We start from the raw sequence: 113,040 nt of genomic DNA, 5'->3' as shown, positions 1-113,040 counted from the left end.
CTGGCGTCGCCGATCATGCGGGCCCGGCGGCGCTGGCCCAGGAACGAGGGGATGGCGATGGCGGAAATGATCCCGATGATGGCCAGGACCAGGAGCAGCTCGATCAGGGAGAATCCTTCTGATTTACGAGTACGGGTCATGACTCGGCTCCTGGTTGTGGGTCGTTGGAATGGACGCCCTCACTGGCAAGGGATCATCTCAGAAGATAATCCATACCGGCCTTCCGGCAGCGGGAAAAAAGAGGGGTCCGCTGCCGGGACGACGCCCGGCGAAGGATCCAATCGCTGCCGTGCGAGGCGTTGATGCCAGCCGGCGGGGTGTATAAAAAGGGGTCACACCCCGGCTCGGCACGGGTCCGGAGGGCCAATCATGTTTTCTAATTTTTGTTATTGTTAATTTTATATTCGGACGTGGTGACCTTTTGATTGATTCATCCTTTGATGAACCAAAAAGGACGCCCCATGCCCCCCCCTGCCCGATCCAACAGCGGATATTCCCTGACTGAACTTCTGGTGGTCCTGGCCATCGTCGGGATCCTGGCGGTGGCGGGTGTGGTCCTGATCGGGGACCGCTCGGGCACCTCGGTGCGGGCCACCCTGGACGAACTGGAAGGCACCCTCGCCAGCGCCCACAAGCAGGCCATGGCCGCGGGCACGGATGTGCGCGTGGCCACCCACGGGGACTGGTCCGCGGCCAACCCGATGATCATGACCTACGGCAACGCCACCCTTCCCCTGGCCACCCTCCTCGCAAACGGCCGGAACCAGTCGGAATCCTTCCGGGTGGCCGCCAACGCCACCGGCCTCCTGAGGGAGCACCTGAACGTCGAGGTGGTGACCAACGCCAACGCCGCGGCCTGGACCGCCGCCGCGGTGGGCAACGACAGCATCACCACCGTGCCGCCCTTCAACGACGCCGCGACCGGCTTCCAGGGCATCCTTGCCGTGGCCGCCCAGAACCTCTTCCAGGGCGGCACCACGGACAATGGCGTGCTCATCAGCGGCGCCAACAAGCGGTTCACGTCCAATTTCTTCATCCAGGTGATCAGCAGCCGCAACGGGGCTCCCGTCGCCGGCGGTCCCATGGGTCTCATCGTGGTGCTGGCCAACGGGGGCACCATCTACAAGTTCTACAACCCGGGCGTCATGAGCGGCAGCTTGAACGCAGGCAAGTGGAGGAAGATCTGATGACTACGCGCTCAATTCCCCGTGGGCGGTCCGCGCAGGCCGGCTTCAGCATGGTGGAGATGCTCATGGCGGCCTTCGTGCTGGCGGTGGGCATCCTCGGCATTTCCATGCTCCAGACCATGTCCCTGAAGGCTGCCCGGGGCAGCAAGAGCCTCACCAACGCCGTGCAGATCGCGGACCGGATCATGGACCAGATCGAAGCCGAGGGGCGCCTGAGCTGGCTCAACCTCACGGCCACGAATTTCGGCCCCCCGGGCGCCCTGCCCACCCTCACCTTCGTGAACAAGGGCGCCACCCAGTACCTGGCCTACAACGAGACCTACGACGCCACCACCAACCTGAGCAGCGTCGCGCCGGCCACCACGGCCCCCGTGGCGGGCAAGCCCGCGCTCTCTCCCACCGTCCGCTACGTGGCCACCATCGTGGAAGGCACCACCACCACCGTCGCCGGTGGCACGGGATCCACCACCAGCTACCAGGTGACGGTCGAGTTCGCGGACGACGTGGACGCCGCGGGCACGCGTGCGGTGCGGACGGTCAACATCTCCCGGAGCATCCTCCATGGCTAGGCGGCCCACCTTCTCAGCTTCCGACGGCTTCTCCCTGGTGGAGATGATGGTCGCCCTCCTCTTCGTCATGATCCTCATGGCGGGGATGACGACGGTCTTCCGGTCCACCCTCAACACCTTCACCCAGACCGGGGAGAAGCTCTCCAGCGCCCGGCGCAACCGCATGTCCATCGACCTGCTCTACGACGACCTGAACAACGCCGGGATGTACCTCACCGACCTGTCCATTCCCACCCAGTACTCCACGACGAACGAAGGCTTCTTCATTCTTCCGGACGCCAAGGCCGCCGCCGGCGCGCCCATTCCGGGTGTCACGCAGGGCGCCGACGAGCTGTTCTTCTGCATGGACGAGGCGCTGCCCTTCGAGGCCACCCTTAAGGTCGCCGGCACCCCGCCCAAGTCCGCCGCGCAGCTGGTAATGGAAACCGCCGCCGCCACCACCGCGGACTTCACCTACACCCTGAACTGCAAGGACATCTCCTACGCCAAGCAGGTGGCGGTGGGGCAGACCCTGATCTTCAAGGACACTTACGATCCCGTCTACATCGCCAGCATCCCCAGCCCTCCCACCGACGGCGACGTGACGGTCATCGTCGGGGCCGACCCGTCGGCCAACACCACCGGCAGCGGGGCCTCGGGCCTGCCCAACAAGGCGCCGCACATCGCGGGCACCTCCACCGTCTTCGTGCGCGGCAAGCAGCAGGTCAGGTACTCCATCGTGCCCCTGAACCTGGATCCCGCGAACAGCACGGCGTCCACCCTCTGCCTGGTGAGGGACCAGGGCCTCTACCTGTCTTCGGGCTTCACCCCCACCCTGCCCCAGCAGATCGTCACCGAGAACGTCTCGGGTTTTCGGGTCTTCATCAGCGGCGACGCCGGCAAGACCTGGGTGGGCGGCCCGGGCTACACCACCTGGGCGGCCATGAAGGCCGGCCTCAACGCCCAGCTCGCCGTGTCGGGCCGCCCCGACTACACGTCCATCGGCACCGACCTCAACTGGTTCAGGTCGGTCCCCGTGATGGTCCGGATCGACGTCACCACCCGCACCTCCAGACAGCGCCCGGAGTATTCGGCCTCCGGCACCACCCTCGCCTACCAGGAACAGGTCCAGAGCGTCGTCATGGTCCCGCGCCATTTCGGCCTTTCGATGAATTGAACGGAGTCGACGAACATGCGCAAACCATCGGAACGGAACCGGAGCGAGGCGGGCGGGATCACCATCCTGGTCGCCCTCATGCTGCTGGTCTTCATCACCCTCACCGCGGTGGGCATGTCCCGGAACTCGTTCCGGGAGGTGGTCATCTCCGGCACCACCCGCCAGGGCTCCCTGGCACGGAATCTTGCGGATTCGGGCATGGAATGGTCCATCTTCTGGATGGATGACAAGAACCGGGCCACCGCGCCCAGCGGTCCCGAAGGGAACCTCAACGCGCTGCGCGCCTCCCTCCTGCAGGCCAACGGCCTTTCGGGGAAGGCCTGGGACCTGATGTCACCGGGCTCCCTCTACAACCCCGCGTCCGCCGACGACGCGGTGGCCCTGCCTGCCGTCACCACCCCGGCCGGGACGGTCATGAACCAGGCCTTCGCCGCCGGCCTGACCCGCATGGGCAAGCTGCCCATGGCCAACCAGAGCCAGGGCGTCGGGGACGGGTCCTTCAAGCCGGCCACGGGCGAGCAGAGCAACCTGCTTCCCGACCTCTGGGCCTTCCGGGCCGATGCGCGTGTGTCTGTGGGTGGCGTCACCTTCATCCACGCCAAGGAACTCTGGGTCTCAACCGCGATCAGCCAGTAGGAGCATCCCCATGGCCATCCGAATCCGCCCCACGCTCACGGCCCTGTTCATGGCGCTGGCCCTGCCCGCCATGGCCCAGCTGGACCCCAAGCTCCAGGGCAGCAAGACGGACTTCCTGAACCTGTACCAGCAGTCCACCAACACCAAGGTGAAGCCTGAGGTCCTGACCATCTTCGACTTCTCGGGGTCCATGGAAACCCTCATGTTCCACCCGCTCTTCAGGAATGCCGACATCGGGGACAACGATCCCTACCGGAACATGAGCTTCACGCTCCACCCGGCGGTGGTGGCCGTGCCGGGCGTGAACACCTACACCATCCGTGCCCAGGCCCGGGGCTGCGCGAACACCTACGCTACTTACACCGTCACCGTCAACGGCGCGGGCGCCGTGGACGTCAGCAGCCTGGGCCCCAACTGCTCCTCGTCCAGCGTGTACCCCATCCGGGTGCGGTCGGTGGGCGGATCCGGCACCGGCAAGGCCACGGCGACGGCCAACCTCACCGTGGGCGGCGGCATCACCGGCCAGGTGAACACCCCGGCCTCGAGCTACACCATCACCCAGGCCAACGGCACCACCACCACCAACCCCATCACCATCTCGCCCAGCACGGTCTCGGCGGGATCGGCGGTGGTCCTGACCACCTACCTCAAGACCACGCGCAGCACCCGCAGCCTGGAATGGTCCACCGACGGCGGCAACACCTGGACCGCCGGCGCCACCACGGGCGTCGGTGGCTCACTCTACCGGTCCGATTTCACCTTCAACGTTCCGGCCGCCTCGGCCTACACCATCACGAACATCACCACCTCCGCCACCTCCTTCACGGCCGGGGCCAGCGTCACCTTCAACGCCGCCCTCACCCAGCGCGGCTCGGATTCCGTCATCAGCTGGTCGGACGGAGCAGGCCACACGGGGACGGGCACGAGCTTCGTCTGGCAGGTCCCCGCCTGGGATCCGGGCGTTTCCGGCGCCCCCGCCTACGTTACGGCTGCGCTGGACCCCCGTGGAAGCAAGGTACCTGGCGCGACCTACCTCACCTCGACGCTCTCCAACGGCGCCCTGGTGAAGCCGGACGGGAGCCTCGTCACCGAAGCCGACGCGGCATCGGCCAATTCCGGCTCTGGCCTCCACGGGGCCTCGTACGGCTCCAGCGACGTGCGGAACTGGGTGCGGGCCGCCAGCCACGTGCGGTTCGTGGCAGCCGTGGGCACGGACTCCCGCAGCATCGACATCCCCATTCCGTGGAAGATCACAAACAAGGATTCCTCGGGCAACCCCCTGAGTTCCTGGACGGTGCTTGACCGCCAGACCAAGACCGCCGCCGACGGCACCGTTACCAACTACGGCAGCGGCACCCAGATCGAGATGGACACCAACTACACCTTCGACGCGGGCGACGACGTGCTGGACGGGGACGCCTACCAGGAGACCTACACCACCCTCAGCACCGTTGTCTACAAGCCTGCCTACGTCAGCTGGCTCTTCAACGGCAAGTACACCGTCGGCACCTATGCCGGGAAGTACATCGTCTTCGACTCGGCCAACCCGAGCCTCGCGGGCGGCCAGAGCCTGGTGTCCTGGGGCCAGGGATACGGCGCCACGGCCGGCGACAGCACGATGAAGGTTCCGACCTACAATCTGGACGGCAGCTACACCGGCACCGAGACCAACCAGTTCGCCAGGGACAACGTCCTTCCCGCCCTTACCCGGGCGCAGGCCTCCAAGCGCGCGGCGATCACCACCTGGATCCAGTTCCAGGCGGACGTGATCTGGGCATTCCGCTTCCTGGACACCGCCTCGGAGAGCAACCCCACCTACAAGACCACCATCAACAACGACAGCGCCACCACGCAGACGGTCCCCAATACCTTCACCACCTGGCAGCGCGGCACCGATTCGGCCTGGAAGGTCCTCAACAACACCACCGCCCAGGGCATCACGTCCACCTCCGGCAATTCCGTGACGGGCATGAAGCGCATCGCCGCCCTCTTCGCCGACAATGGCACGCCCCTCACCTACGCCATGGCCCGCGGCCTGGCCCAGTTCACCGATCCCGACAGCGTCTTCAACTCCGTGGAGATCGGGGCCGACGCGCCGTCCCAGTGCATGAACCACTTCCTGATCCTGTTCACCGACGGCGCGGACAACAACAACACCGGCACCAACAACCCCAACGGAACGACGCCCTACTTCATCACCTCCTCGGGCGTCAGCAGCATCGACGCCGTGGCCGGCAACAAGGCCGTCATCGCCTCCCCCACGAACGTCGACCGGAGCGGATCCTGGTGGAACCTGTTCACCTTCGCCGGGATCGCCGCCCACCTGGGCGACACGTCCCTGGGCACCCCGGGCGTGGACTACCTTGCCTCGGTCGATCCGGGGCTCCCGGGCTCCGCCGTCAAGAGCGGGACGCCCTCCTCCTTCCTGCCCTTCTCCCTCTTCCGACGCATGACCACCCAGTTCACCAAGCCCCACCTGGTCACCACCATGACCGTCGGGGTGAGTCTGGCCGGTCAGTACACCGACGCCGCCAGCCCCAAGCGCAGCCTCTTCCTGGCCGCCGCGGTGGGCGACCCCACCCTCTCCTCCTGGAACGATGCGAGCACCCTCACCCCCTTCCAGTGGGACCCCACCCTCAACGACGGCAACGGGGGCCGGGTTTCCGGATCCCTCTACTTCTTCGACGCCACCAATCCGGACAACCTCAGCAACAGCCTCGTCTACGCCATCAAGTCCGCCGTGGGCGCGTCGAACATCAACACCGTGACCAACCCCAACACGCCCTATGTGGGGGCCGCGCTCTCCGGCGAAATCTTCATCGGCAAGTTCCAGCCCCCCCCCAACGGCGGATCGGTGTGGACCGGCGACCTGCTCATGTTCGGCACGCGCCTGGCTAACGACACCCTCCAGTTCCTGGACCGCTTTGGCGCAGTCACCACCACCATCGACAGCAACACCGCGCAGTGGTCCGCCCTGCAGGCGCTGTCCGCGAACCGCTCCTGGAAGGACCGCCATCTCTACACCCGCATCCCCGCCACCAGCGCCAACCCCAACCCCGGCCTCACGTCCTTCACCTACACCGGCACGGCCTACACGGACGCCACCAACGGACTGCAGAATTTCGTGTGCCGGGCCAGCAACAACCCCGGCCTGTCGACCTACACCGCCGGGAGCGCGATCCAGCAGCAGGTCATCCAGTGGGCCATGGGCGGGGACACCACCAACCTTGATTCCAGCGGCATCGCCAAGACCAACCGCCCCAACATCATGGGGGACATCGTCAATTCCTCCCCCGCGGTGCTGGAGTACCAGTTCAGCGACGTGTCGAGCAGCCTGACCCCGGCCCTCTCCGGCGTCGGCGGCTCCCGCTTCCGCCTCGTGCTCGTGGGCACCAACCAGGGCTTCCTCCACGCCTTCGGCGAGGTGGTCAAGCAGGACAACGCCGTCAGCGGCAACACGTCCACGCCCATCATCACCAAGGGCGCGGTGGACGAGCTCTGGAGCTTCATGCCCACGGACTTCCTGGGCTACCTGGACCAGTTGACCGTGACCAGCAATCCCCACCGCTTCCTCACCGACGGGGCCCCGGTCATCTACCACCTGGACCTGCCCCCGGCCTCCGGCGGTCCCGCGGACGGCATCCAGCAGGTCACGTCCTCCCCCGGGCCCGAACGCGCCCTGGTGATTTTCGGTCTGGGCAAGGGCGGCCGCAGCTACTACGCCCTGGACATCCACAACCCCTACACGCCCACCCTCAAGTGGTCCCTGGTTCCCGGCGAGGCCATGCTCAACGACGCCTCCGGAGCCAGCGTCCTGGGAGCCAGGATCCTCCCCCGGCCCGGCGCCCCCACCGTCGCCACGGTCCAGAACGTCGTCCGGAACATGGGCTTCTCCACCTGCACGCCCAGCGTCGCCCGCATCACGCTCACCGATTCCTCGGGCCTGCCCGTCGTGCGTGACGCCGTGTTCTTCGGCGGAGGCTTCAGCGTCCCCGAGATCGAGGCGAACTTCCTGGACGCCAACAGCAAGCCCACCCCCATGGGCCGCTCCATCCTGGCGCTGGACGCCTACACCGGCCAGATCCTCGCCGCGGTGGACCTCACGGCGCTGACCACCGCCGACCCCTCCGGCAACGCCATGCCCCCCGGTCCCGTGGTCCGGGGCCTGGTCCCCTTCGAGTTCATCCTGAATTCCGGCATGGCCCAGCGGGCCTACTTCCTCGACTACTGGGGCGGCCTCTGGTCCTGGGGCAGCCAGAAGACGGACACCAATTCCGTCATCCCCACCACCACCACGCCCAACCCCACCTACAAGTACCGCATCGACAGCTCCGACCTGGCGGCCTGGACCGTGGACGGTTCCGCCACCTCGTCCCCCGGCATCCGCCTCGTGGCCAAGGACCTCAGCGGCAGCGCCGTGGCCCTGTCGAACTACACGGTCACCCAGCGCTACTACAGCGAGGCCCTCTACTCGACCCTCCCCGCGCCGTTCCGCGTGGGCGAGTTCCCGGGCAAGTCCTTCAATGCGACGGGCCCGGTGCCCGCCACCGTGGGCATCGCCATCGAGAGCGGCGACAAGAACAATCCGCTGGACTACGCCTACACCGCCGCCGTGCCCAAGCCCGGGCACCACCGGCTGTCGGTGGTCTTCGACCGCCAGGACAGCGCGGCCTGGGGCGCCTCCGCCAACCCCATCGCCATCTCCCCCACCTCCACGGCGGTCTTCAATGCCTTCCCCTCCGGCGTTTCCTACCAGTTCGGCAACGGGATCATCACGCCGGGCAACGCCAGCTACTACCTCGCCCCGACGCCCTCGTCCGGAACGAAGTTCGGGTACTACGTCAACTTCCCGGACGCGGATACCGCCACCGGCCTGGTGCCCAAGGCCCTCAATCCCCCGCTGGTGGTCGCAGGGAGCCTCTTCTGGTCCTACTTCGGCCCCACCGCCGCGGACCCCTGCACCGGCGGCAGCGGCTTCACCCACAGCAACCTGATCTGCGACGTGCTCAACCCCATCGTCAAGGACACCCGCACCAACATGGCCTGCCTGAGCAACACCGACAAGTTCGTCCCCGTCGGGGTGGCTTCGGACTTCATGGCCCTGGGCACCCGGGGCGCCATCCAGATCGGCACGAAGATGGTGGTCAATCCCGCCGCCGGGGCCAGCAAGACGGCCCTCACCGCCACCACCATCGGGGGCAAGTCGAGCAACCAGTACCCCAAGGCCCGGGTTTGGCGCACGGTGCATTGACGCCCCGTCCCTGACCAGACCGGGGGCCGGCGGAAGGGAATCCTTCCGCCGGCCCCTTCCCGTTCTACCGGAGCACCATCGAGAACCGGATCGTCAGCTCCCGCCCGCCTTCCAGGGCCAGGATCACCTGCTCTTCCCAATTACCCGCCGGCAGGGCCCCCCCCACCACGAAGCGCAGCTTCTGCCGGGGCGCCGCTCCGGGCAGGTCCGGCACCCGGATGAGGGGATGGGTGGACCGGGCCGAAAGGATCCGGAAGGGCCTGCCGTCGCGGCTGCGCAGGGTCACGTCGCAGGGGACGTCCCGGCCGGCGGGCTCGGCCAGGGCCACCCGCGGAGGTTCGGCGATCACGGGGGCGAGCTTTTCCCAGGTGACCCGCAGGTTGACGACGGAGGGATTGGGGTTGGCCACGCGCAGCGCGATGGTGTCGGTGCCCGATTCCTTTCCGGGCGGCAGGTTGCGGGCCAGCAGGTCCAGGTCCACGTAGACGTCCTTGCCCACGGGGCGGGTGGCCACGCCCAGCCAGGGCGCCTCGGAAAGCTCGGCGTCCAGCACCGCGATGGGCTCGCCGGTGCCCGAGGTGAGCTTCACCGAACGCTTGCGGCGGTCCTTGCGAGCCAAGTCCCGGAAGGCGATCTCCTGCGTCGCCGGGATGACCTCGGCGAGGACGTCGGCCTCCACCGCCAGGGTCCGGCTGGCCCCGGCCGGGTCGTCGGTGACGAGCTCGATGAACTTCTTCAACGGGCCCCGGTACCCCGAGGCGTCGAGCACCACCTCCAACTCCGTGCCCTCCCCGGGTCCGAGCGTGTCCCGGCCCACCACGGTGGAGGTGCATCCGCAGGAGGCATTCACCCGCAGGATCCGCAGCGGGGCGTCGCCGGCGTTGGTGATCCGGAAGCGGTGGGCCACCTTGGCCCCGGCCCGGATCCGGCCGAAGTCGTGCCGCTCGGCGTCCAGCGCCAGCCGCTGCTGGGCCAGGCAGGTCACGGGCACGGCGGCCAGGAGCAGGAGGAGTGGGGTCCTGATCATGCGACGATCATACCCCAAATTGCAGGGGATCCCGGTCCAGCGTCACGGCCCCCCCGGGTTCCAGGGGCGCCGCGCGCATGGCCTCGCCCAGGGGGCCCCGGGAGGCGGCCTTGACGATGAGCTGCATGCGGTAGCGGTCCTTCACCTTGGCGATGGGCGATTCCAGGGGGCCCAGGAGGCGCAGGCCGGGAACGGTCTCCAGGCGCGCGCGGAGGGCGCGCAGGGGCTCCAGGGCCTCCCGGGGGCTGTCGCCCTCGCTGCGGTAGAGGCTCATGGCGGCGTAGGGGGGGTAGCCAAGAGCCTCCCGGTAGGGGAGCTCCTCGGCGGCGAAGCCCTCGAAGTTCTGGGCCACGGCGTGGACGATGGCGGGGTGGTCGGGGCTGTAGGTCTGGAGGAGGACCCGTCCGCTCAGCTCGGCCCGCCCGGCGCGTCCCGCCACCTGGGTGAGGAGCTGGAAGGTGCGCTCGGCGGCCCTGAAGTCGGGGATCTTCAGGCCCATGTCTGCGTTGAGGATGCCCACCAGGGTGAGCTTGGGGAAGGTGTGGCCCTTGGCCAGCATCTGGGTGCCCACGAGGATGTCCACGGCGCCTTCCTCCGCCGCCAGGAGGCCGGCCTCCAGGGAGCCCCGCCGGGTGGTGGTGTCCCGGTCCAGCCGCAGGATGCGGGCCTCGGGGAACAGCGCCCGGAGCTGGTCCTCGATCTGCTCGGTGCCCTCGCCCACGCCGCGCAGGTGCTCGGCGCCGCAGTGGATGCACACCTCGGGCGGGGCGGTCTCGTAGCCGCACAGGTGGCACCGCAGGCGGTAGGCGCCCTTGTGGTAGGTGAGGCTGAGCGCGCAGTGGGGACAGTCGAAGGTCTTCCCGCAGGCCCGGCACATCCAGAAATTCTCGAACCCGCGGCGGTTGAGGAGGAGCAAGCACTGCTGGCCCAAGGATAGGGCCTCCCGCATGCCCTTGAGCAGCAGGGGGGAGAACACCACCTTCTTCCGCTCCTCCTTGAAGCATTCGCGCAGGTCCACCACCTTCACCGTGGGCAGGGTCACCCCCGCGGGCCGCTCCATGAGGCGCAGCAGGTGGTACCGGCCGTTCTGGGCCGCGTGCCAGCTCTCCAGGGACGGGGTGGCGCTGCCCAGCACCACGGGGCACCCCTCCAGCTGCGCGCGCTTGACGGCGAGGTCGCGAGCGTTGATGCGGGGGTGCTCCTCGCTCTTGTAGGAACCTTCCTGCTCCTCGTCCACGATCACCAGGCCGATGTCCTTCAGGGGCGCCAGCACGGCGTTGCGCACTCCCACGAACAGCGGCGCCTCGTCCTGGAGCAGGCGCAGCACGTCGGCCTGCCGTTCCGTGGCGTTCAGGCCCGCGTGGCCCACGGCCACCTTCCCCGGGAACCGGGCCTCCAGCCTCGCCAGGAGCCTCGGCGTCAGGCCGATCTCGGGCACGAGCCACAGGACCCGGCGGCCCTTCGCGAGGACCCTGCCGGCCAGTTCCAGGTACACCTCGGTCTTGCCGCTGCCGGTGATGCCGTAGAGGAGCGAGGCGGAAAAGGCGTCCAGGTCCACGGCGGCCACGGCCCGGCGCTGCTCCTCGTTCAGGACGACGGCGCGGTCCGCGCCCTCCTCCCGGCGCTGGCTCATGAGGTCCAGGCGCTTCACCCGCTCCAGGACGCCCTGCTTGACCAGGTTGGCCAGAACCCCCGGGCCCACGGCGCAGGCCTCCAGGAGCGCGGCTTCCAGCATGGCCCCCCCGGCGCCCTCCAGGGCCAGGAGCACCTTGGCCTGGGTGGGCGTCACCCGCGGCGGGTTGGGGGCGGCGGTGCGCCGCACCTCCGTGACGCCCGCGCCCCGCAGGCCCCGGCGATGGAAGAGGGTGGGCAGGTCCAGGGTCCCGGCCTGCCACGCGGCGCCCGCCTGGGCCAGGCCCGGCCAGTCGCCGGCGTCGCGCAGGTCGCACAGGCGCGTGCCCGAGGGCAGCGGCGTCTCCCAGTCCGCCGCCACCGCCTGGGGCAGGCACAGGGGCAGCAGGTGCGCGAGGCCGCAGCCGTAGTACCGCCCGGCGAAATCCAGCAGCTCCCACAACCGGGGCGGAAGGAGCGGGAAGGGATCCAGGACGGCGTCCACGGGCTTGAGTTTCACCGCGGGCGGGGCCGGGTCCGGGCCCAGCACCACCCCCAGGGTCCGGCCGGCGCGCAGCCGCACTTCCACCCGGGTCCCGGGCTGCAGTCCGGCGGGAGCGAGGTACGTGAGCGGAGGGATGGGTCTGGCGAGCTCGATGCGGGTGGGGATCAGGGAATCCATGCAGGGCGATGATAGCGCGGCCGAAGCCCCCGCAAAGAACTCCCGGACCCCGCCGGAGCCGGGGTAAACTGCATAGCCGCATATCCCGCCCCCCATCCTCCCGCATCCCCAAGGTCCTCCATGGAAACCAAAGGCCACCTGCTCATCGCCGACGACGAGGAGGCGTATCTCCGGACCATCTCGCAGCTCCTCACCCTCCACGGGTTCACGGTGGACTGCGCGGCCAGCGCCACCGAGGCGCGGGAGAAGCTCGAGGCCGGCCGGTACGACGTCCTGGTGTCGGACATCCAGATGCCGGGCCCTCCGGTGCTCGACGTGATCCGCCACATGCCCGCCCTGAACGCGGGCCTTCCCGTGGTGCTCATGACCGGCCACCCGTCCATGGACACCGCCCTGGAGGCCATGGGCAACGCCGTCCTGGCGTACCTCGTCAAGCCCGTGCGCACGGAGGAGCTGGTGATGCACATCCAGACAGGGGTGCGGCTCAGGAAGGTCCAGGGCCTCGCCCTGGAGTCCTCCATCCGCCTCCAGTCCTGGGCGGACGAGATGAAGGCCATCGAAGCCGACATCCGCTCGGCACCCGCCTCCATGGGCGTCATGCCCCTGAGCGGCCTGGTGGGCCTGGTGCTCGGGAACCTCGCCTCCTCGACCCTCGAGCTCAAGCAGCTGCTCGACCTGGCCCTGCAGGCGAACCCCGGCCAGGGGGTCTGCGGCATCCGCGAATGTCCGCGGCTGGGGCTGTACCGGGAGACCATCCGTACCGGGGTGGAAACCCTGGAGCACACCAAGAACTCATTCAAATCCAAGGAACTCGGGGAGCTCCGCAAGAAATTCTCGGCTTTGCTCGACGGCACGGTCCAGTCTTGACAAATCAAATCCCTTTCCCATAATTGCCCTCATCAATCCGTCCCACGGGGACACCTGTCTTGGCGTGCAGGATCCGGACCTGCAAGTCGAAGGCGCCCACCTGGAGCCACCGCATTCCGGTTGCCGGGTCTTTACCTCCTTTTGGCTCCTTGAGACCCGGGGTCCGGCATGCAGCACAAAATCCTCCTCGTCGCGACCTCCGAGGCCCAGGCGGCGGCGATCCTGCGTCCGCTCCAGGAGGCCGGACTGGCGTTCTCCAGCGAACGCGTGGCGACGTCCCAGGATCTCCGCGCCGCCCTGGCCCGCGGCCCCTGGGACCTGATCCTTTGCGAGCAGGCCCTGCCGGGACTCGCCTACCCCAGGGTCCTGTCGGACCTCCAGGCCCTCGCCCCGGCCCTGCCCTGCATCATCATCGCCCCCTCCGGGGACGAGGACCTGGTGAGCCGGGCCCTTCGCCTGGGCGCCCGGGACTTCATCTCCACGGGCCGCCTGGCCAGGCTGCCCCAGGCCGTCAGGCGGGAACTGGCAAGCATCCCTCCCCGCCCCCGGGCCCCGGAGCGGGCCGACGTGGCGGAGACCGGCCGGCTCGAGGACCTCATGGACGAGGCCTATGGGCTCCACGAGGTGATCTTCGACGCCCAGGGCGTACCGGCGGACTTCCGCTTCGTCAAGCTGAACCCCGCCTACGAGCGCCTCACGGGCATCCGGGCGGCCGAAGTCGTGGGGCGCAGGGCCCTGGAACTGGTCCCCGGATTGTCCCCGGATTGGATCCGGAAATTCGGGAGCGTGGCCCTCACCGGCCAGCCCCTGGCGGTGGATGACTACCGCAGCCTGCGGGGGCGGACCTTCGCGGGCCTGGCCTTCTGTCCCCAGCCGGGCCACTTCGCGGTGCTGTTCAACGACGTCACCGCCACCCTCGCCCTGGAAACCACCAAGGAACGCCTGGCCACCGCGGTGGAGCAGATCACGGAGGGGATCTTCATCGCCGACCTGGAGGGGATCCTCCTGTACGTCAACCCGGCCATGGAGGGCATCCTGGGGGCCGGTCCCGGCGAGATCCTGGGCCAGCCCGTGGCCAGCGTGCTGCCCGGCCTGCCCCTGGAGGACGCGGGCGACGCCTGGCAGGGGCGGTTCCCGGGGCGGAGCGCGGCCGGCGGGCCCCAGATCCTCGAATGCACCCTCGCCCCGGTGCGGGACGCCTCGGGGACGCCCACCTCCCGGGTCGGCATCGTCCACGACGTGACCATCGAGGCCGAGACCGAGCGCAGCCTGCGGCAGATGGAGAAGATGAAGGCCCTGGCGGAGGTGGCCGGGGGCGTCTCCCACGACTTCAACAACCTGCTCGCGGCGATCCTCAGCGCCACCGAGCTCATCGAATGGCAGCTTTCCGCCGACAGCCCCATCCGCCTCAAGCTCCAGGTGATCTACCAGGCCGTGATGAGGGCCGGGGAGCTCAACCGCCAGGTCCGCGCGTTCAGCCGCACCACGGAGGAGAAGAACGCGCCCATCGACCTGTCCCAGGTGGTGAAGGAGGCCATCCACCTCGTGCGGTCCACCTTCCCCGCCACGGTCCAGGTGCGCGCCACCCTCACCTCGGGCCTTTGGACCACCGGCAACGCCAGCCAGATCCACCAGGTCGTCATGAACCTGTCCATCAACGCCCTGCAGGCCATGCTCCCCGCCGGCGGCACCCTGGACTTCACCCTGGAGGACCGGGCCGGAAACGCGGCCGTCCTCACCGTGAAGGATTCCGGCTGCGGCATGGAACCGGAGGTCCTGGAGCGGGTCTTCGAGCCCTTCTTCACCACCAAGGAGCGCACCGAGGGCAAGGGCCTGGGGCTTTCCGTGGTCCACGGCATCGTCAACGCCCACGGCGGGACCATCTCGGTGCGCAGCGAACCTGGCCTGGGCAGCGTGTTCCAGGTGGTCCTCCCCTGCAGCGTCCCCGAGGCGCCCGCGACCCTGGAACCGGTCCCCGAGGAGCCCACCGGCCACGAGCGGATCCTGTTCGTGGACGACGAGGAGGTGCTCAGCGCCCTGGGCAAGCAGGGCCTCCAGATGCTGGGCTACCGCGTCACCTCCCGCTCCGACAGCCAGGAGGCCCTGGAGGAGGTCACCCATCACCCCCAGGACTTCGACCTCCTGGTCACCGACCTCTCCATGCCCAACATGTCGGGCGTGGAGCTCACCCAGAAGATCCGCAAGATCTGCCCGGACCTGCCCGCCATCCTCATCACCGGGGCCTTCCAGGACGCCATGCCGCTGGAGGGCATGGCCACCCCCTTCGCCGAGGTGCTCCTCAAGCCGGTGACCATCCTGGACATGGCCAAGGCCATCCGGAAGGTCATGAACATGCGCCCCGCGGCGCGCTCCCGGCAGGAGCAGGCGGCGGAACCCCGGCCCGAAGGGGCCCCGGTCATCCTGCTCGCCGAGGACAGCAACACCACCCGGAGCCTGCTGCGCAGCTGGCTGGTGAAGGCCGGCTACGTGGTGGACGAGGCCCGGGACGGCCAGGAGGCCTGGGAGGCCCTGGAAAGGAATCCGGGCCGCCATTCCATCCTCGTCACCGACATCGTCATGCCCAGGCTGGACGGCCTGCGGCTCTCGGCGAAGGTGCGCAAGCTGGACGCCTCCATTCCCATCCTGATGCTTTCCTCCACCGACGACACCGAATCCATGAGGGAGGCCCTCCACCTCCATGTGAACGAATTCCTCACCAAGCCCTTCGAGTCCGCGATCCTCGTCTCCACCGTGGAGCGCCTCTGCGCCGACCAGGCCACACGGGTGAAGATCCTGCGCAGCCACGAGACCGCCCAGGCCGTGCGCATGGCCCAGCGCGCCATGGAGGCCATCCCCGAGAAGGACATGCCCATCTATTCCATCTCGGAACCCCTCACGGACGCGGGCGGCGACGTGTTCCGGGCCTTCCGCAGGGAGGACGGCTCGATCTTCTTCGCCATCGCCGACGTGGCCGGGCATTCGGTCATCAGTTCCTACGCGGTGGCGGCCTACCTGGGGATGCTCACCAACTTCCTGGCCTCGGACCTGGACCTGCGCGCCCTGGCGTTCAAGCTGAACCGGGCCATCCAGGCCGGGCCCTTCTCGGAGGTGCCCATCTGCGGCCTGTTCGGCCACTGGGACCCGGCCACGGGGCGGATCCACCTCCTGAACGCCGGCATCCCCCACGCCCTGTGGCACCGCGCCACCCGCGGCACGACGCGGCCCATCGCCATCAACGGGACGCCCCTGGGCGTCCTGGACGAACCCATCGTGGAGGAGAAGGTGGTCATCCTCGCCCCCGGGGACCGCCTGCTGCTGGGCAGCGACGGCTTCTTCGACGCGCTCTCGCCCGAGAATCACACCTTCCTCGACCTGGCCGGTCCCATCTGGGAGAACCTCCGCGGCACCGACATCTACCAGGCCATCAACCTGGTTTCCGAGGCCGCCCGGGCCCACGCCGGGGGGAACTTCGGCGACGACCTGCTCGTGGTGGCCCTGGAACAGCCTCCCCCGGCGCCGGATTCCGACCATCTGGCCCTGGACCTCCCCGCCGACCTGGAAGCCATCGACGACGCCTGCGAAGCCCTGGAGGCCTTCCTGGACGGCAAGGGCTGGACCGCCCCCCACGGCGGGCAGGACCGGTACGACACGCTCCTTGCGGTTCGCGAGGCCCTTTCCAACGCCGTGCTCCACGGCAGCCCCGGCGACCGCGCGGGTTCGGTGCAACTCTGGGCCAGGCCCATCCCGGGGGACGGGTTCCGCGTCGGCGTCGTGGACGGAGGCCAGGGGTTCGACCTCGGCGCCCACACCCCGCCGGACACCGCCTCCTCCGAGCGGGGCCGCGGCATCCCCCTCATGCAGTTCTTCGCCAGCCGGGTCGCCATGGTCGGCGGGGAACTGGTCATGGATTTCCGGCCGTCCCACTCCCATCTAAGTGATTGACATGCATTTCCCCGATCCGATACTGACAAGGTTTCCACCCGCCCATTCGGTGCGGAGTGTCTTGACGGGCGGGGCCAGGACCTGCAAGTCGGGGGCGCAATTCCACGGACCTTCGCGGCCGCCGTGGGTTGGGCCCCTTTTCGTATTCCCACATGACCCATGCCCCGGAGGATCGCGATGCCAGTGAACAATCCCAGCCCCAACGATCCCGTCACCCTCAGGATCCCCTCCGGCGGCAACCTGGTGGCCAGCACCGTGGAAGCCCGGCGCAAGGCGGCCCTGGAGGCGCTGGCGGCCCCCTGCGCGGAAGCGGTCCTGGACCTGACGGAGGCCGAGGTGGTGGACTCCCTGGGCATCACCCTCATCCTCGGGCTGTTCAAGACCTGCCAGCAGCGGAAGATCGGTTTCCGGGTGGAGGGGGCCAACGCCGACCTCATGCGGGTCTTCAGACTGTTCAGCCTGCCCAAGCTGTTCCCCATCGTGGAGCGATAGATGACCAGCCTGGCTGATGAAAGTATCATCGCCGATTTCGTGGCCGAGAGCCGGGAGCACCTGAGCACCATCGAGCCCGATCTCCTGGCCATGGAGGACCTCGGGGCCAAGGTCTCCCAGGAGGTCATCAACCGGGTGTTCCGGGCCATCCACAGCCTCAAGGGCGGCGCGGGGTTCTTCGCCTTCGAAGCCCTCAAGCGGCTCAGCCACGCCATGGAAAGCGTGCTCATGCTCGTTCGCGACGGCAAGCTCCACCCCACGCCCGACCTCATGGACAGCCTGTTCACGGGGGTGGACCGGCTGCGGGCCATGCTCGACGACATCCACGCCAGCGACGCCGTCCCCTGCGCCAAGGAGCTGGCGGGCCTGGAGGCCATCCTCGGCGGCCAGGGCGTGGACCTTTCCGAGACCGTCAAGGGCCGGGCCAAGGGCTCCAAGCGCGACTTCGACCTGGACGCCGAGGGCGTCCGCTCCGCCCTGCGCCGGGGCATGAACATCTACGGCGCCATCGCCTACCTGCACCGGGACCTCAAGGACCAGGGCATGGCTCCCCTGCAGTTCCTCAACAACGCCCTGTCCGTGGGCACCTGCCTGGACGCCTTCATCGACATCGAGGCCATCGCCAACCTGGAAAGCTGCCTGGAGCAGGACCTGCCCGTCACCCTTCTCTTCGCCAGCGTCCTCGAACCCGACCTGGCCGCCCTGGCCCTGAAGCTACCGGTGGAACAGGTGAAGGCGCTGGAGGTGAAGGCCCTCAGGGACAAGCTCAAGGCCAAGCCGGCCAAGCCTTCGGAAGCGGCGCCGGCGCCCGCCCCGCCGGCGGAGGCCCAGGCGGCGCCCGGGGACGACCCGGAGGATAAACCCGAAGACAGGCCCGAGGCCAGGGGCCCCGCCAAGGAGGGCGGCAACGAGACCCTGCGCGTGCGGGTGGACCTGCTCACGAACCTCATGAACCTCGCCGGCGAGCTGGTGCTGGGGCGCAACCAGCTGGTGCGGGCCATCACCGAATACCGCAACGAGATCCCCGGCCTGGGCGCGATCCTCCAGAACGTCAACCAGGTGACCACGGAGATGCAGGAAGGCATCATGCAGACCCGCATGCAGCCCATCGGGACGGTGTTCAACCGCTTCCCCCGCATCATCCGGGACATGAGCCGCCAGCTCGGCAAGCAGATCGAGGTTCGCATCGAAGGCGCGGAGGTGGAACTGGACAAGTCCATCGTCGAGTTGCTGGTGGATCCCCTCACCCACATCATCCGCAACTGCGCGGACCATGCCATCGAGGGCCCCGCGGAACGCAAGAAGGCGAAGAAGACCCCCACCGGCGCCATCCACCTCCACGCCTTCCACGAGGGCGGCCAGATCAACATCGCCGTCCGCGACGACGGCCGGGGCATCGATTCGAGGAAGGTGCTCGAGAAGGCCGTGGCCAAGGGCCTGGTGACCAAGGCCCAGGCCGCCGAGATGACGGAGCGGGAGATCGTCCACCTGGTGTTCGCCCCGGGGTTTTCCACGGCCGAGACCGTTTCGGACATCTCCGGGCGCGGGGTGGGCATGGACGTGGTGCGCACCAACGTCGAGAAGCTGGGGGGCCACGTCGAAATGGAGACGGAGGTGGGCATGGGCACCACGGTGCGCCTGCGCCTGCCCCTGACCCTGGCCATCATCCCGTCCATGATCGTGGGCGTGGCTGACCACCGCTTTGCCATCCCCCAGGTGAACGTCGTGGAGTTCGTGTGGGTCAAGGCCTCCGAGGCGGCCCAGCGCATCGAGCAGGTGCAGGGGGCGCTGGTGCTCCGCCTTCGGGACAAGCTCCTGCCCCTGGTGCGCCTCGCGGACGTGCTGGGCATCCCGCGGGTGTACGCCGATCCTGCCACCGGCCAAGCGCTTCCCGACCGGCGGGTCTCCATCGCCGACCGCCGCGCGGCGGAATCCCCCGAAGCCGACCCGAGGGAGGGGGATCGCCGGGAGGACTGGCGCACCGACCACAACATCATCGTCCTGCGGGTGGGCAAGAACCAGTACGGCGTCATCGTCGACGAGCTCTTCGACATCGAGGAGATCGTCGTCAAGCCGCTGTCCAGCTTCATCCAGGGCACCAAGTGCTTTTCCGGCGCCACCATCCTCGGCGACGGGCGCGTGATCATGATCCTGGACGCCGGGGGCCTGTCCACCACCGCCCAGCTCCACTTCTCGGACCTCCAGGCCGAGGAGCTCCGCCGGGCCGAGGAGGAGAAGCGCAGCGCGGCCCTGAAAGCCTCCCGGCGAAGGTCGGTCATCCTGTTCGAAGCGGCCTCCGGCGAACGCTTCGCCGTGCCCCAGGACCACGTGCTCAGGCTGGAGCGCATCCTGCGCAGCAGGATCGAGCTCATCGGCGAACGGGAGTACATCGAATACCGCGGCGAGGGCCTGCCCCTGGTGCGCCTGGACCGCCACCTGGAGGTGCGGCCCCTGGAAAGCGGCCTGCAGGAATACTTCCTGGTCATTCCCAAGATCCCCGGCCAGAACTCCACCGCACGCCCCCCGGCGGGCATCCTGATCTCGGAGATCCTGGACGCCCTGGACGTGGAGGTCGAGCTCAAGAAGGTCGAAGTGCGGGGACCCGGCCTGCTGGGCTCGGCCGTGGTGCAGGACCACCTGACCCTGTTCCTGGATCCGGTTGACCTCCTCCGGGCCGCGGGCCTCATGGGAGGGGACGCCGCATGAGCCAGTTCGCCACCTTCCGAGTCGGAGACCGCCTTTTCGGCCTGGACATCCTGGGCGTCCGGGAGATCATCCGGGTCTCCAACATCACCCCGGTGCCCAGGAGCGACGCCCACATCCGCGGCCTCATCAACCTGCGCGGCCAGATCGTCACCATCCTGGACCTGTCGGTGCGCCTGGGCCACGAGCCCGCCCAGGTGAAGGACTCCAGCCACATCGTCATCCTCAAGCACGCCTCCGCCTCGACCCCGGCCGGGGGCCAGGCCCGGGGCGGCACCGCCGACGTCATGGGCCTCCTGGTGGACGCCATCGGGGACGTGGTGGAGGCCGAGGCCACCCTGGCCGAAGCGCCCCCGGCCAACCTCACCGACGCCGAGGAGCGCTTCCTCGCCGGGGTCCTCAAGACCGAAGCCGGCCTCCTCGTGCTCCTGAACGTCCAGGAACTCCTTTCCAGCAGCTGACCACCGTTCTCCTCCCCGGATCCGTCCCACGCACCGAACGAACCCAAGCCAGGAGCCTCCATGCAATTCCTCGACAACATCAAGATGGGCCCGAAGCTCATCACATCGTTCCTCATCATGGTCGCCATCACGATTTTCGTGGGCACCTTCGGCGCCGTGAAGCTCAACTCCGCCGACGACTCGGACGAGCTGCTCTACCAGAAGATGCTGATTCCCATCGGCTACCTTTCGGACGTGCAGCAGTACAACCACCGGCTCCGCGTCAACATGCGCGACGCCCTCATCTCCGGCGACATCGACCGGTTCCAGCAGCGATACAAGGAACTGGAGGACCTCGCCGCCAAGTCGGAGGACCTCTACGAAAAGACCATCCTCACCGAGCTGGGCCGCGTGGTCTACGTCAAGTACAAGGAGGCCAAGAAGGCCGTCGTGGAGTCCAACAACACCTTCTTCGCCCTGATCCGCTCGGGCAAGAAGGGCCAGGCCGAGGATCTCCTCTACGGAGGCAACTACCGGCTGGTGCAGGCCCTGAACACCGCCACGGACGAAGTGGTGAAGTCCAAGCTCAACATCGCCAAGGAGACCTCTGACCAAAACACGTCACAGGCCTCCGCCGCCATCCGGGCCATGACGGTCCTGATGGCCGTCGCCGCCGTTCTTGGCGTGATCCTCGGCATCGTCATCGCCCGGTCCATCACGCGGCCCATGGCCATGGGCGTGGACATGATGAACGAGATGTCCAAGGGGCACCTGGGCAGGCGCCTGCGCATGAACCGCCAGGACGAGATCGGCCAGCTGGCCCAGGCCATGGACGGCTTCACGGACAACCTCCAGGGCATGGTGGGCGGCCTCGGCGAGATCGCCAAGGGCGACCTCACCCGCGAATGGACCCAGTCCGACGCCCAGGACGAGATCAACCCGGCCCTCAGGACCGTGCGCGCGAACCTCCTGGCCCTGATCGAGGACGCGGCCATGCTCAACAAGGCCGCCATGGAAGGCAAGCTCGCCACCCGCGCCGACGCCTCCAGGCACCAGGGCGACTACCGCCGGATCGTGCAGGGCGTCAACGACACGCTGGACGCGGTCATCGGTCCCCTCAACGTCTCCGCCGGCTACGTGGACCGCATCTCCAAGGGTGACATCCCCCCCCGGATCACGGACAAGTACAACGGCGACTTCAACGAGATCAAGAACAACCTGAACACCTGCGTCGATGCCGTCAACGCGCTCGTGGCCGACGCCGCCATGCTCAGCAAGGCCGCCATGGAAGGCCGGCTCGCCACCCGGGCCGACGCCTCCCGCCACCAGGGTGATTTCCGCAAGATCGTGCAGGGCGTCAACGACACCCTGGACGGGGTCATCAACCCCATCAACGAGGTCCAGCGGGTCATGGCGGCCATGGAGCAGGGGGACCTCACCGCCCGCATCACCACCGAGTACAAGGGCGACCTCCAGAGCCTGCGCAACGCCGTGAACAACAGCGCCACGAAGCTGGCCCAGGCCCTCACGGAGATCAGCGGCGCCTCCAACACCCTGGCCTCCAGCTCCGACGAGCTCACGGCCACCTCGGACACCATGGCCAACCGGGCCGAGCAGATGACGCTGCAGGCCAATACCGCCGCCGCGGGAACGGAGCAGGCTTCCACCAACGTGAAGAACATGGCCGCGGGCGTGGAGGAGATGAGCGCCAACGCCAACACCGTGGCCTCGGCCTCCGAGCAGGTCACCGCCAACCTGCGCACCGTGGGCGCGGCCGTGGAACAGATGTCCTCGAACATGAAGACCATCGCCGCCTCCACGGAGCAGATGACGGGTTCCGTGAACACGGTGGCCACGGCCATCGAGGAAATGAGCGTCAGCCTGAACGAGGTGTCCAAGAACTCGGGCCAGGCGGCCACGGTGGCCGGCAAGGCCTCCCGGAGCGCGGCCAGCACGGCCGAGACCGTGAACAAGCTCGGCCGCAGCGCTCAGGAAATCGGCAAGGTGGTGGACATGATCAAGGGCATCGCCGCCCAGACCAACCTGCTGGCCCTGAACGCGACCATCGAGGCCGCGAGCGCCGGCGAGGCCGGCAAGGGCTTCGCCGTGGTGGCCAACGAGGTCAAGGAACTGGCCAAGCAGACCGCGGGCGCCACCGAGGAGATCCGGGCCCAGGTGGAGGACATGCAGGGCAATACCCAGCAGGCCGTCAAGGCCATCGACGACATCGTGCAGATCATCGGCGAGATCAACGCCATCTCGGCCAACATCGCCGCGTCGGTGGAGGAGCAGACCGCCACCACCAACGAGATCTCCAAGAACGTCGGGTACGCCGCCCGGGGCGCGGCCGAGGTGGCCCGCAACGTCCAGCAGGCCGCCACCGGCACCAACGAGGTCAGCCGCAACGTCCAGGAGGCCGTGAAGGGCGTCACCGACATTTCCCGCAACATCAACCAGCTCGCCCAGGGCGCGGGCGACGTCGCGAAGAACGCCGGGGAAGCCTCCAAGGGCATGAACGATGTCTCCCGGAACGTGGCGCACGTCAGCACCGCGGCCAAGGACACCACCCGCGGCGCCGCCGACACCAACAACGCCTCGAAGGAACTGGCCCGGCTCGCCGAGAAGCTCCAGCAGAACGTGTCCCGCTTCAGGCTCTAGCAATCTCCGTCCCCGGCTCACTATACTCAAGGGAACCCATCCCACGCAGACTCCTCGCCCCACGCGTTTCGCAATGCGGAAGAACCCATGACGACCCGCCTCCAACCCTGCCCGCCCTCCCAAGGATCCAGGCATGGGATTTGAGTCCATCCAGCCCTCCGATTTTCGGCTCATGCGGGACTACATCGAGAGGAACTGCGGCATCGTGCTGGGGGAGGAGAAGGCCTACCTCGTGGAGACGCGCCTCGCGGGCCTCCTGATGGAGACGGGGTGCCTGGACTACGGGGAGCTGTACCGCCGCGCCGTCGGCGAGACGGGAACCGCCATGCGCGACCGCATCGTGGACGCCATGACCACCAACGAGACGCTCTGGTTCCGGGACGGGCATCCCTTCGAGATCCTCCGGGACGTGCTGCTGCCGGAGCTCTCGGCGCCGCTCCTTGCCGGCCTGCGGTTCCGCATCCGCATCTGGTCCGCGGCCAGTTCCACCGGCCAGGAGCCCTATTCCATCGCCATCACCATCCAGGAGTTCTGCCGCCGGAACCCCGGGGTCCGACCCGACCAGTTCGAGATCCTGGCTTCGGACATCTCCCCTTCGGCGCTGTTCCTGGCCAAGGCCGGACGGTACGACGCGGCGGCCCTGGGCCGGGGCATGCCCGACGAGCTCCGGGACCGCTACTTCCGGCAGGAGGGCCCGGTGTGGGTGGTGGACGACGCGGTGAAGCGGATGGTCACCCTGAAGAAGTTCAACCTCCAGGATCCGCTGGACGGCCTGGGCCGCTTCGACATCGTCTTCTGCCGCTACGTCACCATCTACTTCTCGGATGCCTTCAAGCGCCAGATCTTCGAGGGCATCTCCCGGCTCACCAGCCAGGGCGGCTATTTCTTCACCAGCGCCGTGGAGAACCTCCAGACCTCCGACGACCTCTTCGCCCCGGTCTACCACGGCGCGGGCACCTACTACCGCAGCAGGAAAGGCTAGGCCGATGCCCTCCACCAGGCTCAGGATCCTCATCGTTGACGATACGGCGGTCTACCGCCGCATCCTCACGGAGGTCGTGGAGTCCCTCCTGGTCGACTGCGAGGTCTCGGCCTGCCCCAGCGGGCAGCTCGCCCTCAACCGCCTGGACAAGGCCGCCGTCGACCTGGTGCTCCTGGACGTGGAGATGCCCGACCTGAACGGACTCGAGACCCTGCGCCTCATCCGGACCCACCACCCCGCCACGAGCGTGATCATGATCAGCGGCACCACCTCGGCCGCGGCGGCCTACACCGTGGAGGCCCTGGCCCTTGGGGCGCTGGAGTTCGTGAACAAGCCCGAGGGGGCCGACGCCGAAACCAGCCGCGCCGAACTGCGGGACATCCTCCGGCCCATCGTGCGCCACGTGCAGACCCGTGCCAACCTTCGCGTCGCGCCCGCGGCGCCCCCCGTGCCCTCGCCGAAGGTGCCCGCGGCCCCTGCTCCGCCCGCGCCGCCCGCGCCTCCCCCGCCCCGCCGCCAGGCGCCCGGCCCCACCCGGTTCGCGGTGCTGGGCATCGGCGTCTCCACCGGCGGCCCCAACGCCCTGGGCGAGCTGATCCCCGCCCTGCCGGCGAACCTGGGCGTGCCCGTGCTCGTCGTGCAGCACATGCCTCCCCTCTTCACGGCCTCCCTGGCCGAGCACCTGGACCGGAACTCCCGGCTGTCCGTGCACGAGGCCATCGAGGGCGAGCCGGTGCTTCCCGGCAAGGTCTACATCGCGCCCGGCGGAAGGCACATGGTCCTGCGGCGTTCCCGGGAGGGGGACCAGGCCATCATCGGCCTCAACGAGAACCCGCCCGAGAACAGCTGCCGGCCCTCCGTTGACGTGCTCTTCAGGTCCATGGCCGCGCACTACGGCGGCAACATCCTCGCCGTGGTCATGACCGGCATGGGCAACGACGGCTGCGAGGGGGTTCGGGCCATGAAGCGCGCCGGGTGCCACTGCCTGACGCAGTCCGAGGACACTTGCGTGGTCTACGGCATGCCCATGGCGGTGGACGAGGCGGGTCTCTCGGACGAGCGCGTCCCCCTGCCCCTCCTGGCATCGCGCATCTCCAGCCTCGTGGGGGCCGGGAGGATGCCGTGAGCCAGGGGATGGTCACCAGCGCCGAGTTCCGCCTCCTCCGGGACTACATCCAGGAGCACTGCGGCATCTGCCTCGGGGAGGAGAAGGCCTACCTCGTGGAGACGCGCCTCGCCGGCCTCCTGGCCAAGCACGGCTGCCCCGACTTCAGCTCCTTCTACCGGCTGGCCCGGCACGACCCCTCCCCGGCGCTCCGGGAGGAGGTCATCGATGCCATGACCACCAACGAGACCCTCTGGTTCCGGGACGCCCATCCCTTCGCCATCCTGCGGGAGAAGCTCCTGCCGCCCCTGGCGGACGGGATCCGGCGGGGGGACCGGGGCCGGGTCCGCATCTGGTCCGCGGCCTGCTCAACGGGCCAGGAGCCCTACTCCATCGCCATGGTCATCCTGGAGTTCTGCCGCCTCAACCCCGACATCAGCCCCGCCCAATTCGAGATCCTGGCCTCGGACATCTCCCCTTCCGCCCTGTACCTGGCGAAGTGCGGGCGGTACGACGAGAGCGCCATGCGGCGGGGCCTCCCGCCCGGGCTGCGGGACCGCTACTTCCAGGCCGACGGCGCGTCCTGGGTCGTGAACGACGAGGTCAGGCGCCTGGTCACCTTCCGGCCGTTCAACCTGCAGGAGCCCATGGGTCCCCTGGGGCCCTTCGACGTGGTCTTCTGCCGGAACGTGACGATCTACTTCGCCGACGACTTCAGGCGGCGGATCTTCGCGGGCATCGCCAGCCTCCTGGCCCCCTCGGGCCACCTCCTGATCAGCGCGGTGGAATCCCTGCGGGGCGCCGCCGACGCCTTCCTGCCCATGACCCACGCCGGGGGAATCTACTACCGGTGCGATCCCTCCATTCCCGGAGCCGAACGATGAAGATCCTGTCCGTTGACGATTCCACCACCATGAGAAGGATCATCGGCCGGGTGGTGGGCATGCTGGGCTACGACTTCGCCGAGGCGGCCAACGGGGCCGAAGCCCTGGAACTCCTGGCCCGGGACACCTCCGACATCGCCCTGGTGATCATGGACATCAACATGCCTGAAATGGACGGGATCACCTGCCTGCAACGCATCAAGGCCGATCCCGCGCTCAAGCACCTACCCGTCATGATGGTCACCACCGATTCCGACCGCGCGCGGATCATCCAGGCGGTGCAGGCCGGGGCGGCGAACTACGTGACCAAGCCCTTCACGCACGACGACCTGGTGACCCGCATTGCTGCGACGCTGGGTGAGGATGAATTCTAGAACCGCAGGCTCAGATCCACGGACGGGGCGCTGTGGGTGAGGGCGCCCACGCTCAGGAAATCCACCCCCGTTTCCGCCACGGCCCGCGCGCGCTCCAGGGTCAGGTTCCCGCTGGCCTCCAGGAAGACCGGGCTCCCGGCTCGCAGGGACACGGCCTCGGCCATCTGCGCGAGGGTCATGTTGTCCAGGAGCACGCCGTCCACGCCGGGGGTCGCCAGGCACTCGGCGAGCTGCTGCAGGGTCTCGGCCTCCACCTCGATGCGCACCAGGTTCGGGGCGACGGCCCGGGCCTGGGCCACGGCCTCGCGGATGCCGCCGGCGGCCGCGATGTGGTTCTCCTTGAGCAGGACGCCGTCGCCCAGGGTGAGGCGGTGGTTGAACCCGCCTCCGCAGCGCACGGCGTACTTCTCCAGCAGCTTGAGCCCGGGCGTGGTCTTGCGGGTGTCCAGGATGCGGGCGCCGGTGCCGGCCACCGCGTCCACGAAGGCGCGGGTGAGGGTCGCCGTGCCCGAAAGGCGCTGCAGGAGGTTGAGCATCACCCGCTCGGCCATGAGGATGGCCCGGCTGGAACCCTCGATGCGCATCACCACGGCGCCCGGGTCCACGCGATCGCCGTCCTGGGCCCCGGGCACGACCTTCAGGCCCGGGTCCACGGCCCGGAAGACCTCCGCGGCCACCGGCAGCCCGGCCAGCACGAGGCGTCCCTTGGCCACCACCCGGGCCTCCATGGGGCGGTCCGGCACCGAGGCCGAGGTCCAGTCCTGGGTGCCCCAGTCCTCCCGCAGGAAGGCCCGGACGGCGTCCACGTATGTCAGGGGGTGCGGCGCGTTGAACATGGCTAGACCATCCTTCCGGCCATGGGCCGCCCGCCCAGGAGGTGGAAGTGCAGGTGGAACACCGTCTGCCCCGCGTCGGGCCCGGCGTTGGAAACCAGCCGCCACCCCGAGGCCACGCGGCCTTCCTCGGCCGCGAGCTTCCGGGCCACCAGGGCGATCTTGGCCACCACCGGCGCCAGTTCCGGCGTGACGTCGTTGAGCCCGGCCAGGTGGACCCGGGGAATGATCACGATGTGGGTGGGGGCCTGGGGCGAGATGTCCCGGAACGCCACCACGTCCTCGTCCTCGTGGACGAAGGTCGCGGGGATCTGCCTAGCGGCGATCTTGCAGAAGATGCAGTTGGGGTCGGACATGGTGGCTCCCGGTTGCCCTGTATTTTGCCCGGATTATGATCGATGGTATCGAAAGGTTGACCCCGTGCCCTTCCACATCGTCCTGCACCAGCCCGAAATCCCCCAGAACACGGGCAGCATCGGCCGCCTTTGCGTGTCCACCGACACCCGGCTGCACCTGATCCACCCCCTGGGCTTCGACACGTCGGACTACTACCTGCGCCGGGCGGGCCTGGACTACTGGGAGCGCCTGAACCCCACCCACCACGCCTCCTGGGAGGCCTTCCTGGCCGCGGAACCCGCCATGCGGCTGTGGTTCTTCAGCACCAAGGGCGACCGCCGCCACACCGACGTGCGGTGGCAGGACGGCGACGGCCTGGTGTTCGGCCGGGAAACCGTCGGACTGCCCCCCGAGATCCTCGCGGCCTACCCCGAGCAGCTGGTCAAGATCCCCATGCGCGGAGAATTCCACCGGAGCCTGAACCTCGCCCAGGCCGCGGCCGTGGGCCTCTACGAAGCGCTGAGGCAGACCGAAGGCTGGTAGCCCCGCGAGGAGTGCTTTCCGAAGGGCGGCCCCCCGATCCGTCGACAGAAACCTGTCGTACGGAAAGCCTGGTGGAAAGACGTGTCGCCGAGGTGCGACAGATCAGTCCATGCATTCCCTGCGGTTTACGAGAAGGGACAGTCGGTGGTGACCCGCATGGGAAAGGCCCCCGGCTCCACCGTGATCTCCGCCCGGTCCCGCTCCGGCGCCGGCTCCCCGTCCATGTGCCAGGGGCAGGCCCGGTCCAGGCGCACCACGGCCTTCCGGATGCGGCCCTCCTGGCGCAGGCTGGTGCGTCCCCCCTCCCGGAACAGCTGGGGCACCTCCGAAAGGATGTCGAACACCCCAGGCCTGTTGAGCCGCACCCAGCTGAGCACGCCGTCGGCAGGATGGGCGCCGGGGGCAATCCACAGGCCGGAGCCGTACTGGGGCAGGTTGGCGAAGCACAGGCTCCAGGCCGTGGCGGGCAGTTCGGGTTCGGGGCCCCTCCAGGCGGCCCGAAGGGTTTCCATGCGGCCCCGGGCCTCGCGGGGCGCGGGCTGGGCCTCCCAGGAAAGGGCCACGTCCCGGTGGTTCCGCCACAGGGCCAGGCAGTTGCGCGCGTAGGTCCTGAAGCCGCGGCCCTGGGCCCGGTCGAAGGCCAGGGCCACCTCGGCCTCGAAGCCGGTGCCGCAGAGGTTGAGGAAGGGCGCGCCGTCGAGGCGGCCCAGGTCCATGGCCAGGTCCCGGCCCTCCAGGAGGCGCAGCACGGCGCCGGCGGGGTCCAGGGGGGTGCGCAGGCCCCGCACGAGGCCGTTGCCCGAACCGCCCGGGACCGCGCCCAGGGCCACGGGCAGGCCCAGGGCCGCCAGGGCCGCCCCGGCGTGGTGGAGCGTGCCGTCGCCGCCCCACACCAGGAGCGGGCCGCCCGCGGCCAGGGCCTGGCGGATCCAGGGTTCGTAGTCGAAGGGGAGTTCCAGGGGCACCAGCTCGAGCCGGTCCCGCACCTCCCGGGGGAGCCGGGCCAGGAGCGCGGCGGGATCCATCCCCCCGTGCCCCGACCGGGGGTTGAAGACCAGGGGCGTCCGCATCACGCGGGGTCCCCCATGAACCGCCCCGGGGGCGCCACCAGGTCCATGGGCGCGCCCGTGATGGGATGCTCGATGGAGAGCTTCCAGGCGTGGAGCCACAGGTGGTCGGACTTCTCGCCGAAGTAGAGGCTGTCGCCGAAGACCGGCGCCCCCAGGTGGGACAGGTGGACCCGGATCTGGTGGGTGCGCCCCGTGTGGGGCGTGGCCACCACCCAGAATCCGGGGAGGAAGCCTCCGGTCTCCTCCGCCGTGGCCGGGCGGAACTCCGTGAGGGACGGACGCGGATCCAGGAGGTCGCCGGTGCAGCCGAACCTCGCGGGCTTCGAGTTGCGCACGCGCCCGATGGGCAGGTCCACCGTGCACGGCTCCAGGTGCCGGGAGACCCGGGCCAGGTACGTCTTGGCGATGGTCCGGGCCTGGAACTGCGTGCCCAGGTGGGCCGAGGGGTGCTTGGCGATGACCAGGATGCCCGAGGTTCCCTGGTCCAGGCGGTGCTGGAGGGCCAGGAACTGCCCGGGACGCTGGCGCTGGAGGAGGGCCGTGAGGTCGTGGGCGTCCGAGGCCTGGGTGCCCTGGGAGGCCATGCCCGCGGGCTTGTCCACCACCAGCAGGAAGTCGTCCTCGAAGAGCACGGGGACCACCAGGTCCAGGGGCGCGCCCAGCGAGTCGTCCACGGACACCGACACCTCGGTGCCGGCCTTGAGGACCTTCGACGCGACCTTGATGCGCTTGCGGTGGGCCTGGACGCCGCCGAGCTGGAGCACCTCCCGCGCCTTCCTGCGGCTCAGGCCGGTGCGGGCCGAGACCAGCTGGTCCAGCCTCATGCCCTCTTCGGCGGGGTCTACCGTGAATTTCCAGCTCTGGGTCGCCATGCCATTAGCTTACCGTGCCTGGACTTGGTAGGGTGAAGGCATGAAATCCGAAGGTCCTGCGTTCAGGCTGCTCGCGCTGCCCGGGGAGGCCGCCCTCGGCCTGGGCGGAAACGTGCGCTCGGTGTTCGCCCAGGTGGGTTCCCTGGCCTGGCTCTTCATCGCCTGCGTGAAGGGACTCCTCCGCCTTCGCGGCGAGCAGGTGCGGGTGGTGCTGGAAGTGACCCGCACCCAGATCCGGTTCACGGCCCTGGACGCCCTGCCCCTGTGCACCCTGGCGGCCCTGCTCATCGGCGGCGTAACCCTGCTCCAGGTGTTCGGGCAGCTCTCGGGCTTCGGCATGGAGAACTACATCTGCCAGGTGCTGGCCCAGCTCGTCATTCGCGAACTGGGGCCGCTGCTGGTGGGCATCGTGGTCATCAGCCGCAGCGGCACGGCCATCGCCACCGAGATGGCCAGCCGCCAGCTCAGCGGGGAGATCGACGCCCTCTACCTCAACGGCGTGGACCCGGTGCAGTACCTCCTGGCGCCCAGGCTCCTGGGCGGCGTCATCTCGCTCTTCGCCCTGATCGTTTACTTCGACACGGTGGCCCTCCTGGGGGGGTTCCTGGTGGCCTGGCTCCGCCTGCCGCTGTCGTTCTCGGCCTTCGCCGACGCCCTGGTGCGGGCCGTGGGCCCACGGGAGCTGGCGGCGACCCTGTGCAAGGCCCTGGTCTTCGGCACCGCGATCCCGCTCCTGTGCACCTCCTGCGGCCTGCGGGTGAGGACGAGCACCACCGAGATCCCCCAGGCGGTCACCAAGGCCGCCGTGGGTTCCTTGGCGATCCTCCTCCTGGCGGGCGCCTTCCTGTCGGTCCTGATCTATGCCTGAGCCGCTGGTGGCCCTGGAAGGCGTCTCCCTGGCCTCCCCCGACGGGCGCATGGTGTTCGAGGACCTCCACTGGCGCCTGGAGCGGGGCGCCCGGTGGCGGCTCCAGGGGGGGCTGGGCACCGGGGCCACCGCCCTGCTGCGGCTCTGCGCGGGCCTGGTCCGGCCCCAGGCGGGGCGGGTGCTGCTCGACGGCGCCGAGGTGGACGTGGACACCCTCAGCCATCCCTTCATCAACGCCGGCGACCTGGGCTGGGTGCCCACGGACGGCGGGCTCGCCGTGAACCTCACGCTCCTGGAGAACGTGGCCCTGCCCCTGCGTTTCGCGCGCAAGGCCGGGCCCGCGGAGGCCCGCGCGGAGGCCCTGCGCTGGCTGGAGCTGGCGGGGCTCGAACGCCACGCCGGCGCCAGGCCGCGCACCCCCGCGGACCGGATCGGCTGGCTGGCGGCCCTGGCCCGGGCTGGCGCCAAGGGCTCGCGGCTCTGGCTCGTGGACCGCCCCGCGGGGGGCCTGGACGCCGGAAGCCGTAGGGCCGCCCACGCGATGCTCGAGGCGGCGGCCGCGGACCCCGGGACCACCCTCGTCCTGGTGGGCGACGACTGGATGGCGGACCTGGCCGCGGACCTGCGCATCGAGGACGGACGCCTCACCACAGGGAGAACCCCATGAAGCTCGAGAAGGACGACGCCAAGATCGGCCTGCTGGTGTTCCTGGCCCTGGCGGTTTTCGCCGGGTTCCTGTCCCACCGCAGCCTCACGGCCATCCTCACCAAGGAGACCCCCTACCAGGTCGCCCTGGAGACCGCCTCGGACCTGTCGGAGGGCACCGAGGTGCAGCTCCAGGGCCTGCGGGTGGGCAAGGTGAACGGGATCCGCCTCCAGCGCGACGGGGTGGAGTACCGTTTCCTGGCGACCCTCGGCCTGCGCACCGACATCGTCCTGTGGGAGGGCACCCGCGCGGTCGTGGTGGCCAAGCCCCTGGGCGGCTCCTTCGTGGACCTGCAGCTGCCCGGGCCCGCCCAGCGCCTCGCGGCGCTTCCTGCCGGCGCCACCCTCCAGGGCGGCGCCAGCGCGTCCCTGGCCACCCTGCTGGAGGACGCCAGCCGCCTCATCGCCAACCTGGACGGAACCGTCACCGACCTGCGGGCCGGGTTCAAGGCCAAGGGCGCCGGCGTCGTGCTGGATCACCCCCGCCTCGCCAAGGTCCTGGCGGACCTGGACGAGGCCCTCCTCCAGTTCCGCAGGCTGGCCGTGGAAGGCCAGGCCCTGGCCCGCCACGGCGACGCGTCCATGGCCCTGGCCGACCGGAGCCTGGCGAACCTGGACAAGAGCCTGGCGGTGCTGCACGGTGTCCTGGACAAGCGCTCCGGGGACCTGGACGCCATCGTGGCCGGCCTGGCCGGAACCCTCCGGGAGACCGAAGGCCTCGCCCGGGAGGCCCGGGCCCTGCTGGCCACCGCGGGTCCCGGCGCCGACGCGGCGCTCAAGGCCCTGGACCGCAACCTCCGGTCCACCGAGGAGCTCCTGGAGATCCTCAAGGCCAAGCCCAACCGCCTGGTGTGGGGCACGCCCTCCCAGACCGAGCGGGACGCGGCCTCCCGGCGCGCGCGGGAGAACCGGAAAGCCGTGGACTGATCCGTCGGCCTCAGTGCCCCCGCATGGCGGTGGACCGGTCCATGCGCCGGGCCTGGATGAAGCGCTGCAGGGCCTCGCGGGTCTCGGGGGACAGGTCCACCAGAACCAGGCCCACCCGGGTGGGCAGCTCGTCGCCCTCGAGGGACTCGGAGTGGCGCACGTCGCCGGAGACCGTCAACACTTCGTTTCCGGGCAGGTTCGTCACCACCTCGACCTGGTCGTGGTAGGCAAAGGTGAGCGGCTCCTTGAGGCCCAGGCCCATGCCCATGTCCGTGAGGTTCAGGAGCTTGGCCTCGAACCGCCGGCCCTGCCAGAGGACGGTGGCCTCCAGGGGGGGCAGGTCGGGGGTCGCCACCCGCACCTCGCGCCGGGGGTGGATCTCCAGGGGTTCCGTGGGCCAGGCGGCCCGGATCACGGGAGGCACCTTGGGCTCGGTCCCGGCCAGGAGGGGTTCCAGGAGGCGGGTGCGGATGGAGATCACCTCGTCGCCCTGGATGAGGGTGAGGGTGACGGCGGTGCCGGCCGGGGGCAGGATGTCGCGCAGCTTCAGGCCCTCGAGATGGATGGAGGCGCCCATCTCCAGGCTGTGCACGTGGAGATGCCCAAGCATCTTCACGGCGCCTTCGGCCCGGAGGCTGGCCGAGGTTCCCGACTTCTTCGCCTTCCGGAGGATGGCTTCCAGGTGCTGATCGAGGGATTGCGGGGCTTTCATAGGGGTGCCTCAGATTCCGTGGTGCAGGCGTTCGGCGAGGTTGCTGTGGAGTCCCGCGGCCAGGATGGCCCGGGAGGCGCCGGCGTGGTCGTAGTCCAGGCGGTGGAGCTTGACCCGGCGATGGGCGGTGTCGTAGGTCAGGAAGGAGAGCCGCGGGTCCCGGTCCCGGGGCTGGCCCACGGAGCCGGGATTGATCAGGTACTTGCAGCCCTCCCGCAACTGGAACCAGGTGCCCGCCTCGAAGGTTATGAAGGTCAGGCGCTGGGCCGGGTCGTCCAGCTCGTAGGCCCCGGGCAGGTGGGTGTGCCCGAAAAAGCACACCTGGCCGGGAAAGCCGTCGAAGGCCGCCAGGGCCTCCCGGGGATGGAGCAGGTAGTCGTCCTCGTCCAGGGGGCTGCCGTGGGCGATGGTGTAGCCCGCGTCCAGCGTCAGCGGGCCCATGGGGATGTTCTCCAGGAACCAGGCGTTCTCCTCGGAGAGCTGGCCCCGGGTCCACTTGACCGCCATGCGCGCGGGAAGGCTGAAGGCGTTGTCCGACCCCGGCGTGATGCAGGCCCGGTCGTGGTTCCCCCGCACCAGCACCCGGGGCTCCAGTTGCCGGATGAGGTCCAGGGTCTCGTTGGGGTTGGCGCCGTAGCCCACCAGGTCGCCCAGCAGGACGAAGCGGTCGATGGCGCGCTTTTTTGCATAGCGCAACACCACCCGCAGCGCGTGCAGGTTCGAATGGATGTCGGAGAAGATGAGGTCCATGGGAGTCGAGTGCTGCCGTAGTCTCGCAGATTTCACAAAAACCGCGACCGGCCCGGGGCCGGATGGGTGAATTGGGGGCAAGGAATTGACGGACTAAAGGTTACCCCATTGGGGAAGCGGAATTGTCACGATCAGGTGCCTCAACCTTTTTTTACAAGCTCGTCGGCCAGTTCGCCGGGAGTCCGTCCCAGGGGCAACACCATGGGGGCTTCCCACCAGGCGGCGGTCCGTCGCCGGTACCGGTCCAGGAAGCCGGCGCGTTCCGCCGCCAGGGGCCGGCCGGGATCCCCGCCCACCCGTTCCCACGCCGCGGAGGGCACCTCCGCCAGCCACAGGGCCGTGAACCCCGCCTCGCGCACCCGGCGGCGGGTCCCGGGATCCTCCCAGGCGCCGCCCCCCAGGGCGACCACGCTGGGTTGCTCCAGGCACCGGGCCACGGTTTCCGCCTCCAGGGCCCGGAAGCCCGCCTCGCCCCGCTCCCGGAACAGCTCGGGGATCGACCCGCCGATCTCCCGGTCCGAATCCCGGGCCGGCAGGCCCAGGCGCCGGGCCAGGGCCCGCGCCAGGGTGGACTTCCCCGCCCCGCTGCCCCCGATGATGACGACGCCTCGCCCCCCGTGCAGGACCGGCCTCGCCGTCCACCGCGCCGCCTGGGCCGCCCACAGCAGTTCGCGGGGATCCCGGTTGCGGCTGATCTCGCCCACCATGGCCAGCGCCTCGGCCCCGGCCTCGAAGCACGCGGCGGCGTCCGCCAGGGTGAGGCCGCCGATGGCCACCGGGGCCACGCCCCGGGCCCGCAGGGCCGAGGCGCCTTCCCGGAGGCCCGGGAGGCCCACAGGGGGCTCGTGGTCGCCCTTGGTGGCGGAGGGGCGGAAGGGCCCCACGCCGGCGTGGTCGCAGGCGGGGTCCGGGGCGTTCCACTCGGCGGGGCCGTGGGTGGAGGCCCCCAGGTGGCAACCTTCCAGGCCCGGCAACCGGCGGGCCTCCCCGGGGGGCAGGTCGCCCTGGCCCAGGTGGAGCCCCCAGGGCGCCAGGCCCTGGGCGGCGGCCAGGACCGCCAGGTCGGAGCGGTCGTTGACGCAGATGGCGGGCCACCCGCCCCGGCCCGCCGCATCCTCAAGCGCCGCGCGAAGTTCGGTCCACTGCGCGGCCGCGTCCAGGGGCTTGCCCCGGAACTGCACCAGGGGGAAGCCGGCCTCGCCCAGGCGCTGGACCTGGAGGGAGAGCGGCACGTCCGACCGGGGATCGGTGATGGGGTAGAGGGGGGGCAGGTTCAGGGCCATCCCCCATGGTCGCATCTCCAGGAGGTGGCAGCCTCCTAGGAAGCGGCCGCCTCCCTCTCGAACTGCAGGCGCACCAGCTTGGCGTAGGTCCCGCCCTGCTCCATGAGGCCGTCGTGGCTGCCCCGCTCCACCAGCTGCCCCTGGTCCATGACCCAGATCTCGTCGGCGTCCTTGATGGTGCTGAGGCGGTGGGCGATGGTGAAGGTGGTGAGGCGGTGGCTGACGCGCTCGATGACCTGCTGGATCTTGTGCTCGGTCTCGCTGTCGATGTTGGCCGTGGCCTCGTCCAGCAGGAGGATCTCGGGCTCCTGATAAAGCATGCGTGCGAAGGCCACCAGCTGGCGCTCGCCGGCGGAGAGCTTCTGGCCCCGCTCCCCCACCTGCGTCAGGAGGCCCATGGGAAGCCGTCCCACCAGGTCCTCCAGCTGGCTCTGCTCGAGCACCGAGGCCAGGCGCTCGGCGTTGAAGGGCCGCCCCAGCACGATGTTCTCCTCCAGCGTCCCGGAGAAGATGAAGACGTCCTGGAGCACTAGGCCGAAGAGGCCCCGCAGCCGCTTGAGGCCCGCCTCGCGCACGTCCACGCCGTCCACCGTGACGCGGCCCCCTTCCACGTCGTAGAACCGCATGAGCAGGTTGATGAGGGTCGACTTCCCGGCCCCGGTGTGCCCCACCACCGCCACCCGCCGGCCCTTGGGGATGACGCCGGAGAGGTCCCGCACCACCTTGCGGCCCCCGGGTTCGTAGGCGAAGGTGACGCCCTCCAGGCGCACCTCCTTCGTGAAGGTCACCGGCCTGGGTTCGGCCACCTCCCGGATCTCGTCCTGGTTGTCCAGGAGCTTGAAGATGCGCTCGCTGGACGCCAGGGCGGTCTGCATGACGTTGTAGCGTTCCGCCAGCTCCCGGATGGGCCGGAAGAAGCGCCCCGACTGCTGGATGAAGGCCAGCAGCAGCCCCAGGGTGAGGGTGCCGGACTCGAGCTTGTAGCCGGAATAGAGGATCAGGGCCGCCAGGGTCCCGTTGGTGATGAACTCCACCACCGGGAAGAACACCGCGTAGGCGAAGATCGTCCGGAGGAAGGCGTCCAGGTACTTCTGGTTCAAGTCGCCGAACAGCGCGCGGCTCGCGGCCTCCTGCGCGTTCAGCTGCACCAGCGAGATGCCCGAAAGCTGCTCGGCCAGGTAGGCCTGGATGGCGGCGTAGCGGCCCTGGGTCTCCCGGTAGGCGGCCGACGCGTACCGGCGGAAGATCTCCGTGGACAGCAGCAGGAGCGGCATGATGCCCACCGCCACCAGGGCCAGGCCCACGTGCTTGCTGAACATCCAGAGGACGATGGCCGTCAGGGAAAGGGCGTCGCCCACGATGGCCACGAAGCCCGACGAGAACATCTCGTTGAGGTTCTGAACGTCGCTGATGACCCGCGTCATGAGCCGGCCCACGGGATTGCGGTGGAAGAAGTGGGTGCTGCGTTTCATGAGATGCCGGAACACCTGCATGCGCAGGTCGAGCATGGCCATCTGCCCCACCCACGCCAGAAGCCCGTAGCGCACCACCTGCACCACGAAGCCCAGCAGCACGAAGCCCAGGAAGGCCGCCACCAGGGGCCCGGAGCCCCGCAGGGTGCCCTTGGCCAGGTGGTGGTCGATCAGGCGCAACGTGAATTCGGAGGGGAGCACGTCCAGCACCGCGCCCGCCGCCATGAGCACCAGCAGGGCGCACAGGCCCGCCCAGTAGGGGCGCAGGTAGCCCACGAGACGCACCAGGAGGACCTGGCGCCCGGGTTGCTCGTCGACCTGGTCGGAATGGAAAAAACTACCGGAAGAATCAGCCATGAAACCATTCTTTCATGATTGCTGTCATGCCATCATGTTTGATCCGCTCAGGCGGAACTATTCAAATCCCCGGGGAAAGCCCCGAATTCAGGATGGCAGACATGATGCGATGCGCCGTTTTCATCGATGGCAACAATATCTTCCATTCCGCTCGTCAGCTCGGTTTTGAGGTGGACTACAGCCGTCTCCTGTCGCTCCTGGTCGGAAGGGACCGGGAACTCCTCAGGGCCTTCTTCTACACCGGCGTGGACGAGACCGCGGACCGCCAGCGGGGCTTCCTGCACTGGATGCGCCGCAACGGCTTCCGGGTGGTCCAGAAGCCCGTGAAGCTCGAGCGCGACGGCACCCGGCGGGCCCGGCTCGAGGTGGAGATCACCACGGACATGATGAACTACGCCGACAAGGTCGACCTCATCATCCTGGTGAGCGGCGACGAGGACTTCGCCTATCCCCTCCAGGCCCTGGCCCAGAACGGCGTCCGGGTCGAGGTGGCCGGCTTCCGTTCCGCCATGGCCAACAAGGTCATGGACGTCGCCGACCGCTACATCGAACTGGACCTCCTGGGCGAGCGCTTCCGCAAGGAGGCGGGCAGCGACGACGACGCCGACGAATATAGGCAGAAACTCTAGATGCGGATCGCCCTGCCGGAAGGCTTCCCCACCGAGGTGTTCGTGGAGGAGGCGCCCGCGCCGGGGCTCCTTCCGTCCGGCGCCTGGACCCTGGTGGGCGACGAGGCCGTGCGCGCTGCCTGGCGCGGCGCGGGAATGCCCGAGCCTCCGGGAACCCTGTGGGTCCCGGTCTCCGAGGCCACCAAGCGCCTGGCGACCCTCATCCCCTGGCTGGAGGCCTGGGCCGCCCTGCCCCTGGACCGGAAATCCACGGTGGTGGCCGTGGGCGGCGGGGTCCTCACGGACATGGCCGGCCTGGGGGCCGCCCTCTACATGCGTGGCATCCCCTGGCAGGCTTGGCCCACCACGCTCCTGGCCCAGGTGGACGCGGGCCTGGGCGGGAAGACCGCCTGCGACCTGGAGGCCGGGAAGAACCTGGCCGGCGCCTTCCACCACCCCTCCCGGTTCGTGGCCTGCAGAGCCTTCCTGGGGACCCTGCCCACCCGCCAGGTGGAAGCCGGCGCCTGGGAGGTCTTCAAGATGGCCCTGGCCGAGGGCGACCTGGCCTGGGCGGAAGAGCTCCTCGCACCGGGGGTGCCTTCGCCGGAATCCCTGCTCCGGGCCCTGCGGGCCAAGGCCGGGATCGTCCACCGGGACCCGCGGGAGACCGGAGAGCGCCGCCTCCTGAACCTGGGCCACACCCTGGGGCACGCCCTGGAGGCCGCCTCGGACTACCGCCTCCTGCACGGCGAGGCGGTGGGGCTGGGGACCCTGGCGGCCTGCGCCCTGGCCGAACAGGAGGACCTGGGGCCCTTCCCGCCCCAGTTCCTGGCACGCACCGCGTCCCGCCTCCGGCATCTCCTGCCCTTCGTCCCCCCCTGGGAGGCCTGCCTCCCCTTGCTCCGGGTGGATAAAAAAGCCGCGTCCGCGGGGCCCGGAAGCGGATCGGCGATACACTGCATCCTGCCCCGCCCCGGCGCCGCGGCGGTGCAGAAGGTGCTCCCCCCCGAAGCCTGGCGCGGCCCACACGAGCGCATGACCACCCTCCTCATCGACTCCGAGATGCCCACGTGACCCACAAGCTGCTCCCCGCCCTGGCCCTGATGACGCTGTTGGGGACCGGGGCCCCCGCCTTCTCCCAGGACGACCCCCGGGCGCTCATGCTCCAGGCAAGGTCCATGCAGCGCAAGGGCGGCGGCGACGACCCCCGGGGCGCCGCGGCGCTCTACCGCAAGGTCATCGCCCTGGTGCCCAACAGCTCCCAGGCCTACCTGCGGCTTTCAGAATCCATCCTGGAATCCGGGGACGTGGAGGGGGCCGTGGCCCCCGCGGCCAAGGCCGCCGAACTGGATCCCCGCAGCGGGGAGGCCGCGGCCCACCTCGCCCTGCTCCGCTTCTACCTGGCCCAGGGCAGGCCCGCCGCCCAGGCCCAGGCCGCCGGCGCCCTCAAGCGCGCCACTGCCCTCCTTCCCAACGACGCCGAGATGTGGATGCGCCTCGCGGAGACCGAGGAGAACGAGAAGGACGAGGAGGGCGCCCTGCGGTCCTGGCTCGCCGTGGGCCGGCTCCATCCCTTCCCGGGCTACAAGGGGCGGCCGCTCTACGAGTACGCCTTCGAGCGCGCCGCCGAGCTGGCCGTGAAGCACAAGCAGTACGAGGCCCGCCGGGAGGCGGTGCTCGCGCTCTGTGCCCGTCCCAATCCCGACCAGAGGCACCTCCGCATGCTGGAGGAACTGGCCCGGGACCAGGTGGACGCGGGCTTCCTCGGCCACGCCGAGGAGAGCTTCACGCGCCTTGCCCAGTTCGTTCCCCAGGAGCCCGCCATCTGGGAGAACATCGCCCTGGTCCAGCTGCGCACCTCCCGGTTCGACATGGCCCTGGCCACCCTCGAGAAGGCCGAGGCCCTCCACGCGTCCATGCGCATCTCGTTCAACATCGGCCTGTGCCTCATGAAGGTGGGCCGCCTCCCGGAGGCCGAGGCAAGGTGGAAGGCCCTGCTCCCCTCCATCCTGGAGGCCAAGCCGGAGGAACCGGGCCTGGCGCTGCCGGTGAAGGTCCTCTACGCGTCCTGCCTGCTCATGGAAGGCCGCCCCGGCGACCTGCTCGCGACGGTCCGCCCCTGGCCGGAGGCGGCCACCCACGCCGAACTGGCCTCCCTCCAGGCCCAGGCCCTCATCCAGCGCGGCGACTGGAAGCCGGCCCGGAAGCTCCTGCGGGACGGCATCCAGCGCTTCCCCAAGCAGGACCTCTTCAAGAAGGCCTCCCGCATCCCCCCCGGGACCTTCGAGGAGGGCGTGATCTTCAAGTCCGAGTCCCGCGGCGCCCTGACCCAGCTCGACCGGGAGGCCATGGCCGTGCTGTGGTCCGAGTTCAACGCCTGGGACAAGTGCCTGGACGCGGTCAGCGCCGCCCGGAAGACGGGCCCCGTGCGCAACGTCGACCTGCTCCTGCTGGAGGCCAACGCCCTGGAAAGCACCGGCCAGGACGATCGGGCCATGGCCGTGCTGCGCGAAGGCCAGCGCCTGGATCCCGCCAACCCCACCCTCCAGAACAACCTCGGCTACCTCCTCCTGGAAAAGGGCGGTGACCTGGAGGAGGCCGCGCTCCTCATCCGGTCGGCCCTGGACAAGGAACCGGGCAACAGTTCCACCATGGACAGCTGGGGCTGGGCCCTCTACAAACAGGGCAAGTTCAAGGAGGCCGAGGAGGCGCTGCGCAAGGCGTCCGCCGTGAGCCCCTACAGCCCCGAGATCCACAAGCACCTGGGCGAGACCCTCCTGAAGCTGGAGCGGCTCCAGGACGCCCTGGACGAATGGGAGCGGGCCCTGGCCTTCGTCTTCCCCGACCGCAAGGACCTGGAGAAGCAGGTCGTCGACCTGCGCACGCGCATCGCCCGCAACCGCGCCGCGGCTGCGGCCGAGGCGGCCCCCGAGCCCGCCCCCGATGCGGACGACCCCGGCGCGGACGACGACGGGGCCGATTCCCTATGAGGGCCCTCGCCGCGGCGGTCTGCCTCGTCCTGCCCCTCTGCGCCCAGGCCCCCCTGGTGAAGGCGCAGTACGCCTGGGGCTATGCCAGCCCCGGCGGCCAGGGCAAGGGCACCCTCAACGTCCTCCTGAATCCCGCCACCGGCAGGACCGTCGTCGAACTCCAGGGCCTGGGCGAGCGCCTTCTGCTCCTGGAGGGCAATCCCAGGGACGGCTTCCACCTGCTGATCCCCCGCCGCGAGGTGGACCAGCGGGCCATGTCCCTTTCGGGGCTCAGCCTGCCTTTCCTGCCCAAGCTGGGCAGCCCCGATGGCCTCTACCGCCTCCTCACCAAGGGCGAGGCCGCCGGCGTGACCGTCACCCGCAGGGACAAGGACGGCCCGGTGAAGATGCGCTACCAGGGCGTGGACGAGGACGGCAAGGAACTCACCGTGTGGCTTTCCCGGACCCGGTGGGAGCTGGGCTGAGGGTCACCAGATCCTCACCCGGTCCTTGGGTTCCAGGTGGAGCTTCTGCCCGGGCTTGACCCCGAAGGCCTGGTACCAGGCATCCAGGTTGCGCACGCCATCCGCCCGGAACTCCTCCGGCGCGTGGCCGTCCGTGAGGACCTGCTGGCGCAAGGCCGGCTCGCGGCGCTTCTCCCGCCAGGACTGGGCGAAGCTCAGGAAGAACTGCTGGTCGCCGGTGAAGCCCTGGCGCACCCGGTCGGGCCTGCCGCCCAGGGACAGGCGGTAGGCGTCGTAGGAGGCCGCCAGGCCCGCCACGTCGGCGATGTTCTCGCTGAGGGTCAGGGTGCCATTGACGCAGAGGTCCGGCAGGGGGCGGTAGGCGTCGTACTGCCGGATCAGCTGGGCCCCGGAGGCCTTGAAATGGGCGAAATCCTCGGGGGTCCACCAGTTGCTCAGGCGGCCCCGGGCGTCGAAGAGGGCGCCGGTGTCGTCGAAGCTGTGGCTGACTTCGTGGCCGATGGTGGCGCCCGTGGCGCCGTAGTCCAGGGCCGCGGCGCGCCTGGCGTCGAAGAAGGGCGGCTGGAGGATGGCGGCGGGGAAGTTGAGGGCGTTCATGGCCGGAAGGTTCACGGCGTTGACGGTCTGGGGCGTCATGACCCACTCGCCGCGGTCCACGGGCCTGCCGAGCTTCGCGAGGTTCCGGTGGTACTCGAACAGCTCGGCCCGCTCCGCGTTGCCGAAGGCGTCGCCCGGCAGGACCTGGAGGCCGGCGTAGTCGATCCAGCGGTCCGGGTAGCCCACGCCCACCTTCAGAACGGCGAGCTTGGCCTTGGCCTTGGCCTTGGTCTCCGGGGCCATCCACTCCAGGGCGTCGATGCGCCGCGCGAAGGCGGCCAGGATGTTCCGGACCATGGCCTGGGCCCGGGCCTTCTCGCTGGGGGGGAAGTGGCGCTTGACGTAGAGCTTGCCCACGGCCTCGCCCAGGGCCGAGCTGGTGGCGTTGACTCCGCGTTTCCACCGATCGCGCAGTTCGGGCGTGCCCTGGAGCACCTTCCCGTGGAAGGCGAAGGAGGCCTCCACGAAGGCCCGGGACAGGTTGGGGGCGCCCTTCTCGATGGCGTGGAAGGTCAGCCAGTCTTTCCAGGTCTCCAGGGACTCGCTGGCCACGAGCGCCGACAGGCCGGCGAGGGCCGTCGGCTGCCACACCACGAACTCGCTCCGCCCGCCCAGCCCCGCGGCGGAGAAGAAGGCGTCCCAGTCCAGGCCCGGCGCGCGGGTCGCGAAGGCCTCGCGGGTCCAGTGGTTGTTGCCCTTCCGCACGTCGGCGGTGTCGAGGTTGTCCACGTGGACCCGGGCGATGCGCCCTTCCAGGGCCACGATGCGCGCGGCCCGGGCCGCGGCGTCCTCCACCCCGGCCAGCTTGAGCATCGCCTCCACGTGGGCCAGGTAGTGGGCCCGGATCCCCTTCATGACCTCCGAATCCGAGAGGTAGTACTCCCGGTCCGGCAGGCCCAGCCCCCCCTGGAGAAGGAAGGGGGAGTAGCGGGTCGGGTCGTCCAGGTCCTGGGCGACCCAGAGGCCCAGGAGGTTCGGGGTGGCGTAGACGGCGTTGTTGAGGACGTCCACGTCGGCGCGCAGGGTGTGGCCCAGGGCCTCGGCCAGGGTCCGGGGCCCGTCCACGGACCGGATGCGGGCCAAGATGGGCCGGAGGGGAGCCGCGCCCCGGGCCTCGATGGCGGCCTCGTCCATGAAGGCGGTGTAGAAATCCCCGACCTTGCGGGCCTCGGTGCCGGGCCGGGCCTTGGCGGCGGCCTTGACGATGGCCGCGGTGCGACGGCTCGTGAGTTCCATCAGCTGGGTGCCCGCGCCGGTGGAGCTGCGGTCGGGAGGAATGACGGCGGAGCGCAGCCAAGCGCCGTTGGCGAAGGCGAAGAAATCGTCCCCGGGGGCCAGGGTGCGGTCCATGCCCGCCAGGTCCAGGCCCTGGGGACCTGCGTAGGCCACCAGGGCCGGAAGCGCGGCGAGAACCTGGGGACGCACGGCCTCAGTCCCTCACGATGCGGGTGCCGACCGTGGCGTAGTCCTCGTGCTCCAGAGCCTCGGGGCTGGTGATCAGGACCTCGTGGCCCCCGGAGGCCAGGAAGGCCAGGGCGGATTCGATCTTGGGCCCCATGGAGCCCGCGGGGAACTGGCCTTCGGCCAGGTGCCTGGAGGCCTCGGAGGCCGTGAGCCGGTCCACCCAGCGCTGGGTGGGCTTCCCGAAGTCCAGGGCGACCTTGGGCACGCCCGTGAGAATGACGTAGGTGTCGGCCTTGAGCTTCTCGGCCAGCAGGGAGGAGAGGCGGTCCTTGTCGATGACGGCTTCCACGCCGACGAGGTACCCCGAGGCGTCGCGGATGACGGGGATGCCGCCCCCGCCCCCGGCGATGACGCAGTGGCCCGCCTCCAGCAGGAGCTTGACGGCCTCCAGCTGGACGATCTCCAGGGGCCTGGGGCTGGGCACCACCTTGCGCCAGCCGCGGCCGGAGTCCTCCTTCATGTGCCAGCGCTTCTGGGCCTGGAGCTCCTGGGCGCGGTGCTCGCGGTAGAAGGGGCCCACGGGCTTGGTGGGATTCTGGAAGCCCGGGTCGTCCTTGTCCACGACCACCTCGGTGAGGATGGTGGTCACGGGCACCTTGAGGTTCTGGAAGGCCAGGCGGTTGATGAGGGTGCGCTCGATCATGTAGCCCATGGAGCCCTGGGTCATGGCGTCGCAGATGTCCAGGGTGTAGGGGGGGATGCGGTTGGCGGCCTCCTCCTGCTGGATGAGGATGTTGCCCACCTGGGGGCCGTTGCCGTGCACCACGCAGAGGGCGTACCCGGCCTTGATGACGTTGCCGAACATCTCCGCGGTCTGGCGGGCGTTGTCCAGCTGCTCCTCCTGGACCCCGAGCTGCTTTTCCTGCAGGAGCGCGTTTCCGCCGATGGCGATGAGTGCGATTTTGCGGGTCATGGTCATCCCAATGAAAACGTTGATTCTACTTAGGCATTCCCAGGAAGCAAGGACCTACGGCACAACCTCCCCCCGCCGCCGGGACATTCGGCCCTGACGGATCGTCCGATCCAGGGTAAAATCCAGGTTTCCTGCGGATTCCCATGCACATCCAAGAACTGATCCTTCGACTGCAGCGCTTCTGGGCCGACCGGGGATGCCTCATCGGCCAGCCCTACGACCTCGAGAAGGGCGCGGGCACCATGAACCCCCTCACCTTCTTCGGGGCCCTGGGCGGGAAGCCCTGGAACGTCGCCTACGTGGAGCCCTCCCGGCGCCCCAGCGACGGCCGCTACGGCGAGAACCCCTTCCGCCTCTACAAGCACCTGCAGATGCAGGTGCTCCTCAAGCCCTCCCCGGCGCGGGTCCAGGACCTCTACATCGAGAGCCTGGAAGCCATGGGCGTGGATCTCCGCAAGCACGACCTGCGCTTCGAGGAGGACAACTGGGAGGCCCCGACCCTGGGCGCCTGGGGCGTGGGCTGGCAGGTGATGCTCGACGGCATGGAGATCACCCAGTTCACCTACTTCCAGCAGGTGGGCGGCATGGACTGCCGGCCCGTCTCGGCCGAGATCACCTACGGCATCGAGCGCATCTGCATGTTCCTGGGCGGGCTCGACAACATCTACGACATCACCTGGGGCAACGTGAAGACCGACGACGGCACCTTCCCGGTGTCCTACGGCGCCGTGCGCCAGCGCGAAGAGCTCGAGCTGTCCGCCTACAGCTTCGAGCACGCCGACCTGGACCTGCACTGGAAGACCTTCGAGGCCTACGAGAAGGAGGCCTGGCGGCTCCTGGACGACCACGGGCACTTCCTCTCGGGCTACGAACAGGCCCTCAAGATGAGCCACACCTTCAACGTCCTCAACGCCCGGGGCGCGGTGTCCACCACCGAGCGCGCCGGCCTCATCAAGCGGGTGCGGGACCTCACGTGCGCCTGCGCGAGGGCCTGCGTCGCACATGACGCGGCCGCCCGGGAGGTGAAGGCATGAGAGAGCTCCTGCTGGAAATCCACTGCGAGGAGATCCCCGCGCGCTTCCTCTCCCCCCTCTCCACCGAGTTCGCGGAGGGGCTCCAGGCCTGGATCCGGGAGAACCTCCGGGTCGAGCTGGCCGTGGAGCGGTTCTATTCGCCCCGCAAGCTGGCCTGGCGGGTGCTGGAGCTCCCCGAGCTCCAGCCCGACCAGAGCGAGGTGCAGGTGGGCCCGCCCCGGCGCATGTGCGTCGACGCCGAGGGCCAGCCCACCCAGACGGGCCTGAAGTTCGCCGAGAAGTGGGGCGTGGACTTCGGCCAGGTGACCTTCGACCAGCCCGCGGGCAAGAAGGAGCCCGTGGCCGTGGTCACCCTCGTCAAGCGGGGCCGGCCCACCATGGACCTGCTCGCCGAGGTCCTCCCCCGCCTCGTCACGGGCCTCCACGTGCCCCGGGCCATGCGCTGGGGTTCCTCCGAGTTCGAGTTCGTCCGGCCCATCCGCAGCATCGTCGCCCTCTACGGCCAGGACGTGATCCACTTCGAACTGGACGGGGTCAAGTCAGGTTTCTCCACCTGGGGCCACCGGCTCTTCCACATGGACCACCCCGGCAAGGTGGCCGTGGGCTGGCCCAGGGCCTACGAGGCCGTCCTGGAGGAGGCCGGCGTGGTGGTGGGCTTCCAGGAGCGCCGCGACCGCATGGCCCGGCAGATCGACGAGCTGGCCGCAGCGGCCGGAGGCCGCGTGGTGGCCGACGAGGAGCTGCTTTCCACCCTGGCGGAGATCGTGGAGTACCCCCGCATCGTGGCGGGCGCGTTCCCCACCGACTTCCTCGATCTGCCCAAGGAAGTGCTCGTGGTCTCCCTCAAGGAGCACCAGAAGGCCTTCTGCGTGGAGGACGCCTCGGGCGCGCTGCTGCCCTGCTTCCTCACCGCCGCCAACCGCCCCGACGATCCCGACGGCTTCATCCAGAGCGGGAACGAATGGGTGCTCCGCGCCCGGCTCTACGACGCCCGGTTCTTCTTCTCGGAGGACCGCAAGGCGCCGCTGCGCGACCGCATGGAGCGGCTCAAGCACCTCACCTTCCAGCGGGAGCTGGGCAGCTACTTCGACAAGACCCAGCGCATCGCCGCCCTCAGCTCGGCCATCGCCGGCGCGCTGGGGCTGGACGCCACCGACGGCCGCCTCGTGGCCGAGAGCTGCAAATGCGACCTGGTGACCCTCATGGTCGGGGAATTCCCCGAGCTGCAGGGCATCATGGGCGGCGAGTACCTCAAGCGCGAGAACGCCCACCCCAAGGTGTGGCAGGCCGTGAAGGAGCACTACCAGCCCGTTTCCGCCGAAGCTCCCATCCCCGCCTCGGATCTCGGCGGCGTGCTGGCCGTGGCCGACAAGCTGGACACGGTGGCCGGGTGCTTCTCCATCGGCGTCATCCCCACCGGCTCCAAGGACCCGCTGGCCCTGCGCCGCGCGGGCCAGGGCATCGTGCGCATCCTCTTCGAGAAGGGGTGGAACCTCAACCCCGTGCGCGCCGCGGCCCTCGCCCTGGACGAGGTGGACGCCAAGGCCACGAAGCCCCGGCAGGAGACCCTGGAAGCCCTGGAGAGCTTCTTCCGGGACCGCGTCGCTTACCAGCTGGAGCAGGCCGGCTACGCCGGCCCCGTGCGCCGCGCGGCCCTGGCCGCGGGCTGGACCGACCTGGTGGACCTCAAGGCCCGCTGCGAGGCCCTGGCGGCCTTCGGCGACGACCCCCGCTTCCTCAGCCTGGGCCAGAGCGCCAAGCGCATCGCCAACATCCTCAAGGACGAGACCCCCGGGGACCTGGACGCCGCGCGGCTCCAGGAGCCCGAAGAGAAGGTCCTGGCCGGCATCCTGCCGGGGCTGGAATCCAACCCGGACCACGCGTCCCTCCTGGCCGCCCTGGCCGGCCTCGCGGAGCCGCTGGAAGCCTTCTTCAACGCCGTGATGGTGAAGTGCGAGGATCCCGCCCTGCGGGGTGCACGCCTGGCGCTGCTGCACCGCCTGCGCAGGGCCTTCCTGCGGGTGGCGGACTTCAGCCTCTGGCAGTAGGCCCTTCGGGGCGACGATAAAGGCGAAACCGGGGGGGCGGATCACTCCTCCCGGCGCACCTCCACGATCTCCCCGCCGGTGTCGGCCAGCAGGCGCTGGAAGGAGGGATCGGCCCGCAGGACGTCCTCGGGACGCTCCCGGTTCTCCGTTTCGAAAGTGAGGGTGGTGCGCACGAGCCCCGGCAGCACCTGGCGCAGGGCCTCCAGGAGGTGGGGATTGGAAAGCTCCCGTTCCAGGTCCTGGGCGGTGTTGCGCACGTTGGGCGGGAAGAGCCAATGGAGGGTGCCGTCCTGGAACGTGAGGCCGGTGGCCATGTGCGGCATGGAACCCAGGGTCCGCGGAAGGCCGCCCGGGGCCTGGCGCAGGGCCTCGCCCACGCCTTTGCGCAGCTGCTCGAGGTTGCCGGGGTCCTGGATCGGGGCCGGCGCCGCGGCGGGCGGCGGGCCTGCCGGCGCGTCCGCCTGGGTTGTCGCTGGGCCGGGCGTTGCGGCGGTCGCAGGAGCGGCGGTCGCAGAGGCGGCCGTCGGAGGGGCCACGGGGACGGGCGAGGACACGGTCGCCGGGACGGGCCGAGGAGCGGGCGTATTTGTGGACGCAGTAACTGGCGCAGGTGCGGGCCTAGGAGCAGGCGCAGGTGCCGGCGTAGAAGCATGCGAAGGGGCAGGCGCAGAAGCCTGCGAAGGGACGGCTGTGGGTGCGGCCGCAGTCCGGCCCGGCGGCGGCGCCATGGGGGCGGCGGCCATGGCCGTTCCGGTCACCGGCAGGGGCTTGCCGCCGCCGGGGCGGGCGGCGGGGGCGGGTTGCCCCTTCACCATGGCGTCCAGGGGGGCCAGGTAGGGCAGCTGGGCGGCGGTGAGGAGGGCCAGCTCCACCACCACGTCCGGAAGGCTGGTGTCCCGCAGGTCCCGTTCCCGGGCCAGAAGGAGCTGGAGCATGCGGGCCCAGCGCAGGATGTCCTGGGGGCCGGCCCCCTGGCGCACGTCGGCCTCCATGCGGTCCCGGAAGGCCATCATGAGTTCGCGCCAGAAGCTCACCCAGTCGGTGCCCAGTTCGGCCAGGGCCCGGCAGTTGTCCAGCACGGCCCCCCCGTCGGCCGTCAGGAGGGCCTCCAGCACGGCCTGCACGCGCACGGCGGGCACGATGCCCAGCTGTTCGCGCACCATGGCCTCGCCCACGTGGCCTTCGCCCGCGGATATGACCCGGTCCAGGGTGGTGAGGGCGTCGCGCATGGACCCCTGCCCCGCCTCGGCCAGGAGGCGCAGGGAGCCCTCCTCCCAGGTCACCCCCTCCTGCTCGCACACCCACCTCAGGCGGGCTTCCACCATGGGGACGGGGATGAGGCGGAAGGGAAAGATCTGCACCCGGCTCTTGATGGTGTCGGGCACGTCCTGCAGCTCCGTGGTGGCCAGCACGAAGACGGCGTGGCCCGGGGGCTCCTCCAGGATCTTCAGCAGCGCGTCGAAGGCGCTGCGGCTCATCATGTGCACTTCGTCGATGATGTACACGCGGTAGCGGCAGAAGGCGGGCCGGGTCTGCACCTGTTCCCGCAGGGCGCGGGCGTCCTCCACGGAGGACCGGGAGGCCGCGTCGATCTCCACGATGTCCAGGTTCTGGTCCGGCTGCTCCGACGCGCGGCAGGAATCGCAGACGCCGCAGGGCTCGGCGGTGGGCCCTTCCATGCAATTGAGGGCGCGGGCCAGGATGCGGGCGGTGGAGGTCTTCCCGGTGCCGCGGACCCCGGCGAAGAGGAAGGCCTGGTGGTGGATGGCCCCTCCGTTCGCCTTGGCCTTCTTCAGGGCGTTGCCCAGGGCGCGGACGCTGGCCTCCTGGCCCACCAGGTCGGAAAGAATGCGGGGACGGTATTTGAGGGCAAGTGTGATCATGGAACCGTCATTCTCCCATGATCCCGCGCCGCGCCGACATCACATGCTTTCGAAAAGGCTGCGCTGGGCAGGGACGTGGGGGTGGGGCACCGCGGCGGCCCGGGGTTCCCGGGGCTCCCGGTGGCGGGACCGTGGAAAGGTGGCCTGGAGGACGCCGGCCACCTGCCCCACATAGTCGGGGTCCAGGATGAACAGCCAGTCGTTGCGGGCCAGCACCTCGTAGAAGGGGTCGTCCTTGAGCAGGCGCAACCCGCCCACCCAGGCGCCGGAGGCCCCGCTGTCCTTGGCCCGGCGGGCGAAGGCCTCGGGATTGTGCACGGGCATCAGGGGAGCCACCGCGAGCCCCACCTCGATGCCGGCCTTGGCCAGGTGTTCCATGGCGGCCCAGCGGGACGGGATGGGCGGAGACCGGGGCTCCACCACCTGGCGCACCGTGTCGTCGTCCGTGGGGATGGAGAAGCCCACCCGCATGCGGGGCCCGAAGGCCTTGAGCAGTTCCAGGTCCTGGAGCACCAGGGGGGAGCGGGTGTGCACCAGCACCCGGGTGGTGGGGCACTTCACCAGCACCTCCAGGCAGGCCCGGGTGAGGCGGAACTCACGCTCCAGGGGCTGGTAGGGGTCGGTGGCGGAGGCCAGGAACACCGTCTGCCCGTGCAGGCGGTGGCGCTGGTTCCACAGGAGCTCCGGGGCGTTCAGCTTGGGCACGGCCCAGGTGCCCCACAGGGCCCGGTCCACGGGCTTGCCCTTCTCCCCGGGCAAGGACTGGGGGTAGTCGCGCACGTAGCAGTAGCGGCAGCCGTGCTCGCAGCCCCGGTAGGGGCTCAGGGCGAACCCGAAGCCGTACCGCTCGTCCTTCTGGGGCCGCAGGATGCTGCGGGCCTCCTCGGGCCCCACCTGAAGGTCGTGGAACAGCTCCCTGGGATGCTCGAGGTCGAGAAGCGGCGGCGTCATACCCTGTATGATTCGCCTTTTTTTCGTCGCGTCAAGGGTGCATTCCGTCACGACCCCGCCCCCGGCCCACGCCCCGCGTTGACCCGCCCCCCCCGATGCAGCCTAAACTTCCTTAAATCATTTGCCAGTTTGCAATTACCGGGAGGATGGCCCATGCGTCAACTCAAAGGCAAGGCTGTGGTCGCCCAGGGCGGCGGTCCCACCGCCGTCATCAACCAGAGCCTCGTGGGCCTGGTGATCGAAGCCCGGAAATGGCGCTACATCACCAACGTCTACGGCGCGCGGTTCGGCGTGAGCGGCATCATCAACGAGGACTTCCTCGACCTCTCCCAGACCACCACCCACAACCTCGAGATGGTCGCCGCCAGCCCCTCCTCGGCGCTGGGCTCCACCCGGGTCAAGCCCGACGAGGCCTACTGCGCGCGCATGGTGGAGGTGTTCCAGAAGCACGGGGTGCGGTACTTCTTCTACATCGGCGGCAACGATTCCGCGGAGACCTGCCGCATCGTGGCCTCGTACGCCAAGCTGGTGAACTACGACCTGCGGGTGATCCACATCCCCAAGACCATCGACAACGACCTGGCGGTGACCGACCACTGCCCGGGCTTCGGCTCCGCGGCGCGCTTCGTGACCTCGGCCTTCGCGTGCCTGGACCTGGACAACTTCGCCATTCCGGGCGTCTTCCTGGGCGTGGTCATGGGGCGCCACGCGGGCTGGCTCACGGCGAGCTCGGTCATGGCCCGGCGCGACCCCAAGGACGGCCCGCACCTCATCTACGTGCCCGAGCGGGTCTTCGACACGGACCGCTTCCTGGACGACGTGGAGCGGGTCCATTCCGCCAACGGGCGCTGCGTCGTGGCGCTCTCCGAAGGGATCGTGGGCGCCGACGGGAGGCCCGTGCTCACGCACCTGCAGCCCGAATCCGAATTCGACGCCTTCGGCAACGTCCAGCTTTCCGGCCGCGGCACCCTGGGCGACGCGCTCTCGGACGCCATCAAGCAGCGCCTGGGCATCAAGCGGGTGCGGTGCGACACCTTCGGCTACCTGCAGCGGTCCTTCCTGGGCGTGATCTCGGATTCCGACTCCAGCGAGGCCCGGGACGTGGGGGAGACCGCCGTGCACTTCGCCTTCAACCGCCAGGTGAACGGATCCGTGGCCATCCGCCGCACCGGCGACTATTCGGTGGACTACTTCCTGACCCCCCTGGAGACCGTGGCGGCCCACACCAAGCTGCTTCCGCCCGAGTATCTCAAGGGCGACAGCGACATCGACGAGTCCTTCCGCGACTATGCCCGGCCCCTCATCGGCACCATCCCGCACTTCGACCGGATCATCGCGCCGCGGGTGGACCCAGCCGCCGCCGAAGCCTGAAGGAGTCCCCCATGATTCGCCTCTCCCTCGCCCTGTGCGCCGCCCTCTTCGCCGGCGCCCAGGAACCCCTGAGCCTCCCGGCCGTCCCGGCCGAAGGCCCCTCCCTCGCCTCCGCCCTCAAGGCCCGCGCGACGGTGCGGCTCCTGGCCGGTCCCGCGCCCACCCTCGCCCAGACAGGCCAGCTCCTGTGGGCCGCCCAGGGCGAGAACCGCCCCGGAAAGCGCACCGTCCCCTCCGCCAGGGCGAAGTACCCGCTGGAACTCTACGTCCTCACCGCCGGAGGACCCGGAATCAAGGCGGGCTTATACCACTACCTCCCCGCGGGCCACAGGCTGGCCAGGCTGGGCGACGCCGTCCCGGAGGTCCTGGGCCGCATCAAGGGCATGCAGCCGTGGATCAAGGACGCCCCCGCGGTCTTCGTGGTGGCCGGCGATCCCACCCGCATCGAGAAGTCCGGCACGGGCCCCGCCCTGGCCTTCACCTACTACGAGGCCGGCTCAGCGGCCCAGGGCCTGCTCCTGCAGGCCGCGGCCCTGGGGCTGGGGGCCGGCACCGCCGCGGGCGTGGACCTGGTGGCCGTGGGAGCCGAGCTCAAGCTGCCCGCGGGAATCCAGACCCTCATGCTCCTGCCCGTGGGCCATCCCAGGAAGTGATCAGTCCCCCGAATCCCAGGTCCGCCCGGCAGCGGCCTGGATCCCGGCTTCGATGCGTCCGATCTCCTCGTCGGTCAATTCCGCGAACAGGGCGCGCTTGGCCTTGGAAAGCCGTCCCTGGTTCTGGTGGATGAGGCGGATGAGCAGGGAAGCCCGCTGGCCGGGCATATCCACCACCTCCCGCGCCGCGGCTGCGGCCCTGTCGAAAAACACCAGGAACTCCAGTTCCTGCTTCAGGTCCCTGCGGATCGTCCCGGCCACGCAGTCGAACAGGAACTCCGCCTGGGCCGTGGCGTCGAAGTAGCGGTAGAGGTCGGCGGTGGCGTTCTCCACCGCCAGGCTCTGGTCGGGGCCCATCGTATACCGGATGAAGGGAGCGATGGCCGCGGAGAAGCATTCGAGGGACCTGTCGTAGGCGGCCCTGTCCCGGAGCATCGCCGCCGACACGGGAAACACCATCCCGCTGGGCGAAAAGCCCATGGCCGAGAGGACCTTGTGCACCAGGAACCGGTGGATGCGCCCGTTGCCGTCCTGGAACGGGTGGATGAAGACGAAACCGTAGGCGAGGAGGCTCGCGGCGCAGACGGGATGCACCGTGCTGGAGGGCCCCAGGAGGCGCCCGGCCATCCGCATCCATCCTTCCATCAGGGACGGAACATCCCCGGGCCGCGGGCAGACGAAATGGACCAGCTGCGAATAGTCCGGCAGGGTCTCACCCACATAGACCTGCTCCTTCCGCCAATCGGACTGCGCATACCTGGGATCGACGATCGCGTTCTGAAGGCTGGTGAAGGACGCCTTGTCACCCGGGTCGAACGCATCCGCCCGCATGAGCGCCGAAACGAAGCGGCCTGCGCGCTCTGAGCTGGGGTGCTCCCCTTCGATTTCGAAGGAGGACCGCGTCTCCTTGGTGAACAGGTAGTGGACCGCCCGTTTCAGCACAGCAGGATCCAGATCCGCGAGGAGGGACCTGGCCTGCCCGGCCAGATCCTGGGATAGGGCTTCGCCGAGCTTGTCGCTCCGGCGGATCAAAGGACAGAAGTCCCGGTTGCCCAGCAGGTTGTCGAAGACCCGCTGGCGTCTGATCCGCACAGGCGGACCGGCGACATGGAGGTCCGGGTTCAGGAGCTCGACATAAGGTCCCGAGGTCAGGTCGTCCACAGCCAGCTTCCGTCCCTCCAGAAGCTCATAGAGATACCAGGCCCGCCGGGCGAAGATGCCGTTGGGTTCCCCCTGGATCCAGCGCTCGAGGTCCTGCCTGTCGATCCTCCGGAACGCAGCCTTGTAGACACCCAGGTCGACCGGCTCATAGCGGAGCGCGAAACGCAGGTGTCCCAGGACGCCCGTGCCCGGGTCGTAGGCCCGGGGATAGGACTCCAGGACACCAGCCTCCGTCACCCGCGTCTTCCTGGGCCCGCCGACCAGGAGGGAGCGCACCGCGGGCCTCGGCACCTCGAGGCCGAGGAGGTCGATGATGGCGTGAAGCCCAACGGGGGTTTCGCCCTTCCTGCCACCGGACATCGAAAGCCTCCACGGACAATATAATCGTTCCAAAATTAAACCAAAGCAATCTTTTTATCCCAGAAGCCCAAAATGCCATCCAGAAACGTCCCATTTGAACTCAAATCATCCCAGGTATCGGATGGTTACCCATTTCCGACACAACTACAAACCTTCCTGGATCGGCCCATGGAACGCCCCGCGCGCTACCGGCACTTCTCCTGTTCAGGAGCCCGCCATGATCCTCACCACCCCCCGCCTCGTCCTGCGCCCCTGGCGCGAGGAGGACTTCGAACCCTTCGCGGAACTCAACGCCGACGCCGAGGTGATGCGGCATTTCCCGGCGCCCTACACGCGCGAGGCGACCCGGGAGGTCATGGAACGGAGCCGGGCCCACTTGGCGAACCACGGGTGGGGGTGTTGGGCCGTGGAGCGCCCCGGGACGGATCCGTTCATCGGCTTCATCGGCCTGGGCGTGCCCGCCTTTGAGGCTCCCTTCACGCCCTGCGTGGAGATCGCCTGGCGCCTGGCGAAGGCCCACTGGGGCCTGGGCCTGGCCCCCGAGGGGGCCCGGGCGGTCCTGGACCACGCCTTCGGCCCGCTGGGCCTGGAGGAGGTGGTGGCCATCACGGCCGTGGGCAACGCCCCCTCCCGCCGGGTCATGGAGAAGCTGGGGATGACCCGGGACCCCGCGGATGATTTCCACCATCCCAAGGTCGCCCCGGACCATCCCCTCGCCGCGTGCGTGCTCTACCGCATCAGGCCCAGGTCATTTCCGCCGTGAAGTGGCGCAGATACTTGGTCTGCTTGGCGATGCGCACGCCGCGCACCTGGTGGGCCTTGGCCTTGAGCTCGCAGATCACTTCGGCGGCGAAGTCGAAGTGGCTCTGGGTGTAGACCCGGCGGGGGAAGGCCAGGCGCACCAGTTCCATGGGGCCGTAGTGCTCCACGCCGTCGTCGTCCCGGCGTCCGAACATCACCGAGCCGATCTCCACGCCCCGGATGCCGCCTTCCAGGTAGAGGGCGTTGGCCAGGGACCAGGCCGGATAGTCCTGGGGGCCCAGGTGGGGGAGGAACGTCTTGGCGTCGATGTAGACGGCGTGGCCGCCGGTGGGCTCCACGATGCCCACGCCGCCGGCCAGGAGCTTCTCGCCCATGTATTCGGCCGTGCGCAGGCGGTAGCGCAGGTAGTCCTCGTGCAGGACCTCCTCGAGGCCCACGGCCAGGGCCTCCAGGTCGCGCCCGGCCAGGCCCCCGTAGGTGGGGAAGCCCTCGGTGAGGATGAGGTTGGCGCGGGCGGCCTCCACCCAGCGCTCGTCCTTGAGGGCGATGAAGCCGCCGATGTTGACCATGCCGTCCTTCTTGGCGCTCATGGTGCAGCCGTCGGCGAGGCGGAACATCTCCTGGGCGATGCTCTCGATGGTGCGGTCCTGCATGCCCTCTTCGCGCAGCTTGATGAACATGGCGTTCTCGGCGAAGCGGCACACATCCAGGATCAGGGGCTTGCCGTAGCGCTTGAGGAGCTCGCTGTAGGCGCGGATGTTGGCCATGGACACGGGCTGGCCGCCGCCGGAGTTGTTGGTGATCGTGATCATGCCGAAGGGCACGCGATCCCCCTTGGCCTTGAGGAGGTCCTCCACCTTGCCCAGGTCGATGTTGCCCTTGAAGGGGTGGATGGTGCGGGGCTGGGTGCCCTCGGGGATCACCAGGTCCACGGCCTCGACGCCGTCGAACTCGAGGTTGGCCCGGGTCGTGTCGAAGTGGGTGTTGTTGGGGACGATGTCACCCTTCTTCGTGGCCACCCCGAAGAAGATGCGCTCGGCGGCGCGGCCCTGGTGGGTGGGGATGATGTGGGGGTAGCCGGTGAGCTTCTGCAGCACGTCCTGCAGCCGGAAGAAGCTGCGCGCCCCGGCGTAGCTCTCGTCGCCCTCCATGATGGCGCCCCACTGGCGGGCGCTCATGGCGCCGGTGCCGGAGTCGGTGAGGAAGTCGAGGATGACGTCCTCGGCGCGGAGCTTGAAGACGTTGAGCTTGGCGTCGGCCAGCAGCCCCTCGCGCTCGGCGCGGGTGGTCATGCGGATGGGTTCGACGCTCTTGATGCGGAAGGGTTCGATCATGGTCTTGGGCATGGGTACCTCGAAGGGTGGGTTCGTGGAGGAAATGGTTACGCCGACGGCTGGAGCGACCTATCCTCGCACGAAGAGCGGGCTTCGTGCTCCGCCCTCCGCTTCTTGTTCCGGCACCCTGGAATCATTCATGCCTCCGCGAGGATCCGGAGGCCCTGGAGGGCCTTCTCCATGGTGAGGAAGACCGGGAGGCCCGCCTTCATGAGGGCTTGGCGGTAGGGCTCGTAGAGGGTCCCGCCCTCCACGGCCAGGCCCACGCGCTTGCCGGACGCCCGGGCAATGTCGGCCAGGGAGGCGGCGAAGGCGTCCATGGCGGCCCCGTCCGTGGTGTCCAGGCGGCGGGTGAAGGGCACCAGGCCGATCACGACCGTATCGGCCGCGGACGACGCCACCAGGCGCGTCGCGGCCAGGTAGGCCTCGCCGTCGGCCATGGGCGTGACGTCCAGGGGCAGCCTGGGGTTCACCAGCTCGGTGAGCTTGTGCGTTTCCAGCAGGGCCCGGAGGGCCTCCACCTCGGCGGGCGCCAGCACATGGCCGGTGACCGGGCCTTCCAGGAGGTCGGCGCTCACCACGCTCTCGTAGCCCGCGTTGCTGATCACCGCCACCCGCGCGGGCTTGCCCGTGGGGAAGGCCGACACCCAGGAAAGCGCCGCGTCGAAGACGCCCATGCTCTCGCACACGATGACGCCGGCGCGCTTGAGGAGGGCCTTCTGCAGCTCCCAGTCGCCGGCCAGGGCCCCGGTGTGGCTGCTGGCGGCCTTCTGGCCTTCGCCGCTGCGTCCGCCCTTGTAGAGCACCACCCACTTGCCCTGGGCGATCACCTCGCGGGCCGCCTTGGCCGTGGCCAGGAGGTCGCCGGGCTGGAAGCCCTCCACGTAGGCGGCCACCACGCGGGTCTGGGCGTCCCCGCCCAGGGCCGCGATGAAGTCCGAGAGGCGCACGTCGATCTGGTTGCCGATGGAGACGCCGTAGCGCAGCGGCAGGGAGGGCGCCGACGACAGGCGCGAGATGAGGAAGGCGCCGCTCTGGCTCACCAGGGACAGGGCGCCGCCCCGGGCCTCCACGGGCAGCTTCTCCTGGGGGATGAACAGGGTGTTCACCCTGCCGTCGCTGCTGAGGAAGCCCAGGCCGTTGGGGCCCACCAGGGCCGGCGTCCACAGGCCCTGGGCCCGGCGCCGGGCCAGGAGGTCCACCAGGAAGGCGCCGCGCCCTTCGGTGTCCGCGCCGTCCCCCACGCCGCCGGGGACCAGGTACACCACCTGGGCGCCCCCGCCCTGCGCGCAGAGCTGCTCGATGGCGGCCACGGTCTGGGCCGCGGGAAGACAGAGGATGAGCATGTCCACGGGGCGCGCGGCCAGGTCCTCCACGCCGCCCAGGCAGGGCAGGCCGTCGATCTCGGCCGTCCCGGGCTTGATGGGGATGATGGCGGCGCGGTCCAGGGTGGAGGTGAGGAGGTTGTCCAGGATCATGCGGCCCGGGGTGCCGGGCCGGGCGGAAATGCCGGCCAGGGCGATGGTGCGGGGCTTGACCAGCAGGTCCAGGAGCCGGGACGGGGGCAGGCCCTTGGGGGGCTCCGGGGCGGGCTCGCCCAGGCTGCCCACGCCGTCCAGCGCCACGGGCCGGCCCCCGGGGTCCAGCACCACCGGGTTCATCTCGAGCAGTTCGGCCTTGCGGCTGTCCAGGAGGTCCGCCAGGGTCCACAGTCCGCGCAGGTAGGCCAGCACCGCGGCCTCGGTGGTCAGGGGCTTGCCCTGGCGCAGGGTGCCCAGCCAGACGCGGCCCAGGTAGTGGGCCTTGAAGTCGGCCAGGGCCTGCTCGGGGGTGACCAGGGCCAGGGGCCACAGGCAGGGCTTGATCTCCTCGCCCCAGGCGTTGGTGTGGAGCCCGCCGATGCCCAGCACCACGGTCCACCCGGCCTCCGGGGTCCTGCGCAGGGCCACCAGGGCCTCCGTGGGCAGGCCCTGCACCTTGCGGAAATCGACCATCTCCACGACCAGCATGCCCACCCAGGGCCCGCCCGCGGTCTTCTCCATGTCCTGGGCGTGGGCCCAAACCGCCTCGGCGTCGAAGGCCTCGAAGCGCACCAGGCCCACGTCGGACTTGTGCCAGACGTCCTGGGCCACACCCTTGAGCACGACCTTCTCCCCGGCCTTGAAGGGCAGCGCGTCCACGTCGGCGCGGGTGCGCACCAGGCCCCGGCGCAGGCCGGGCAGGCCGGCCAGTTCCAGCAGATCGTAGGCTTCCAGCTCGTGGATGAAAGTGCTCATGGGGTCTCCGGGCAGCAATCCGGATTATCCATGGCCCGGCAAGTGCAGGGGGTCACTTGCCCCCGAAGCTCACCCATCCCGCCCGCCCCGGGATCTCGATGCGGGTCAGTTCGCGCGCCGGCGGATTGGCGGCCTTGAGCTCAGGCACCCAGTCCGCGTGGGTGCGCGCCCGCACCTCCCGGTCCCGGAGGCCCTGCAGGAAGGCCGCGAAGGTGTCCGCCAGGGCCCCGCCCTCCACTTCGGTGTGGAGCGCGTAGACGTTGAGCGCGTCCTCGCGGATGAGGGACCAGACCTTCTCGTTCACCTGGGAGGCCGTCATGCCGTCCAGGCCCAGGTACTCGTCCAGGGTGGGCAGCGTGGTGGGCACCTGGAGGGTGGCGAGGGTGCGGCCCTTCACCACGGGATAGAAGGGCGACAGGCCCCGGCAGTCCCCCGCGTAGTCCAGGGCGTACCGCTCCTGGATCTCCAGCGTGGTGTCGTTGCAGCGCCAGGCGGGGCTCACGGCTCCCCGGGCAGCCTCGCCGAACACCTCCTGGAACGCGGCGTGGGCATCCTGGAACCAGGCTTCCAGCCAGGGCCGGGGCTTGCGGTCGAGGAGGTCGTGGTACTGCACGTGGTCCCACCCGTGGATGGCCACCTCGTGACCCGCCTCCCGGGCGCTTCGCATCTGCGCGGCGGCGCGCTTCCAGATGACGGGGGCGGGGAGCAGGACCCCGTACATCATGGTCTTGAAACCGTAGAGCTTCGCCCCTCCGGTGCGGCGCATCTTCTCCAGGAAGCCCTTGCGGAAGATGCGGCGCAGGGCCTTCCCGGAGTTGTCGGGGCCGAAGCTGAAGTAGAAGCTGGCCTGCATCTGCTGCCTGTCCAGCATGCGCAGGAGGGCCGGTATGCCCTTCAGCGAGCCCTCGAGGGTGTCCACGTCCACGCGCAGCGATATCGTCTTCATGCCAACGATTCTACGCCGCCGAGCCGTCTTTGAGGATCTCTTCGAAGCGCCGGAACAGGTGCGCCCGGGGCCCCTCGGGCACCTTCTTCAGGCGCATGCCGGCCTGGTCCGGGGTCCTGCCGCCCTTGAACTGGTTGCAGAGAAGGCAGCAGGCCACCAGGTTCTGCCAGGTGGAACGGCCCCCCTGGCACAGCGGCACGATGTGGTCGATGGTGTCGGCGCGGTTGTGGCAGCCCTCGTACTGGCAGGTGTAGTGGTCCCGCCGCATCACCCGGCGGTCCAGGCGCCCCATGAGGAGCTTGCTTTCGGAGCACGCCTTCGCATGGGGGAAGATGATGAGGTAGATGGCGCCGAACGGGTCCGCGGAGCGGTCCAGGTTGGCGGGGTTGAGCACCTGGGCACGGCCCGCGGCCACGGCGCGGATGGCCTTCCTGCGGCCGACCTCCATCATGGGGACGTAGTTGCTGTCCACGGCGATAATGGTGTTTGTAGGCGCTTTAGGATGCAAGCTTGCCCCCGTTTCCCCTCGATTTGTTCCTGGTCGTCTCCTGAACGTTGAACCCGATGGCCCCGGTTACCCGGGAAGGCATGTGTATGCCCCAGTCTATCCAGAAGGCCGCGGCCGGGAAACGCCTGACTTCCTCCGGCGGGGCCGCCGGGGCGGTATGCTTCCGGGATGGGGATCTTCCAGTTCATCTACCGCACCCGCCTTTCCCGCACCCTGCGCCTGATCCGCGTCGGGAAGCCCCCCACGGCCGACCCCCGCGGCATGCCGGCCATCCCGGTCCCCGCGGACCGGGTCCGGTGCCTGATGGAGCCCGCTGAGCTGCGGGCCGCCCTCCTGGAGGGCATCGCCTCGGCCCGTCGGCTCATCTACATCACGGCCCTGTACCTCCAGGACGACGAGGCCGGGCGCGGGATCATGGACGCGCTCCACGCCGCCGCCCGGGCCCGGCCCGGCCTGGAGATCCGCGTCCTGGTGGACTGGCACCGGGCCCAGCGGGGCCTCATCGGCAAGGCCCGGAGCCGGGGCAACGCCGCAATGTACGAGGCGTACGCGGCCCGGGAGGGGTCCAAGGTGCAGGTCCTGGGGGTGCCGGTGCAGACCCGGGAGGTCTTCGGCGTCCTGCATCTCAAGGGCTTCATCCTGGACGACACTGTGATCTACACCGGGGCCAGCCTCAACGACGTGTACCTGCACGCCGCCGGGCGCTACCGCCTGGACCGCTACCATGTGCTGGAGAGCCCCGCCCTGGCGGACTGCATGGTGGACTACCTGCGCCGGACCCTGGTGGCCAGCGCCGCGGTGACCTCCCTGGCCCAGGCGCAGCCGCCCGCCACCCGCAGCCTGCGCGGCGCCATCCAGGCCTTCCGCAGGAACCTGCGGGGCGCCCGCTACGCCTTCACCCCGGCCCGGCGCGGCCCCGGGGAGGTGGGCGTCACGCCCCTGGCGGGCTTCGGACGCTCGCGCAACCCCCTCAACGACACCCTCATGGCCCTGGTCCAGGGCACCGAGCGCAGCCTGACCCTCTACACGCCCTACTTCAACCTGCCCCGGCCCCTGGCCCACGCCGTCTCCACCCTGCTGGACCAGGGCCGGGAGGTCACCATCATTGTGGGCGACAAGACCGCCAACGACTTCTACATTCCGCCCGGGGAACCCTTCCGTTTCATCGGCCTGGTGCCCTACCTCTACGAGGCCAACCTGCGCCGTTTCGCCCGCAAGCACCGGCGGGCCCTGGAGACCGGGCGCCTGGCCATCCACCTCTGGCGCCACGACGACCATACTTTCCACGCCAAGGGCCTGGACATCGACGGCCGCATCGCCGTCCTCACCGGCAACAACCTGAATCCCCGGGCCTGGAGCCTGGACCTGGAGAACGGCCTGGTCATCCGGGATCCGCAGGGCCTGCTGGAACCCATGTTCACCCGGGAACGGGAGGCCATCCTGGCGCGCACCACCCGCATCCGCACCAGCCTCGACCTGGAGCCCCTGGCCAGCTATCCGGCGCCGGTGCGCAAGGCCCTGAAACGCCTGAACCGCATCCAACTGGACCGGTTGGCCAACCGCCTCCTCTGAACCCCGCGGGCCCCCGCGTTCACGGCGAGGGGGGCAGGCTCCAGGTGGCCGTGCGCTCCTCCCCTTCCCCCTCCAGCTCCAGTTCGGCCACCCAGTCGGTGGGCCACGGGCCCGGGCCGCCGGCCCATTCCACCACCAGGTAGTCCGCCGGGGCCACGGTCTCCTCCAGCCCAAGCGTCCAGGCGCCCGCCTCCCCCAGCCGGTACAGGTCCAGGTGATGGATCTTGGCCGCGGGGCAGGAATAGCGGTGGAGCACGGCGTAGGTGGGCGAGGCCACCTGGTCGGGGTCGCCCCCCAGGCCCGCCACGAACCCGCGGGTCCAGGTGGTCTTGCCGGCGCCCAGGGGGCCCCGCAGGAGCCAGGTGCCGCCCGGGGGCGTGAGCCGGGCCAGTTCGGCGCCCAGGGCCTCCGTGGCCCCTTCCTCCCGCAGGAGGCGTGTCTCAGGCATGGTCTTCCTCCGAATGGATGGTCCTCAGCAGGCCGGCCAGGGCCGGTCCCAGGTCGCGGATTAGGATGGGCCCCGGCCCCAGGCGGTCCGCGGCGGCGCCGTGGAGCCAAACCGCCTCCGCCGCGGCCTGGCGGAGGGTGCGGCCGGCGGGGTTCCGCACCCAGGCCGCGGCGGCCGCGGCCACCATGCCGGCCAGGAAGTCCCCGGAACCGCCCGTGGCGAGGCCGGGATGGCCCGTGGGGTTCACCCACACCTGGTCCAGGCCGCCGCCGGCCAAGAGGGTCTGGGCACCCTTGAGGACGAGGACCCCCGGCCCCGTGGCCACCGCCCGGGCCCGGTCCGCCCGGCCGGCCCCGCCGGCGCCGAAGAGCCGCTGGAATTCCCCGGGGTGGGGCGTGATGACGGTGTCGGCGCGGTCCATCCAGCGCGGGCCCTCCCCGGTCCGGAGGGCCGAGGCGTCCACCACCAGGGGGCCATCCCAGGCGGGCACCTCCGTGACGCCGCCGGGCCCCGCCAGCAGCACGTCGACGCTTTCGGGCACGGTGCCGTCCCAGGCCCTCACCATGGCTTCCGGCACCTGGCCGGCCACCTCGGCGCGCACGGCCGCGTCCGTGAGCACGGTCACCAGGCCCGCCCCCATGCGCAGGGCGCCCAGGGCCGCCAGCACCGCTGCGCCCGACATGCCCGGGGAACCGGCGCGGATGGCCACGTGGCCGAAGTCCCGCTTGTGGCCGTCCCAGGGCGCGGGACGGGGCCGGGGGCGCTCCAGGAGGCCCAGGGCGGCCCCGGGGGCGCCGTCCAGGGGGATGGGGACGAGGGTGATCTCCCCGCAGAAATCCCGGGCGGGGCGCAGGCCGTGGCAGACCTTCAGGTGACCGAAGGCCGCGGTGCGGGCGGCGCGCACGACGGGGCCGGAGGGCTCCGGCGAATCCGGGTCCAGGCCCGAGGGCAGGTCCAGGGCCAGCACCCGGGCCCCTTCCAGGGCCTCCACCCAGGCGCGGGCAGGCCCCTCCAGGGGCAGGCGGGTGCCCAGGCCGAAGAGCCCGTCCACCACCCAGCCCCGGAAGGTCGCGGCGGCCTCCCGGGGCTCGGCGGCGTGGCGGAAGGTCCCGCCCAGGCCGGTCCAGAGCCGGGCCTGCAGCGCCGCGTCGCCCTTCCAGGCGGGCTCGGGGCCCAGGGTCCACACCTCCACCTCCCGGCCGCGGAGGCGCGCCAGGCGCGCCAGGGCCAGGGCGTCGCCGCCGTTGTTGCCGGGGCCGGCCAGCACGTGGAGGGGACCCTGCGCGGGCAGCAGGGCCAGGGCGCCCAGGGCGGCATGCTCCTGGAGCACCAGGGAGGGCACGCCCCAGCCCTGGATGGCCCTGTGTTCCAGGGCCCTCATTTCCTGGGCGGTGAGAAGCGGGATCATGCGGGTCTCCAGGATGAGCTAGGATAGATCCACAATCCCATGGAGACCAGTGTGCGAAAAGTCCTGACCGTCCTCTTCCTGGCCCTTCCCCTCCTCGCGGCCAAGCCCAAGGTGGAGATCACCACCACCGCCGGCGCCTTCACCGTGGAGCTGGAATCCGACGCCACGCCCGTCACCGTGGCCAATTTCATGAACTACGTGAAGAAGGGCTTCTACCCCGGCACCATCTTCCACCGGGTGAAGAAGTCCGCCCCGGCCATCATCCAGGGCGGCGGCCACACCCCCGACCTGGCCAAGAAGGCCACCGACGGCCCCATCAAGTGCGAGGCCGACGTGGCCAAGGCCAAGGGTCTCAGCAACGTGCGCGGCACCATCGCCATGGCCCGGGAGAGCCTGCCCGACAGCGCCAAGGCCCAGTTCTACATCAACGTGAAGGACAACAAGGCCCTCGACTTCAAGGCCCGCAACCTCGCCGACTTCGGCTACTGCGTGTTCGGCAAGGTCATCAAGGGCATGAACGTGGTGGACAAGATCGCCGCGGGAAAGACGTCCACGAAGAAGGGCATGGCGGACGTCCCCGTGAGCCCCGTGACCATCACGGCGGTCAAGGAAGTGAAGTAATCCGTCACAAGTGCGCACCCGCCGGCCCCCCGGGACCCGGCGGTGCACTATAATCCAGGCATTCGTTGGAGTTGAAATGCCTTCTTCCCCCATTCGCGTGATCATCGCCAAACCCGGACTCGACGGGCATGACCGCGGGGCCAAGGTGGTCGCCCGGGCCCTGCGGGATGCCGGCATGGAGGTGATCTACACGGGCCTGCGCCAGACCCCCGCCCAGATCGTGGCCGCGGTGGAGCAGGAGGACGCGCGGGTCCTGGGCATGAGCATCCTCAGCGGCGCCCACAACCAGATCTTCCCCGAGGTGATGCGCCTCCTGAAGGAGAAGGGCATCGACGACGTGCTGGTGTTCGCGGGCGGGATCATCCCCGACGAGGACATCCCTGCGCTGAAGGCCGTGGGCATCCGCGCCATCTTCCAGCCCGGGACGAACACCGACGACGTTGTGGCGTTCATCCACAAGGAACTCGCCTGAACTAGATCCAGCGGGTCCCGGCGGGGGCCTTGAACGTGAAGGTGGCCGCGTCGAAGGGCGCGGGCACGTGGGGCGACAGGAACTCCAGCACCTGCCGGGCCCCCGTGGGGTCCACCCAGCTGATGCGCAGGGGCATGCCCCCCTTCCCTTCCAGGGTGACCTTGGGCAGGCCGGGCTTGCGCGGCTCCAGGGTGAACGTCTCGCCGGAGCCGGCCTTGACCGTGAAGACCTGGTCCAGGGCTGCGGGATCCAGCAGGACCCACAGCAGGGGCGCGTCCTTGGATGCGCTGCGAAGGTCCACCTTCTGCGCGGTGCGGGCCTCGGGGTCGTACTGGATGAGCTTGCGGCCGTCGGCCACCAGGAGGAGGCCCTTCTGGTATTCCACCCGCAACCGCCCGCCCTTGGCCAGGCGGAGGACGCCGGTGCGCTTGAGCTTGCCGAACACGGCGCTGTCGGATTCCTGGACGAAACCCGCCTGCATGCGGGGGGCGCCGGTGAAGGCCTTCCACCAGGCCGGAGGTTCCGCCGCGGCCAGGGCCCGGGCCCCCAGGAGGGCGATGGCGAAAAGCCTCATGTGCCGCATGTCAGGACCTCTTGATTTCCACGGAGACGACTCCGGAGGCGCCCCAGGCCGGCGCCGCGCGGTGCAGCACCGCCGAGCCCACGTCGGCCCCGTTCTGGCGCACCGTCACCACCACCTCCAGGTCGCCGTCCATGGCGAAGGGGGAGAGGGTCAGGTGCAGGTCCGCGTGGGGCCGGGCGTGGGGCACCCGGGGCAGGGCCACGGCCATGGGGGCGACGGGGGCGGAAGCCCGGTGCGCCACCGGGGCCGGCGGCGGCTTCAGGTGCACCCGGGGCACCGCCGGCGCGCCCTTGCCCACGGCGGGCGAGACCTTCACATGGAGAGGGGCCATCACCTGGACGGGCGCGGGCTGCGCCGGCCCCGAGCCGCCGGAGGTTTCCGCCTCGCCCAGCAGGTCGCGGCTCTGGGGAAGGTCCAGGGTGCTGAGGGCCTCCGCGGGGGTGGCCGTGTCCCGGAACTCGTCCGGCATGGAGAACTCGGAGGTGTGCAGGGGCTTGGGGGCCGGTTCCGGGGGGGCCTTGGCCCCCGCGGCCTCCACCATGTGGAGGGCCTTGATGTTGGCCAGGGCGAGCTTCGTGATGCCCCGCAGCGTTTCGAAGACGCCCGTGCCGTCGGCCGCGATGGACTGGAAGCTGGTTCTGCCGCCGGGGTTCAGCTCCCGCTCCAGGACGTCCACGGGGATGATGTTCTTCAGGTCCCGCTTGTTCCACTGGAAGACCAGGGGGATGTCCTTGAGGTCGAGGCCCAGTTCACGCAGGTTGTCCCGCAGGTTCTGGAAGCTCTCCTTGTTGGCGTCGAGCATGGCGGTCTGGCTGTCGGCCACGAACACGACGCCGTCCACGCCCTTGAGCACCAGCTTGCGGGTGGAGTTGTAGAAGACCTGTCCGGGCACGGTGTAGAGCTGCAGCTTGCTCTTGAACCCGCCCACCATGCCCACGTCCATGGGCAGCAGGTCGAAGAAGAGGGTGCGGTCCGTCTCGGTGTTCAGGGACACCATCTCGCCCCGGGCCTTCTGCGAGGTACGGCCGTAAATGGTGTTGAGATTGGTCGTTTTCCCGCACAGGCCGGGCCCGTAGTACACAATCTTCGTCGTCATTTGACGCGTGGCGTGGTTGAAAAACACCATTTCCTGGGACTCCGGGCTCCAGGTGAGTGTAACGAGAACCCTTCCCCGCCTTCAACGTTTCTGGAAAATAACCGTCAACGCCCGCCCTCCGGCCATCCATGGCCGGAGGGCGGGCGTTGGCCGCGGGGGTTTCAGCAGCTGCGCATCACGCCCACCAGCACGCCCTGGATGGCGATGCGGTCCGGCGCGAAGCACTTGGGCGAAAGGTCGGGGTTGTGGGGAATGAGCCAGACGCCCTGGGGATCCTTGCGGAACTCCTTCAGGGTCGCCTCCTCGCCGTCGATGAGCGCCACCACGCGGTCGCCGTTCCGGTAGTCCCCGCGGCGCTGGAGCACCACCAGGTCCCCGTCCAGGATGGAGTCCTCCACCATGGAATCCCCGCGCACCCGCAGGACGAACAGCTCCTGCCGGTCCCGGTGGATGCAGTTGGGGACCTCGAGGGGAATGGCCCGGGACTCGGGAAGAAGCGGCTGGCCGGCGGCAACGTCGCCGCAGAACGGCACGGACCGGGCCCGCTTCCCGTCCTCGTGGCCCCAGTCGCCGCTGGCCGGTTCCCGCGGGGCGGCCGCCGGCTCCTGGGCGAGGACGATGTTGTTGCCCTTCCCGTGACTGCGGTCCAGGAAGCCCTTGTCCATCAGGTGCTGGACGTGTTTATGAATGGTGCTTACAGCACTGGAACCGACACCCTCGGCGATTTCCTTGAGGGTGGGGCTCCGCTCTTCGGTTTCGAGAAACTTCCGAATGAACTGGAGCACCGCAAGTTGGCGTTTTGTAAGGTCCATTGGCTTCATAACCCATAAGATAGACGAAACGCCAACCCCCGTCAATCCCTTTTTTTTCGCCTCGATGTTCAAAAAAATTTCCATGCCCCCTTCAATCTAATCCGACCAATCTGGTAGTATTTGCAAAGGCGCCTCCCTGAAAATACCCAGGCGGGCGCCATCGTTCGGGCGTCACACTACCGAATCCCTTGGGGAGGTCGAACCATGCTCACGCAACCCGCCACCATGGAAGCCGTCGACGGGGGAACCCTCGTCAACGATTTTTCGATCGAGGTGGCCACCGTAAATGGTTCCGGCTCCCAGACCGCGAACATCGTGCTCATGCGCACGATCTTCCAGATGGGCGTCCCCGTTTCCGGGAAGAACCTGTTCCCCTCGAACATCTCCGGCCTGCCCACCTGGTTCCAGATCCGGGCCAACCACCGGGGCTACAAGGCCCGCAAGGCCGGCATCGACCTGATGATCTGCATGAATCCCGAGACGGCCAAGGATGACGTGGCCAAGGTTCGCCCCGGCACGCTGCTCATCTACGACGAGCCGCTCAAGCTGGATGCCCTGCGGAACGACCTCGCCTTCTGCGCCGTGCCCTTCCAGAAGCTGGTGGCCGCCGCCTGCCCGGAGCCCAAGCTGCACAAGCTGGTGAAGAACATGATCTACGTGGGCGTCGCCGCGCAGATGCTGGGCCTGGACATGGACGAGGTGAAGGCCGCCATCGCCAAGCAGCTGGACGGCAAGCAGAAGGCCATCGACCTGAACCAGGGTGCCGTGCAGGCGGGCCATGACTGGGCCGCCGCCGAGGCGCCGCGCCAGACCCGCCTGAAGATCGTGCGGGACGACAAGACCAAGGGGCAGATCATCGTCGACGGCAACACGGCCTGCGCCCTGGGCGCCATGTTCGCCGGCGTCACGGTGGTGGCCTGGTACCCCATCACCCCCAGCTCGTCGGCCATCGAAAGCCTCATCGACTACGCCAAGGTCTACCGGAAGGACCCCGTCACCGGCAAGCTCAACGTCGCCATCGTGCAGATGGAGGACGAGATCGCCTCCGCCGGCGTGGTGGTGGGGGCGGGCTGGGCCGGGGCGCGGGCCATGACGGCCACCTCGGGCCCGGGCATCTCCCTCATGAGCGAATTCATCGGCCTGGGCTACTTCGCGGAATGCCCCGGCGTCTTCCTGGACGTCACGCGAATGGGCCCCTCCACGGGCCTGCCCACGCGCACCAGCCAGGGCGACGTGGAACTCTGCGCCAAGTGCAGCCACGGCGACACCCTCCACATCTGCCTCTACCCCGGCACCATGGAGGAGTGCTTCCAGTTCACCTACCAGGCCTTCGACCTGGCCGAGCGCTACCAGACGCCGGTGTTCGTGGTCTCCGACCTGGACCTGGGCATGCAGAACTGGGCCTCCCAGCCCTTCGCCTACCCCGAGGGCGCCTTCGACCGGGGCAAGGTCCTGGACGAGGCGCAGCTCAAGGACATCCAGGACTGGGGCCGCTACAAGGACGTGGACGGCGACGGCGTCTGCCTGCGCACCCTCCCCGGCACCCCCGGCGGCAAGGGGGCGTACTTCGCCCGCGGCACCGGCCACAACCCCTACGCCCTCTACTCCGAGAAGCCCGAGGAGTTCCTGGCCACGGTGGACCGCCTCAAGAAGAAGTTCATGACGGCCCGGGCCTCCGTGCCGGAGCCGCTGCTCACCGGACCCGGCGTCCAGCGCGGCATCCTCGCCTACGGGTCCAGCGACCCCGCCGTGGCCGAGGCGCGGGACCTGCTCACGGAGGTGCACGCCAAGGACTCCGACTACCTGCGGGTGCGGGCGCTGCCCTTCACCGACGCGGTGGAGGCCTTCATCGCCTCCCATGACGTCGTCTACGTCGTGGAGCAGAACCGGGACGGGCAGATGACGAACCTGCTGCGGGAGTTCTTCCCCCAGCACGCCACGCGGATGAAGAAGGTCCTCCACTACGACTCGACCGCCATCACCGCCCAGACCATCGTCGACCAGATCAACGCCTTCGAGAACTGAGGGACCCACCCATGACCACCGCCACCGTCCCCACCAACAAGATCGGCCTCACCAAGCAGGACTACGTGGGCGCCAAGTCGACGCTCTGTCCCGGCTGCGGCCACGACGCCATCACCTCGCAGATCATCCAGGCCGCCTGGGAGATGAACCTCGAGCCCCACCGGGTCGCCAAGCTCAGCGGCATCGGCTGCTCCAGCAAGACCCCCACCTACTTCATGAGCCAGGCCTGGGGCTTCAACTCCGTCCACGGCCGCGCCGCCGCGGTGTGCACCGGCGCCGCCCTGGCCAACCGCAGCCTCATCAACATCCTCGCCAGCGGCGACGGCGATTCCATGTCCATCGGCATGGGCCAGCTGGTGCACATGATCCGGCGCAACGTGCCGGTGGTGTACATCCTGGAGGACAACGGCGTCTACGGGCTCACCAAGGGCCAGTTCAGCGCCACCGCGGACGTGGGTTCCACCCTCAAGCACGGCGACGTGAACGAGATCACCCCCATCGACCCCTGCACCCTGGCCATGGAGCTGGGCTGCGGCTTCGTGGCGCGCAGCTTCAGCGGGAACCCCAAGCAGCTGGGCACCATCCTCAAGGCCGCCCTGGCCTTCGAAGGCACCGCCCTCATCGACGTCATCAGCCCCTGCGTGACCTTCAACAACCACGACAGCTCCACCAAGTCCTACAAGAACGCCAAGGACCACGAGATGCCGCTCCAGGAGCTGGGGTTCGTGCCCTACTACGACGCCGAGGAGGTGGAGATCGAGCCAGGCGCCGCCATGGAAGTGGGCCTTCCCGACGGGTCCCGCCTCACCTTCCGGGCCATCGACAAGGACTTCGACCCCACGGACCGCTACGCCGCCATGAAGGCCGTGCACGAGGCCCACGACCGGGGCGAGTTCCTCACGGGGATCCTGCACATCTCCACCGGCAAGCCCATCCTCCACGACTTCACCCACACCGTGGACGACGTGCTGGCCACCCTCCCCCAGGCCAGCGTCAAGCCCGGGCCCGAGGTGCTGGCCGAGTGCATGCGCGAGCTGATGTAGGCCTCAGCGCCGCCGGGGCGCCGCGCTGATGGTCAGCGTGGACCGCCCTCCCACGCCGATGTGGATGCCGTCCCGGGCCAGCTCGGGATCCTCCACATGCCGGAGGCCGTTGTAGTACACCGACGGCACCGAAGGCGGCCGCACGTCCGAGGCGGTCATGCCCATGAATTCGCCCAGCTGCTGGGCGTTGGTGGTGCTCATGGAGCCCAGGGTGAAGGCCTGCATGAGGGAGGGCGCCAGGTCCAGGCGGAACAGCCGCAGGCGCTCCTCCAGCGTGTCGCCCCACACCTCGACCCGCGCCGCGCCCGCCAGGCGAGGCTGCCGGAGCCCCTTCACGCCCGCCACCCGCTGCGCCCTGGGCGTGGGCATCTCCAGATACCAGGGCGTCAGCCGGATCTCCTGGTACTTCCGGGGCCCCTCCGCCGCCACCCGGAAAATTCCGCCGGCAACCACCAGAAAGATCAGGAACTTGACGATTGATTTACCCATGCCCCAAGTGTCCGTTCCCGGACGACCGGGGGCAAGCCCAACCTTTCCCTTTCCAAGAACCCCCTGCCCCCCGCAGGCGCCCCCATTGACGAACCGGTCGCCCCCGGTAGAATGGAACCTCCTGGGGCTGTAGCTCAGCTGGGAGAGCGCCTCGTTCGCAATGAGGAGGTCGACAGTTCGATCCTGTTCAGCTCCACCAAACTAAACCCTCTAAGCTAATAGCTTAGAGGGTTTTTCGTCTCGCCAGACCGCGCTGGATTCCCGAATATGTCCAGCCCGCTTCAGGGCCTGAACGATGAGGGCTTCTCCCTCCTTCGGGAATCGGCAATAGCTCCTGGGGTCAATCACCATGAGGGCCGAGTCTCCCGAGGCAGGCATCTGATGGCGCTTTAGCGCCAGGGCAAAATAGCGCCAAAAAATGGTCCCAGCAGTTAGCGCGGGTGTAGTCTCCGTCAGGGACCGGGGTGGACGATTACCCCAAAAGATCCTGTGTCAGAATCTGCCAAACCAGTCACGCCCCTCCCCTCCCTTTTCTGAGGTGATCCATCAGAAGGTTTTCCATCTTGTTCCTCATTCTTTTGTCCTGCCTGGGCCTGAACGCCCAGCCAGCGGCCCTCCAGAGTTTGCCCCAGGAAGCCGAGGTCTGGCGGGTCGATCTGGAATACCTTGGAAAGGAACTTCCCAAACGCCATCCAGATCTGTTCTTCTCTTGCCCCGAGGCCCAGTGGCGCAAGGATCTCGCCGATCTGCAAGGGCAGATCGATGGCCTCACGAACGCCCAGCGGGGCTTTCGCACCTGGGCACTTGTCCGGTCGATCGGCGACGGCCACACCAACATTCCCGACCTTGAAGCGAGCCTCTACCAGCGCCGCTGGCCCATTCGCATGCGCCTTTTCCAGGGCCGTCTCCACGTGATCGAGGCTAGGGAGGATTTCGGGGAACTGCTTGGAGCGGGCATCATCGGCATCGATGGCCTGGACCTCCCGACGCTCCTGGCGCGGATGAGGACGATCCACGCACAGGAAACGGAATCAGCCTTCCAGACGAAACTGAACGATATTCTGGATTCCTCCGTGGACCTCCTGGTCAACACCGGACTGCTCGCGGATACCCTGAGCCACGATTTCCGGTACCAACTGCCGGATGGCCGCACCGGGTGCCGCGCCCTGCCGGTTCTTCAGAATCCCCAGAACCGCACAGCATGGAAAAGAGCCGACCGGAGCGCCCTGCTAATCAACCGTAACCCTGGGTCCCTTTACTTCGCCGAAAGCCTGCCGGAACCCAAGGCCGTCTACATCCGCTACCGCCGTTGCCAGGAGCAGCCCGGCAATTCCTTCAAGGCCGTCATGAAACAGGCCGTGCGGTGGTTGGACGAGGGTCGCGCCAACCGGATAGTTTTGGACCTTCGGGGCAACGGAGGCGGAAACAGCATGCTCCTGGGCGGGATAGCCGGATTCGGATGGGTCCGCACCTTGGCCCGCCACAGAGCCATCGGGAACCCCCGCAACCTGCTCGTCCTCACTGACGGGGGGACCTATTCCTCGGCCTACATGAACGCTCTCCAGGCCCGGGCCATGGGCGGGCGACTTGTGGGCACGCCTCCCGGGCAGGCGTTATCCAATTTCGGCGAAGTGAAGACCTTCAAGCTCACCGGCCTGGGCCTGGAAGTCCGTTACAGTTCCAGGCGGATGGGCAAGGGCGACGCCTTCCACCAAACCCTTCCCATGGATTTCCCCGTGGAAACCTCCGCCGCCGAATGGTTCGCCAGCAGGGACCCTGTATTAGAAAAGGCCCTGGAATTGCCGTTGAAATAGTCATAGGTGGACCCCAGGAAGGCAAAAGCCCCTGCGGCACCCGACTTCCCCAACGCATGCAGGGCCCCCCAGGCGGTACCGGAGATGGCGGCAATCATCCAGGGATTGGCCGACCTCCGGCCAAGAGCCGTGGCCAACCCCGCCAGAAGAAAGGATTCCAGGACCGGGCCAACCAGCATCAGGGTCACCACGGACCAGGCTTTGAAGGGGGAGGGCTCCGTGCCGGATGGGAACCAGCCACGGAGGTGCCCCACGATGAAAAGCAATCGACAAGGGAGTCACCGAACTTTATCGCCGGGACGAGCACCCTGGCCGCGGGAAACGCATGGGCTAATAATGTTTTCATGCCTCCCTCCTGGACAGCCTACGAGAATCAAGCGGATGACTTCACGGACCTGTACGAATCCGTCACCTTCGAGCGGGTCCACGGCTCCATCCTGGACCTGATCCCTACCCTCCCCCTGCGGGTTCTGGATATCGGCGCCGGTTCCGGCCGGGATGCCGCCTGGTTCGAGCGCCAGGGCCACGAAGTTGTCGCCTGCGAGCCATCGGCCGCCATGCGTCAGAGGGCCAGACGGCTGCGTCCCGGGTCCAAGGTCCGCTGGCTCGCGGACGCCCTCCCGGACCTCGCCACCCTTGCCCGTTCCGGGGTGAGTTTCGACTTCATCCTGGTGGCCGGGGTGTGGATGCATGTGGCCCCGGCCGAGCGCCCCCGGGCCTTTCGCAAAATGGCAGCGCTGCTGGCGCCGGGAGGAAGCCTCGCCATCAGCCTCCGGCACGGCCCCGATGCCGGGAACCGGGGCTTCCATCCGGTGTCGGCAAGCGAACTGGAAGTGCTGGCCGCCCAATTCGGTCTGGTTTGCCTCAGGAAGAGCGAGGAGCGCGATGACCTGGGCCGGCCCGGTGTGACCTGGACTGTTCTCCTCTTTCAATTGCCCGATGATGCCACCGGGGCCCTGCCCCTCCTGCGCAGCATCATCCTGCGTGATCGCAGGTCATCCAGCTACAAGCTGGCCCTGCTTCGGGTCCTCTGCCACATTGCCGAACACCAGCCTGGCCTCGCCAGAGAGACCGTTGACGGCACCATCGAGCTGCCCCTCGGGCTGGTGGCCTTGACCTGGTTGCGCGCCTACCTGCCTCTTTACCGGGCCGGCCTTCCGCAGCAACCGCAGCAGGCACGGGGATTCAACCAACAGCTTGAACGCCTCACGGATCTTGACCCTCAGGATCTGCGCCCAGGCCTGGTCCTGGTGGGTGGAGCAGCCCATGCGTTGCTGGTTTCCCTGAAGGAGGCGGCAAGGCTCATTCGGACCATGCCGGTCACCTACATCACCTACCCGGGTGCCGGCGGACCAATATTTGGAGCAACCCTCGCTGCTGGCCGCATTCATCCAGACCGGCTATGCCTGGACGAGCCGGCCTTGTGGGCCCTGGGGACGTTCCAGGTGCCTGCCAACCTCTGGCCGGCATTTTGCCGGTTCTCCGCTTGGGTGGATCCGCTCCTCCGACAGGCATGGGCAGACTATATGGAAGGCCTGCCGGATTCGCCCAGGGGGGCGAACCTCTGGAAATCCCTGCAATGGGTGGACCCGCGTCGCGACACCTCCCAGGTCCGGACCATCGCCGAGAACCTGCGCGCCAAGGGGAGCAGAATCCATTGCGTCTGGAGTGGCAAGGAACTCCACGCCGAATTGGACATCGACCACTGTTTCCCCGTGTCGGCGTGGCCCTGCCAGGACCTCTGGAACCTTCTCCCGGCCGCCCCGGCGGTCAACAACCGGAAGCGGGACCGGCTGATCAGTGCGGAACGCCTCATGGACGCCCAGGAACGGATCCTGGACTGGTGGGACCGCGCCTACCTGCGTTCGCCGGACCTTCGCGTTGCCGAGCGGTTTCCCATGGAGGCCCGCATGACCCTCGCCCTGGAAGGGGACCAGGTCCCCTCCCTTGAGGACATGCTGACGGGGGTGGACCTGAAACGGATGGCCTTGGGGCGGAATCGGGAATTGGAGATATGGGAATGAGGCTTCCCGGGTGGGTAGACCTTCGACCCTGAACGCCCTGACCTCCCACTTTTCGCTTAACAGTAATCCAGATCGGAACTCATCTGTCAGAACCCTTGGACAAGCCCGACGGTCATTACGATCTCCTTCCTCAGCCTCCCCGCAGGGACCCTGCGATCCCCTTTTCCCATTCGGCGAGCATCCGCCCGCCGATCTCGCTGAATTCGGGGTGGTGCTGGACGTAAGCCTGGACCTCCGTCATGGTCTCGCGCATGGCCCCTTCGATCTTCTGGAGCAACTGTCGGGCTTTCGCCGGCGTGCAGCCCGCCCGCGTTTCGCCCAGGCGCAGGAGGTCCCTGGCCGTCGGCCAGCCCGTAGACCCATTCAGGGTGAGCGCCATGGTGTCCTTCGGCAGGTAAACGGACGTCGTCACCAGGTCGTACACCGGGGCAAGGCGCACCTCGCCGAACGGGTCATCGTAGACCACCCCGAAATTCTTCAGGTGGGCGTCACCGTTGCGAAGCGCGCAGTTGAGGGCAATCAGGACAAAGAGCTTTACCAGATCCTCATGGACATGCGTCGAGGTGGAAAACTGCTGGAAGCGCTTCAGGATCGAGGTCTCGTAGGATCCCCGATACTTCTCCTCGGTTCGACGGGCGTTGAGCACGCAGAAATCCTCAAAGCCCCGGTAGCTGCCATCCATTCGCAGATCGAAGCGATCGATGACCAGGGCAGCGCCATCCTCAGCCAGCCTGAAGGAGGGCACTTCCAGCCCACAGTGACGCGCCACCCTGAGGCAGAAAAATTCGTTGGCCGCCAGTTGGGGATACTCGTCGGGTTCCCAGAGCTTGAGGATGTGGGTTGCCCCGCGGAAGCTCTGGGAAAGGCGCTGCCCTGCGCCCGCCGTGGTTGTGAAGGCCTTCTCATCGCGGAAAAGAAGTTTTGGCTGGACGCCGCTGATACCTGAATGGGCGGCAAACCTTTCCAACAGGTACCGGAACAGGTCCCCATCACGGCGGCGCTGGAGAATCTCGTCCACGGACTGGAAGGGGACCTCGTCCTTCAGGCTTTCCACGTCCCCGGTGAAACGGATCCGGCCGATCTGGGACCGGCCGACCACGGCCAGAAGGTCGAACTCGTCAAACGTCCCTGTCGCCTTGGCGAAGGCCAGGCGCAGCCGTTCCCGCAGCGCGCCCTCCGGAAGGTTCATTTCGAAAATGGGAAGCAGGCCGAACGGAGCGGTCCACGACTCCAGCCGCACCTCCATGCTCAAGGAAACCGCCCTCGCCGCGGCCACGCCGGGCAGGTAGACAAAGGTGGACCCGCGCTCGCCGTGCCGGTCAAGCCGTCCAGCCTCAGCGGCGTCCGTCCAGATCTTGATCAAGGCGGTTCTCCTCCAGCAGGGTGTCAAGGGTGGGCCGGTTCGGACCGGCTTCCTGGAGTACCAGTTGCAGCCCCAGGACCGCCAGGATGCGGGCCACCTTGACGAAACCCAGTTCGCCCAGGCGGGCGTTTTCCAGGGCATCAAGCGTGGAACGCCCGACGCCCGCTTTTCCGGCCAACACCGTCTGGCTCAGGCCCATGGCCTTGCGTCGTGTGGCAATCGCGTTGCCGAGATCGGGGAGGGTCACCATATGACCAGTATAGTAGGTATTTCATCGATTTGTAAGATATTTGCCTCGCAAACGAAGCATTTTGACCTGGATTGTCCTTGAGTGCTGGGCAATGACCAGGGAAGATGGCCTCCCACTTGGCTGAGTTCAGGGGGTCATCAGGAACGGATGTGCCGGCTGGTATTCTCTGAACTTCAGTTGGTGGACCCTGGTCCCCGTGGCCTGTTCACGACCTTTGATGAAACTCCGAATGCCGAGGCCGAGGAAGGACATGAACCCCATGACCCACACGATTCCTCTCAATGGCCGAACCTACACCTGGAACGGCAAAGGCTGGATAGATGCCAAGACCTTCACGAAGCCTCCCCAGGTCGTGATCCTGGAATTGAACAGGCTCCTTTCTGGCCGGCTAAGCCAGGAGGATGACGCCATCGAGGATCCCACCCTGATTCTCGAGCGGGCGCGCATGGCCCGGGATTCGGGGCAGTGGGCCCGCGCCCAGGCCCTGGTAACCCGGATGCTGGCCCTGCGACCCGGCGACCCGGGATCCCTTGCGATCCTGTGCTCGGCGCTCCGGGCCCAGGGCACGCCCGAACTCGCCATTGAAAAGACCGACCCCTTCAAAGGGTCGAGCTACCCGCCCTTGCTCACGTCCAGGGCGGCCGCCCTGTGCGACCTCGGACAATGGGAGGAGGCGAAGAAGGTCATTGGCCGGGTGCTGGCCCAACCCGGGCAACACGCGGAGGCCTGGGCCGTGGTCAATCGCATAAAATCCGCAAGTCCCAACCTGTACGGGTGATCCATGGCCCGGTATCCCTTCTTCCAGATCGACGCCTTCGCGGACCGGGCCTTCGCCGGGAACCCCGCGGCCGTGGTGCAGCTCCCGGGCTGGCTTGGGGACGACGTCCTGCAGGCCATCGCGGCGGAGAACAACCTGCCGGAGACGGCCTTCCTGGTGCCCGAAGGGGACGGCTTCGCCATCCGGTGGTTCATGCCGGTGGGGGAGATCGACCTGTGCGGCCATGCCACGCTGGCCAGCGGGTTCGTGGTGCTCAACGAGCTCAGGCCCGGGGCCGGCCGCGTCCAGTTCACCTCCCGGAGCGGGCCCCTGTCCGTGACCCGGTCGGGGGAGCTCTACACCCTGGACTTCCCGGTGCGGCCGCCGGAGCCCGTGCCCTGCCCCGCGGGGCTTGCGGAGGCCCTGGGGGCGCCGGTGCGGGAAACCTGGCTCACCCGGGACCTGTTCGCCCTCCTGGACGACGAGGCGGCGGTGCGGGACCTGCGGCCCGACCTGGGGGCCCTGGAGAAACTGGAGCCCACGTCCTTCGTCGTCACCGCCCCGGGCACGTCCTGCGACTTCGTCTCCCGCTGCTTCTGCCCCCGCGAAGGGATCCCGGAGGACCCGGTCACCGGCAGCACCCACTGCGTCCTGGTGCCCTATTGGGCCCAGCGGCTGGGCCGGAGGCGGCTCCACTCGCGCCAGCTCTCGGCCCGGGGCGGCGACCTCTTCTGCGAACTGCTCGGGTCGCGGGTGACCATCGCGGGCAAGGCTGTGAAGGTCATCGAAGGCGTGCTGACGGTGTAGGCGCGGTCCCGTGGAAGGCGGGACCCTCCGGGGCCGAAACGTGAATAATTTTTGACACTAATTCTCAAAAAGAAACTTTTTTTACGCTTTCCAGGGCAGGAGTGTCTTCCGTCACAGGGTGCGCGGCGCGCTATCCCTAAGATGAAATATGGGATGCACCACGATCATGGCGGCATCCGGCATCAGCGGAGGAAGCGTGGCCATGGACATCGGTTGCAAGTACGGCTCTCATCGGGTCCTGGAACCCAAGGGCGTCCTGCCCCAGCCTGCCCAGCGCCTGGACAACGACATGTCCAGGGTCTACGACAATGAGATCCTCGTGGACGTCATCGCCCTGAACATCGATTCGGCCAGCTTCACCCAGATCGAGGCCGAGGCCGGCGGCGACGAGGGCAGGATCCGGGCGAAGATCCTGGAGATCGTGTCCCAGCGCGGCAAGATGCAGAACCCCGTCACCGGCTCCGGAGGCATGTTCATCGGCACCGTGGCCCGGGTGGGCGCGGCGCTCCAGGACCGCGGCCTGAAGGCGGGCGACAAGATCGCCTCCCTGGTCTCCCTCTCCCTCACCCCCCTGCGCATCGACGCGATCCTCAAGATCCACCAGGAGATCGACCGGGTGGAGATCAAGGGCCAGGCCATCCTCTTCGAATCGGGCCTCTACGCCAAGCTGCCCTCGGACATGGACGAGGGCCTCGCCCTGGCCGCCCTGGACGTGGCCGGCGCGCCCGCCCAGGCCGCCAAGCTGGTGAAGCCCGGGGATTCCGTGCTCATCCTGGGCGCCGGCGGGAAGTCGGGCATGCTCGTCGCCTACGAATCCATGAAGCGGTCCGGCCCCACGGGCCGGGTGGTGGGCAACGTCTACCTCCCCGAGGACAAGGCGACCCTGGAGTCCCTGGACCTCTGCGACGAGGTCGTCGTGGCCGACGCCACCAAGGCCGTGGACTTCCTCCAGGCCGCCCTGGCGGCCAACGGCGGCCGTGAGTACGACGTGGTCTTCAACTGCGTGAACGTCGCCAACACCGAGCTCTCCACGATCCTGCCCACGCGCGACCTGGGTGTCGTGTACTTCTTCAGCATGGCCACCAACTTCGCCAAGGCGGCCCTGGGCGCCGAAGGGGTGGGCAAGGACGTGACCATGATCGTGGGCAACGGGTACACCCGCGGCCACGCCGAGATCACCCTCGCCGAGCTCCGCGAGAATCCCAGGCTCCGCAAGCTTTTCGAACAGCACTACGCATAGGAGGGAACCGCCATGGCCGTTTCGCAGCCAAAACTGAACCTCGAGAAGTCCCTCCGGATGTACGAGGAGTCCAAGAAGCTCTCGCCGGGCGGCATGATGGGCATCCGCCGCCCCTACAACTTCATCGTGGGCGAATACCCCATCTTCCTGGAGCGCGGCTACAAGGGCCACATCGTCGACGTGGATGGCAACGACTACATCGACATGCTCTGCGCCTACGGCCCCATCATCCTGGGCTACGACGAGGAGGAGATCAACGCCGCCGCCATCGCCCAGATGAAGAAGGGCTTCTGCTTCTCCCTGGTGCAGCCCATCCAGAACGAGCTGGAGCGCCGCCTCATCGACCTCATCCCCAGCGCCGAGATGGTCATCCTGGTGAAGACCGGTTCGGACGCCACCAGCGTCGCCGTGCGGGTCGCCCGGGGCTACACGGACCGCAACGTCATCCTCCGCTGCGGCTACCACGGCTGGCACGACTGGGCCGTGGAGGGCCACGGCGGCGTCCCGCAGTGCATCCAGGACCTCACCGTGGAATTCCCCTACGGCGACCTGGACGCGCTGGAAGCCGCCCTCAAGGCCCACCAGGGCGACGTCGCCGGCATCATCATCACCCCCGTGGGCCACCCCCTGGCCCTGCCCGTCCAGGCCCCCCCCGAAGGGTACCTGGAGGGCGTCCGCCGCCTGGCGGACACCTACAAGGCCGTGCTCATCTTCGACGAGATCCGCACCGGCTTCCGCGCCGCCATGGGCGGGGCCCAGCAGCGCTACAACGTCACCCCGGACCTGTCCACCTTCGGCAAGGCGCTGGGCAACGGGTACCCCATCAGCGCGGTGGTGGGCAAGACGGAATTCATGCAGGTGTGCGAGAGCAAGGTCTTCATCTCCAGCACCTTCTTCCCGAACTCCCTGGAAATGGCCGCGGCCATGAAGTGCCTGGACATCCTGGAGCGCGACAAGGTCATCGACGACATCTGGACCCGGGGCGCCAAGTTCCTCAAGGACCTGGAAGCCGTCACCGCGGCCTCCAAGGTCCCGGTGCAGGTCTCGGGCATCCCGCCCATGCCCTACCTCACCTTCGACAAGGTGGACGGCTCCTACAAGGAGCGCCGGCACATGTTCTACACCGAGACCATCCGCCGCGGCCTGTTCATCCAGCCCTTCCACCACTGGTACATCTCCGGACGCCACACCGACGCCGACCTCGCCAAGGCGCTTTCCGCCATTTCCGAGTCCCTCGAACTGGTCGCCCGGGCCTACCCCGTCGCCTGAGGCGCACTGGCCGCAGCCCCTTCCTTCGGAGTCCCACATGGATAGCAAGGTCGTCATCACCTGCGCCGTCACCGGAGCGGAAACCACCCGCGCCCAGAACCCCGCCCTGCCCCTGACCCCCGCCGAGATCGCCGACGCGGCCTACGACGCCTGGCGCGCCGGCGCTGCGGTGCTGCACCTGCACGTGCGGGACGCCCAGGGCAACCCCACCCAGGACCTGGCGGTGTTCAAGGACACCATCGACCGGGTGCGGGCCAAGTGCGACATCGTCATCGAGACCACCACCGGGGGCGCGGTGGGCATGACGCCCGAGGAGCGGCTGCAGCCCGTCACCCTCGACCCCGACATGGCCAGCCTGGACTGCGGGACGGTGAACTTCGGCAACGAGTACATCGTCAACACCCTGCCCATGATGCGCGAGTTCGCCAGCCTCATGAAGGCCCGCGGCGTGCGCCCCACCCTCGAGTGCTTCGACCTGTCCCACGTCTACGCCTCCCACGTCCTCATCAAGGAGGGCCTCGTGGAGCCGCCCTTCCACTACGGCTTCGTCCTCAACGTTCCCGGCGGCGTCAACTACGCCCCGGACGTCCTGGACTTCTTCGTGAGGAAGATCCCCGCCGGGGCCCACTGGACCGCCATGGGCATCGGCAGGGCGAACCTGGCCGCCATCTACGGCGCCATCGCCATGGGCGGCTTCGTGCGCGTGGGCTTCGAGGACAACGTGTACTTCTCGAAGGGCGTCCTGGCCAAATCCAACGCGGAACTGGTGGACCGGGCCGCGCGCATCGTCCGGGAATCCGGCAACGCCATCGCCACCCCGGACGACGTCCGGGCGCTGCTCAAACTGCGGAAGAACGGCTGAAAACCCACGTAAAAAAATTCACCGACTGGAGTCTAGGCATGGAATACCTGCCCGTTGATTGGAAAGCCACAGATCTGTTCAAGGATGTGCCGGAGGCCGACTGGAACGACTGGCGCTGGCAGATGCGCAACGGCATCTCGACCATCGAGGACCTCGAGAAGGTCGTGAAGCTCACGGATGAGGAACGGGAGCACCTGCGCAAGGCCCTGGCCAAGTTCACCATGGCCATCACGCCCTACTACGCCGCGCTCATGGACCCCGACAACCCCTCCGATCCCGTGCGCATGCAGTCCGTGCCGCGCATCGCCGAACTGCACGTGGACAGCTCCGACCTGGACGACCCGCTCCACGAGGACGTGGATTCGCCGGTTCCGGGGCTCACCCACCGCTACCCGGACCGCGTCCTCCTGCTGGTCACCAATATCTGCTCCATGAACTGCCGCCACTGCACCCGGCGCCGCCTGGTCGGGTTCGAGGACGTGGACATGCCCGAGGAGAACGTCGTCAAGGCGATCGAGTACATCTCCCAGCACAAGGAGATCCGGGACGTGCTCATCTCCGGCGGCGATCCCATGGTCCTGGGCGACGACCGGCTGGAGTCCATCATCTCCCGCATCCGCGCCATCCCCCACGTGGAGATCATCCGCATCGGGACCCGGGTCCCCGTGGTCATGCCCATGCGCATCACCGACGCCCTGGTGGGGATGCTGAAGAAGTACCACCCCATCTACGTGAACACCCACTTCAACCACCCCAAGGAGATCACCCTCGAGGCGCGGGCGGCCCTGGCCAAGCTGGCCGACGCGGGCATCCCCCTGGGCAACCAGTCCGTGCTGCTCAAGGGGATCAACGACAACGCCCCGCTCATGAAGGCGCTGCTCCACAAGCTCCTGACGGTCCGGGTGAAGCCCTACTACATCTACCAGTGCGACCTCTCCTCGGGCATCTCCCACTTCCGCACCACCGTGGCCAAGGGCATCGAGATCCTGGAGAGCCTCCGGGGCCACACCACCGGCATGGCCGTGCCCACCTTCGTGGTGGACGCCCCCGGCGGCGGCGGCAAAATCCCCGTCATGCCCAACTACGTGGTGTGCATGGGCGAGAACCGCGTGATTCTGCGAAACTATGAGGGCGTCATCACGACCTACACCGAACCCGCCAGGACCGTGCCCACGATCCCGACCTCGGAACGGGCCAAGACCTTCCATGCGAAGTACCGGGCCAAGGGTGGCGTAGCGGGCCTGCTGGCAGGCGATGGCCTCTGCCTCGAGCCGGCCAACCTCGCCCGGAAAAAGCGAAAATTCTGACGGACGCACCCAGGGGAGGACGGATGCCGGGGATCGGCGATGTGGCAGGAGCGGTCACGGCCGTGACCGGCTTCGAGAAGGGATCGGGGAAGACCACCTTCCTGAACGCCGCCCTTCCAGCCGCTCGTTCAGTTGGTCCCGCGGCGGTCTTCTCCATCGGCGTGGACGGGGCCCTCAAGGCCCGGGACGCCGGCGGGCCCGTGGGCGAGATCCGCGTGGAGGCCGGGGACGTCGTCATGACCACCGAGGCCTTCGCCCGGGCCTCCCAGGCGCGATTCGAGATCCTGGAGGCCGTACCCGGGCGCACCTCCCTGGGGCCCCTCCTGCTGGGCCGGGCCGTGCGCCCGGGTTCCGTCACCCTCGTGGGCTCCGAGCACGTGAGCACCCTGGCCCGCATGATCGACCGGGTCCGGTCCGAAGGGTGGGCCGCTTCGGTCCTGGTGGACGGGGCCGTGAACCGCATCACCCAGGTGGGCGCCCTGGGCGCCGCGCAGTTCGTGTATGCCTTCCGGGCCGACCCGTCCAACCTTGGCCGGGTCGCCGCCCGGGTGCGGGCCCTGGCGGCCCTGGCCGCCCTCCCCGTGGAGGCGGTGCCGCCCCCGGGCGCCCTGGAGATCCAGGGTCCCCTGACCCCGGAGCTGCTCAAGACCCTGGACCCGGCGGCCCCCGCGCTTTCCGTCCAGGATTTCACCATGTTCTTCCTGGACCCGCCGGACCTCCTGGCGCTCCTGGGGCGCCGGGCCTGCTCCCTCCGCCGCGGATTCAAGCTCCTGGGGTTCGTCCCGGCCCTGCGCGGGCTCAGCCGGGCTGACCTGGTCCAGGCGGTGGGGGAGGCGGCGGCGCCCTTCCTGCTGCCCAATCCCTGCGAGGCCGCGCCATGACCAGCGGCTTCATGGAATACGCCGAGTTCAAGGGCTTCTGGGAGCACTTCTCCCCCGAAACCCCCTTCGGGCGGGACGAGAAGCAGCGCCTCGCCCTGGTCACGGACGGCGGCCAGCTGGAGGCCCTGTGGGACCACACGGACCACGCCCTGGGCCTCCTGGACGCCCTGGAACCGGACCCGGTGCGCCTGGATCGCATCTCCCACCATCTCAAGCGCCTGCCCCGGTTCCCCCGGGAGCCGCGCCCCCGCTATACCGAAGTCGAACTGTTCCAGTTCAAGAAGTTCCTCCACAACTACCGGGCGCTCATGGGGCTGCTGCCGGCCGGGACCCTGGCGGCCTTCGGGTTCACCTTCGCGTCCGAGGCCTTCGCGCGCCTCCTGGACCAGGGCCGGCAGAGCGCCGAAGCCTTCTACGTGGCCGACGACTACAGCCCCGGGCTGCGGGCGGCCCGGGACGGACTGAGGGACGCCAACGCCGGCCTGGCCGAGGCCAGGGAGGCCCGGGCCCGGGAGATCCGGGACGCCTTCGGCCTGGATTTCCAGAACCGGGAGTTCCTGCTGGCCCCCCGCGCCACCCTGGGCGAGGGCGCCCGGGCCCGGCTGATCCTGGAACCCTACGACGAGACCCACTGGGTGGCGCGTCCCCTGCCGGCCCCCCGGGAGCGGGTCCTGGCCGAACGCCGGGAGGCCCTGCTGGCCGATGAGCGCCTCCAGGAGGACCGGGTGCTGGAGGACCTGTCCCTGGCCGCGCGGGGCGAGCTGGAGGCCTTCAAGGCCTACCAGGAGGCCGTGCGGGCTTTCGACCTGGCCTTCGCCCGGGCCCGGCTGGCCCGGCGCTGGAAGCTGACCCGCCCCCGCCTGGGCGACGGCCCCGTGGAGGTTTCGGCCGGACGGTTCGTGCCCTGCGAGCAGGCCTGCGCCGCCGCGGGTCTGCCCTACGTGCCCCTGGACGCCGCCTTCGACGCCAGCGTCACGGTGATCTTCGGGTCGAACATGGGCGGCAAGACCATGGCCCTCAAGACCCTCGCCTTCCTGCAGCTGTGCACGCAGACCGGGCTCTACGTGCCGGCGGCGGGCTTTACCACCCGGGTCTTCCGGCACTTCCACTACGTGGGCGAAGGGCGCGTGGGCCAGGAGGCCTCGGGCCTCTCGGGCTTCGGCCGGGAGATCCGCCAGTTCAACCGGGTCTGGGCCGACGGCGGCCAGGGCCCCACCCTCGCCCTGTTCGACGAGTTCGCCCGCACGACCCAGTCCCAGGAGGCCGAGGCGCTCCTTTCGGCGGCCATGGAGGCCCTGGCCGCCAACGGCCGGGTGCTGGCCCTGTTCGCCACCCACTTCCGGGGCGTGCGCCGCTGGCCCGGGGTCCGCTACCTGCGCATGAAGGGCCTGGACCGGGCCAGCCTGGAGCGCGACCTGGGCGCCCAGGGGGAGGCCGCAGCCGGCGACGGCCTCCGGACCGTCATCGCCCACATGGATTTCCACCTGGTCCCGGACGACGGCGAACGGACCCACTCGGACGCCATCACCGTGGCGTCCCTGCTGGGCCTCGACCCGGGCATCGCCCGCCGGGCGCGGGAATTTTTCACCCTCACGAACTAGAACAACGGGAGAACGCATGCAGACAAAGCTGGGGCTGTCCGAGGAGCGGATCGACAAGGCCAGGGACCTGGCCGCCCGAATCGTCAAGCCGGTCATGGCCTTCGTCGCCGAACACACCACCGTCACCGTGGAGCGGGCCACCCTCCGCCTGGCGGGCGCCGACGGCGCGGATCCCGACGGCGTGCCCGTCCCCAACCTGGTGGTGGACCAGTGCAAGGGCCTCCTGGAAAACGGCGCCCTGATCTACTACGTCAACGCCCTGGTGCGCACCGGCGAGACGGTCCAGGGCCTCAACCGGCTCATCGCCGGCGGCCTGAACGTGGCGTCCCTCCCCCTGGGCGACCGCGCCGAACTGGAGACCCGGGCCCGCACCCTGGTGGAGGCCTTCGCCGCCCGGGTGAAGGCCAACCGCGGCCACCGGGACGCCAAGCTCGAGGCCTACAAGGGCCGGAACCACTCCCCCCTGCTCTACGTCATCGTGGCGACCGGCAACATCTACGAGGACCGGAAGCAGGCCGTGGCCGCCGCGGAACAGGGCGCCGACGTCATCGCGGTCATCCGCACCACCGCCCAGAGCCTCCTGGACTACGTCCCCTACGGCCCCACCACCGAGGGCTTCGGCGGAACCTACGCGACCCAGGAGAACTTCCGCATCATGCGGGAGGCCCTGGACGAGGTCGTGGACCGCCAGGGACGCTACATCCTGCTCACCAACTACTGCTCGGGCCTGTGCATGCCGGAAATCGCGGCCATGGGCGCCCTCGAACGCCTGGACATGATGCTCAACGATTCGATGTACGGGATCCTCTTCCGCGACATCAACATGTACCGGACCTTCGTTGACCAGAAGTTCAGCCGCATGATCAACGCCTACGCCGGGATCATCATCAACACCGGGGAGGACAACTACCTCACCACCAGCGACGCGGTGGAGAAGGCCTACACCGTCCTGGCCAGCCAGTTCCTCAACGAGCGGTTCGCCTACGCCGCGGGGCTCCCGGCCCGGCTCATGGGACTGGGCCACGCCTTCGAGATGGACCCCACCCTCAAGAACGGCTTCCTGCTGGAGCTGGCCCAGGCCCAGATGGCCCGGGAGATCTTCCCGGAGGCGCCGCTGAAGTACATGCCTCCCACCAAGTTCATGACCGGCGACATCTTCAAGGGCCTGGCCATGAACTCCATGTTCAATTTCGTCTCCAAGCTCACGGGCCAGGGCATCCACCTGCTGGGCATGCTCACCGAGGCCATCCACACGCCGTTCATGATGGATCGCTTCCTGGCCCTGGACAACGCCAAGCACGTCATGAACACCATGGAGGGCCTGGCGGACGAGATCGAATTCCGGCAGGACGGCGTCATCGCCACCCGCGCCCGGAAGGTGCTGGAGGAGACGGTGGAATTCCTGGAGAGCATCGACCGGATCGGCCTCATGCCGGCCATCGCCGAGGGCCACTTCGCCGACATCAAGCGCCCCGCCGACCTTGGCAAGGGGCTGGACGGCCTCCAGAAGAAGGGCCCGGACTACTTCAATCCCTTCGAAGCCTACCTCAAGAACGAACTCAACCTCGCGGACTGACGGAGATGCCCATGATCATTCGACCCTACGGCGACACCCTGGACGACGGGTCCGTGCAGCTCTCCTTCACCCTGCCCGTCCCCGACGGGCCCAAGGGACGGGAAGCCGCCCGGCAGTTCACGGAAAAGCTCGGTTTCAGCCACGTGGACATCGTCCACTCCACGCCGCTGTCGGACGGCTTCTCGATGTACGTGGCCTACGGCAAGACGGCCACCGGCATCGACTACGGCACCATCCACGTGGAGGACGCCACCGGGGAGAAGGTGTACACCATGGAGGAGGCCGACGCGGCCGTGCGGGAGCACTTCGGGCGCAAGCTCGTGGTGGTGGGGGCCTGCACCGGCTTCGACGCGCACACGGTGGGCATCGACGCCATCATGAACATGAAGGGCTACAACCACCATTTCGGCCTGGAACGCTACGCCGGCCTGGAGACCTACAACCTGGGCGCCCAGGTGCCCAACGACAAGCTCATCGACTACGCCCTCAAGGTGAACGCCGACGCGATCCTCGTTTCCCAGATCGTCACCCAGAAGGACGTCCACATCCAGAACCTCACCGAGCTCATCGAGCTGCTCCAGGCGCGCAACCTGCGGGAGCGGTTCGTGGTGTGCGCGGGGGGCACACGCATCGGCAACAAGCTTGCCGTGGAGCTGGGCTTCGACGCCGGGTTCGGCAAGGGCAGCTACGCGGAGCACGTGGCCACCTTCATCATCGACAAGCTGATCGAGCGTAAGCAAACCCATTGAGGAGGTCCATTCCATGCTAGCGAAACCCATCATCAGCGCCGCGGAAGCCGCGGGCAGGATCAAGTCCGGGGACATCCTCATGTCCGGGGGCTTCATGGGCTGCGGCGCCCCCGACACCATCATCCGGGCCCTCAAGGCCGCGGGGACCAAGGGGCTCACCCTCATCAGCACCGACACCGCCTTCCATGACTTCAAGACCGGCCGCATCAACGGCATCGCCCCCCTCGTCCAGGACCGGGCCTTCGTGAAGATCATCGCCAGCCACATCGGGCTCAACCATGAGACCCAGCGCCAGATGAACGCCCAGGAGACGGACGTTGAGCTGGTGCCCCAGGGCACCCTGGCCGAGCGCATCCGCTGCGGCGGCGCCGGCATCGGCGGCTTCCTCACCCCCACGGGCCTGGGCACGGAGGTGGAGGAGGGCAAGCAGGTGATCACCGTGGACGACCGCAGCTACCTGCTGGAGCGCCCCCTCAAGGCCGACGTGGCCATCATCAAGGCCAAGAAGGCGGACAAGGCCGGCAACCTGATCTACGCCGGGACCGCGCGGAACTTCAACCCCCTGATGGCCACCGCCGCCGAACTCGTCATCGCCGAGGTGGAGGAGATCGTGGAGATCGGCGAGATCGACCCCAACCAGGTGCACACCCCTTCGATCTTCGTGGACTGCCTGGTCCTCTCCGAAACCCAGGAAAGCTGAGGGACACCATGGACTACACCCCCAACAAGGAAAACATCGCCAAGCGCATCGCCCGGATCTTCAAGAACGGCGACGTGGTGAACCTGGGCATCGGCCTTCCCACCCTCGTCGTGGACCACCTGCCCGAAGGTGTCACCCTCATCCTCCAGTCGGAGAACGGCCTCATGGGCCTGGGGCCCGCCCCGGAGAAGGGCCAGGAGGACCCGGACATGGTCAACGCCGGCGGCGCCCCCCTCTCGGTGGTGCCCGGCGGGTGCTTCTTCGATTCCGCCACCAGCTTCGGCATCATCCGCGGCGGCCACGTGGACTACACGGTGCTGGGCGTGCTGGAGGTGGACCAGCAGGGCAACCTCGCCAACTACAAGGTGCCCGGCAAGATGGTCCCCGGAATGGGCGGAGCCATGGACCTCACCATCGGCGCCCGGGTGGTCATCGCCGCCACCCTCCACTTCGAGCCCTCCGGCGCCTCGCGCCTGAAGCGCCACTGCAAGCTGCCCCTGACCGCCGCCGGAGAAGTGAACTACGTCGTCACCGACGTGGGCATGTTCGAGATCGTGGGCGGGCGCTTCCACCTCATGGAATGCTTCGCGCCCTACACCCCGGAATGGATCATCGAAAAGACCGACGCGGAAATCCACGTCAGCACCTCCTGCAAGACCGTGAGCCTCTGAACCCAAATCACCCGGAGATTCCCATGAGCAAAGTCAGCATCGTCGGCGCCTACAACACGAAATTCGGTTCCCTGGTCAAGCGCAACCGGGAGACCGGCGAGGTCACCGACCTCCAGTCGGCCTACGAACTCCTGCTGGAGGCGGGCCGGGGCGCCCTGGCCGACGCCGGCATCCCCGCCAGCGAGGTGGACGGCGTGTGGGTGGGTTCCTGCGCGCCCGGCCTGTTCGCCAACCAGGAGCACCTGGCGGCCTTCGCCACGGAAATCGACCCCGAGGGGCTCCGCTTCAAGTCCATGACCCGCTGCGAGGACGCCTGCGCCTCCGGTTCCGTGGCGCTCTACGACGCCCTCTACGCCGTGGAGTCCGGCCGGGCCAAGGTGGCCCTGGTGGTGGGCGTGGAAAAGATGAACCTGCTGGACACCAAGGGCGTCACCCACGCCCTGGCCACCTGCTCCTACTGGCCCGAGGAGGGCGGGCGCGGCATGACCTTCCCCGCCCTGTTCGCGGAGTACGCCAAGGGCTACCAGGCCCGCTACGGCTTCCCCGAGGGCGACCTCAAGCGCATGCTGGCCACCGTGGCCGCCCTGGGCTACCGCAACGGCGTGGACAACCCCCTGGCCCACTTCGGCAAGGGCGGCCCCTCCGACAAGCTGGGCCTGTTCACCGCGGATGCCATCCTCGCCCTGCCCCCGGAAAAGAACCCGGTCATCGCCGATCCCCTTTCCCTCCACGACTGCTCCCTGGTCACCGACGGCGCCGCCGCCCTGGTGATCATGGCCACCTCGGATCCCCGCACCGCCGGCAAGAAGGTCGTGGAGATCGCCGGCATCGGCCACGCCAACGAGCGGTTCGCCATTTCGGCCCGCCCGAACATGCACGAGCTCATGGCCGGGAAGGAAGCGGTCCGCCGCGCCTACGCCGAGGCCGGCATCACCGCCGCCGACCTGGACCTGGCCGAAGTGCACGACTGCTTCACCATCAACCAGCTCCTCACCACCGAGGCCCTGGGCCTCTCCCGGGACGGCCGCGCCGGCTACGACTACCTGGAAGGCCGCTTCACCCGGGATGACGCCCAGTGCGCCGTGAACCTCTCCGGCGGCCTCAAGGCCAAGGGCCATCCCGTGGGCGCCACCGGCGTCTCCATGCACGCCCTCCTGTACAAGCAGCTCGCCGGCGACCCCATCGGCGCCACCCTCTCCCGCAAGACGCCCACCACCGGCGTCTCCTTCAACGTGGGCGGCTCGTCGGTCACCAACTGCGTTACCGTGCTGCGCCGGCTGAAATAGGGCGGACCCGTAGCGGCCGATCGGGGTCTTTTCGACCCCCGCCGGCAGATCGAACCCGTCAAGCTCCCCAAACCTTCGCGCTACGCCGCGGGGGTCAGGGGAGCTATGCTCTATGCACCCCTTGAGAGCCCCATGCACCCACCCGACGCCCCATGACCGGTTCCGACCCCTCCCTCCCGAGGCGGGTCCTCGATGGTCTGCGGACGCCCGTGGCGGTCACGGACGGGGATGGCGTCCTGGTCTTCGCGAACCGGGCCTGGCAGGGGATCGCCGGGGAACCGGGGGCCGGGCCCGGATCGGGGTTCCAGGACGACGCCATCCGGCAGGGCCTCCGGGACGTGGCTGAAGGCCGCCGGCCGGACTTCACCTGGGGGATCCCCGGTGGCGGCCGCTTCTCCAGGCTCATCGCCACGCCCCTGGAAGGCTCCGGGGGGTGCCTGATCCAGCCCGAGGACGACGCGTCGGACAACGAGGACCTCTTCCGGCGGGCCTTCGCTTCGAACCCCGACCCGTCGACCCTCTCCTCCTACCCCGACGGGAGGATCGTGGAGGCGAACCCCGCCTGGTGCGCCCTGGCCGGCGTCACCCGGGAGCGCGCCCTGGGACGCACGCCCGCGGATCTCGGCCTGTGGACGGATCCCCTGGATCGGACGGCCATCCTGAAGGAGGTGGCGGAAACCGGGGTCTTCCCGGGGCGGCAGACGGAAATGCGCCTGCCCTCGGGCGAGATCCGCCAGATGCTCCTGGCCGCCTCGGCCCTGGATACCCCCAATGGCCTGCGGGTGCTCCTCACCGGACGGGACGTGACCGAGCGCCACCGGGCCCTCCTCGCCCTGCGGGAGAACGAGGCGCGGTTCCTGGCCCTGTTCGAGCTGTCGCCCGACGGCATCAGCGTCTCGCGCATCCACGACCGGACCTTCCTGCAGGTGAACGCCGCCTGGGAGGCGATGTTCGGCTACCCCCGGCAGGAGGCCGTGGGCCGCAGCGTCGAGGACCTGGGCCTCTTCGCGGATCCGCAGGATTCCGACGCCCTGTCCTCGGACCTGCCCGAGGCGGGCGTGGCCCCGGCACGCACCTTCACCCTGGTGCGCAAGGACGGCGCCCGCCTGGAGGCGGAGATCAAGGGCATGGTGCTGGACATCCAGGGCGAGCCCTGCCTCCTGGCCAGCCTCCGGGACGTCACCCGCGAGGCGGCCCTGAAGCGGACCCTGCTGGCCACGGAGGAGCGCTTCCAGGTGATCACCGGGGGGCTGAAGGACTACATCCTCATCCTGGACCCCGGGGGGAACATCACCTACATCAACCGCACGCCCGAAGGGATCCAGCCCTCGGACGCCCTGGGACGGCCCTTTCCCGTGGGTTTGGCCCCCGAGACCCAGGCCGCGGGGGCGGCCGCCCTCCGGACCTGCCTGGCGACCCGCCAGGGCGTGAGCTACGGGACCCAGGGCCTGCGCCTGGACGGCACCGCGGGCTGGTTCGACGTGCGGCTCGAACCCTTTCCGGCCGAGGGCCCGGTGCAGTGCGTGGTGGTCCTGGCCCTGGACCGCTCCGACGCCCGGCAGGCCGAGGAAGCGGAACGCCGGGCCCAGAAGGCCGAAAGCCTGGTCCTCATGGCCGGCAGCATCGCCCACGACTTCAACAACCTCTTCGCGGCCATCCAGGCCAGCCTGGAGATCCTCGAGATCCAGGTGCGGGACCAGGAAGGCCCGGTGCTGACGGTGGCCACCGCCCGGGAGGTGCTCCGGCGGGCCATCGCGCTCTCGTGGAAGATGAACGAGTTCTCCGGCCACGCCGTGACCCGCCGGGTGCCCACGGACCTCGTGAAGCTGGTCTCCGCCTGGGCCGGCGCCCAGGAACCGCCCCAGGGCCGGCGACTGACCCTGGACCTGGCGGCCGTTCCCCCCATCCTGGCGGACCCGGACCGCGTGCGGATCATGCTGGACGCCCTCCTGGAGAACGCCTGGGAGGCCATGGCCAAGGACGGCCGCGGGGAAACGGTCGCCCTGCGCACGTTCGTGGATTCCGCAGGGGAGACCCTCCCGGGCCCCTGGGCGGCGCCCCGGCCCCCGGGTGCCGCGACGGTGTGCCTGGAGGTGGCCAACGACGGCCCCTGCCCGGACCCGGAGGTCCTGGCCCGGATGTTCGACCCCTTCTTCACGACCCGGTTCGTGGGGCGGGGCCTCGGGCTGGCCTCGGTCCTGGGGATGTTGAAGGCCCACGGCGCGGGCATCCAGGTGGTTCCCGGCCAGGGCCTGGCGTTCCGCCTGCATTTCCCGCTCCAGACGCCCTGAGGGGCGGCGTATCCTGGGGGAAACCTTTGAAAGGGGACCCCCATGAGCTTCGATGGAACCTGGGACCTGACCGTCAACTCCCCCATGGGCGCCAAGGCGTTCCGCATCGCCGTCACCACCGGGGACGGGAACGTTGCCGCCACCGTGACCTCCGACGGCCTCTCCACCCCCCTGATGGACGCCCGCCTGGAGGGGGGCCACCTCCGCGGTTCCCTTCGGCTGCCGCGACCCATGAACATCCTGCTGGACCTGGACCTCACCTGCGACGGCGATGCGCTGGCGGGCCAGGCCAAGGCCGGACACATGGTCCTGCCGGGCATCACCGGAGCCAGGGTTTAAGTTATGACCTAGGTCCGACGCTCTCCGTGGGAAAATGGGGGCATTCAAAGGACCTCCGCCATGACCCAAGCCACCGAAGCCCCCGTCATCCGCGCTCCCCACGGCGCCCACCTGCACTGCAAGGGCTGGGTGCAGGAGGCGGCGCTGCGCATGCTCATGAACAACCTGGACCCCGACGTGGCCGAGCGCCCCGAGGACCTGGTGGTCTACGGCGGCCTGGGCAAGGCGGCGCGGAACTGGGACTGCTTCAACGCGCTGGTCAAGGAACTCAAGCACCTGGGAGACGAGGAGACGCTGCTGGTGCAGTCCGGCAAGCCCGTGGGGGTGGTGCGCACCCACGCGGACGCCCCGCGGGTGCTCATCGCCAACTCCAACCTGGTGCCCCGGTGGGCCACCTGGGAGCACTTCCGGGAACTGGACCGCAAGGGGCTGATGATGTACGGCCAGATGACCGCCGGCAGCTGGATCTACATCGGGAGCCAGGGCATCGTCCAGGGCACCTACGAGACCTTCGCCGAGGCGGCGCGCCAGCACTTCGGGGGGACCCTGGCGGGCACCTGGACCCTCACGGCCGGCCTGGGCGGCATGGGCGGGGCCCAGCCGCTGTCGGTGACCATGAACGGCGGCGTGGCCCTGTGCGTGGAAGTGGACCGCACCCGCATCGACAAGCGGCTCCAGACCCGCTACCTGGACGAGTGGACCGATGACCTGGACGACGCCCTGGCCCGGGTGGAGCGCTACGTGCGCGAGAAGAAGGCCGTCTCCATCGGCCTCCTGGGCAACGCCGCCGAGGTGCTGCCCGAGCTGGTGCGCCGGGGCGCGCGGCCCCACCTGGTCACGGACCAGACCTCGGCCCATGACGAGTACAACGGCTACATCCCCGCCGGCCTGACCCTGGAGCAGGCCGCGGCCATGCGCAAGGATGAGCCCGAAGCGTACGTGAAGCTGGCCCTGACCTCCATGCGCGCCCACGTGGAGGCCATGCTGGCCTTCCAGGCGACGGGGTCGGTCACCTTCGACTACGGCAACAACATCCGCGCCCAGGCCCAGCGGGCCGGCTGCGAGAACGCCTTCGCGTTCCCCGGGTTCGTGCCGGCCTTCATCCGGCCCCTGTTCTGCAAGGGCATCGGCCCCTTCCGCTGGGCGGCGCTCTCGGGCGACCCCGAGGACATCGCCGTCACGGACCAGGCCATGATGGACCTCTTCCCGGAGAACGAGGGCATGATCCGCTGGATCAAGGCGGCGCAGGAGAAGATCGCCTTCCAGGGCCTGCCCGCGCGCATCTGCTGGATCGGCGCCGGCGAGCGCCACCTGGCCGGGCTGAAGTTCAACGAGCTGGTGCGGGAGGGCAAGCTCAAGGCCCCCATCGTCATCGGCCGCGACCACCTGGACTCGGGAAGCGTGGCCTCCCCCAACCGCGAGACCGAGGGCATGAAGGACGGGTCCGACGCCGTCTCCGATTGGCCGCTGCTCAACGCCATGACGGCCTGCTCCGGCGGCGCGTCCTGGGTGAGCTTCCACCACGGCGGCGGGGTGGGCATGGGCTTCTCCCAGCACTCCGGAGTGGTCATCGTGGCCGACGGCACGGAGCGCGCGGACCGGTGCATCCGGCGGGTGCTGTGGAACGACCCGGCCATGGGCGTCTTCCGCCACGCCGACGCCGGGTACGAGGCCGCCCGGGAACACGCGACCCGGATCGGCCTCCACGTACCCATGGGTTGATTGCGGCTACTTCGTCAGGACGAACTGGTCCAGCACGGTGCCGTCCATTCCGATCTGCTTGAAGTCGACCCGGCCCGGGGCGATGTCCAGCTGCGAGAAGCAGGGCGTCCGCCACCTCAGGTGGACCGGGTAGGGCTTGGGCGGGGTCTGGCCCGGGTAGTCGGGGTGGCCGGGGGGGTAGGGATAGTCCTTGGGATTGGCCCCCCCCGCCCCGGTCACGATGTGGATGACGCCGTCGGCCTTCGTGGCGCCGCCGTGGCCCTGGAAGGCCGTGTCCTCCAGGATGTTCGCGGGGTTGCCGAAGTGGGCCTTGTCCGAGGCGCCCGCGGGCTTGGGGGTGAAGCGCAGGGGCCGGGTGCGCTGGTAGCTGTGCAGGTGGCCGGTGAAGACCATGGCCACGCGGTGCTTTTCAAGGATCGGCCAGATCTGGCGCATCCAGGTCTCGCCGTACTTCCAGTTCACCTCATGGCTCAGGTTGAAGGCGGGGTGGTGGAAGACCACGAAGCGCCAGTCCGCGCCGCGGGCGGCGGCGAGGTCCTTGTCCAGCCAGTCCTTGAGCTGGGCGACGAGGGCGTCGGCCTCGGGGGTGCGGTTGCTCCACGTGTGGTTCGGCAGCGTGCGGTGGGAGTAGGCCCATTGCGAATACAGGTTGGAATCCAGGATGGTCCAGTGCACGCCGCCCGAGTCGAAGGAGAAGTTCGCCATGGCCGGGAAGCGGTCCTGCGCCGCGGCCAGGAACCCGGAGAAGGCGTTCCGGGGGCTGAGCACGGGGGTCATCATCTTGTGGGCGTTGGCGGGGTCGTGGTTGACGGCGAACGCGGGCCCGTTCAGGGGCTGGCTGAAGTAGTAGTAGTACGCCAGGCCGTTGGGCTGGGGAGTGAAGGAGAGGCGGCCGCCCCGGTATTCGAAGACCCGGTCGGTGTCGTTGTTCCCCAGGCAGGCCGCCATCACCGTCCTGCGCAGCACCGATCCGCCCGAGGAGGTGCCGCGGTCGGCGTTGATGGCCGGGAAGAAGAGGTCCCGGTACTGGCCGGCGTGGCCCTCCATGTTGACGATGTCGCCGGGAACCACCAGGAGGTCCGGACGGGTCGAGCCCACCTGGTTCGCCAGGCGCCGGAAATCCTGCTGGCTGGCGGGGCTGGTGGTCACCAGGTCCCCCACCACCGCCACCCGCTGGGACTGGCCCTTGCCCTTGAGGGCCATGCCCCGGTCCTGGAAGACCACATGGCCGTCCCGGGTGACCTGGTAGGCGAACCGGGCGCCCGGCGCCAGGTGCGAAAGGGTGGCCGTGTACACCCGGTGCTGCGGCTCCGAGGGCACGTTGACCTTCACGAAGGTCACCGCCCCCGCGGGCTTCCACTGCCCCCCCCGGTACACGTTCACGGCCCAGGTCGCGTTTGTCTCCGGGGTATGCCAGAGGAGGGCCAGCTGCGTGGGGGACGGGGCCGGCCCCAGCTGCAGGTAGGGGGGTATCAGGAAGGCCCCGGGCACGCTCAGCGCCGGCGGCAGGGCGCCCTTGGGCCCCGGAGGCGTCGGGGGCATCGGGGGCGGCTGCGGGGTCGGGGAACCCGGCACCGTGGTTTCCGGCGTCGGGGTGTCCGGCGTCGGGGCATCCGGTGCAGGAGGCTGGGACGCCGGAGGCGCCGGGGCCTGGGGGGTCGCTGGGGTCGGTTTGGATCCCCCACCCCCGCAGGCGGAGGCAAGGAGGAGGAGAGCGATGGGAAGGAGAGGTTGCTTCGTCATAATTAATTATTATTTTTTGGAACGGGGTCCGTCAATGACAAATTTGACTTAAAATCTCTTATTATTATATTTAAATATTGTCACTCTCAATTTATCTAAATGAATAATTTAGCATTACACTCAGAAGGTCACCCGGCGGAAAATGAACGTCTCCCAGGAGCGGCCATGCACGTCCCCGACATCGACGACCTGATCCTGGATTCCGACGACGACGCCGGCATCGAGGAACTGGGCCGGCGCGTCCTGGCCCGGGGCCCCTGGACAACGGTGGCCTTCCTGGTGCGCACCCGCACGCCCGAGGGCGCCTGGGAGGGGCCCCACCTGTGGCTGCACCGCTACCAGAAGGTCGCCCAGGGATGGAAGCTGGTGAGCCGGTTCCGCACCACCGAACCCGCGCAGCTCGACGCCCTCCTGGGCGCGCTCGAGGGCTGGAGGGAGCTCATCGCGTCCCGCTGAAGGGGCCCCTTCCCCCTTCGCAGGTGAAGCCCGGGCCGCCCCGTGCGATGCTGGAGGGTTCAGGAGTCTCCATGGCCGTCGCCCTCAGTCTCGTCAAGGTCACCAAGCGCTTCGGCGCCCAGCCCATCCTCGAGGGGCTGACCTTCGGCCTGCAGATGGGGGAGAAGGTGGGCCTCATCGGCCGCAACGGGGCCGGGAAGTCGACGCTCTTCAAGCTCCTGGCCGGGGAGGACACGCCCGACGAGGGCGAGGTGGTCCTCACCCAGGGGCTGCGGGTGGCCCACCTGGCCCAGGACCCGCACTTCGCCCCGGACGCCACGGTGCGCAGCGCCCTGGAGGCGGCCCTGCGGGACCACCGGGCCCTCATCGCCCGCCACGGGGAGATCCACGAGGCCCTGCAGGCCGCCACCCCCGACCAGGCCGAGCGGCTCCACATGGAGCTGGACGGCGTGGAGCACCACCTCAACCACATGGGCTGGGACCTGGAGCCGCGGCTCAAGGAGGCCCAGACCACCTGGGGCCTGGTGGACCTGGAAGCCACGGTGGAGTCGCTCTCCGGCGGCTGGCGCAAGCGGGTGGCCCTGGCCCAGGCCTGGCTGCAGGACCCGGACGTCATGGTGCTGGACGAGCCCACCAACCACCTGGACCCCGAGCAGGTGGAGAAGCTCGAGCTCTGGCTCCAGGGCTTCGGCGGCGCGCTGCTGCTCATCACCCACGACCGCCACCTCCTGGACGGCGTCGTGGACCGCATGCTGGAGCTGGAGAACGGCGACGTCACCAGCTACGAAGGCTCCTACAGCGACTACCTCCTGGAGCGCAGCGACAAGGAGTTCCGGGAGGCCCGGCTCACCGAGCACATGCAGAACCGCCTGCGCCGGGAGCTGGCCTGGCTCCGCCGCGGCGCCAAGGCCCGCACCCGCAAGTCCAAGCTGCGCATCCAGGACGTGCTGGACCTGGGCGACGAGGTAAAGGACCGCACCCGCCTGGAGCAGCGCACCAGCCTCACCTTCGCCGGGGGCGCCAACCGCTCGGATTCGCTCCTGTCGGCGGAGGGCGTCCGCTTCCACTACCCCGGCTCCGGGGTCGAGCTGGCCGGGGGCATCGACCTGGTGCTCCAGCGCCGCCAGCGCATCGCCTTCCTGGGGCCCAACGGCTGCGGGAAGTCGACGCTCCTGAAGCTCCTCCTGGGCGAGTTGGAACCCACCTCCGGCACCATCCAGAGGCACCCCAAATTGTCCATATCGGCCATCTCCCAGGGCCGGGGCGAACTGCGCGCGGACCTTTCCGTGGCCGACAACATCGCCGAGCGCGCCTCCATGGTGAAGGTGGGCGGGCAGGAGCTGCTGGTGCTGGTGTACCTCACCCGCTTCGGCTTCCCCGCCGACCAGCAGAAGCGCATGGCCGGGACCCTCTCGGGCGGCGAGCGCAACCGGCTCCTGCTGGCCAAGGCCATGCTGCTGCCCTCGGACCTGCTGGTGCTGGACGAGCCCACCAACGACCTGGACATCCCCACCCTCCAGAACCTGGAGGAGGCCCTCCTGGACTACCCGGGGTCGCTGCTTCTGGTGAGCCACGACCGGTTCTTCCTGGACCAGGTGGCCACCCACACCCTGGCCTTCAACCCCGGCGGGGAGCCCCGGTGGGAGATGTACGAAGGCAACCCCACCTCCGTGCGCCGCCTGCGCGCCGAGCGCGCCCTGGAGGCGCCCCGTGCCGAAGCCCCGGCCAAGGCGGCCCGGGCCGAGTCCCGGGACGCGGGCAGGCGCAAGGCGGGCCTTTCCCAGAAGGAGGAGCGGCGCCTGGCGGAGGTGGACGCCGCCATGGCCGCGCTCCACGCCCGCATCCAGGACCTGGACGCGGTCATGGCCGACCCGTCGGCCTTCATCACCGCCGAGGCCCCCGGCCACCAGGCCCTGCGCGACCGGGACGAGGCCAAGGCCCGCCTGGAGGAACTGGAGATGGAGTGGCTGGATCTGGAGGAGAAGCGCGGCTGAGAATCGCCCTCCCATTCCGCTTGGCCGTGCTGAAGTTATATTGTTTATTAATTGAACGGGATCCCGATTACCCGAGGTAAATCGCGTTTCAGGGAACCAATTCGGCTAGGCCCGCATTCACTCCTCGAAGAGCATGGAAGCGGGACCCGTGCGCCCCGCTCAAAGGCAAACCCGTCTCGTTCAATTAATTATTTCTATCGGGATCTATTCCCATCACGGAGAAAACCTTGAGGTTTCGACATCCTTCCCTCGGCTCCCTTGGAGCCGGGTGCTTCATCCTTGCCGCGGCCCTGGCCTGCGGCGGCGGCGGCAAGAGCAGCTCCGCCCCCGCCCCTGTGCCCGCCCCCCAATCCAGCCTGGCGGGGGCCTGGACCGGAATTTCCGAGGACAAGAGCACGGACTACATCCTGGTCATGCCTTCGGACGGGAGCTACCGTCTCCTGAACTCGGGCATGAAGGTGAGCGCCTCCGGGAGCTTCCAGACCTCCGGCACGAACCTGAGCGGGACCGCCACCTTCCTCACGACGATCAACTTCACCAAGATCCCCGGCACGCTGGGCGGAACCTTCACGAGCCGTTCCATCGACGCCACGCTCACCAGCCCCGAGCCTTCCCTCAACGGGACGAAATTCATCCTCACGCCCGACGCCTCCGCCGCCACGGGCGCCCAGCTCCCGGGCCTGGCGGGCACCTGGTCCTCCGCGATCAACAGCAACACCGACAAGGTGAACCTGACCTTCACGCTCGACACCGCCGGACACTTCACGGGCGCCCGGCCCACACTCAACGCCACGGGCACCTTCGCCCAGCCCACCGCCAACGCCAACGCGTTCACGGCGGAGCTGGTCTACACCCCGGCCCTGGGCAAGTATGCGGGCACGCCCCGGACCCTCAAGGGCACCGCCTACCTGCGGGCGAACTCCAGCCAGATGGTCCTCAACGCGGACGACGGAACGATCCTCTTCGGCGGCATCTTCACCCGGCAGTGACGCCCGGCGGGCGCCTGGAACCGGAGGAAAAGCGCGGGGGGTGAGCGCATACTGGGAGCGCTTCCGGAGGTTCCCATGCGTTCCTGGCGCGTTGCCCCCCTGCTGCTTTCCGGCACCCTGGCCGTTGCGGCGGTCCCGCCCTACCTGGGCGAGACCCCACCCGGCGACCAGCCGCGCCTGTTCGCGGCGGATCTCCTGGGCACGGGCCTTTCCACCCGGGACATCACCTTCCTGCCCGATTTCACGGAATGCTACGTGGGCGTGTTCATGCCCGGGTTCCGCAAGGCGGCGATCGTCGGGCTCCGCCGGGAAGGCGGCGCGTGGCGGCCCGAGGTGGCGCCCTTTTCCCGGGATCCCCGGTGGCGGTGCCTGGAGCCCTGCGTGAGCCCCGACGGGCGGCGGTTCTTCTTCGTGTCCGACCGCCCCGCCGATCCCGCGGGCGAAACGCCCGGGCCCTTCGGCATCTGGGTGATGGAGCGCGAAGGCACGGGCTGGTCCCAGGCCCGCCGCCTGCCCGCGGCCGTGAACGGCTCCGGGAACGTCTTCTACCCCAGCGTCACGCGGGACGGCGTCCTGTACTTCCTGCAGGAGGAAGGGCAAGGGGGCTGGATCCTGCGCTCGGCCTTCCGGGACGGCGCCTGGACCCCGGCCGAGAAGCTGCCGGCGCCCTTCAACGCCAGCCCCGCCCAGGCCAACCCCCGGGTGGACCCCGAAGGCCGCTACCTCCTCCTGCCCATGGAGGGCCGCCCCGATAGCCTGGGCGGGGCCGACTACTACGGCTACTTCCGGCGGGACGACGGCACCTGGGCCGGGCCGGTGAACCTGGGGCCGGCCGTGAACAGCCCGGCCCGTGATGAATATTCAATCAACCCCGGCCCCGACGGCCGGGTGGTCTTCTTCGCCAGCAACAGGACCCTGCCCCGCCTGGACGGCAAGCTCCTCACCTGGGAAGCCCTGCTGGCCGAACGCACCCTCCCCGGCAACGGCCAGAACAGCCTCTGGTGGGTGGATGCCGGCTTCCTGGAGGCGGCGCGGGCCAAGGCCCTGGAACCTCAGCGGCCGCAGGGACGCGTCCCGCCCTCCACGGGCAGGTAGCCGCAGGCGCTCTCGTCGCAGCAGGTCATGCACACCCGCTTGCAGGCCTCGAAGCCCGTGAGCTCCACCTCCGGGGACAGGAAGCCCGGCTTCACGGGCTCCTCCCGCATGAGGTCGGTGCTGAGGTACTTCTTGTTGTCGTCGGAGAAGACCGTCACCACCACGGCGTCCGGCCCCAGCTGCTCCTGCACCTTCAGGGCGCCCAGGAAGTTGGCGCCGCTGGAGATGCCCACCCCCAGCCCGAGGCGGCCGGCCAGCATCTGCGCCATGAGGATGGCGTCGCCGTCGTCCACGGCGATGATCCCGTCCAGGTCGCCCAGCTTGACGATGGACGGGATGAATTCGTCGGAGATGCCCTGGATCCGGTGCTTGCCCACCTTGTGGCCGGTGCTCATGGTGGGGGAGTTGGCGGGTTCCAGGGGGTGCAGCTTCACGACGGGGTGCATCTCCCGCAGGAAGGCGCCCACCCCCATGATGGTGCCGCCGGTGCCCACGCCCGCCACGAAGGCGTCCGGGGTGAGGCCCTGGAACTTCAGTTGCCACCAGATCTCGGGACCCGTGGTGGTGCGGTGGGCCTCGACGTTGTCGGTGTTGGAGAACTGGCAGGGAAGGAAGCAGTCCGGGGTGGAGGCGGCCAGTTCCTCGGACAGGCGGATGCTCCCCAGAAAGCCGCCCTCCTCCTTGCTCACCAGGCGGATGGAGGCGCCCAGACTGCGGATGAGGTCCTTGCGCTCCTGGCTCATCCAGTCCGGCATGAAGATCGTCACCGGGTGCCCCAGGGCCCGTCCCAGGGCCGCGAAGGAGATGCCCGTGTTGCCGCTGGTGGCCTCGGCCAGGGCCGCCCCCGGGGCCAGCACGCCGCGCGCGTAGGCCATCTTCAGCACGTGCAGGGCCATGCGGTCCTTGATGCTGCCGGTCATGTTGAGGTTCTCGGCCTTGGCGAAGATGCGCCGGGACTGGCCCTTGTACGTGAAGTGCACGGCCAGCAGGGGCGTGTTGCCCACCAGATGGCCCAGGTCGTGGATGCGGCGGGGGATGTCGAGTGGGATCACGGATACCTCGTGATCCCAGGGTCCCAGGAAAACAATTGAAATTGACATGCACACAATCCCGGAAGAACGGGGACACCGGGACACCCACCGGCCGGCAAATGCAGGCTGGCGTCATTTGATTAATGATTTATCTTTTCCCTGGCGATATCCGCCACGGAGAACCTAATGACCCTGCGTCACCTTTCCCTCGGCTCCCTGGCAGCCGCCTGCTCCATCCTCGTCCTGGCGCTGGCCTGCGGCGGCAAGAACAGCTCCGCCCCCACCACCAACCTGGCGGGCGCCTGGATCGGTACCGTTTCCACCGGTGAGTCGGACCTCCTCCTGGTCATGCCTTCGGGCGGGGACTACCGCCACGTGTCCTCGTCCATGTTCATCGCAAGCTCCGGAAACCTCCAGATCTCCGGCCGGAACCTGACCGGGACGGCCACCATCTTCCCCAGGGCCGGCTTCCCCGCTCCGGAGGTCGCCGGCACCCTGAGCGGCACGGCCTCGAGCGCATCCATCAACGCCGTCTTCAATCCCACGGATCCCACCAAAGGGAAAACGACGATCTCCGTCGTTCCCGACACCGCCGCCGATTCCAACGCCCAGCTCCCCGGCCTCGCGGGCACCTGGCTCTCCCAATCCAACCGCAATTCCAGCCGCGAGGATCTGACCCTCACCATCGACTCCGTGGGTGCGATCTCGGCCACCTCCAACTCGGGCGCCCTCGCCGGCACCCTCGCCCAGCCCACCGACAATGCCAACGCGTTCACGGTGGTTCTCAACGTCACACCGACCGATGGTTCCAGCCCCAAGAAGTTCACGGGCGCCGCCTATCTCCGCGAAAAGGCCACCCAGCTGATCATTAACGCGGACGACGGCAAGGGATTCGTTGCCGGCATCTACACCAGGCAGTAAAAATTGCCGCTTTCTTTTCGTTTTTTTTGCGCCATATTTAAGCGCTCGGAGGTCGAGCGTGCTGGCGATGTGGGTTCCCGAAATGCCGTTCCAGATGGCCTGCCAGGCGGACGCAGGCCTGAAGGAACGGCCTTTGGCGTTTCTCAGCCCAGGCGCCCAGCGCACCCCCTGCCTGTGGCTGGTGAACCGCCTGGCCCGGGCCGAGGGGGTGGCCCCCGGGGAGCCCATGGACCAGGCCCTGCGGCGCCTGCCCGGGCTGCGGGTGCTGGACCCGGCCCCCCAGACCTGGTGGGAGGCCCAGGGCCAGCTGGGCGAGTTCCTGCAGCACTGGAGCCCCCAGGGCCTCCTGGGCCGCATGGGCGAGGCCTTGGTGGAACTGGGCGGCACGGCCCGCCTCCACGGCGGACCCCGGGACGCCGCCAGCCGCATGCAGAAGGACCTGGCGCAGTCCATGGGCTGGACCAGCCACGGGGGGCTCTCCCTGAGCGCCACGGCGGCGCGCCTGGCCACCCGCACCCCGGAGCCCCTGGCGGAGGTGCCCGACGGCTCCGAGCAGGTCTTCCTGGCCCCCCACCCCCTGGGCCGCCTGCCTGACATCACCCCCCGGGTGCGCTACCGGCTCTCGCGCCTGGGGCTGGCCCGCTTCGGCGACCTGCAGCCGGTGCCCCTGCCCACCCTCAGCCAGATCATGCCCGAACCCGACGCCCGTCTGGCCCTCTCCCGGGCCCGGGGGGAGGACCGGCCCCGCCTGCCCATGCTGGCCGATCCCCTGGGGGAGTCCCGCCACCCCTGGCGGCTCGAGCCCGCCTGCCTCCCCGAGGAGGTGCCCCTGGCCTTCTGGTGCCTGGAGCGCTTCTGGAACGACGGCCGCGCCCCCCGGCAGCTGACCCTGCGCTGGTGGGACGTGGACGGCGTGGCCCACCGGTGGCGGGCCCCCGAGGAGGCCCTGGCCGAACCCGCCATGGCCCTGGCCCGCCTCGTGGAGGCCGCCTTCCGCCGGGGGGCCGAGCGCCGCATCCTCGTGCACCGCCTGGAATTGCACATGGCCTGGGGGCTGGGGCGGCCCCGGGGGCTCTTCGAGGCGCCCCTCACCCGCAAGCTGGGCGCCCTGGAAACCACCCTGGCCCGGCTCCGCAGGCGTTTCCCCGACCGGCCCGTGCTGCCCGGCTGGGCCCTGGAGGAGGGGGAGTCCGCATGACCTTCCCGCTGGCCGTGACCGACTTCTCCACCGGGGAGGGCGTCTACCCCGCGCCCATGGCCGTGGCGCTGGCCCAGCGCCTGGGCTACGCCTGCGTGGCCTCCTGGGACCACGGCCTCCACGGGTGGCCCCGCCTGCGGGAGGAGGCCCTGGCCGCGGGCCTCACGCCCCTCCTGGCCAGCCGCTTCACGTGGCGGGGCCTGGCCTTCGGCGCCCTGCCCCACACCGACCGCGGCTATGCCGAACTGTGCCGCCTGCTCACGGACCAGGCCCACGGCCGCGAGGGGGACCCGCCCCGGGAGTGCGTGCTGCTCGCCGAGACCCTGGAGGGCCAGGCGTATCTCGTCCGGGAGGGCTTCGCGCCGTACCTCCTCGCCCACGCCCGCAACCCGATGGAGGCCATGGCCGCCGCCGCCCGGGGCCTCCCCGCCGCCGCGCCCCAGGTGCTGCGCTTCCGCCGCGAGGCCGGCCTGGAGCTGCACCGCCTCAAGCGCGTCATGGCGGAACGCTCCACCGTCACCCGCGTGGAGCCCCTGTGGGAGCCCCGGGACGCCGCCGTCACCCGGGCCTCCTGGGAGACGCGCTTTCCCGGCGCCGACCCCGCCATCGCCCGGGCCACGCAGGAGATCCTGGAGAAGGTGCGGGCCTGGCGCATGCACTGGGGCGACTGGGTCATGCCCCGGCCCGTGTGCGCGCGCGACCTGGACCTGGACGCCGAACTCCAGTCCCGGCTCCGCCAGGGCATCCCGAAGCGCTACGCCACCCCGCCCCCGGAGCTGGAGGCCCGCATCGACCTGGAACTCGACCTCATCCGGCGCAAGCGCTTCGCCGGGTACTTCCTGGCCGTGCACGACATCATCCGCGAGGCCAAGGCCACCCGCACCTGCGGCCGGGGCTCGGGGGCGGCCTCCATCGTCAGCTACCTGCTGGGCATCACCAACGTGGACCCCATCGCCACCAACCTCATGTTCGAGCGGTTCCTGTCGGACGCGCGCATCGACCCGCCGGACCTGGACGTGGACTTCGCCTGGGACGAGCGGGACGCGGTGATCGCGTCGGTCTTCCGGCGCTACGGGCAGGAGCGGGTGGCCATGGTCTCCAACCACGTGTATTTCAAGCCCAAGGGCGCCCTGCGGGACGTGGCCCTGGCCCACGGCCGCCCCGAGGCCGAGCTCAAGGTCCTGGCCCGCTTCATCCGCGGCTGGGACGAAGGGGTCAAGGGCATCCAGGACAATCCCGCCTGGGCCCCCATCCTCGCCCAGGCCGAGGCCCTGCGCGGGCACTTCCACCAGCTCTCCGTGCACCCCGGCGGCACCGTCATCGCCCCCGGGGCCCTGTGGCACCACGTGCCCTTCCAGCCCGCGCCCGCCAAGGAGGGGGTGTCGATCACCCAGTGGGACAAGGACGGCGTGGAGGAGTACGGCCTGGTGAAGATCGACCTCCTGGGCAACCGCAGCCTCGCGGTGGTGCGCGACGCCCTGGACGCGCTGAGGGACCGGGCGCCGGCGGCGCTGCACTGGACGCCCCGCCTGGATCCCGCCACCCAGGACCTGCTGGGCCGGGGCGACTCCATGGGCGTCTTCTACGTGGAGAGCCCCGCCACCCGCCAGCTGCAGCAGCGGGTGGGCAAGGGCGACTTCGAGACGCTGGTCATCCACAGCTCCCTCATCCGCCCCGCGGCCAACCGCTGGATCGACACCTACGTCAGGCGCAGCCGCGGCGAGGAGGCCTACGTGCCCAGCCACCCCGTGCTGGGGTCGCTGCTGTCCGAGAGCTTCGGCGTGCTGGTGTACCAGGAGGACGTGGTGCGCGTGGGCATGGCCATGGCGGGCTGGAGCCACGAGGAGGCCGACAAGCTCCGCAAGGTCCTGGGCAAGGACGACTGCTCCGTGAAGCTGCCGCTGTTCGAGGCGAGGTTCCGGGAAGGCTGTGCCGCCCAGGGCATCCCGCCGGCGGTGGTGGACGAGGTGTGGGACATGGTGCGCACCTTCCGGGGCTACTCCTTCTGCAAGCCGCACTCGGCGTCCTACGCCCAGGTGAGCTTCGAGAGCGCCTGGCTCAAGGCCCACCACCCGGCGGTGTTCTTCGCGTCGGTGATCACCAACCAGGGCGGCTTCTACGCCCCCATCGCCTACCTGGGCGACGCCAGGCGCCACAACCTGGTGGTGCGCGGCCCCGACGCCAACCTGTCGAAGTGGGAATTCGCGGCCGAAGGGGACCGCGGCCTGCGGGTGGGCCTCATGGCCGTCAAGGGCGCCCAGCGCGGCGAGGTGGAGGCCCTGCTGGAGGACCGGGAGCGCCGCGGCCCCTACGGGAGCCTGGAGGAGCTCCTGGAGCGCGTGGACCTCTCGGTGCCCACCGTGGAGGCCCTGGGCTCGGGCGGCGCCTTCGACCGCTGGGCCCCCGACGGCGACCGCACCCGCCTCCTGTGGACCCGCCTGGGCGGCATCCCCGAGGGCGTGCGTCCCCGCCCCACCGACCCCTTCGACCGCGCCGCCCTGGAACTGGAGCTCCTGGGCCTGACCCTGGAGATCCACCCCGCCGCCCTGCAGCGGGCCCGCCACGGCGGCGCCCCCCACCGCGCCGCCGACGTGGCCCGCCCCGGCCACCAGCTGCGCTTCTGGGCCCTGGTGGTGGCCGAGAAGACCGTGCGCACCGAGAAGGGCGACCTCATGCAGTTCGTCACCTTCGAGGACGAGACCGCCCTGTGCGAGGCCGTGGCCTTCCCGGACGCCTACCGCAAGCGAAGGAGGCCCTTCCGCATGGGGGACATCCTGCCGGTGGCGGGGAGGAGCGTGCGACAGGACGGGCTGGTGGTGCTGGAGGTGGCGTGATGGCCAAATGCAATCAGTTTTGCGTTTGGCCCGACTAAACGCAAAACTGATTGCGTTTGGTCGAAGCATGAACTAGCCTGAAGGCATGGTCAAACGCCCCTTGTGGGAATCCTGGATCGAGAGGGCCTGGGAGCAGAGACCCATCCTCTGGCTCGCTGGCGTCCGGAGAAGCGGCAAGACAACCATCTGCCAGGCCCTCCCGGATATTGAATACTTCGACTGTGAACGCCCCAGTGTCCGCAGGATGCTGGAGGATCCGGAGGCGTTTCTGGAGGATCACCGGGACCGGCGCATCGTGCTCGATGAAATCCATCGGCTCGAAGCGCCCTCGGAGCTCCTCAAACTGGCTGCGGACCACTACCCGGGCACAAAGGTCCTCGCAACCGGAAGCAGCACCCTCGGCGCCTCGAGCAAGTTCCGGGATACCCTGGCGGGCCGGAAGAAGACCCTTTGGTTGACGCCCATGATCCAGGCCGATCTCGCCGCATTCGGCAGGATGGACCTCCACCATCGAATGCTGAGAGGCGGCCTGCCCCCCTTCTTCCTGGCGCAGGATCTCCCCCAGGATGACTTCCAGGACTGGTTCGACGGCTACTGGGCCAAGGACCTCCAGGAACTGTTCCGCCTGGAGCGCCGCTCTGGAATCCAGAAATTGCTGGAGCTGCTGCTCATCCAGAGTGGCGGCATGTTCGAGGCATCCTCGTTGGCCAGCCCCTGTGGGATCTCCCGCACCACAGTCACCACCTACCTCGGCATCCTGGAGGAGACGATGGTCGTCCGGGTCTTGCGCCCATTCCATAGCGCAAGGAGCCGTGAAGTGGTCCAGGCACCCAAAGTCTATGGGTTCGACACCGGCTTCGTCTGCCATTATCGGGGCTGGGACCGCCTCCGGAACGACGATCTGGGCCCGCTGTGGGAGCATCTGGTCCTCAACGAGTTCATCGCCCACCTCCAGGGAAGACCCATTCACTATTGGAGGGACAAGGACCGGCACGAGCTGGATTTTGTGCTTGCCCGGGACCCGTCAGCCCCGGTGGCCGTCGAGGTCAAATGGAAGGCCGATTCCTTCGACCCCGTCAACCTCGTGGCCTTTCGGAAGACCTATCCGGAGGGTCAGAATTTTCTGGTGGCCCAGGATGTGGAGCGGCCCTACACACGCCGGTTCGGGGGTCTATCGGTGCGAGTCCTTGGACTCGGCCAGATCCCGGACCTCCTGGGTCCAGGGAAAAGGTGATTTCCCGCCCCGGCCCAAGGTTCGGGTGGCCCGGCGCCGTGGGCTACCATGAGGCATGGAAAACGCGCACGCTCCCTATGAACTCGCCCTGGACGTCCTGCCGGAGGACATCGACCAGCTCAACCACGTGAACAACGTCGTGTACCTGCGCTGGGTGCAGGAGGCCGCCATCGCCCACTGGACCGCCAAGGCCTCCCGGGAGGCCCAGGAAACCCTCTTCTGGGTGGTGGTCCGCCACGAGATCGACTACAAGCGCCCGGCCCTGCCAGGCGACGGCATCATCGCCCGCACCTGGGTGGGCCCGGCCAGCCAGCGCACGTTTGAGCGCAACACGGAAATCCTCCGGGCCGGCGACCGCACCCTCCTGGCCCGGGCCCGCACCCTCTGGTGCCCCATGGACCCGCGCACCGGCCGGCCCACCCACGTGAGCGACGAGGTGCGGGCGGCCTTCTCCGTCGAGCCGGCGGCCGGGAACTGAGCCAGGCTATCCCAGGGCCGCCTTGAGCGCCCCCAGCGCCAGCTCCGCGGAGTGGTACGAGGCGTCGTCGCCGTCGCCCAGGGCCTCCAGCACGTCCTCCACGTCCAGGGCGGCGGCCTCCTGGAGGGTGCGACCCTGCACCAGGTGGGCCACGAGGCTCCCGCAGATGACGAAGGACTCGCACCCGTCGGTGGTGTAGCTGCCCGCGGCCACGCGGCCGTCCTCCACCTTCAGCCACAGGTCCAGGGCGTGTCCGCACCCGCCTTCCTGGGCCCGGCCGTGCAGGTCGGCTCCCTTCATGGGAGAGAAATTGCCGGGAACGATCCGGAAGCCGATGGAGGGGGGGAGCACCTTACGCATGCATCAATTGTGATGGATTTGTTGGGAAAAGCAGCACCAAACCACGGAATGTCCCGCACAATATTCCTATTTGAGCATTCAGTGTGTTTATGGGAAAATGCCAAGGCCCGGCACGTTGGAGGCGAGGAAACCATGGATCAGCCCAAGCGCATCGTCATCGTAGGTGGAGTGGCCGGGGGGGCCTCGGCGGCCGTCCGGGCGCGCCGCCTCTCGGAAGGGGCCGACATCGTCCTGTTCGAGCGGGGCCCCCACGTCTCCTTCGCCAACTGCGGCCTGCCCTACCACATCGGCGGGGCCATCCCCGACCGGGGCAAGCTTCTGGTGCAGACCCCCCGGAGCCTCATGGCCCGGTTCAACCTGGACGTGCGGGTCAACACCGAGGTCCTGTCCATCGACGCCGCGGCCCGCACGGTGACCGTGCGCAACCTGAAGACCGGCCAGGAGCGGGTGCAGCCCTACGACGCCCTGATCCTCAGCCCCGGCGCCGAGCCCATCCGGCCCGCCATGCCGGGCATCGGGGACCCGCGGATCCTCGCCCTGCGCAACCTGGAGGACATGGACCGCATCCTGGCGGCCATGGAGGGCGCCACCCGGGCCCTGGTGGTGGGCGCGGGCTACATCGGCCTGGAAATGGCCGAGGCCTTCCGGGAGCGGGGGCTGGAGGTGGTCCTGGTGGAGAAGCTCGACCAGGTCATGGCCGCGGCGGATGCCGACATGGCCACGACCCTGCACGGCGAGCTCCGGCGCAACGGCGTGGACCTGCGCCTGGGGGTCTCGGTGGAGGGCTTCGAGCCGGGCCCGGACGGCCTGTGGGCCACGCTTTCCGACGGGACGCAGGTGGCCTGCGGCCTGGCCGTGCTGGCCATCGGCGTGCGCCCGGAAACCGCCCTGGCCCGCACCGCGGGCCTGGCCCTGGGCTCCACCGGGGGGATCCTGGTGGACGAGTACATGCGCACCAGCGATCCCGCCATCTGGGCGGTGGGCGACGCCGTGGAGGTGAAGGACACGGTCCTGGACGGGCCCGCCCTCATCCCCCTGGCCGGCCCCGCCAACCGCCAGGGCCGCATCGCCGCCGACGCCATCCTGGGCCGCGCCAGCGTCTACAAGGGCACGCAGGGCACGGCCATCTGCAAGGTCTTCGGCCTGGCCCTGGCCGTCACGGGCCAGTCGGAGAAGGTCCTCAAGCGCAAGGGCGTGGCCCACCGCAAGATCTACATCCATCCCGCGGACCACGCCACCTACTACCCCGGCGCCTCCAGCATCTCCCTCAAGCTCCTCTTCGACGACGAAGGCCGCATCCTGGGCGCCCAGGCCGTGGGCGCCGCCGGCGTGGACAAGCGCATCGACGTCATCGCCACCGCCATGCGCGGGGGCCTGACCGTCTACGACCTGGAGGACTCGGAGCTCTGCTACGCGCCCCCCTACGGCAGCGCCAAGGACCCCGTGAACATGGCCGGGTTCGTGGCCTCCAACGTGCTGCGCGGCGACACCGCGCTCTGGGAACCGGAGGAGCTGGCTTCGTTGCGGGAGGACCAGGTGCTCCTGGACGTGCGCACCCTCGAGGAGTTCAAGGCCGGCACGATCCCGGGCGCCGTCATGGCCCCCGTGGACGAACTGCGGGACCGCCTGGACGAGCTGGACACGGACAAGGAATACCTGGTCTTCTGCCAGGTGGGCCTGCGGGGCTACCTGGCCGGCAGGATCCTGTCGCAGCTGGGCTACAAGGTGCGCAACCTTTCGGGCGGGTACCGGCGCTACCGGATGTTCATGGGCCAGGCCTGAGCATGGAGGACACCCGGCTTCTTCCGCGCATCGCCTGGCCCCTGGCCGCCGCCCTGACCCTCCTGCCCTGGTGCGGGGCCGCCACGGCCCTGCTGGGTGGCGTCCTCCTGGCGGTGACCCTGGGCAACCCGTACCAGGCCCTCTTCAAGCGCTGGACGGGGCGGCTCCTGCCGTGGTCCGTCATCGGCCTGGGGGCCGGCATGGACCTGCGCGTCGTGCTCCAGGCGGGCCTCCACGGCCTGGGCTACACGGTGGTGAGCATCGGCCTCACCCTGGCCCTGGGCATCTGGCTGGCCCGGCGCATGGGGGTGCCGGGCTCCACCGGCCTCCTGGTGAGCGTGGGCACCGCCATCTGCGGGGGCAGCGCCATCGCGGCGGTGGCCCCGGTCATCAACGCCGAGGAGCACGAGACCTCCGTGGCCCTGGGCACGGTCTTCCTGCTCAACGCCGCGGCCCTGGTGGTCTTCCCCATGGCCGGCCACCTGTTCCACCTGTCCCAGGAGGGCTTCGGCCTCTGGGCGGCCCTGGCCATCCACGACACCAGCTCCGTGGTGGGCGCGGCCCTGTCCTACGGGCGCCAGGCGCTGCAGATCGCGGTCACCGTGAAGCTGGCCCGGGCCCTGTGGATCGTCCCCGTGGCCTTCGGCATCGGCCTGGCCACCAAGAAGGACCAGGGCGCCGCCAAGGGCAAGCGCCCCTGGTTCATCCTGGGCTTCCTCGTGGCGGCCGCCCTGGCCACCTACGTGCCCTTCCTCCACGTGCCCGCCCAGTGGGTGGCCCGGGGCGCCCGGCAGGGCCTGGTCCTCACCCTCTTCCTCATCGGGGCCGGCCTCACGCCCGCCACGCTGCGCAAGGTGGGCGCGCGGCCCTTCCTGCACGGCCTGCTGCTCTGGGTGATCATCGGCTCGGCGAGCCTGGCGGCGGTGGTGGCCGGCATCCTGAAATGAGGCCGCCCCGGACCGGGAAGGCCCGTCAGGGCTGGACCGGCCACCGCACGACGACGCAGGTCCCGTCCCCCTCGCGCGGCTCCAGGAGGATCTGGCCCTTGTGCCGGTCCACGACCGTCGAATAGGCCAGGGCGAGCCCCTGCCCTGATCCTCGCCCCACGGCCTTCGTCGTGAAGAAGGGCTCGAAGACCCGGTCCCGGATGGCTTCCGGGATGCCGGTGCCGTTGTCCGCGACCCGGAGTTCCACCCGGTCCCCGTCGATCCGCAGGGCCAGTTCGATCCGACCCCGGGCCAGCCGGCCCCGGTCGATCTGGTCGCCGATGGCGTGGGCGGCGTTGATCACCAGGTTCATGACGACCTGGCCGATCTCGTCGCGCAGGCACACCACCGCGGGAAGGCCCTCCTGGATGGCCAGGTCCAGGTCGGCCACCTGTTTCCATTCGCTTCGCGAAACGGTCACGGCGGAACGGACGATCTCCCCCAGATCCGCCGGCTCCATGACGCCGCTGGCGGTGTGGGAGAAGGTCTTCATGGCCTTGACGATGCCCGCGATGCGGGAGAGCCCTTCGGCGCACTGGGACAGGGCCAGCGGCGCCTCCTCCCGGATGAAATCCAGGTCCGCGGTTTCGAGCCGCGCATCGAAATCGGCGAGGTCGCCGGGGCCGCACCGGGACGCGCGCAGCTTCCCCACCAGGGCCAGGGCGGCGTCCACCAGGGCCAGGAGCGGCTCGAGGGTGGACCGGAAGAACATGAGGTTGTCGGCCACGAACTGGGTGGGCGTGTTGATCTCGTGGGCGATCCCCGCGGCGAGCTGGCCGATGGACTCCATCTTGCGCATCTGGAGCATCCGGGCCTGGGTCTGCTGGAGCTCGGCCAGCGTCCGCCGCAGCTCCTCGCGCTCCGCGGCCAATTCCCGGGTCTTGCCCTCGACGACCTTCTCGAGGGCGATGTTCTGCTCCAGGAAGTGGAGTGCGGAGGTTTCGCGGGTGCGGATGTCCAGCTGGCGCCGGATGAGCACCGCGATGGTCTTGTCCCGGGCGGCGAGCTTGCGCTCGAGTTCCGCGATGCGTTCCAGGTCGCCGGCGCTCATCGGGCACCGGGCCTTCCCAGGACGATCCCCGTGAGCGTCTGGTTCACGTGGATGCCGTTGAACTGCTCTCCGTAGGTGGAAAAGCCGAACACCTGGTTGCGGGCCAACACCTCCCCCACCTCCGCGTCGGTGCCCAGGTCCTCGAACTCCAGGCGCCGGAGGATGCAGTCGCAGGCGAGGACCGCCAGGGGGTCGCCGGCCTGCCGCCTCACGTCCGCGAGGGTCCGCTCCAGCAGGGCTAGGGGATCGACGGATCGCCCGATGCTGATCGCCAGGCCGGTGTCGATGGCGCAGTAGAGGGCCAGGGACCGGTCCGGGAGGACCTTGGCGATGGAGCGCACGTGGTGCCCGGAGCCGATGGCCATCAGGAACGGATGCCGGGAGAACACCGCGGGCCCCAGCGCCTCCGTGGGCAGGCCCAGGGCCCGGGCGTAGGCGTCGGCGGCGGGCTCGCCGTTGATCTCGCGGATGATCCTGCGGTCGGCGTCCGCCTCGGTGATCACGATGTCCGGCTCCCCCGGGATGAAATGCTTGAGCATGAAGGGCACGATGGGTCCCCGGGACCGGAAGCTGGCCAGGACGGCGGCGTCACTGAGGAACCGGCCATCGTGGTACACGAAGGTGCGGTCGAAGCGCAGGTCGTCCCCGGCCGATCCCCCGACGATGGGGATGTTTCCAAGGGCCTGGTAGATGGCGGAGGTCACCCGTTCCTCCATCATCGACAGCCCGTCGATCACCAGGAATCCGAAGGGGTGCTGGCGTCCGTCCGCGGGTTCGTTCCGGATGGCCGAGGCCATGGGGAGGACCGCGTCCTGGAACCCCACCAGCGGATGGATCAGGTGGGGCACCATGGCCAGGTTCCCGCCGCCGAACCCCGTGGCGGCCATCCCCCCCTTCCGGAAGCCCCCGGGCCCGATCTGGCCCGAGGAGGTGCAGCCAATGATTGGACAATCAAAGGAACGCTTCAGCGCCGGGCCGACTTCATCCAGGTCATAGGCCGTGGAACCGAAAAAGAAGAGGGCATCCAGCCGATCCCCCATTTGCGACCGCAGGTCGGCGACCGCCGCGCGGGGGTCCGGATCGGTCGTCATGGCATGCCATACCGAACTGTTCATGGGAGGCCCATCCTGGTCATGTCCAACGTATCGAACCCGCCGCCCCGGAAAATGAGCCCCGGCCAGGAATCGTCCTAG

96 protein-coding genes, 1 tRNA gene and 1 pseudogene (2 of these 98 running past the window's edge) are annotated in these 113,040 nt (G+C 69.1%); 63 read left to right on the top strand and 35 right to left on the bottom strand.

The genetic code is table 11. From position 1 onward, the window contains the following. A protein-coding gene (locus tag ACZ5LB_RS02680) for a prepilin-type N-terminal cleavage/methylation domain-containing protein (protein ID WP_464604620.1) crosses the window boundary here: on the bottom strand, window positions 1-140 show its 5' portion. Its footprint begins 289 nt before the window's first position; only the first 140 of its 429 coding nucleotides appear in the window; its start codon is at window positions 138-140; its stop codon lies off the left edge, out of view. A 321-nt stretch (window positions 141-461) separates the two neighbouring features. Between ACZ5LB_RS02680 and ACZ5LB_RS02675 the strand changes: the two genes are divergently transcribed. The 5 genes from ACZ5LB_RS02675 to ACZ5LB_RS02655 are packed head-to-tail and all read left to right on the top strand — an operon-like array spanning window position 462 to window position 8,799. Further along, the gene (locus ACZ5LB_RS02675) at window positions 462-1,187 is read left to right on the top strand and encodes a pilus assembly FimT family protein (RefSeq protein WP_464604619.1); all 726 of its coding nucleotides are present in this window, start codon (window positions 462-464) and stop codon (window positions 1,185-1,187) included. Then, complete coding sequence (locus ACZ5LB_RS02670; RefSeq protein ID WP_464604618.1) at window positions 1,187-1,756, top strand: prepilin-type N-terminal cleavage/methylation domain-containing protein; 570 nt, start codon at window positions 1,187-1,189, stop codon at window positions 1,754-1,756. The genes ACZ5LB_RS02675 and ACZ5LB_RS02670 overlap by 1 nt, the downstream gene beginning before the upstream one ends. Next, window positions 1,749-2,912, top strand: coding sequence for a PilW family protein (locus ACZ5LB_RS02665; protein WP_464604617.1), 1,164 nt, complete (start codon window positions 1,749-1,751; stop codon window positions 2,910-2,912). Before ACZ5LB_RS02670 ends, ACZ5LB_RS02665 begins: the two co-directional genes overlap by 8 nt. A 15-nt stretch (window positions 2,913-2,927) precedes the next feature. Further along, complete coding sequence (locus tag ACZ5LB_RS02660; RefSeq protein ID WP_464604616.1) at window positions 2,928-3,548, top strand: pilus assembly PilX N-terminal domain-containing protein; 621 nt, start codon at window positions 2,928-2,930, stop codon at window positions 3,546-3,548. 10 nt (window positions 3,549-3,558) lie between these two features. Further along, window positions 3,559-8,799: a hypothetical protein gene (locus ACZ5LB_RS02655; protein ID WP_464604615.1), complete on the top strand. Its 5,241-nt coding sequence runs from the start codon at window positions 3,559-3,561 to the stop codon at window positions 8,797-8,799. A 64-nt stretch (window positions 8,800-8,863) separates the two neighbouring features. Here the strand turns inward: ACZ5LB_RS02655 and ACZ5LB_RS02650 are convergent, their stop codons facing one another. Further along, window positions 8,864-9,826 carry a DUF1573 domain-containing protein gene (locus ACZ5LB_RS02650; RefSeq protein WP_464604614.1) on the bottom strand — a complete coding sequence of 321 codons (963 nt, stop codon included), beginning with the start codon at window positions 9,824-9,826 and terminating at the stop codon, window positions 8,864-8,866. Between the two features lie 7 nt (window positions 9,827-9,833). Next, window positions 9,834-12,119 (bottom strand): replication restart helicase PriA, encoded by a 2,286-nt coding sequence (gene priA, locus ACZ5LB_RS02645; RefSeq protein WP_464604613.1) that lies wholly within the window; start codon window positions 12,117-12,119, stop codon window positions 9,834-9,836. A 120-nt stretch (window positions 12,120-12,239) separates the two neighbouring features. Between priA and ACZ5LB_RS02640 the strand changes: the two genes are divergently transcribed. From ACZ5LB_RS02640 to ACZ5LB_RS02595, 10 genes are all read left to right on the top strand, one after another. Next, entirely contained in the window at window positions 12,240-12,986 is a 747-nt protein-coding gene (locus ACZ5LB_RS02640; protein WP_464604612.1) for a response regulator, read from the top strand. 168 nt (window positions 12,987-13,154) lie between these two features. Next, window positions 13,155-16,928, top strand: coding sequence for a response regulator (locus tag ACZ5LB_RS02635; RefSeq protein WP_464604611.1), 3,774 nt, complete (start codon window positions 13,155-13,157; stop codon window positions 16,926-16,928). A 177-nt stretch (window positions 16,929-17,105) separates the two neighbouring features. After that, the gene (locus ACZ5LB_RS02630; RefSeq protein ID WP_464604610.1) at window positions 17,106-17,420 is read left to right on the top strand and encodes an STAS domain-containing protein; all 315 of its coding nucleotides are present in this window, start codon (window positions 17,106-17,108) and stop codon (window positions 17,418-17,420) included. Then, window positions 17,421-20,126: a chemotaxis protein CheA gene (locus ACZ5LB_RS02625; RefSeq protein ID WP_464604609.1), complete on the top strand. Its 2,706-nt coding sequence runs from the start codon at window positions 17,421-17,423 to the stop codon at window positions 20,124-20,126. Beyond that, window positions 20,123-20,584, top strand: a complete 462-nt coding sequence (locus ACZ5LB_RS02620) for a chemotaxis protein CheW (RefSeq protein WP_464604608.1) — start codon at window positions 20,123-20,125, stop codon at window positions 20,582-20,584. The genes ACZ5LB_RS02625 and ACZ5LB_RS02620 overlap by 4 nt, the downstream gene beginning before the upstream one ends. A 60-nt stretch (window positions 20,585-20,644) precedes the next feature. Next, on the top strand, window positions 20,645-23,221 hold the full coding sequence (locus ACZ5LB_RS02615) for a methyl-accepting chemotaxis protein (RefSeq protein WP_464604607.1): 2,577 nt from the start codon (window positions 20,645-20,647) through the stop codon (window positions 23,219-23,221). A 133-nt stretch (window positions 23,222-23,354) separates the two neighbouring features. Next, window positions 23,355-24,203, top strand: a complete 849-nt coding sequence (locus ACZ5LB_RS02610; protein WP_464604606.1) for a CheR family methyltransferase — start codon at window positions 23,355-23,357, stop codon at window positions 24,201-24,203. Between the two features lie 4 nt (window positions 24,204-24,207). After that, window positions 24,208-25,329 (top strand): chemotaxis-specific protein-glutamate methyltransferase CheB, encoded by a 1,122-nt coding sequence (gene cheB / locus ACZ5LB_RS02605; protein ID WP_464604605.1) that lies wholly within the window; start codon window positions 24,208-24,210, stop codon window positions 25,327-25,329. Next, entirely contained in the window at window positions 25,326-26,192 is an 867-nt protein-coding gene (locus tag ACZ5LB_RS02600; protein ID WP_464604604.1) for a CheR family methyltransferase, read from the top strand. The genes cheB and ACZ5LB_RS02600 overlap by 4 nt, the downstream gene beginning before the upstream one ends. Further along, window positions 26,189-26,566, top strand: a complete 378-nt coding sequence (locus ACZ5LB_RS02595) for a response regulator (protein WP_464604603.1) — start codon at window positions 26,189-26,191, stop codon at window positions 26,564-26,566. The genes ACZ5LB_RS02600 and ACZ5LB_RS02595 overlap by 4 nt, the downstream gene beginning before the upstream one ends. On the opposite strand, the gene nadC is transcribed toward ACZ5LB_RS02595, so the two are convergent. Both nadC and ACZ5LB_RS02585 read right to left on the bottom strand, forming a co-directional pair. Then, window positions 26,563-27,402, bottom strand: coding sequence for a carboxylating nicotinate-nucleotide diphosphorylase (gene nadC, locus ACZ5LB_RS02590; RefSeq protein ID WP_464604602.1), 840 nt, complete (start codon window positions 27,400-27,402; stop codon window positions 26,563-26,565). The two genes, ACZ5LB_RS02595 and nadC, sit on opposite strands and share 4 nt — an antisense overlap. 2 nt (window positions 27,403-27,404) lie before the next feature. Beyond that, entirely contained in the window at window positions 27,405-27,755 is a 351-nt protein-coding gene (locus ACZ5LB_RS02585) for a histidine triad nucleotide-binding protein (RefSeq protein ID WP_464604601.1), read from the bottom strand. Window positions 27,756-27,819: 64 nt separating this feature from the next. Here ACZ5LB_RS02585 and ACZ5LB_RS02580 point away from each other — a divergent pair, with 64 nt between their 5' ends. Then, complete coding sequence (locus ACZ5LB_RS02580) at window positions 27,820-28,278, top strand: tRNA (cytidine(34)-2'-O)-methyltransferase (RefSeq protein WP_464604600.1); 459 nt, start codon at window positions 27,820-27,822, stop codon at window positions 28,276-28,278. Window positions 28,279-28,403: 125 nt separating this feature from the next. Here ACZ5LB_RS02580 and ACZ5LB_RS02575 read toward each other — a convergent pair whose 3' ends face one another. After that, window positions 28,404-29,348 carry a diacylglycerol/lipid kinase family protein gene (locus tag ACZ5LB_RS02575; protein WP_464606365.1) on the bottom strand — a complete coding sequence of 315 codons (945 nt, stop codon included), beginning with the start codon at window positions 29,346-29,348 and terminating at the stop codon, window positions 28,404-28,406. Next, window positions 29,348-30,172, bottom strand: a complete 825-nt coding sequence (locus ACZ5LB_RS02570; protein ID WP_464604599.1) for an RluA family pseudouridine synthase — start codon at window positions 30,170-30,172, stop codon at window positions 29,348-29,350. Before ACZ5LB_RS02570 ends, ACZ5LB_RS02575 begins: the two co-directional genes overlap by 1 nt. Window positions 30,173-30,260: 88 nt before the next feature. Here ACZ5LB_RS02570 and ACZ5LB_RS02565 point away from each other — a divergent pair, with 88 nt between their 5' ends. Genes ACZ5LB_RS02565 through ACZ5LB_RS02555 form a run of 3 tightly spaced genes read left to right on the top strand, consistent with a single transcriptional unit; the run spans window position 30,261 to window position 32,720 of the window. Then, window positions 30,261-31,088, top strand: a complete 828-nt coding sequence (locus ACZ5LB_RS02565; RefSeq protein ID WP_464604598.1) for an MlaE family ABC transporter permease — start codon at window positions 30,261-30,263, stop codon at window positions 31,086-31,088. Further along, window positions 31,081-31,755: an ATP-binding cassette domain-containing protein gene (locus tag ACZ5LB_RS02560; protein WP_464604597.1), complete on the top strand. Its 675-nt coding sequence runs from the start codon at window positions 31,081-31,083 to the stop codon at window positions 31,753-31,755. The genes ACZ5LB_RS02565 and ACZ5LB_RS02560 overlap by 8 nt, the downstream gene beginning before the upstream one ends. After that, the gene (locus tag ACZ5LB_RS02555; RefSeq protein ID WP_464604596.1) at window positions 31,752-32,720 is read left to right on the top strand and encodes an MlaD family protein; all 969 of its coding nucleotides are present in this window, start codon (window positions 31,752-31,754) and stop codon (window positions 32,718-32,720) included. The genes ACZ5LB_RS02560 and ACZ5LB_RS02555 overlap by 4 nt, the downstream gene beginning before the upstream one ends. A gap of 10 nt (window positions 32,721-32,730) precedes the next feature. Here ACZ5LB_RS02555 and ACZ5LB_RS02550 read toward each other — a convergent pair whose 3' ends face one another. The 4 genes from ACZ5LB_RS02550 to ACZ5LB_RS02535 form a co-directional block, all read right to left on the bottom strand. Beyond that, complete coding sequence (locus ACZ5LB_RS02550) at window positions 32,731-33,432, bottom strand: flagellar brake protein (RefSeq protein ID WP_464604595.1); 702 nt, start codon at window positions 33,430-33,432, stop codon at window positions 32,731-32,733. Window positions 33,433-33,441: 9 nt separating this feature from the next. Continuing rightward, window positions 33,442-34,182: a metallophosphoesterase family protein gene (locus ACZ5LB_RS02545; RefSeq protein ID WP_464604594.1), complete on the bottom strand. Its 741-nt coding sequence runs from the start codon at window positions 34,180-34,182 to the stop codon at window positions 33,442-33,444. A gap of 140 nt (window positions 34,183-34,322) precedes the next feature. Continuing rightward, a complete protein-coding gene (locus ACZ5LB_RS02540; protein ID WP_464604593.1) occupies window positions 34,323-35,465 on the bottom strand; it encodes a thiamine phosphate synthase in 1,143 nt (380 codons plus the stop codon). A gap of 35 nt (window positions 35,466-35,500) precedes the next feature. Further along, window positions 35,501-37,294: an ABC transporter ATP-binding protein gene (locus tag ACZ5LB_RS02535; protein WP_464604592.1), complete on the bottom strand. Its 1,794-nt coding sequence runs from the start codon at window positions 37,292-37,294 to the stop codon at window positions 35,501-35,503. A gap of 101 nt (window positions 37,295-37,395) precedes the next feature. On the opposite strand from ACZ5LB_RS02535, the gene ACZ5LB_RS02530 reads away from it, so the two are divergent. The 4 genes from ACZ5LB_RS02530 to ACZ5LB_RS02515 are packed head-to-tail and all read left to right on the top strand — an operon-like array spanning window position 37,396 to window position 41,356. Beyond that, window positions 37,396-37,923, top strand: coding sequence for a LabA-like NYN domain-containing protein (locus ACZ5LB_RS02530; protein ID WP_464604591.1), 528 nt, complete (start codon window positions 37,396-37,398; stop codon window positions 37,921-37,923). Next, window positions 37,924-38,976: a 3-dehydroquinate synthase gene (locus ACZ5LB_RS02525; protein WP_464604590.1), complete on the top strand. Its 1,053-nt coding sequence runs from the start codon at window positions 37,924-37,926 to the stop codon at window positions 38,974-38,976. It begins immediately after the preceding gene. Then, window positions 38,973-40,892, top strand: coding sequence for a tetratricopeptide repeat protein (locus ACZ5LB_RS02520; protein WP_464604589.1), 1,920 nt, complete (start codon window positions 38,973-38,975; stop codon window positions 40,890-40,892). Before ACZ5LB_RS02525 ends, ACZ5LB_RS02520 begins: the two co-directional genes overlap by 4 nt. Continuing rightward, window positions 40,889-41,356, top strand: coding sequence for a hypothetical protein (locus tag ACZ5LB_RS02515; protein ID WP_464604588.1), 468 nt, complete (start codon window positions 40,889-40,891; stop codon window positions 41,354-41,356). Before ACZ5LB_RS02520 ends, ACZ5LB_RS02515 begins: the two co-directional genes overlap by 4 nt. 3 nt (window positions 41,357-41,359) lie before the next feature. Here the strand turns inward: ACZ5LB_RS02515 and ACZ5LB_RS02510 are convergent, their stop codons facing one another. Both ACZ5LB_RS02510 and arcC read right to left on the bottom strand, forming a co-directional pair. Further along, window positions 41,360-43,378, bottom strand: coding sequence for a M13 family metallopeptidase (locus ACZ5LB_RS02510; RefSeq protein WP_464604587.1), 2,019 nt, complete (start codon window positions 43,376-43,378; stop codon window positions 41,360-41,362). Window positions 43,379-43,382: 4 nt separating this feature from the next. Continuing rightward, the gene (arcC, locus tag ACZ5LB_RS02505; protein WP_464604586.1) at window positions 43,383-44,330 is read right to left on the bottom strand and encodes a carbamate kinase; all 948 of its coding nucleotides are present in this window, start codon (window positions 44,328-44,330) and stop codon (window positions 43,383-43,385) included. A 143-nt stretch (window positions 44,331-44,473) separates the two neighbouring features. Between arcC and ACZ5LB_RS02500 the strand changes: the two genes are divergently transcribed. Both ACZ5LB_RS02500 and glyS read left to right on the top strand, forming a co-directional pair. Beyond that, window positions 44,474-45,364: a glycine--tRNA ligase subunit alpha gene (locus tag ACZ5LB_RS02500; RefSeq protein ID WP_464604585.1), complete on the top strand. Its 891-nt coding sequence runs from the start codon at window positions 44,474-44,476 to the stop codon at window positions 45,362-45,364. Beyond that, window positions 45,361-47,412 (top strand): glycine--tRNA ligase subunit beta, encoded by a 2,052-nt coding sequence (gene glyS / locus ACZ5LB_RS02495; RefSeq protein ID WP_464604584.1) that lies wholly within the window; start codon window positions 45,361-45,363, stop codon window positions 47,410-47,412. The genes ACZ5LB_RS02500 and glyS overlap by 4 nt, the downstream gene beginning before the upstream one ends. A gap of 41 nt (window positions 47,413-47,453) precedes the next feature. On the opposite strand, the gene dnaX is transcribed toward glyS, so the two are convergent. After that, complete coding sequence (dnaX, locus tag ACZ5LB_RS02490; protein WP_464604583.1) at window positions 47,454-49,295, bottom strand: DNA polymerase III subunit gamma/tau; 1,842 nt, start codon at window positions 49,293-49,295, stop codon at window positions 47,454-47,456. A 39-nt stretch (window positions 49,296-49,334) separates the two neighbouring features. Beyond that, complete coding sequence (locus ACZ5LB_RS02485) at window positions 49,335-50,246, bottom strand: SPL family radical SAM protein (RefSeq protein WP_464604582.1); 912 nt, start codon at window positions 50,244-50,246, stop codon at window positions 49,335-49,337. A 153-nt stretch (window positions 50,247-50,399) separates the two neighbouring features. Between ACZ5LB_RS02485 and ACZ5LB_RS02480 the strand changes: the two genes are divergently transcribed. Together ACZ5LB_RS02480 and ACZ5LB_RS02475 are read left to right on the top strand one after the other, a co-directional pair. Continuing rightward, entirely contained in the window at window positions 50,400-51,617 is a 1,218-nt protein-coding gene (locus tag ACZ5LB_RS02480; protein WP_464604581.1) for a 6-phosphofructokinase, read from the top strand. 11 nt (window positions 51,618-51,628) lie between these two features. Continuing rightward, window positions 51,629-52,270: a nitroreductase family protein gene (locus ACZ5LB_RS02475; RefSeq protein ID WP_464604580.1), complete on the top strand. Its 642-nt coding sequence runs from the start codon at window positions 51,629-51,631 to the stop codon at window positions 52,268-52,270. Here the strand turns inward: ACZ5LB_RS02475 and ACZ5LB_RS02470 are convergent, their stop codons facing one another. Then, window positions 52,271-53,791 carry a Fic family protein gene (locus ACZ5LB_RS02470; RefSeq protein ID WP_464604579.1) on the bottom strand — a complete coding sequence of 507 codons (1,521 nt, stop codon included), beginning with the start codon at window positions 53,789-53,791 and terminating at the stop codon, window positions 52,271-52,273. Between the two features lie 217 nt (window positions 53,792-54,008). On the opposite strand from ACZ5LB_RS02470, the gene ACZ5LB_RS02465 reads away from it, so the two are divergent. Further along, window positions 54,009-54,554, top strand: coding sequence for a GNAT family N-acetyltransferase (locus ACZ5LB_RS02465; RefSeq protein ID WP_464604578.1), 546 nt, complete (start codon window positions 54,009-54,011; stop codon window positions 54,552-54,554). On the opposite strand, the gene ACZ5LB_RS02460 is transcribed toward ACZ5LB_RS02465, so the two are convergent. From ACZ5LB_RS02460 to ACZ5LB_RS02445, 4 genes are all read right to left on the bottom strand, one after another. Further along, the gene (locus ACZ5LB_RS02460; protein WP_464604577.1) at window positions 54,529-55,899 is read right to left on the bottom strand and encodes a tryptophanase; all 1,371 of its coding nucleotides are present in this window, start codon (window positions 55,897-55,899) and stop codon (window positions 54,529-54,531) included. The genes ACZ5LB_RS02465 and ACZ5LB_RS02460 overlap by 26 nt on opposite strands. A gap of 125 nt (window positions 55,900-56,024) precedes the next feature. Next, window positions 56,025-58,163, bottom strand: coding sequence for an acetate--CoA ligase family protein (locus ACZ5LB_RS02455; RefSeq protein ID WP_464604576.1), 2,139 nt, complete (start codon window positions 58,161-58,163; stop codon window positions 56,025-56,027). 52 nt (window positions 58,164-58,215) lie between these two features. Beyond that, the gene (locus ACZ5LB_RS02450) at window positions 58,216-59,109 is read right to left on the bottom strand and encodes a polysaccharide deacetylase family protein (protein WP_464604575.1); all 894 of its coding nucleotides are present in this window, start codon (window positions 59,107-59,109) and stop codon (window positions 58,216-58,218) included. A gap of 10 nt (window positions 59,110-59,119) precedes the next feature. Further along, window positions 59,120-59,581, bottom strand: a complete 462-nt coding sequence (locus ACZ5LB_RS02445) for an HNH endonuclease (protein ID WP_464604574.1) — start codon at window positions 59,579-59,581, stop codon at window positions 59,120-59,122. A gap of 204 nt (window positions 59,582-59,785) precedes the next feature. Between ACZ5LB_RS02445 and pssA the strand changes: the two genes are divergently transcribed. Then, entirely contained in the window at window positions 59,786-61,189 is a 1,404-nt protein-coding gene (pssA, locus tag ACZ5LB_RS02440; RefSeq protein WP_464604573.1) for a CDP-diacylglycerol--serine O-phosphatidyltransferase, read from the top strand. A gap of 19 nt (window positions 61,190-61,208) precedes the next feature. On the opposite strand, the gene tsaE is transcribed toward pssA, so the two are convergent. Both tsaE and ACZ5LB_RS02430 read right to left on the bottom strand, forming a co-directional pair. After that, entirely contained in the window at window positions 61,209-61,637 is a 429-nt protein-coding gene (tsaE, locus tag ACZ5LB_RS02435; RefSeq protein ID WP_464604572.1) for a tRNA (adenosine(37)-N6)-threonylcarbamoyltransferase complex ATPase subunit type 1 TsaE, read from the bottom strand. Further along, entirely contained in the window at window positions 61,630-63,045 is a 1,416-nt protein-coding gene (locus ACZ5LB_RS02430; RefSeq protein ID WP_464604571.1) for an NAD(P)H-hydrate dehydratase, read from the bottom strand. The genes tsaE and ACZ5LB_RS02430 overlap by 8 nt, the downstream gene beginning before the upstream one ends. A gap of 51 nt (window positions 63,046-63,096) precedes the next feature. Between ACZ5LB_RS02430 and ACZ5LB_RS02425 the strand changes: the two genes are divergently transcribed. Together ACZ5LB_RS02425 and ACZ5LB_RS02420 are read left to right on the top strand one after the other, a co-directional pair. Then, on the top strand, window positions 63,097-63,666 hold the full coding sequence (locus ACZ5LB_RS02425; protein ID WP_464604570.1) for a peptidylprolyl isomerase: 570 nt from the start codon (window positions 63,097-63,099) through the stop codon (window positions 63,664-63,666). Window positions 63,667-63,742: 76 nt separating this feature from the next. Beyond that, entirely contained in the window at window positions 63,743-64,138 is a 396-nt protein-coding gene (locus tag ACZ5LB_RS02420) for a cobalamin B12-binding domain-containing protein (protein WP_464604569.1), read from the top strand. A gap of 1 nt (window position 64,139) precedes the next feature. On the opposite strand, the gene ACZ5LB_RS02415 is transcribed toward ACZ5LB_RS02420, so the two are convergent. The 3 genes and pseudogenes from ACZ5LB_RS02415 to lexA all read right to left on the bottom strand — a co-directional run bounded on the left by ACZ5LB_RS02415 (window position 64,140) and on the right by lexA (window position 66,629). After that, entirely contained in the window at window positions 64,140-64,721 is a 582-nt protein-coding gene (locus tag ACZ5LB_RS02415; RefSeq protein ID WP_464604568.1) for a LolA family protein, read from the bottom strand. A 550-nt stretch (window positions 64,722-65,271) separates the two neighbouring features. Further along, a pseudogene (locus ACZ5LB_RS02410) lies at window positions 65,272-65,847 on the bottom strand (GTP-binding protein); the annotation flags it as partial. 131 nt (window positions 65,848-65,978) lie between these two features. Continuing rightward, window positions 65,979-66,629, bottom strand: coding sequence for a transcriptional repressor LexA (gene lexA / locus ACZ5LB_RS02405; RefSeq protein WP_464606364.1), 651 nt, complete (start codon window positions 66,627-66,629; stop codon window positions 65,979-65,981). 204 nt (window positions 66,630-66,833) lie between these two features. On the opposite strand from lexA, the gene ACZ5LB_RS02400 reads away from it, so the two are divergent. After that, the gene (locus ACZ5LB_RS02400) at window positions 66,834-68,654 is read left to right on the top strand and encodes a 2-oxoacid:acceptor oxidoreductase subunit alpha (protein WP_464604567.1); all 1,821 of its coding nucleotides are present in this window, start codon (window positions 66,834-66,836) and stop codon (window positions 68,652-68,654) included. Between the two features lie 11 nt (window positions 68,655-68,665). Beyond that, complete coding sequence (locus ACZ5LB_RS02395) at window positions 68,666-69,697, top strand: 2-oxoacid:ferredoxin oxidoreductase subunit beta (RefSeq protein WP_464604566.1); 1,032 nt, start codon at window positions 68,666-68,668, stop codon at window positions 69,695-69,697. 3 nt (window positions 69,698-69,700) lie between these two features. Here ACZ5LB_RS02395 and ACZ5LB_RS02390 read toward each other — a convergent pair whose 3' ends face one another. Beyond that, entirely contained in the window at window positions 69,701-70,186 is a 486-nt protein-coding gene (locus ACZ5LB_RS02390) for a hypothetical protein (protein ID WP_464604565.1), read from the bottom strand. 123 nt (window positions 70,187-70,309) lie between these two features. Here ACZ5LB_RS02390 and ACZ5LB_RS02385 point away from each other — a divergent pair. After that, window positions 70,310-70,385: transfer RNA gene (locus ACZ5LB_RS02385), tRNA-Ala, on the top strand. Window positions 70,386-70,638: 253 nt separating this feature from the next. On the opposite strand, the gene ACZ5LB_RS02380 is transcribed toward ACZ5LB_RS02385, so the two are convergent. Beyond that, window positions 70,639-71,202, bottom strand: a complete 564-nt coding sequence (locus ACZ5LB_RS02380; protein WP_464604564.1) for a hypothetical protein — start codon at window positions 71,200-71,202, stop codon at window positions 70,639-70,641. Window positions 71,203-71,259: 57 nt separating this feature from the next. On the opposite strand from ACZ5LB_RS02380, the gene ACZ5LB_RS02375 reads away from it, so the two are divergent. Next, complete coding sequence (locus tag ACZ5LB_RS02375; protein ID WP_464604563.1) at window positions 71,260-72,000, top strand: S41 family peptidase; 741 nt, start codon at window positions 71,260-71,262, stop codon at window positions 71,998-72,000. Window positions 72,001-72,056: 56 nt separating this feature from the next. Continuing rightward, window positions 72,057-74,024: a class I SAM-dependent methyltransferase gene (locus tag ACZ5LB_RS02370; protein ID WP_464604562.1), complete on the top strand. Its 1,968-nt coding sequence runs from the start codon at window positions 72,057-72,059 to the stop codon at window positions 74,022-74,024. 130 nt (window positions 74,025-74,154) lie between these two features. Here ACZ5LB_RS02370 and ACZ5LB_RS02365 read toward each other — a convergent pair whose 3' ends face one another. Both ACZ5LB_RS02365 and ACZ5LB_RS02360 read right to left on the bottom strand, forming a co-directional pair. Then, a complete protein-coding gene (locus ACZ5LB_RS02365; protein ID WP_464604561.1) occupies window positions 74,155-75,387 on the bottom strand; it encodes a type II toxin-antitoxin system HipA family toxin in 1,233 nt (410 codons plus the stop codon). Continuing rightward, a complete protein-coding gene (locus ACZ5LB_RS02360) occupies window positions 75,359-75,637 on the bottom strand; it encodes a helix-turn-helix domain-containing protein (RefSeq protein ID WP_464604560.1) in 279 nt (92 codons plus the stop codon). Before ACZ5LB_RS02360 ends, ACZ5LB_RS02365 begins: the two co-directional genes overlap by 29 nt. A 250-nt stretch (window positions 75,638-75,887) precedes the next feature. Here ACZ5LB_RS02360 and ACZ5LB_RS02355 point away from each other — a divergent pair, with 250 nt between their 5' ends. The 16 genes from ACZ5LB_RS02355 (at window position 75,888) to hutU (ending at window position 93,695) form a co-directional block, all read left to right on the top strand. Further along, window positions 75,888-76,415 carry a hypothetical protein gene (locus ACZ5LB_RS02355; protein ID WP_464604559.1) on the top strand — a complete coding sequence of 176 codons (528 nt, stop codon included), beginning with the start codon at window positions 75,888-75,890 and terminating at the stop codon, window positions 76,413-76,415. A gap of 3 nt (window positions 76,416-76,418) precedes the next feature. Next, a complete protein-coding gene (locus tag ACZ5LB_RS02350; RefSeq protein WP_464604558.1) occupies window positions 76,419-77,201 on the top strand; it encodes a PhzF family phenazine biosynthesis protein in 783 nt (260 codons plus the stop codon). A gap of 202 nt (window positions 77,202-77,403) precedes the next feature. Next, window positions 77,404-78,441, top strand: coding sequence for an L-erythro-3,5-diaminohexanoate dehydrogenase (gene kdd / locus ACZ5LB_RS02345; RefSeq protein ID WP_464606362.1), 1,038 nt, complete (start codon window positions 77,404-77,406; stop codon window positions 78,439-78,441). A 12-nt stretch (window positions 78,442-78,453) separates the two neighbouring features. Further along, window positions 78,454-79,710, top strand: a complete 1,257-nt coding sequence (locus ACZ5LB_RS02340) for an aspartate aminotransferase family protein (protein ID WP_464604557.1) — start codon at window positions 78,454-78,456, stop codon at window positions 79,708-79,710. 37 nt (window positions 79,711-79,747) lie between these two features. Then, window positions 79,748-80,572, top strand: a complete 825-nt coding sequence (kce, locus tag ACZ5LB_RS02335; protein WP_464604556.1) for a 3-keto-5-aminohexanoate cleavage enzyme — start codon at window positions 79,748-79,750, stop codon at window positions 80,570-80,572. 38 nt (window positions 80,573-80,610) lie between these two features. Next, entirely contained in the window at window positions 80,611-81,879 is a 1,269-nt protein-coding gene (kamA, locus tag ACZ5LB_RS02330; protein WP_464604555.1) for a lysine 2,3-aminomutase, read from the top strand. Window positions 81,880-81,902: 23 nt separating this feature from the next. Next, a complete protein-coding gene (locus ACZ5LB_RS02325; protein WP_464604554.1) occupies window positions 81,903-82,760 on the top strand; it encodes a hypothetical protein in 858 nt (285 codons plus the stop codon). Beyond that, window positions 82,757-84,361: a lysine 5,6-aminomutase reactivase ATPase KamC gene (kamC, locus tag ACZ5LB_RS02320; RefSeq protein ID WP_464604553.1), complete on the top strand. Its 1,605-nt coding sequence runs from the start codon at window positions 82,757-82,759 to the stop codon at window positions 84,359-84,361. The genes ACZ5LB_RS02325 and kamC overlap by 4 nt, the downstream gene beginning before the upstream one ends. A gap of 16 nt (window positions 84,362-84,377) precedes the next feature. Beyond that, window positions 84,378-85,937 (top strand): lysine 5,6-aminomutase subunit alpha, encoded by a 1,560-nt coding sequence (kamD, locus tag ACZ5LB_RS02315; protein ID WP_464604552.1) that lies wholly within the window; start codon window positions 84,378-84,380, stop codon window positions 85,935-85,937. 11 nt (window positions 85,938-85,948) lie between these two features. Beyond that, the gene (kamE, locus tag ACZ5LB_RS02310) at window positions 85,949-86,686 is read left to right on the top strand and encodes a lysine 5,6-aminomutase subunit beta (RefSeq protein WP_464604551.1); all 738 of its coding nucleotides are present in this window, start codon (window positions 85,949-85,951) and stop codon (window positions 86,684-86,686) included. Window positions 86,687-86,699: 13 nt separating this feature from the next. Then, on the top strand, window positions 86,700-87,386 hold the full coding sequence (locus ACZ5LB_RS02305) for a CoA transferase subunit A (protein ID WP_464604550.1): 687 nt from the start codon (window positions 86,700-86,702) through the stop codon (window positions 87,384-87,386). A gap of 8 nt (window positions 87,387-87,394) precedes the next feature. Further along, entirely contained in the window at window positions 87,395-88,057 is a 663-nt protein-coding gene (locus ACZ5LB_RS02300) for a 3-oxoacid CoA-transferase subunit B (RefSeq protein ID WP_464604549.1), read from the top strand. Window positions 88,058-88,080: 23 nt separating this feature from the next. Beyond that, window positions 88,081-89,343, top strand: a complete 1,263-nt coding sequence (locus ACZ5LB_RS02295; protein ID WP_464604548.1) for a thiolase C-terminal domain-containing protein — start codon at window positions 88,081-88,083, stop codon at window positions 89,341-89,343. A 152-nt stretch (window positions 89,344-89,495) separates the two neighbouring features. Beyond that, the gene (locus ACZ5LB_RS02290) at window positions 89,496-91,634 is read left to right on the top strand and encodes a PAS domain S-box protein (protein ID WP_464604547.1); all 2,139 of its coding nucleotides are present in this window, start codon (window positions 89,496-89,498) and stop codon (window positions 91,632-91,634) included. Window positions 91,635-91,676: 42 nt separating this feature from the next. Further along, on the top strand, window positions 91,677-91,973 hold the full coding sequence (locus ACZ5LB_RS02285; RefSeq protein ID WP_464604546.1) for a hypothetical protein: 297 nt from the start codon (window positions 91,677-91,679) through the stop codon (window positions 91,971-91,973). 60 nt (window positions 91,974-92,033) lie between these two features. After that, window positions 92,034-93,695 carry a urocanate hydratase gene (hutU, locus tag ACZ5LB_RS02280; RefSeq protein WP_464604545.1) on the top strand — a complete coding sequence of 554 codons (1,662 nt, stop codon included), beginning with the start codon at window positions 92,034-92,036 and terminating at the stop codon, window positions 93,693-93,695. Window positions 93,696-93,701: 6 nt separating this feature from the next. On the opposite strand, the gene ACZ5LB_RS02275 is transcribed toward hutU, so the two are convergent. Beyond that, window positions 93,702-95,237, bottom strand: a complete 1,536-nt coding sequence (locus tag ACZ5LB_RS02275) for a metallophosphoesterase family protein (protein ID WP_464604544.1) — start codon at window positions 95,235-95,237, stop codon at window positions 93,702-93,704. A gap of 366 nt (window positions 95,238-95,603) precedes the next feature. Here ACZ5LB_RS02275 and ACZ5LB_RS02270 point away from each other — a divergent pair, with 366 nt between their 5' ends. The 4 genes from ACZ5LB_RS02270 to ACZ5LB_RS02255 all read left to right on the top strand — a co-directional run bounded on the left by ACZ5LB_RS02270 (window position 95,604) and on the right by ACZ5LB_RS02255 (window position 99,972). Continuing rightward, window positions 95,604-95,894, top strand: a complete 291-nt coding sequence (locus ACZ5LB_RS02270) for a hypothetical protein (protein WP_464604543.1) — start codon at window positions 95,604-95,606, stop codon at window positions 95,892-95,894. A gap of 71 nt (window positions 95,895-95,965) precedes the next feature. After that, a complete protein-coding gene (locus tag ACZ5LB_RS02265; protein WP_464604542.1) occupies window positions 95,966-97,888 on the top strand; it encodes an ABC-F family ATP-binding cassette domain-containing protein in 1,923 nt (640 codons plus the stop codon). Between the two features lie 227 nt (window positions 97,889-98,115). Continuing rightward, entirely contained in the window at window positions 98,116-98,877 is a 762-nt protein-coding gene (locus tag ACZ5LB_RS02260; RefSeq protein WP_464604541.1) for a hypothetical protein, read from the top strand. A 75-nt stretch (window positions 98,878-98,952) separates the two neighbouring features. Then, complete coding sequence (locus ACZ5LB_RS02255; RefSeq protein WP_464604540.1) at window positions 98,953-99,972, top strand: TolB family protein; 1,020 nt, start codon at window positions 98,953-98,955, stop codon at window positions 99,970-99,972. On the opposite strand, the gene ACZ5LB_RS02250 is transcribed toward ACZ5LB_RS02255, so the two are convergent. Beyond that, a complete protein-coding gene (locus ACZ5LB_RS02250; RefSeq protein ID WP_464604539.1) occupies window positions 99,930-101,024 on the bottom strand; it encodes a PLP-dependent cysteine synthase family protein in 1,095 nt (364 codons plus the stop codon). The two genes, ACZ5LB_RS02255 and ACZ5LB_RS02250, sit on opposite strands and share 43 nt — an antisense overlap. Before the next feature lie 165 nt (window positions 101,025-101,189). Between ACZ5LB_RS02250 and ACZ5LB_RS02245 the strand changes: the two genes are divergently transcribed. From ACZ5LB_RS02245 to ACZ5LB_RS02225, 5 genes are all read left to right on the top strand, one after another. Continuing rightward, a complete protein-coding gene (locus ACZ5LB_RS02245) occupies window positions 101,190-101,924 on the top strand; it encodes a hypothetical protein (protein WP_464604538.1) in 735 nt (244 codons plus the stop codon). Between the two features lie 133 nt (window positions 101,925-102,057). Continuing rightward, window positions 102,058-103,122 carry a Y-family DNA polymerase gene (locus tag ACZ5LB_RS02240; protein WP_464604537.1) on the top strand — a complete coding sequence of 355 codons (1,065 nt, stop codon included), beginning with the start codon at window positions 102,058-102,060 and terminating at the stop codon, window positions 103,120-103,122. Next, window positions 103,119-105,956: a helix-hairpin-helix domain-containing protein gene (locus tag ACZ5LB_RS02235; RefSeq protein WP_464604536.1), complete on the top strand. Its 2,838-nt coding sequence runs from the start codon at window positions 103,119-103,121 to the stop codon at window positions 105,954-105,956. Before ACZ5LB_RS02240 ends, ACZ5LB_RS02235 begins: the two co-directional genes overlap by 4 nt. A gap of 85 nt (window positions 105,957-106,041) precedes the next feature. Continuing rightward, window positions 106,042-107,190, top strand: coding sequence for an ATP-binding protein (locus ACZ5LB_RS02230; RefSeq protein WP_464604535.1), 1,149 nt, complete (start codon window positions 106,042-106,044; stop codon window positions 107,188-107,190). A gap of 55 nt (window positions 107,191-107,245) precedes the next feature. Beyond that, on the top strand, window positions 107,246-107,668 hold the full coding sequence (locus tag ACZ5LB_RS02225) for an acyl-CoA thioesterase (RefSeq protein WP_464604534.1): 423 nt from the start codon (window positions 107,246-107,248) through the stop codon (window positions 107,666-107,668). A gap of 6 nt (window positions 107,669-107,674) precedes the next feature. Here the strand turns inward: ACZ5LB_RS02225 and ACZ5LB_RS02220 are convergent, their stop codons facing one another. Beyond that, the gene (locus ACZ5LB_RS02220; protein WP_464604533.1) at window positions 107,675-108,028 is read right to left on the bottom strand and encodes an iron-sulfur cluster assembly scaffold protein; all 354 of its coding nucleotides are present in this window, start codon (window positions 108,026-108,028) and stop codon (window positions 107,675-107,677) included. A 132-nt stretch (window positions 108,029-108,160) separates the two neighbouring features. Here ACZ5LB_RS02220 and ACZ5LB_RS02215 point away from each other — a divergent pair, with 132 nt between their 5' ends. After that, the gene (locus ACZ5LB_RS02215) at window positions 108,161-109,810 is read left to right on the top strand and encodes an FAD-dependent oxidoreductase (RefSeq protein WP_464604532.1); all 1,650 of its coding nucleotides are present in this window, start codon (window positions 108,161-108,163) and stop codon (window positions 109,808-109,810) included. Window positions 109,811-109,812: 2 nt separating this feature from the next. Next, complete coding sequence (locus ACZ5LB_RS02210; RefSeq protein ID WP_464604531.1) at window positions 109,813-110,757, top strand: YeiH family protein; 945 nt, start codon at window positions 109,813-109,815, stop codon at window positions 110,755-110,757. 25 nt (window positions 110,758-110,782) lie between these two features. Here ACZ5LB_RS02210 and ACZ5LB_RS02205 read toward each other — a convergent pair whose 3' ends face one another. The 3 genes from ACZ5LB_RS02205 to ACZ5LB_RS02195 all read right to left on the bottom strand — a co-directional run. Beyond that, entirely contained in the window at window positions 110,783-111,847 is a 1,065-nt protein-coding gene (locus tag ACZ5LB_RS02205) for a sensor histidine kinase (RefSeq protein ID WP_464604530.1), read from the bottom strand. Then, the gene (locus tag ACZ5LB_RS02200; RefSeq protein WP_464604529.1) at window positions 111,844-112,962 is read right to left on the bottom strand and encodes an FIST N-terminal domain-containing protein; all 1,119 of its coding nucleotides are present in this window, start codon (window positions 112,960-112,962) and stop codon (window positions 111,844-111,846) included. Before ACZ5LB_RS02200 ends, ACZ5LB_RS02205 begins: the two co-directional genes overlap by 4 nt. Window positions 112,963-113,036: 74 nt before the next feature. Beyond that, on the bottom strand, window positions 113,037-113,040 hold the 3' end of the coding sequence (locus ACZ5LB_RS02195) for a pyridoxamine 5'-phosphate oxidase family protein (RefSeq protein WP_464604528.1). 371 nt of this gene lie beyond the right edge of the window; the window shows 4 of its 375 coding nt (coding positions 372-375); its start codon lies beyond the right edge, outside the window — the gene reads right to left on this strand; it ends in the stop codon at window positions 113,037-113,039.

Source organism: Mesoterricola sp. MK458 (assembly GCF_055384935.1).
Note: the sequence above shows the minus strand (reverse complement) of the source record. Positions and strands in the feature narration are given on the sequence as shown.

What these genes read in the sequence shown, in the direction of transcription:
- ACZ5LB_RS02670 (WP_464604618.1), top strand. Translation starts at nt 1,187, where the DNA reads ATGACTACGCGCTCAATTCCCCGTGGGCGGTCCGCGCAGGCCGGCTTC.
- ACZ5LB_RS02620 (WP_464604608.1), top strand. Translation starts at nt 20,123, where the DNA reads ATGAGCCAGTTCGCCACCTTCCGAGTCGGAGACCGCCTTTTCGGCCTG.
- ACZ5LB_RS02290 (WP_464604547.1), top strand. Translation starts at nt 89,496, where the DNA reads ATGACCGGTTCCGACCCCTCCCTCCCGAGGCGGGTCCTCGATGGTCTG.
- ACZ5LB_RS02305 (WP_464604550.1), top strand. Translation starts at nt 86,700, where the DNA reads ATGCTAGCGAAACCCATCATCAGCGCCGCGGAAGCCGCGGGCAGGATC.
- tsaE (WP_464604572.1), bottom strand. Translation starts at nt 61,637, where the DNA reads ATGCCTGAGACACGCCTCCTGCGGGAGGAAGGGGCCACGGAGGCCCTG.
- ACZ5LB_RS02450 (WP_464604575.1), bottom strand. Translation starts at nt 59,109, where the DNA reads ATGAAGACGATATCGCTGCGCGTGGACGTGGACACCCTCGAGGGCTCG.
- cheB (WP_464604605.1), top strand. Translation starts at nt 24,208, where the DNA reads ATGCCCTCCACCAGGCTCAGGATCCTCATCGTTGACGATACGGCGGTC.
- ACZ5LB_RS02515 (WP_464604588.1), top strand. Translation starts at nt 40,889, where the DNA reads ATGAGGGCCCTCGCCGCGGCGGTCTGCCTCGTCCTGCCCCTCTGCGCC.
- kamC (WP_464604553.1), top strand. Translation starts at nt 82,757, where the DNA reads ATGACCAGCGGCTTCATGGAATACGCCGAGTTCAAGGGCTTCTGGGAG.
- ACZ5LB_RS02610 (WP_464604606.1), top strand. Translation starts at nt 23,355, where the DNA reads ATGGGATTTGAGTCCATCCAGCCCTCCGATTTTCGGCTCATGCGGGAC.
- ACZ5LB_RS02270 (WP_464604543.1), top strand. Translation starts at nt 95,604, where the DNA reads ATGCACGTCCCCGACATCGACGACCTGATCCTGGATTCCGACGACGAC.
- ACZ5LB_RS02455 (WP_464604576.1), bottom strand. Translation starts at nt 58,163, where the DNA reads ATGAGCACTTTCATCCACGAGCTGGAAGCCTACGATCTGCTGGAACTG.
- ACZ5LB_RS02640 (WP_464604612.1), top strand. Translation starts at nt 12,240, where the DNA reads ATGGAAACCAAAGGCCACCTGCTCATCGCCGACGACGAGGAGGCGTAT.
- ACZ5LB_RS02570 (WP_464604599.1), bottom strand. Translation starts at nt 30,172, where the DNA reads ATGAGGCTGGACCAGCTGGTCTCGGCCCGCACCGGCCTGAGCCGCAGG.
- ACZ5LB_RS02235 (WP_464604536.1), top strand. Translation starts at nt 103,119, where the DNA reads ATGACCTTCCCGCTGGCCGTGACCGACTTCTCCACCGGGGAGGGCGTC.
- ACZ5LB_RS02675 (WP_464604619.1), top strand. Translation starts at nt 462, where the DNA reads ATGCCCCCCCCTGCCCGATCCAACAGCGGATATTCCCTGACTGAACTT.
- ACZ5LB_RS02225 (WP_464604534.1), top strand. Translation starts at nt 107,246, where the DNA reads ATGGAAAACGCGCACGCTCCCTATGAACTCGCCCTGGACGTCCTGCCG.
- ACZ5LB_RS02535 (WP_464604592.1), bottom strand. Translation starts at nt 37,294, where the DNA reads ATGGCTGATTCTTCCGGTAGTTTTTTCCATTCCGACCAGGTCGACGAG.
- ACZ5LB_RS02200 (WP_464604529.1), bottom strand. Translation starts at nt 112,962, where the DNA reads ATGAACAGTTCGGTATGGCATGCCATGACGACCGATCCGGACCCCCGC.
- ACZ5LB_RS02525 (WP_464604590.1), top strand. Translation starts at nt 37,924, where the DNA reads ATGCGGATCGCCCTGCCGGAAGGCTTCCCCACCGAGGTGTTCGTGGAG.
- ACZ5LB_RS02340 (WP_464604557.1), top strand. Translation starts at nt 78,454, where the DNA reads ATGGCCGTTTCGCAGCCAAAACTGAACCTCGAGAAGTCCCTCCGGATG.
- ACZ5LB_RS02395 (WP_464604566.1), top strand. Translation starts at nt 68,666, where the DNA reads ATGACCACCGCCACCGTCCCCACCAACAAGATCGGCCTCACCAAGCAG.
- ACZ5LB_RS02555 (WP_464604596.1), top strand. Translation starts at nt 31,752, where the DNA reads ATGAAGCTCGAGAAGGACGACGCCAAGATCGGCCTGCTGGTGTTCCTG.
- kamE (WP_464604551.1), top strand. Translation starts at nt 85,949, where the DNA reads ATGATCATTCGACCCTACGGCGACACCCTGGACGACGGGTCCGTGCAG.
- ACZ5LB_RS02660 (WP_464604616.1), top strand. Translation starts at nt 2,928, where the DNA reads ATGCGCAAACCATCGGAACGGAACCGGAGCGAGGCGGGCGGGATCACC.
- hutU (WP_464604545.1), top strand. Translation starts at nt 92,034, where the DNA reads ATGACCCAAGCCACCGAAGCCCCCGTCATCCGCGCTCCCCACGGCGCC.
- priA (WP_464604613.1), bottom strand. Translation starts at nt 12,119, where the DNA reads ATGGATTCCCTGATCCCCACCCGCATCGAGCTCGCCAGACCCATCCCT.
- ACZ5LB_RS02355 (WP_464604559.1), top strand. Translation starts at nt 75,888, where the DNA reads ATGAACCCCATGACCCACACGATTCCTCTCAATGGCCGAACCTACACC.
- kamA (WP_464604555.1), top strand. Translation starts at nt 80,611, where the DNA reads ATGGAATACCTGCCCGTTGATTGGAAAGCCACAGATCTGTTCAAGGAT.
- nadC (WP_464604602.1), bottom strand. Translation starts at nt 27,402, where the DNA reads ATGTTCAACGCGCCGCACCCCCTGACATACGTGGACGCCGTCCGGGCC.
- arcC (WP_464604586.1), bottom strand. Translation starts at nt 44,330, where the DNA reads ATGACCCGCAAAATCGCACTCATCGCCATCGGCGGAAACGCGCTCCTG.
- ACZ5LB_RS02615 (WP_464604607.1), top strand. Translation starts at nt 20,645, where the DNA reads ATGCAATTCCTCGACAACATCAAGATGGGCCCGAAGCTCATCACATCG.
- ACZ5LB_RS02545 (WP_464604594.1), bottom strand. Translation starts at nt 34,182, where the DNA reads ATGGACCTCATCTTCTCCGACATCCATTCGAACCTGCACGCGCTGCGG.
- ACZ5LB_RS02205 (WP_464604530.1), bottom strand. Translation starts at nt 111,847, where the DNA reads ATGAGCGCCGGCGACCTGGAACGCATCGCGGAACTCGAGCGCAAGCTC.
- ACZ5LB_RS02300 (WP_464604549.1), top strand. Translation starts at nt 87,395, where the DNA reads ATGGACTACACCCCCAACAAGGAAAACATCGCCAAGCGCATCGCCCGG.
- ACZ5LB_RS02325 (WP_464604554.1), top strand. Translation starts at nt 81,903, where the DNA reads ATGCCGGGGATCGGCGATGTGGCAGGAGCGGTCACGGCCGTGACCGGC.
- lexA (WP_464606364.1), bottom strand. Translation starts at nt 66,629, where the DNA reads ATGGACCTTACAAAACGCCAACTTGCGGTGCTCCAGTTCATTCGGAAG.
- ACZ5LB_RS02530 (WP_464604591.1), top strand. Translation starts at nt 37,396, where the DNA reads ATGATGCGATGCGCCGTTTTCATCGATGGCAACAATATCTTCCATTCC.
- glyS (WP_464604584.1), top strand. Translation starts at nt 45,361, where the DNA reads ATGAGAGAGCTCCTGCTGGAAATCCACTGCGAGGAGATCCCCGCGCGC.
- ACZ5LB_RS02575 (WP_464606365.1), bottom strand. Translation starts at nt 29,348, where the DNA reads ATGCGGACGCCCCTGGTCTTCAACCCCCGGTCGGGGCACGGGGGGATG.
- ACZ5LB_RS02470 (WP_464604579.1), bottom strand. Translation starts at nt 53,791, where the DNA reads ATGTCCGGTGGCAGGAAGGGCGAAACCCCCGTTGGGCTTCACGCCATC.
- ACZ5LB_RS02650 (WP_464604614.1), bottom strand. Translation starts at nt 9,826, where the DNA reads ATGATCAGGACCCCACTCCTCCTGCTCCTGGCCGCCGTGCCCGTGACC.
- pssA (WP_464604573.1), top strand. Translation starts at nt 59,786, where the DNA reads ATGGGGATCTTCCAGTTCATCTACCGCACCCGCCTTTCCCGCACCCTG.
- ACZ5LB_RS02430 (WP_464604571.1), bottom strand. Translation starts at nt 63,045, where the DNA reads ATGATCCCGCTTCTCACCGCCCAGGAAATGAGGGCCCTGGAACACAGG.
- ACZ5LB_RS02630 (WP_464604610.1), top strand. Translation starts at nt 17,106, where the DNA reads ATGCCAGTGAACAATCCCAGCCCCAACGATCCCGTCACCCTCAGGATC.
- ACZ5LB_RS02480 (WP_464604581.1), top strand. Translation starts at nt 50,400, where the DNA reads ATGCGTCAACTCAAAGGCAAGGCTGTGGTCGCCCAGGGCGGCGGTCCC.
- ACZ5LB_RS02220 (WP_464604533.1), bottom strand. Translation starts at nt 108,028, where the DNA reads ATGCGTAAGGTGCTCCCCCCCTCCATCGGCTTCCGGATCGTTCCCGGC.
- ACZ5LB_RS02665 (WP_464604617.1), top strand. Translation starts at nt 1,749, where the DNA reads ATGGCTAGGCGGCCCACCTTCTCAGCTTCCGACGGCTTCTCCCTGGTG.
- ACZ5LB_RS02255 (WP_464604540.1), top strand. Translation starts at nt 98,953, where the DNA reads ATGCGTTCCTGGCGCGTTGCCCCCCTGCTGCTTTCCGGCACCCTGGCC.
- kdd (WP_464606362.1), top strand. Translation starts at nt 77,404, where the DNA reads ATGGACATCGGTTGCAAGTACGGCTCTCATCGGGTCCTGGAACCCAAG.
- ACZ5LB_RS02390 (WP_464604565.1), bottom strand. Translation starts at nt 70,186, where the DNA reads ATGGGTAAATCAATCGTCAAGTTCCTGATCTTTCTGGTGGTTGCCGGC.
- ACZ5LB_RS02350 (WP_464604558.1), top strand. Translation starts at nt 76,419, where the DNA reads ATGGCCCGGTATCCCTTCTTCCAGATCGACGCCTTCGCGGACCGGGCC.
- ACZ5LB_RS02560 (WP_464604597.1), top strand. Translation starts at nt 31,081, where the DNA reads ATGCCTGAGCCGCTGGTGGCCCTGGAAGGCGTCTCCCTGGCCTCCCCC.
- ACZ5LB_RS02565 (WP_464604598.1), top strand. Translation starts at nt 30,261, where the DNA reads ATGAAATCCGAAGGTCCTGCGTTCAGGCTGCTCGCGCTGCCCGGGGAG.
- dnaX (WP_464604583.1), bottom strand. Translation starts at nt 49,295, where the DNA reads ATGATCACACTTGCCCTCAAATACCGTCCCCGCATTCTTTCCGACCTG.
- ACZ5LB_RS02215 (WP_464604532.1), top strand. Translation starts at nt 108,161, where the DNA reads ATGGATCAGCCCAAGCGCATCGTCATCGTAGGTGGAGTGGCCGGGGGG.
- kce (WP_464604556.1), top strand. Translation starts at nt 79,748, where the DNA reads ATGGATAGCAAGGTCGTCATCACCTGCGCCGTCACCGGAGCGGAAACC.
- ACZ5LB_RS02285 (WP_464604546.1), top strand. Translation starts at nt 91,677, where the DNA reads ATGAGCTTCGATGGAACCTGGGACCTGACCGTCAACTCCCCCATGGGC.
- ACZ5LB_RS02485 (WP_464604582.1), bottom strand. Translation starts at nt 50,246, where the DNA reads ATGACGCCGCCGCTTCTCGACCTCGAGCATCCCAGGGAGCTGTTCCAC.
- ACZ5LB_RS02625 (WP_464604609.1), top strand. Translation starts at nt 17,421, where the DNA reads ATGACCAGCCTGGCTGATGAAAGTATCATCGCCGATTTCGTGGCCGAG.
- ACZ5LB_RS02295 (WP_464604548.1), top strand. Translation starts at nt 88,081, where the DNA reads ATGAGCAAAGTCAGCATCGTCGGCGCCTACAACACGAAATTCGGTTCC.
- ACZ5LB_RS02420 (WP_464604569.1), top strand. Translation starts at nt 63,743, where the DNA reads ATGCCTTCTTCCCCCATTCGCGTGATCATCGCCAAACCCGGACTCGAC.
- ACZ5LB_RS02635 (WP_464604611.1), top strand. Translation starts at nt 13,155, where the DNA reads ATGCAGCACAAAATCCTCCTCGTCGCGACCTCCGAGGCCCAGGCGGCG.
- ACZ5LB_RS02265 (WP_464604542.1), top strand. Translation starts at nt 95,966, where the DNA reads ATGGCCGTCGCCCTCAGTCTCGTCAAGGTCACCAAGCGCTTCGGCGCC.
- ACZ5LB_RS02585 (WP_464604601.1), bottom strand. Translation starts at nt 27,755, where the DNA reads ATGTCCGACCCCAACTGCATCTTCTGCAAGATCGCCGCTAGGCAGATC.
- ACZ5LB_RS02540 (WP_464604593.1), bottom strand. Translation starts at nt 35,465, where the DNA reads ATGGCCCTGAACCTGCCCCCCCTCTACCCCATCACCGATCCCCGGTCG.
- ACZ5LB_RS02415 (WP_464604568.1), bottom strand. Translation starts at nt 64,721, where the DNA reads ATGCGGCACATGAGGCTTTTCGCCATCGCCCTCCTGGGGGCCCGGGCC.
- ACZ5LB_RS02460 (WP_464604577.1), bottom strand. Translation starts at nt 55,899, where the DNA reads ATGCCCAAGACCATGATCGAACCCTTCCGCATCAAGAGCGTCGAACCC.
- ACZ5LB_RS02210 (WP_464604531.1), top strand. Translation starts at nt 109,813, where the DNA reads ATGGAGGACACCCGGCTTCTTCCGCGCATCGCCTGGCCCCTGGCCGCC.
- ACZ5LB_RS02465 (WP_464604578.1), top strand. Translation starts at nt 54,009, where the DNA reads ATGATCCTCACCACCCCCCGCCTCGTCCTGCGCCCCTGGCGCGAGGAG.
- ACZ5LB_RS02475 (WP_464604580.1), top strand. Translation starts at nt 51,629, where the DNA reads ATGATTCGCCTCTCCCTCGCCCTGTGCGCCGCCCTCTTCGCCGGCGCC.
- kamD (WP_464604552.1), top strand. Translation starts at nt 84,378, where the DNA reads ATGCAGACAAAGCTGGGGCTGTCCGAGGAGCGGATCGACAAGGCCAGG.
- ACZ5LB_RS02595 (WP_464604603.1), top strand. Translation starts at nt 26,189, where the DNA reads ATGAAGATCCTGTCCGTTGACGATTCCACCACCATGAGAAGGATCATC.
- ACZ5LB_RS02230 (WP_464604535.1), top strand. Translation starts at nt 106,042, where the DNA reads ATGGTCAAACGCCCCTTGTGGGAATCCTGGATCGAGAGGGCCTGGGAG.
- ACZ5LB_RS02655 (WP_464604615.1), top strand. Translation starts at nt 3,559, where the DNA reads ATGGCCATCCGAATCCGCCCCACGCTCACGGCCCTGTTCATGGCGCTG.
- ACZ5LB_RS02360 (WP_464604560.1), bottom strand. Translation starts at nt 75,637, where the DNA reads ATGGTGACCCTCCCCGATCTCGGCAACGCGATTGCCACACGACGCAAG.
- ACZ5LB_RS02370 (WP_464604562.1), top strand. Translation starts at nt 72,057, where the DNA reads ATGCAGGGCCCCCCAGGCGGTACCGGAGATGGCGGCAATCATCCAGGG.
- ACZ5LB_RS02500 (WP_464604585.1), top strand. Translation starts at nt 44,474, where the DNA reads ATGCACATCCAAGAACTGATCCTTCGACTGCAGCGCTTCTGGGCCGAC.
- ACZ5LB_RS02245 (WP_464604538.1), top strand. Translation starts at nt 101,190, where the DNA reads ATGACCCTGCGTCACCTTTCCCTCGGCTCCCTGGCAGCCGCCTGCTCC.
- ACZ5LB_RS02550 (WP_464604595.1), bottom strand. Translation starts at nt 33,432, where the DNA reads ATGAAAGCCCCGCAATCCCTCGATCAGCACCTGGAAGCCATCCTCCGG.
- ACZ5LB_RS02400 (WP_464604567.1), top strand. Translation starts at nt 66,834, where the DNA reads ATGCTCACGCAACCCGCCACCATGGAAGCCGTCGACGGGGGAACCCTC.
- ACZ5LB_RS02275 (WP_464604544.1), bottom strand. Translation starts at nt 95,237, where the DNA reads ATGCCCCCGACGCCTCCGGGGCCCAAGGGCGCCCTGCCGCCGGCGCTG.